This is a genomic window from Sulfurimonas hydrogeniphila, assembly GCF_009068765.1.
Classification (GTDB): Bacteria; Campylobacterota; Campylobacteria; order Campylobacterales; family Sulfurimonadaceae; genus Sulfurimonas; species Sulfurimonas hydrogeniphila.
The window spans coordinates 403,700-517,024 of record NZ_CP035534.1; the positions used below are offsets into that span (position 1 = coordinate 403,700).

The 113,325-nt window shown below is 33.2% G+C and carries 131 protein-coding genes, 4 tRNA genes, 3 rRNA genes, 2 pseudogenes and 1 CRISPR repeat array (2 of these 141 only partly in view); of the genes and pseudogenes, 67 read left to right on the top strand and 73 right to left on the bottom strand.

Going from position 1 to position 113,325, the window contains the following annotated elements; all coding sequences use genetic code 11:
• The 8 genes from rplS to rrf form a co-directional block, all read left to right on the top strand.
• On the top strand, positions 1-357 hold the 3' portion of the coding sequence (rplS, locus tag ETP70_RS02060) for a 50S ribosomal protein L19 (protein ID WP_151899616.1). The gene continues 3 nt to the left of window position 1, outside the view; only the last 357 of its 360 coding nucleotides appear in the window; the start codon falls outside the window, past its left edge; the stop codon is at positions 355-357.
• Between the two features lie 146 nt (positions 358-503).
• Positions 504-1,607 carry a M20 family metallopeptidase gene (locus ETP70_RS02065; protein WP_151899617.1) on the top strand — a complete coding sequence of 368 codons (1,104 nt, stop codon included), beginning with the start codon at positions 504-506 and terminating at the stop codon, positions 1,605-1,607.
• A 9-nt stretch (positions 1,608-1,616) separates the two neighbouring features.
• Positions 1,617-2,531, top strand: a complete 915-nt coding sequence (locus tag ETP70_RS02070) for an ATP-grasp domain-containing protein (RefSeq protein ID WP_151899618.1) — start codon at positions 1,617-1,619, stop codon at positions 2,529-2,531.
• 32 nt (positions 2,532-2,563) lie between these two features.
• Positions 2,564-5,152 carry a M14 family zinc carboxypeptidase gene (locus ETP70_RS02075; protein ID WP_151899619.1) on the top strand — a complete coding sequence of 863 codons (2,589 nt, stop codon included), beginning with the start codon at positions 2,564-2,566 and terminating at the stop codon, positions 5,150-5,152.
• 456 nt (positions 5,153-5,608) lie between these two features.
• Positions 5,609-7,128 (top strand): 16S ribosomal RNA (locus ETP70_RS02080).
• A gap of 286 nt (positions 7,129-7,414) precedes the next feature.
• Positions 7,415-7,491, top strand: a tRNA-Ile gene (locus tag ETP70_RS02085).
• Positions 7,492-7,779: 288 nt separating this feature from the next.
• A 23S ribosomal RNA gene (locus tag ETP70_RS02090) occupies positions 7,780-10,672 on the top strand.
• 256 nt (positions 10,673-10,928) lie between these two features.
• Positions 10,929-11,044, top strand: a 5S ribosomal RNA gene (rrf, locus tag ETP70_RS02095).
• Together the 16S, 23S and 5S rRNA genes with 1 tRNA gene alongside form the textbook arrangement of a ribosomal RNA operon.
• Here rrf and aat read toward each other — a convergent pair.
• Genes aat through ETP70_RS02115 form a run of 4 tightly spaced genes read right to left on the bottom strand, consistent with a single transcriptional unit; the run spans position 11,040 to position 15,451 of the window.
• Positions 11,040-11,732 (bottom strand): leucyl/phenylalanyl-tRNA--protein transferase, encoded by a 693-nt coding sequence (gene aat / locus ETP70_RS02100; RefSeq protein ID WP_151899620.1) that lies wholly within the window; start codon positions 11,730-11,732, stop codon positions 11,040-11,042. The two genes, rrf and aat, sit on opposite strands and share 5 nt — an antisense overlap.
• On the bottom strand, positions 11,732-13,909 hold the full coding sequence (clpA, locus tag ETP70_RS02105) for an ATP-dependent Clp protease ATP-binding subunit ClpA (protein ID WP_151899621.1): 2,178 nt from the start codon (positions 13,907-13,909) through the stop codon (positions 11,732-11,734). Before clpA ends, aat begins: the two co-directional genes overlap by 1 nt.
• A gap of 1 nt (position 13,910) precedes the next feature.
• Complete coding sequence (locus ETP70_RS02110) at positions 13,911-14,210, bottom strand: ATP-dependent Clp protease adaptor ClpS (protein ID WP_151899622.1); 300 nt, start codon at positions 14,208-14,210, stop codon at positions 13,911-13,913.
• Between the two features lie 5 nt (positions 14,211-14,215).
• The gene (locus ETP70_RS02115) at positions 14,216-15,451 is read right to left on the bottom strand and encodes an aminotransferase class I/II-fold pyridoxal phosphate-dependent enzyme (RefSeq protein ID WP_151899623.1); all 1,236 of its coding nucleotides are present in this window, start codon (positions 15,449-15,451) and stop codon (positions 14,216-14,218) included.
• A 120-nt stretch (positions 15,452-15,571) separates the two neighbouring features.
• Here ETP70_RS02115 and ETP70_RS02120 point away from each other — a divergent pair, with 120 nt between their 5' ends.
• From ETP70_RS02120 to ETP70_RS12360, 7 genes are all read left to right on the top strand, one after another.
• Positions 15,572-15,799, top strand: coding sequence for a hypothetical protein (locus ETP70_RS02120; protein ID WP_151899624.1), 228 nt, complete (start codon positions 15,572-15,574; stop codon positions 15,797-15,799).
• Positions 15,800-15,806: 7 nt separating this feature from the next.
• Positions 15,807-16,025, top strand: coding sequence for a hypothetical protein (locus ETP70_RS02125; RefSeq protein WP_151899625.1), 219 nt, complete (start codon positions 15,807-15,809; stop codon positions 16,023-16,025).
• Between the two features lie 66 nt (positions 16,026-16,091).
• Positions 16,092-16,168 (top strand) — tRNA-Arg (locus ETP70_RS02130).
• A 170-nt stretch (positions 16,169-16,338) separates the two neighbouring features.
• Positions 16,339-17,238, top strand: a complete 900-nt coding sequence (locus ETP70_RS02135) for a hypothetical protein (RefSeq protein WP_151899626.1) — start codon at positions 16,339-16,341, stop codon at positions 17,236-17,238.
• A gap of 687 nt (positions 17,239-17,925) precedes the next feature.
• Positions 17,926-18,180: a hypothetical protein gene (locus ETP70_RS02140; RefSeq protein ID WP_151899627.1), complete on the top strand. Its 255-nt coding sequence runs from the start codon at positions 17,926-17,928 to the stop codon at positions 18,178-18,180.
• The gene (locus ETP70_RS02145; protein ID WP_151899628.1) at positions 18,164-18,670 is read left to right on the top strand and encodes a hypothetical protein; all 507 of its coding nucleotides are present in this window, start codon (positions 18,164-18,166) and stop codon (positions 18,668-18,670) included. The genes ETP70_RS02140 and ETP70_RS02145 overlap by 17 nt, the downstream gene beginning before the upstream one ends.
• Positions 18,663-18,815: a hypothetical protein gene (locus ETP70_RS12360; protein WP_188110026.1), complete on the top strand. Its 153-nt coding sequence runs from the start codon at positions 18,663-18,665 to the stop codon at positions 18,813-18,815. The genes ETP70_RS02145 and ETP70_RS12360 overlap by 8 nt, the downstream gene beginning before the upstream one ends.
• Before the next feature lie 14 nt (positions 18,816-18,829).
• On the opposite strand, the pseudogene ETP70_RS12795 reads toward ETP70_RS12360, so the two are convergent.
• Positions 18,830-19,935, bottom strand: a pseudogene (locus tag ETP70_RS12795) (ISAs1 family transposase).
• Between the two features lie 81 nt (positions 19,936-20,016).
• Here ETP70_RS12795 and ETP70_RS02160 point away from each other — a divergent pair.
• From ETP70_RS02160 to ETP70_RS02175, 4 genes are all read left to right on the top strand, one after another.
• Complete coding sequence (locus ETP70_RS02160; protein WP_151899629.1) at positions 20,017-20,352, top strand: hypothetical protein; 336 nt, start codon at positions 20,017-20,019, stop codon at positions 20,350-20,352.
• Positions 20,353-20,355: 3 nt separating this feature from the next.
• On the top strand, positions 20,356-21,186 hold the full coding sequence (locus ETP70_RS02165; protein ID WP_151899630.1) for a hypothetical protein: 831 nt from the start codon (positions 20,356-20,358) through the stop codon (positions 21,184-21,186).
• Positions 21,187-21,551: 365 nt separating this feature from the next.
• Complete coding sequence (locus tag ETP70_RS02170) at positions 21,552-22,472, top strand: hypothetical protein (RefSeq protein WP_151899631.1); 921 nt, start codon at positions 21,552-21,554, stop codon at positions 22,470-22,472.
• A gap of 311 nt (positions 22,473-22,783) precedes the next feature.
• Positions 22,784-23,902 (top strand): replication initiation protein, encoded by a 1,119-nt coding sequence (locus tag ETP70_RS02175; RefSeq protein ID WP_151899632.1) that lies wholly within the window; start codon positions 22,784-22,786, stop codon positions 23,900-23,902.
• Positions 23,903-23,906: 4 nt separating this feature from the next.
• Here ETP70_RS02175 and ETP70_RS02180 read toward each other — a convergent pair whose 3' ends face one another.
• The 3 genes from ETP70_RS02180 to ETP70_RS02190 form a co-directional block, all read right to left on the bottom strand.
• Positions 23,907-24,158: a plasmid mobilization protein gene (locus ETP70_RS02180; protein WP_151899633.1), complete on the bottom strand. Its 252-nt coding sequence runs from the start codon at positions 24,156-24,158 to the stop codon at positions 23,907-23,909.
• 29 nt (positions 24,159-24,187) lie between these two features.
• A complete protein-coding gene (locus tag ETP70_RS02185) occupies positions 24,188-24,841 on the bottom strand; it encodes a ParA family protein (RefSeq protein WP_151899634.1) in 654 nt (217 codons plus the stop codon).
• 66 nt (positions 24,842-24,907) lie between these two features.
• A complete protein-coding gene (locus ETP70_RS02190) occupies positions 24,908-25,690 on the bottom strand; it encodes a hypothetical protein (RefSeq protein WP_151899635.1) in 783 nt (260 codons plus the stop codon).
• Positions 25,691-25,838: 148 nt separating this feature from the next.
• Here ETP70_RS02190 and ETP70_RS02195 point away from each other — a divergent pair, with 148 nt between their 5' ends.
• From ETP70_RS02195 to ETP70_RS02255, 13 genes are all read left to right on the top strand, one after another.
• On the top strand, positions 25,839-26,252 hold the full coding sequence (locus tag ETP70_RS02195) for a hypothetical protein (protein ID WP_151899636.1): 414 nt from the start codon (positions 25,839-25,841) through the stop codon (positions 26,250-26,252).
• 72 nt (positions 26,253-26,324) lie between these two features.
• The gene (locus ETP70_RS02200) at positions 26,325-26,606 is read left to right on the top strand and encodes a hypothetical protein (RefSeq protein ID WP_151899637.1); all 282 of its coding nucleotides are present in this window, start codon (positions 26,325-26,327) and stop codon (positions 26,604-26,606) included.
• Between the two features lies 1 nt (position 26,607).
• Positions 26,608-26,946 carry a hypothetical protein gene (locus tag ETP70_RS02205; protein ID WP_151899638.1) on the top strand — a complete coding sequence of 113 codons (339 nt, stop codon included), beginning with the start codon at positions 26,608-26,610 and terminating at the stop codon, positions 26,944-26,946.
• Positions 26,924-27,250 carry a hypothetical protein gene (locus tag ETP70_RS02210; RefSeq protein WP_151899639.1) on the top strand — a complete coding sequence of 109 codons (327 nt, stop codon included), beginning with the start codon at positions 26,924-26,926 and terminating at the stop codon, positions 27,248-27,250. Before ETP70_RS02205 ends, ETP70_RS02210 begins: the two co-directional genes overlap by 23 nt.
• A gap of 10 nt (positions 27,251-27,260) precedes the next feature.
• Entirely contained in the window at positions 27,261-27,605 is a 345-nt protein-coding gene (locus ETP70_RS02215) for a hypothetical protein (RefSeq protein WP_151899640.1), read from the top strand.
• A complete protein-coding gene (locus ETP70_RS02220; protein ID WP_151899641.1) occupies positions 27,590-27,940 on the top strand; it encodes a hypothetical protein in 351 nt (116 codons plus the stop codon). The genes ETP70_RS02215 and ETP70_RS02220 overlap by 16 nt, the downstream gene beginning before the upstream one ends.
• Positions 27,941-27,952: 12 nt before the next feature.
• Entirely contained in the window at positions 27,953-28,210 is a 258-nt protein-coding gene (locus ETP70_RS02225; protein WP_151899642.1) for a molybdenum metabolism regulator, read from the top strand.
• Complete coding sequence (locus tag ETP70_RS02230; RefSeq protein ID WP_151899643.1) at positions 28,200-28,403, top strand: hypothetical protein; 204 nt, start codon at positions 28,200-28,202, stop codon at positions 28,401-28,403. The genes ETP70_RS02225 and ETP70_RS02230 overlap by 11 nt, the downstream gene beginning before the upstream one ends.
• Complete coding sequence (locus ETP70_RS02235) at positions 28,381-29,646, top strand: DUF2130 domain-containing protein (RefSeq protein WP_151899644.1); 1,266 nt, start codon at positions 28,381-28,383, stop codon at positions 29,644-29,646. Before ETP70_RS02230 ends, ETP70_RS02235 begins: the two co-directional genes overlap by 23 nt.
• Positions 29,639-30,013, top strand: a complete 375-nt coding sequence (locus ETP70_RS02240; protein ID WP_151899645.1) for a hypothetical protein — start codon at positions 29,639-29,641, stop codon at positions 30,011-30,013. The genes ETP70_RS02235 and ETP70_RS02240 overlap by 8 nt, the downstream gene beginning before the upstream one ends.
• 27 nt (positions 30,014-30,040) lie before the next feature.
• Positions 30,041-30,373, top strand: coding sequence for a hypothetical protein (locus ETP70_RS02245; RefSeq protein ID WP_151899646.1), 333 nt, complete (start codon positions 30,041-30,043; stop codon positions 30,371-30,373).
• Between the two features lie 21 nt (positions 30,374-30,394).
• Positions 30,395-30,757 carry a hypothetical protein gene (locus ETP70_RS02250; RefSeq protein ID WP_151899647.1) on the top strand — a complete coding sequence of 121 codons (363 nt, stop codon included), beginning with the start codon at positions 30,395-30,397 and terminating at the stop codon, positions 30,755-30,757.
• Positions 30,758-30,875: 118 nt separating this feature from the next.
• Positions 30,876-31,181 carry a hypothetical protein gene (locus ETP70_RS02255; RefSeq protein ID WP_151899648.1) on the top strand — a complete coding sequence of 102 codons (306 nt, stop codon included), beginning with the start codon at positions 30,876-30,878 and terminating at the stop codon, positions 31,179-31,181.
• A 59-nt stretch (positions 31,182-31,240) separates the two neighbouring features.
• On the opposite strand, the gene ETP70_RS02260 is transcribed toward ETP70_RS02255, so the two are convergent.
• From ETP70_RS02260 to ETP70_RS02345, 18 genes are all read right to left on the bottom strand, one after another.
• Positions 31,241-32,368, bottom strand: a complete 1,128-nt coding sequence (locus tag ETP70_RS02260; RefSeq protein ID WP_151899649.1) for a leucine-rich repeat domain-containing protein — start codon at positions 32,366-32,368, stop codon at positions 31,241-31,243.
• Positions 32,361-33,476, bottom strand: a complete 1,116-nt coding sequence (locus tag ETP70_RS02265; RefSeq protein WP_188110027.1) for an AAA family ATPase — start codon at positions 33,474-33,476, stop codon at positions 32,361-32,363. Before ETP70_RS02265 ends, ETP70_RS02260 begins: the two co-directional genes overlap by 8 nt.
• A gap of 214 nt (positions 33,477-33,690) precedes the next feature.
• Entirely contained in the window at positions 33,691-34,047 is a 357-nt protein-coding gene (locus tag ETP70_RS02270) for a hypothetical protein (protein WP_151899651.1), read from the bottom strand.
• A complete protein-coding gene (locus ETP70_RS02275; protein ID WP_151899652.1) occupies positions 34,044-34,379 on the bottom strand; it encodes a hypothetical protein in 336 nt (111 codons plus the stop codon). The genes ETP70_RS02270 and ETP70_RS02275 overlap by 4 nt, the downstream gene beginning before the upstream one ends.
• Positions 34,376-34,948, bottom strand: coding sequence for a leucine-rich repeat domain-containing protein (locus ETP70_RS02280; RefSeq protein ID WP_151899653.1), 573 nt, complete (start codon positions 34,946-34,948; stop codon positions 34,376-34,378). Before ETP70_RS02280 ends, ETP70_RS02275 begins: the two co-directional genes overlap by 4 nt.
• Positions 34,929-35,297: a hypothetical protein gene (locus ETP70_RS02285; RefSeq protein ID WP_151899654.1), complete on the bottom strand. Its 369-nt coding sequence runs from the start codon at positions 35,295-35,297 to the stop codon at positions 34,929-34,931. Before ETP70_RS02285 ends, ETP70_RS02280 begins: the two co-directional genes overlap by 20 nt.
• A 1-nt stretch (position 35,298) precedes the next feature.
• The gene (locus tag ETP70_RS02290) at positions 35,299-35,544 is read right to left on the bottom strand and encodes a hypothetical protein (RefSeq protein ID WP_151899655.1); all 246 of its coding nucleotides are present in this window, start codon (positions 35,542-35,544) and stop codon (positions 35,299-35,301) included.
• 11 nt (positions 35,545-35,555) lie between these two features.
• Positions 35,556-35,780, bottom strand: coding sequence for a hypothetical protein (locus ETP70_RS02295; protein ID WP_151899656.1), 225 nt, complete (start codon positions 35,778-35,780; stop codon positions 35,556-35,558).
• Entirely contained in the window at positions 35,773-36,006 is a 234-nt protein-coding gene (locus ETP70_RS02300) for a hypothetical protein (protein ID WP_151899657.1), read from the bottom strand. The genes ETP70_RS02295 and ETP70_RS02300 overlap by 8 nt, the downstream gene beginning before the upstream one ends.
• A gap of 335 nt (positions 36,007-36,341) precedes the next feature.
• A complete protein-coding gene (locus ETP70_RS02305; RefSeq protein WP_151899658.1) occupies positions 36,342-37,328 on the bottom strand; it encodes a DNA-processing protein DprA in 987 nt (328 codons plus the stop codon).
• Positions 37,325-37,927, bottom strand: a complete 603-nt coding sequence (locus tag ETP70_RS02310; RefSeq protein ID WP_151899659.1) for an amidophosphoribosyltransferase — start codon at positions 37,925-37,927, stop codon at positions 37,325-37,327. Before ETP70_RS02310 ends, ETP70_RS02305 begins: the two co-directional genes overlap by 4 nt.
• On the bottom strand, positions 37,920-38,540 hold the full coding sequence (locus ETP70_RS02315; RefSeq protein WP_188110028.1) for an HAD hydrolase-like protein: 621 nt from the start codon (positions 38,538-38,540) through the stop codon (positions 37,920-37,922). Before ETP70_RS02315 ends, ETP70_RS02310 begins: the two co-directional genes overlap by 8 nt.
• A gap of 393 nt (positions 38,541-38,933) precedes the next feature.
• Positions 38,934-42,614 (bottom strand): tetratricopeptide repeat protein, encoded by a 3,681-nt coding sequence (locus ETP70_RS02320; RefSeq protein ID WP_151899661.1) that lies wholly within the window; start codon positions 42,612-42,614, stop codon positions 38,934-38,936.
• 63 nt (positions 42,615-42,677) lie between these two features.
• Positions 42,678-43,553, bottom strand: a complete 876-nt coding sequence (locus tag ETP70_RS02325; RefSeq protein ID WP_151899662.1) for a hypothetical protein — start codon at positions 43,551-43,553, stop codon at positions 42,678-42,680.
• 26 nt (positions 43,554-43,579) lie between these two features.
• Positions 43,580-43,855 (bottom strand): hypothetical protein, encoded by a 276-nt coding sequence (locus ETP70_RS02330; RefSeq protein ID WP_151899663.1) that lies wholly within the window; start codon positions 43,853-43,855, stop codon positions 43,580-43,582.
• Complete coding sequence (locus tag ETP70_RS02335) at positions 43,839-44,072, bottom strand: hypothetical protein (protein WP_151899664.1); 234 nt, start codon at positions 44,070-44,072, stop codon at positions 43,839-43,841. Before ETP70_RS02335 ends, ETP70_RS02330 begins: the two co-directional genes overlap by 17 nt.
• 23 nt (positions 44,073-44,095) lie before the next feature.
• Positions 44,096-45,373, bottom strand: a complete 1,278-nt coding sequence (locus ETP70_RS02340; protein ID WP_151899665.1) for a S1 family peptidase — start codon at positions 45,371-45,373, stop codon at positions 44,096-44,098.
• Positions 45,370-46,059, bottom strand: a complete 690-nt coding sequence (locus ETP70_RS02345; protein ID WP_188110029.1) for a DUF4145 domain-containing protein — start codon at positions 46,057-46,059, stop codon at positions 45,370-45,372. The genes ETP70_RS02340 and ETP70_RS02345 overlap by 4 nt, the downstream gene beginning before the upstream one ends.
• Before the next feature lie 273 nt (positions 46,060-46,332).
• Here ETP70_RS02345 and ETP70_RS02350 point away from each other — a divergent pair, with 273 nt between their 5' ends.
• The 3 genes from ETP70_RS02350 to ETP70_RS02360 are packed head-to-tail and all read left to right on the top strand — an operon-like array spanning position 46,333 to position 47,289.
• A complete protein-coding gene (locus ETP70_RS02350; RefSeq protein WP_151899667.1) occupies positions 46,333-46,557 on the top strand; it encodes a hypothetical protein in 225 nt (74 codons plus the stop codon).
• A 59-nt stretch (positions 46,558-46,616) separates the two neighbouring features.
• Positions 46,617-46,889, top strand: a complete 273-nt coding sequence (locus tag ETP70_RS02355; protein ID WP_151899668.1) for a hypothetical protein — start codon at positions 46,617-46,619, stop codon at positions 46,887-46,889.
• 34 nt (positions 46,890-46,923) lie between these two features.
• A complete protein-coding gene (locus ETP70_RS02360; RefSeq protein WP_151899669.1) occupies positions 46,924-47,289 on the top strand; it encodes a hypothetical protein in 366 nt (121 codons plus the stop codon).
• Between the two features lie 45 nt (positions 47,290-47,334).
• On the opposite strand, the gene ETP70_RS02365 is transcribed toward ETP70_RS02360, so the two are convergent.
• The 30 genes from ETP70_RS02365 to ETP70_RS02515 all read right to left on the bottom strand — a co-directional run bounded on the left by ETP70_RS02365 (position 47,335) and on the right by ETP70_RS02515 (position 77,109).
• On the bottom strand, positions 47,335-48,453 hold the full coding sequence (locus tag ETP70_RS02365) for a Fic family protein (RefSeq protein WP_151899670.1): 1,119 nt from the start codon (positions 48,451-48,453) through the stop codon (positions 47,335-47,337).
• 111 nt (positions 48,454-48,564) lie between these two features.
• Positions 48,565-49,600: direct repeats of the CRISPR family, unit length 36 nt; unit sequence GTTTCAATCCCCTTAAAATCGGGTCAATGTTGTAAT.
• A 109-nt stretch (positions 49,601-49,709) separates the two neighbouring features.
• Positions 49,710-50,087, bottom strand: coding sequence for a hypothetical protein (locus ETP70_RS02370; RefSeq protein ID WP_151899671.1), 378 nt, complete (start codon positions 50,085-50,087; stop codon positions 49,710-49,712).
• Positions 50,084-50,368 (bottom strand): CRISPR-associated endonuclease Cas2, encoded by a 285-nt coding sequence (gene cas2 / locus ETP70_RS02375; protein WP_151899672.1) that lies wholly within the window; start codon positions 50,366-50,368, stop codon positions 50,084-50,086. The genes ETP70_RS02370 and cas2 (ETP70_RS02375) overlap by 4 nt, the downstream gene beginning before the upstream one ends.
• Complete coding sequence (locus tag ETP70_RS02380; protein ID WP_151899673.1) at positions 50,355-50,588, bottom strand: hypothetical protein; 234 nt, start codon at positions 50,586-50,588, stop codon at positions 50,355-50,357. The genes cas2 (ETP70_RS02375) and ETP70_RS02380 overlap by 14 nt, the downstream gene beginning before the upstream one ends.
• Positions 50,566-51,450, bottom strand: a complete 885-nt coding sequence (cas1, locus tag ETP70_RS02385; RefSeq protein WP_151899674.1) for a CRISPR-associated endonuclease Cas1 — start codon at positions 51,448-51,450, stop codon at positions 50,566-50,568. The genes ETP70_RS02380 and cas1 overlap by 23 nt, the downstream gene beginning before the upstream one ends.
• Positions 51,447-51,716 carry a CRISPR-associated endonuclease Cas2 gene (gene cas2 / locus ETP70_RS02390; RefSeq protein ID WP_151899675.1) on the bottom strand — a complete coding sequence of 90 codons (270 nt, stop codon included), beginning with the start codon at positions 51,714-51,716 and terminating at the stop codon, positions 51,447-51,449. Before cas2 (ETP70_RS02390) ends, cas1 begins: the two co-directional genes overlap by 4 nt.
• A 1-nt stretch (position 51,717) precedes the next feature.
• Positions 51,718-52,401 carry a macro domain-containing protein gene (locus ETP70_RS02395; protein ID WP_151899676.1) on the bottom strand — a complete coding sequence of 228 codons (684 nt, stop codon included), beginning with the start codon at positions 52,399-52,401 and terminating at the stop codon, positions 51,718-51,720.
• Between the two features lies 1 nt (position 52,402).
• Positions 52,403-53,014 (bottom strand): DUF4433 domain-containing protein, encoded by a 612-nt coding sequence (locus ETP70_RS02400; protein WP_151899677.1) that lies wholly within the window; start codon positions 53,012-53,014, stop codon positions 52,403-52,405.
• Positions 53,015-53,088: 74 nt separating this feature from the next.
• Complete coding sequence (locus ETP70_RS02405) at positions 53,089-54,045, bottom strand: WYL domain-containing protein (RefSeq protein ID WP_151899678.1); 957 nt, start codon at positions 54,043-54,045, stop codon at positions 53,089-53,091.
• Between the two features lie 2 nt (positions 54,046-54,047).
• A complete protein-coding gene (locus tag ETP70_RS02410) occupies positions 54,048-54,830 on the bottom strand; it encodes an MYG1 family protein (RefSeq protein WP_188110030.1) in 783 nt (260 codons plus the stop codon).
• 56 nt (positions 54,831-54,886) lie between these two features.
• A complete protein-coding gene (csx2, locus tag ETP70_RS02415; protein ID WP_151899680.1) occupies positions 54,887-56,107 on the bottom strand; it encodes a TIGR02221 family CRISPR-associated protein in 1,221 nt (406 codons plus the stop codon).
• Positions 56,108-56,184: 77 nt separating this feature from the next.
• The gene (locus ETP70_RS02420) at positions 56,185-57,498 is read right to left on the bottom strand and encodes an RAMP superfamily CRISPR-associated protein (protein ID WP_151899681.1); all 1,314 of its coding nucleotides are present in this window, start codon (positions 57,496-57,498) and stop codon (positions 56,185-56,187) included.
• Positions 57,495-58,370, bottom strand: a complete 876-nt coding sequence (csm4, locus tag ETP70_RS02425) for a type III-A CRISPR-associated RAMP protein Csm4 (protein ID WP_151899682.1) — start codon at positions 58,368-58,370, stop codon at positions 57,495-57,497. Before csm4 ends, ETP70_RS02420 begins: the two co-directional genes overlap by 4 nt.
• Before the next feature lie 2 nt (positions 58,371-58,372).
• Positions 58,373-59,005 carry a type III-A CRISPR-associated RAMP protein Csm3 gene (gene csm3, locus ETP70_RS02430; RefSeq protein WP_151899683.1) on the bottom strand — a complete coding sequence of 211 codons (633 nt, stop codon included), beginning with the start codon at positions 59,003-59,005 and terminating at the stop codon, positions 58,373-58,375.
• A gap of 1 nt (position 59,006) precedes the next feature.
• Positions 59,007-59,402 carry a type III-A CRISPR-associated protein Csm2 gene (gene csm2 / locus ETP70_RS02435; RefSeq protein WP_151899684.1) on the bottom strand — a complete coding sequence of 132 codons (396 nt, stop codon included), beginning with the start codon at positions 59,400-59,402 and terminating at the stop codon, positions 59,007-59,009.
• Positions 59,399-60,919 (bottom strand): type III-A CRISPR-associated protein Cas10/Csm1, encoded by a 1,521-nt coding sequence (gene cas10, locus ETP70_RS02440; protein WP_151899685.1) that lies wholly within the window; start codon positions 60,917-60,919, stop codon positions 59,399-59,401. The genes csm2 and cas10 overlap by 4 nt, the downstream gene beginning before the upstream one ends.
• Positions 60,916-61,737 (bottom strand): CRISPR system precrRNA processing endoribonuclease RAMP protein Cas6, encoded by an 822-nt coding sequence (gene cas6, locus ETP70_RS02445; protein ID WP_151899686.1) that lies wholly within the window; start codon positions 61,735-61,737, stop codon positions 60,916-60,918. Before cas6 ends, cas10 begins: the two co-directional genes overlap by 4 nt.
• Positions 61,738-61,944: 207 nt before the next feature.
• Positions 61,945-62,718, bottom strand: a complete 774-nt coding sequence (locus ETP70_RS12860; protein ID WP_188110031.1) for a reverse transcriptase domain-containing protein — start codon at positions 62,716-62,718, stop codon at positions 61,945-61,947.
• On the bottom strand, positions 62,682-63,182 hold the full coding sequence (locus ETP70_RS12865) for a reverse transcriptase family protein (protein ID WP_151899688.1): 501 nt from the start codon (positions 63,180-63,182) through the stop codon (positions 62,682-62,684). Before ETP70_RS12865 ends, ETP70_RS12860 begins: the two co-directional genes overlap by 37 nt.
• A gap of 275 nt (positions 63,183-63,457) precedes the next feature.
• Positions 63,458-64,930: a DnaB-like helicase C-terminal domain-containing protein gene (locus tag ETP70_RS02460; RefSeq protein ID WP_347400467.1), complete on the bottom strand. Its 1,473-nt coding sequence runs from the start codon at positions 64,928-64,930 to the stop codon at positions 63,458-63,460.
• A 9-nt stretch (positions 64,931-64,939) separates the two neighbouring features.
• Positions 64,940-65,230 (bottom strand): hypothetical protein, encoded by a 291-nt coding sequence (locus ETP70_RS02465; RefSeq protein WP_151899690.1) that lies wholly within the window; start codon positions 65,228-65,230, stop codon positions 64,940-64,942.
• Positions 65,231-65,961: 731 nt separating this feature from the next.
• Positions 65,962-67,155, bottom strand: a complete 1,194-nt coding sequence (locus ETP70_RS02475) for an ATP-binding protein (protein WP_151899691.1) — start codon at positions 67,153-67,155, stop codon at positions 65,962-65,964.
• Positions 67,156-67,293: 138 nt separating this feature from the next.
• Positions 67,294-68,415 (bottom strand): AAA family ATPase, encoded by a 1,122-nt coding sequence (locus tag ETP70_RS02480; RefSeq protein WP_151899692.1) that lies wholly within the window; start codon positions 68,413-68,415, stop codon positions 67,294-67,296.
• A 121-nt stretch (positions 68,416-68,536) separates the two neighbouring features.
• Positions 68,537-70,210: a DNA-binding transcriptional response regulator gene (locus ETP70_RS02485; protein WP_151899693.1), complete on the bottom strand. Its 1,674-nt coding sequence runs from the start codon at positions 70,208-70,210 to the stop codon at positions 68,537-68,539.
• Positions 70,203-70,868 carry a hypothetical protein gene (locus tag ETP70_RS02490; RefSeq protein WP_151899694.1) on the bottom strand — a complete coding sequence of 222 codons (666 nt, stop codon included), beginning with the start codon at positions 70,866-70,868 and terminating at the stop codon, positions 70,203-70,205. Before ETP70_RS02490 ends, ETP70_RS02485 begins: the two co-directional genes overlap by 8 nt.
• A gap of 17 nt (positions 70,869-70,885) precedes the next feature.
• Positions 70,886-73,375 carry an ankyrin repeat domain-containing protein gene (locus ETP70_RS02495; protein ID WP_151899695.1) on the bottom strand — a complete coding sequence of 830 codons (2,490 nt, stop codon included), beginning with the start codon at positions 73,373-73,375 and terminating at the stop codon, positions 70,886-70,888.
• Between the two features lie 72 nt (positions 73,376-73,447).
• A complete protein-coding gene (locus ETP70_RS02500; protein ID WP_151899696.1) occupies positions 73,448-74,128 on the bottom strand; it encodes a DarT1-associated NADAR antitoxin family protein in 681 nt (226 codons plus the stop codon).
• A complete protein-coding gene (locus ETP70_RS02505) occupies positions 74,121-74,648 on the bottom strand; it encodes a DarT ssDNA thymidine ADP-ribosyltransferase family protein (RefSeq protein ID WP_151899697.1) in 528 nt (175 codons plus the stop codon). The genes ETP70_RS02500 and ETP70_RS02505 overlap by 8 nt, the downstream gene beginning before the upstream one ends.
• Before the next feature lie 209 nt (positions 74,649-74,857).
• A complete protein-coding gene (locus ETP70_RS02510) occupies positions 74,858-75,916 on the bottom strand; it encodes a penicillin-binding transpeptidase domain-containing protein (RefSeq protein WP_151899698.1) in 1,059 nt (352 codons plus the stop codon).
• 227 nt (positions 75,917-76,143) lie between these two features.
• A complete protein-coding gene (locus ETP70_RS02515; protein ID WP_151899699.1) occupies positions 76,144-77,109 on the bottom strand; it encodes a helix-turn-helix transcriptional regulator in 966 nt (321 codons plus the stop codon).
• Positions 77,110-77,287: 178 nt separating this feature from the next.
• Between ETP70_RS02515 and ETP70_RS02520 the strand changes: the two genes are divergently transcribed.
• Positions 77,288-77,905, top strand: coding sequence for a DUF6088 family protein (locus tag ETP70_RS02520; RefSeq protein WP_151899700.1), 618 nt, complete (start codon positions 77,288-77,290; stop codon positions 77,903-77,905).
• The gene (locus ETP70_RS02525; protein WP_151899701.1) at positions 77,898-78,878 is read left to right on the top strand and encodes a nucleotidyl transferase AbiEii/AbiGii toxin family protein; all 981 of its coding nucleotides are present in this window, start codon (positions 77,898-77,900) and stop codon (positions 78,876-78,878) included. Before ETP70_RS02520 ends, ETP70_RS02525 begins: the two co-directional genes overlap by 8 nt.
• Here the strand turns inward: ETP70_RS02525 and ETP70_RS02530 are convergent.
• Together ETP70_RS02530 and ETP70_RS02535 are read right to left on the bottom strand one after the other, a co-directional pair.
• The gene (locus ETP70_RS02530) at positions 78,875-79,984 is read right to left on the bottom strand and encodes a site-specific integrase (protein WP_151899702.1); all 1,110 of its coding nucleotides are present in this window, start codon (positions 79,982-79,984) and stop codon (positions 78,875-78,877) included. The two genes, ETP70_RS02525 and ETP70_RS02530, sit on opposite strands and share 4 nt — an antisense overlap.
• Positions 79,985-80,335: 351 nt before the next feature.
• A pseudogene (locus tag ETP70_RS02535) lies at positions 80,336-80,647 on the bottom strand (IS30 family transposase); the annotation flags it as partial.
• A gap of 65 nt (positions 80,648-80,712) precedes the next feature.
• Between ETP70_RS02535 and ETP70_RS02540 the strand changes: the two are divergent.
• The 17 genes from ETP70_RS02540 to ETP70_RS02620 all read left to right on the top strand — a co-directional run bounded on the left by ETP70_RS02540 (position 80,713) and on the right by ETP70_RS02620 (position 90,218).
• A complete protein-coding gene (locus ETP70_RS02540) occupies positions 80,713-81,072 on the top strand; it encodes a transposase (protein WP_151899703.1) in 360 nt (119 codons plus the stop codon).
• Between the two features lie 145 nt (positions 81,073-81,217).
• Entirely contained in the window at positions 81,218-81,535 is a 318-nt protein-coding gene (locus tag ETP70_RS02545) for an IS3 family transposase (protein ID WP_188110032.1), read from the top strand.
• Positions 81,536-81,758: 223 nt separating this feature from the next.
• Positions 81,759-82,379: a porin family protein gene (locus ETP70_RS02550; RefSeq protein ID WP_151899705.1), complete on the top strand. Its 621-nt coding sequence runs from the start codon at positions 81,759-81,761 to the stop codon at positions 82,377-82,379.
• A gap of 61 nt (positions 82,380-82,440) precedes the next feature.
• A tRNA-Arg gene (locus ETP70_RS02555) sits at positions 82,441-82,516 on the top strand.
• A 155-nt stretch (positions 82,517-82,671) separates the two neighbouring features.
• The gene (locus tag ETP70_RS02560) at positions 82,672-83,904 is read left to right on the top strand and encodes a tyrosine-type recombinase/integrase (RefSeq protein ID WP_151899706.1); all 1,233 of its coding nucleotides are present in this window, start codon (positions 82,672-82,674) and stop codon (positions 83,902-83,904) included.
• Positions 83,901-84,440, top strand: coding sequence for a hypothetical protein (locus ETP70_RS02565; protein ID WP_151899707.1), 540 nt, complete (start codon positions 83,901-83,903; stop codon positions 84,438-84,440). Before ETP70_RS02560 ends, ETP70_RS02565 begins: the two co-directional genes overlap by 4 nt.
• Before the next feature lie 210 nt (positions 84,441-84,650).
• A complete protein-coding gene (locus ETP70_RS02570; protein WP_230973296.1) occupies positions 84,651-84,845 on the top strand; it encodes a helix-turn-helix transcriptional regulator in 195 nt (64 codons plus the stop codon).
• 1 nt (position 84,846) lies between these two features.
• Complete coding sequence (locus ETP70_RS02575; protein ID WP_151899708.1) at positions 84,847-85,113, top strand: hypothetical protein; 267 nt, start codon at positions 84,847-84,849, stop codon at positions 85,111-85,113.
• A 4-nt stretch (positions 85,114-85,117) separates the two neighbouring features.
• Positions 85,118-85,759 (top strand): hypothetical protein, encoded by a 642-nt coding sequence (locus ETP70_RS02580; protein ID WP_151899709.1) that lies wholly within the window; start codon positions 85,118-85,120, stop codon positions 85,757-85,759.
• Between the two features lie 99 nt (positions 85,760-85,858).
• The gene (locus ETP70_RS02585) at positions 85,859-86,278 is read left to right on the top strand and encodes a hypothetical protein (protein ID WP_151899710.1); all 420 of its coding nucleotides are present in this window, start codon (positions 85,859-85,861) and stop codon (positions 86,276-86,278) included.
• Between the two features lie 85 nt (positions 86,279-86,363).
• Positions 86,364-86,600 carry a hypothetical protein gene (locus ETP70_RS02590; RefSeq protein WP_151899711.1) on the top strand — a complete coding sequence of 79 codons (237 nt, stop codon included), beginning with the start codon at positions 86,364-86,366 and terminating at the stop codon, positions 86,598-86,600.
• Positions 86,601-86,615: 15 nt separating this feature from the next.
• On the top strand, positions 86,616-86,936 hold the full coding sequence (locus ETP70_RS02595) for a hypothetical protein (RefSeq protein ID WP_151899712.1): 321 nt from the start codon (positions 86,616-86,618) through the stop codon (positions 86,934-86,936).
• Positions 86,933-87,376 (top strand): hypothetical protein, encoded by a 444-nt coding sequence (locus tag ETP70_RS02600; protein WP_151899713.1) that lies wholly within the window; start codon positions 86,933-86,935, stop codon positions 87,374-87,376. Before ETP70_RS02595 ends, ETP70_RS02600 begins: the two co-directional genes overlap by 4 nt.
• Entirely contained in the window at positions 87,366-87,935 is a 570-nt protein-coding gene (locus tag ETP70_RS02605) for a hypothetical protein (RefSeq protein ID WP_151899714.1), read from the top strand. Before ETP70_RS02600 ends, ETP70_RS02605 begins: the two co-directional genes overlap by 11 nt.
• Positions 87,936-88,283: an HNH endonuclease gene (locus tag ETP70_RS02610; RefSeq protein WP_151899715.1), complete on the top strand. Its 348-nt coding sequence runs from the start codon at positions 87,936-87,938 to the stop codon at positions 88,281-88,283.
• A gap of 139 nt (positions 88,284-88,422) precedes the next feature.
• Complete coding sequence (locus ETP70_RS02615; RefSeq protein ID WP_151899716.1) at positions 88,423-89,046, top strand: P27 family phage terminase small subunit; 624 nt, start codon at positions 88,423-88,425, stop codon at positions 89,044-89,046.
• Positions 89,047-89,297: 251 nt separating this feature from the next.
• Entirely contained in the window at positions 89,298-90,218 is a 921-nt protein-coding gene (locus ETP70_RS02620; RefSeq protein ID WP_151899717.1) for an esterase-like activity of phytase family protein, read from the top strand.
• On the opposite strand, the gene trpA is transcribed toward ETP70_RS02620, so the two are convergent.
• On the bottom strand, positions 90,215-90,955 hold the full coding sequence (gene trpA / locus ETP70_RS02625) for a tryptophan synthase subunit alpha (protein WP_151899718.1): 741 nt from the start codon (positions 90,953-90,955) through the stop codon (positions 90,215-90,217). The genes ETP70_RS02620 and trpA overlap by 4 nt on opposite strands.
• Before the next feature lies 1 nt (position 90,956).
• Positions 90,957-91,358 (bottom strand): Hpt domain-containing protein, encoded by a 402-nt coding sequence (locus tag ETP70_RS02630; RefSeq protein WP_151899719.1) that lies wholly within the window; start codon positions 91,356-91,358, stop codon positions 90,957-90,959.
• 80 nt (positions 91,359-91,438) lie between these two features.
• Between ETP70_RS02630 and panB the strand changes: the two genes are divergently transcribed.
• Genes panB through ETP70_RS02645 form a run of 3 tightly spaced genes read left to right on the top strand, consistent with a single transcriptional unit; the run spans position 91,439 to position 94,296 of the window.
• A complete protein-coding gene (panB, locus tag ETP70_RS02635; RefSeq protein ID WP_151899720.1) occupies positions 91,439-92,230 on the top strand; it encodes a 3-methyl-2-oxobutanoate hydroxymethyltransferase in 792 nt (263 codons plus the stop codon).
• Positions 92,230-93,243, top strand: a complete 1,014-nt coding sequence (ruvB, locus tag ETP70_RS02640) for a Holliday junction branch migration DNA helicase RuvB (RefSeq protein WP_151899721.1) — start codon at positions 92,230-92,232, stop codon at positions 93,241-93,243. The genes panB and ruvB overlap by 1 nt, the downstream gene beginning before the upstream one ends.
• Entirely contained in the window at positions 93,244-94,296 is a 1,053-nt protein-coding gene (locus tag ETP70_RS02645) for an AI-2E family transporter (protein ID WP_151899722.1), read from the top strand.
• Here the strand turns inward: ETP70_RS02645 and ETP70_RS02650 are convergent.
• Both ETP70_RS02650 and waaC read right to left on the bottom strand, forming a co-directional pair.
• The gene (locus ETP70_RS02650; protein WP_151899723.1) at positions 94,287-95,168 is read right to left on the bottom strand and encodes a lipid A biosynthesis lauroyl acyltransferase; all 882 of its coding nucleotides are present in this window, start codon (positions 95,166-95,168) and stop codon (positions 94,287-94,289) included. The two genes, ETP70_RS02645 and ETP70_RS02650, sit on opposite strands and share 10 nt — an antisense overlap.
• Positions 95,158-96,162 (bottom strand): lipopolysaccharide heptosyltransferase I, encoded by a 1,005-nt coding sequence (gene waaC / locus ETP70_RS02655; RefSeq protein WP_151899724.1) that lies wholly within the window; start codon positions 96,160-96,162, stop codon positions 95,158-95,160. Before waaC ends, ETP70_RS02650 begins: the two co-directional genes overlap by 11 nt.
• A 68-nt stretch (positions 96,163-96,230) precedes the next feature.
• Between waaC and ETP70_RS02660 the strand changes: the two genes are divergently transcribed.
• The 7 genes from ETP70_RS02660 to ETP70_RS02690 all read left to right on the top strand — a co-directional run bounded on the left by ETP70_RS02660 (position 96,231) and on the right by ETP70_RS02690 (position 102,356).
• Complete coding sequence (locus ETP70_RS02660) at positions 96,231-97,136, top strand: PDC sensor domain-containing protein (RefSeq protein ID WP_151899725.1); 906 nt, start codon at positions 96,231-96,233, stop codon at positions 97,134-97,136.
• Positions 97,136-97,747: an imidazole glycerol phosphate synthase subunit HisH gene (gene hisH / locus ETP70_RS02665; protein WP_151899726.1), complete on the top strand. Its 612-nt coding sequence runs from the start codon at positions 97,136-97,138 to the stop codon at positions 97,745-97,747. The genes ETP70_RS02660 and hisH overlap by 1 nt, the downstream gene beginning before the upstream one ends.
• 20 nt (positions 97,748-97,767) lie before the next feature.
• Positions 97,768-98,478 carry a 1-(5-phosphoribosyl)-5-[(5-phosphoribosylamino)methylideneamino]imidazole-4-carboxamide isomerase gene (gene hisA / locus ETP70_RS02670; RefSeq protein WP_151899727.1) on the top strand — a complete coding sequence of 237 codons (711 nt, stop codon included), beginning with the start codon at positions 97,768-97,770 and terminating at the stop codon, positions 98,476-98,478.
• A gap of 69 nt (positions 98,479-98,547) precedes the next feature.
• Positions 98,548-98,922 (top strand): chemotaxis response regulator CheY, encoded by a 375-nt coding sequence (locus ETP70_RS02675; RefSeq protein WP_151899728.1) that lies wholly within the window; start codon positions 98,548-98,550, stop codon positions 98,920-98,922.
• A gap of 26 nt (positions 98,923-98,948) precedes the next feature.
• Positions 98,949-99,755 carry a 50S ribosomal protein L11 methyltransferase gene (locus tag ETP70_RS02680; RefSeq protein ID WP_230973297.1) on the top strand — a complete coding sequence of 269 codons (807 nt, stop codon included), beginning with the start codon at positions 98,949-98,951 and terminating at the stop codon, positions 99,753-99,755.
• 2 nt (positions 99,756-99,757) lie between these two features.
• Complete coding sequence (ftsH, locus tag ETP70_RS02685; RefSeq protein ID WP_151899730.1) at positions 99,758-101,734, top strand: ATP-dependent zinc metalloprotease FtsH; 1,977 nt, start codon at positions 99,758-99,760, stop codon at positions 101,732-101,734.
• Positions 101,724-102,356, top strand: a complete 633-nt coding sequence (locus ETP70_RS02690) for a phosphatidylserine decarboxylase (RefSeq protein ID WP_151899731.1) — start codon at positions 101,724-101,726, stop codon at positions 102,354-102,356. Before ftsH ends, ETP70_RS02690 begins: the two co-directional genes overlap by 11 nt.
• An 11-nt stretch (positions 102,357-102,367) precedes the next feature.
• Here ETP70_RS02690 and ETP70_RS02695 read toward each other — a convergent pair whose 3' ends face one another.
• The 7 genes from ETP70_RS02695 to ETP70_RS02725 all read right to left on the bottom strand — a co-directional run bounded on the left by ETP70_RS02695 (position 102,368) and on the right by ETP70_RS02725 (position 109,074).
• On the bottom strand, positions 102,368-104,707 hold the full coding sequence (locus ETP70_RS02695; RefSeq protein ID WP_151899732.1) for a tetratricopeptide repeat protein: 2,340 nt from the start codon (positions 104,705-104,707) through the stop codon (positions 102,368-102,370).
• Positions 104,708-105,100: 393 nt separating this feature from the next.
• Positions 105,101-105,292 carry a hypothetical protein gene (locus ETP70_RS02700; protein WP_151899733.1) on the bottom strand — a complete coding sequence of 64 codons (192 nt, stop codon included), beginning with the start codon at positions 105,290-105,292 and terminating at the stop codon, positions 105,101-105,103.
• A gap of 86 nt (positions 105,293-105,378) precedes the next feature.
• A complete protein-coding gene (locus tag ETP70_RS02705; protein ID WP_151899734.1) occupies positions 105,379-106,272 on the bottom strand; it encodes a D-alanine--D-alanine ligase family protein in 894 nt (297 codons plus the stop codon).
• Positions 106,273-106,329: 57 nt separating this feature from the next.
• Positions 106,330-106,406 (bottom strand) — tRNA-Met (locus tag ETP70_RS02710).
• Positions 106,407-106,473: 67 nt separating this feature from the next.
• Positions 106,474-106,692 carry a cold-shock protein gene (locus ETP70_RS02715; protein WP_151901482.1) on the bottom strand — a complete coding sequence of 73 codons (219 nt, stop codon included), beginning with the start codon at positions 106,690-106,692 and terminating at the stop codon, positions 106,474-106,476.
• Positions 106,693-106,903: 211 nt separating this feature from the next.
• On the bottom strand, positions 106,904-108,154 hold the full coding sequence (gene serS, locus ETP70_RS02720) for a serine--tRNA ligase (protein ID WP_151899735.1): 1,251 nt from the start codon (positions 108,152-108,154) through the stop codon (positions 106,904-106,906).
• An 8-nt stretch (positions 108,155-108,162) separates the two neighbouring features.
• Positions 108,163-109,074 carry a methylenetetrahydrofolate reductase gene (locus tag ETP70_RS02725; RefSeq protein ID WP_151899736.1) on the bottom strand — a complete coding sequence of 304 codons (912 nt, stop codon included), beginning with the start codon at positions 109,072-109,074 and terminating at the stop codon, positions 108,163-108,165.
• Between the two features lie 54 nt (positions 109,075-109,128).
• On the opposite strand from ETP70_RS02725, the gene serB reads away from it, so the two are divergent.
• From serB to ETP70_RS02740, 3 genes are all read left to right on the top strand, one after another.
• The gene (gene serB, locus ETP70_RS02730) at positions 109,129-109,758 is read left to right on the top strand and encodes a phosphoserine phosphatase SerB (RefSeq protein WP_151899737.1); all 630 of its coding nucleotides are present in this window, start codon (positions 109,129-109,131) and stop codon (positions 109,756-109,758) included.
• A complete protein-coding gene (locus ETP70_RS02735; RefSeq protein WP_151899738.1) occupies positions 109,752-110,051 on the top strand; it encodes a hypothetical protein in 300 nt (99 codons plus the stop codon). The genes serB and ETP70_RS02735 overlap by 7 nt, the downstream gene beginning before the upstream one ends.
• 66 nt (positions 110,052-110,117) lie before the next feature.
• Positions 110,118-110,456, top strand: coding sequence for a cytochrome C (locus tag ETP70_RS02740; RefSeq protein WP_151899739.1), 339 nt, complete (start codon positions 110,118-110,120; stop codon positions 110,454-110,456).
• Here ETP70_RS02740 and ETP70_RS02745 read toward each other — a convergent pair.
• The 4 genes from ETP70_RS02745 to rpsF form a co-directional block, all read right to left on the bottom strand.
• A complete protein-coding gene (locus ETP70_RS02745; protein ID WP_151899740.1) occupies positions 110,453-112,189 on the bottom strand; it encodes a hypothetical protein in 1,737 nt (578 codons plus the stop codon). The genes ETP70_RS02740 and ETP70_RS02745 overlap by 4 nt on opposite strands.
• A gap of 99 nt (positions 112,190-112,288) precedes the next feature.
• Complete coding sequence (rpsR, locus tag ETP70_RS02750; RefSeq protein ID WP_151899741.1) at positions 112,289-112,552, bottom strand: 30S ribosomal protein S18; 264 nt, start codon at positions 112,550-112,552, stop codon at positions 112,289-112,291.
• 26 nt (positions 112,553-112,578) lie between these two features.
• Positions 112,579-113,136 carry a single-stranded DNA-binding protein gene (locus ETP70_RS02755; protein WP_151899742.1) on the bottom strand — a complete coding sequence of 186 codons (558 nt, stop codon included), beginning with the start codon at positions 113,134-113,136 and terminating at the stop codon, positions 112,579-112,581.
• Between the two features lie 30 nt (positions 113,137-113,166).
• Positions 113,167-113,325, bottom strand: the final stretch of a protein-coding gene (rpsF, locus tag ETP70_RS02760; protein ID WP_151899743.1) for a 30S ribosomal protein S6. It continues 288 nt past the right edge of the window; only the last 159 of its 447 coding nucleotides appear in the window; its start codon lies beyond the right edge, outside the window; the stop codon is at positions 113,167-113,169.

Below are 113,325 nucleotides of genomic sequence, written 5' to 3' on the forward strand. Positions count from 1 at the left end.
AGAAATAAGTATATTGAAAACTTTGAAAAAGCACAAACTGCTGAGAAAAATATTCCAGATTTTCGTGCCGGGGATACTGTAAATTTAGCAGTAACAATTAAAGAAGGTGACAAAACTCGTGTACAAAACTACGAGGGTGTTTGTATAGCTAAGCGTGGTCAGGGAACAGGGCAAACAATTACAGTACGCAAAATCGGTGCTAACGGTGTTGGTATTGAGAGAATTTTCCCAGTTTATTCTGACTCAATCAATGAAATTAAAGTGATTCGTCGCGGTCGTGTTCGTCGTGCGAAACTTTTTTATCTTCGTGCACTTGCCGGTAAAAAAGCCCGTATTAAAGAACTTAGAAGAAAATAATTCTTCTGGGCTCTTGCCTTCTTCATATTTTATAACATTCCCACATTACACATATTTTTTAAACTCCGTAAAAATTAATCTAACTTTTTAGCATAAATAACAAATTCATAGTATAATCAATAAAAATAGACATTATTTGGATAACAATGAACTACATAGCAGACTTAAAAAAGGTCGTAGAAATAAATTCCTATACAAAAAACACAGAAGGTGTGAACCTTGTCGGTGAAATTTTTGATGAATGGTTTGGGGCATTGGGTTTTGAAACTGTCATTTACAAACGCAACAATGTCGGTGATCATCGTTACTACAAGTCTTTACATGTAAAGAATTCTCCAAAATTACTTTTGCTCGGACATATTGACACGGTTTTTCCTCCCGGAAAATTTGAATATTTTACAGAAGATGACACCTGGGTATACGGACCGGGTGTATGTGATATGAAAGGCGGCAATATTGTACTGCTTGAAGCACTGCGCCAGCTTACATGTAAAGGCGTGAAAATTCAAAATATTGATATTCTTTTGGTCAGTGATGAAGAGACTGGGAGTGATGATTCCAAATATCTGACTGCTGAACTTGCCAAAGAGTATGCGTATTGTTTTGTGTATGAAGCGGCCGGTGCGCATTTGGAACTTGTAACCGGACGAAAAGGTGTAGGAACTTTCTTTGTTGACATAGAGGGCAAAGCAGCCCATGCAGGCAATCATTACAGTGAGGGCTGTGATGCAAATTTAGAACTTGCATACAAGCTGCAAAAACTTGTGCAGTTGACAGACCTGGACAAAGGTACAACCGTTAATGTCGGAAAAATTATGGGGGGAATAGGGGCAAACACTGTCTCTCCGCAGGCACAATTGGTTTTTGAATTGAGATACAAATATTCTGCTGAGAAAGAGAGAGTGTTGGAAGCCATAGAAAAGATTGTGCAAACCTCTGTTGTTGATGGCGTAAAAGCAACATTAAGCGGTGGTATACAAAGAGATGTGATGCAGACAACAGAGGATTCAATCGCTCTACTTAAAAAAATAGAAAAGATTACACAACAGCAAATATCCGCGGAAGAAAGAGGCGGTGTGAGTGATGCAAATATTGTCAGCGCATGTGGTGTTGTGACACTTGATGGTTTCGGACCGTTTGGTGACGGAGATCATACAGTAAAAGAGCGGGCGAGCAAGGAGAGTTTTGTCCGTCGCATAGAGATGAGCAGAAAGCTCTTTGGGTATTTTATAAAAAATTTAAAATTTTAGGGGATGTCAATGAAAAAAAGAAAAATCGGCATGTGGTTATATAAGAATGGCGGCGGAGACAAAATAGCAAAAAAAATAATTAAAAAACTCAAAGAAAGAAACATTGAAGTATTAAACGATATTAATTTGCGTCATGCGATTGCAAAAAATGCGCATATACTCTATCACGGAAAAGAGTATCATGGAGAAAAACTCGATACACTGGATCTATTTTTTTCCTATAATGCAGGGGAACAGACACAGTATCAAATGTACCTGTATCAGGCATTAAACCGAATTATTCCGATGATTAACTCTTATGAGTCTTTTGCTTTGACAGAAGATAAGTTTCAGACCTCGTTTGTTCTGAGAAACAGCGGTGTGAAAACAGCTGATTATAAGCTGTGTCATCGGGATGATGGGCATGAACTTAAAAAAATCATTAAAAAATGGGACAAAATGGTCTACAAGCCGACTGATGGCTGGGGTGGTGTGGGACTTACCAAAATCGAGAATGAAGCAAGCCTGGATATGCTTATGCCTTTTTTAAATCAGATGGATCTGCGCTATTTTTATGTAGAAAAATTTATTGATTATGACAATACGGATTTTAGAGTTGATATTGTTGACGGAGAATTTGTTTCGTGTTACGGAAGAAAAGCCAGCGGAACTGACTGGCGTACAAATGTTACAAGCGGCGGCAGTGTTTTTGTACGTGAAGCAAATGACGAAGTTGTCAGTATTGCAAAAAAAGCATGCAAAGCAACAGGTGTGGATATTGGTGGCGTAGATATTATCTATGACAGAGAAAAAGAAGAGTATATTGTTTTGGAAGTAAACGGTATTCCCGCTTTTGCTACTCCTGAACAGGAAAAAATGGGATTAAACTTTAATGACAAAAAAATTGATTTAATTGTGGATTTAATTGACAGAAAAACGAAGTAAGAGTATCATTTCAAAAAAATGAAGGCAATGGCTTGAGACAACAATATAGTTCATATGATGAATGTATAAATTTTTTTAATTCTGCTCAAAAGAGACATCCAAATCTTGTTAAAGTAGAAACAATAGGACAAACATGGGAAAGCAGAGATATTATTGCTGTCTCAATTACTAAAAATGTAGAGGCACATCTGAAAAAACCTGCACTTTTTTACACAGGTACAATTCATGCAAGAGAATGGATTGGAATAGAACTTTCTCTTGCTTTTGCAAAATATATTTTAGAACATATTGATTATGATCCGCAGCTTAACAAAATATTGGACAATACAACACTCTATATGGTCCCCTGTGCAAATCCGGATGGTTTCGAATACTCAAGAAACCATTTTTCTTTTTGGAGAAAAAACCGTAGAAAAAATCCTGACGGAAGTTACGGTGTTGATTTAAACAGAAATTTCAGTGTAGGTTTTACCCCGAACAAAAATTATACTTCGAATGTCTACTCTGGTCCGAAACCGTTCAGTGAACCGGAAACCGCAGCCATTAGAGATTTTATACTCGAACGCAAAAATATTACAATTGCTTTGGACTACCATTCTCAGGGCAATGTATTTTTTCCTGCACACAATTTTATTCATGAAGATGCGGAGGATGCTGTTGACTTGAATCTTCTGGCGGGAAATATGGCAGAAGAAATAAGAAAAGAGTCTTCTCGTGAATACGGCATTCATATGGGAAAACCGCCTGTGCATCTCATTTCAGGAAGCGGACGCGAGTTTTACTATTCTCAGGGAATCCTTTCGCTTGTAGCAGAAGTCGGAACGAGAAACATCAGTGACTATATTGAGAATATGAGTGAGAATATCCAGGAAAATATTCCAGCTTTGATTATGGCTCTCTCCGAAGTAAACAATTACAAAAAAGAAAACAATTTACAACGTGTTGAAAATTTTGTGGCAACAGGTATTGGGGCAAAAGAGGTAGAACTCAGCTGGGAGTATATAGAAGACGAAACAATATATTTTGAAATTTATCGTTCAACAAAACTCAAAGGGTTTGCGCAGGCCTCCAATCGAATTGCCATGACGAAAATGAAAAGTTTTACAGATTCCAATTTAAAGAGTTCGACAAATTATTATTATTATATTCGTGCGGTCTGCAAGGACAAGTCAATTAAATCACCTTATGCTCAACTTGTTGCGGTAAGAACAAAACCGGCTGAAAATATGTTTTCCAAAATTTTATATCCCATTGCAAGCAAAATAGGATATGTCGGAGAAAAGACACAAAAGAACAAAGATCATTTTGGGAACAATTCTCTGTTTGTCGGAATTTCAGAACAAAAAGGGGAGTGTTACGGAGTGTGTGGATTTTCCTTAATGACAATTCCGGAAAATGCGATTATTACAGCAGCAAAAATTTCATTTTATCCGATGAACCGGGTTGCTGTACAGGTTGAGCGCTATGGTCAGTGGCGGGTTGGACAGATGGATGAGCGTACAATAGACAAAATAGACAGTTTTGATGATATAAAAAATGCAAAAATGCTTTCTTATATAGATCGACCAACCTCTTCACATCAATTGGCTCAGGGTATATGGAGAGAATATCAATTTGCAGAACAGGAAATAAAAGTTCTTGAAAAAGCTTTAAAAAGACGAGAAGCATATTTTAGAATGCAAGGACCGACCTCTTTGCCGCTTGACAGGTCTTCTCAGTTGATGCAGTGGGATATCGGATATGGAAAATTCAGTGGAGGATTAACCTACAGACCAAAGCTTGATATTTCGTATACCATACATGAAGCAAAACTGGATATTCAATCTTCTTATGAGTTTACAGTCAATCATGACAATATAAAAGATAATGCGCTTAAATCCGGATATGACGCAAGTGGCAACCTGAAATATGCATGCATTGAATTTGATTTATTGAATTTACCGGATATGGAAAATACCGTAGTATCTGATGCGTATATAGATTTACAGGCATATCAGGTGAATGCAAAAGAGAATAATTTACGTTTTCATATAGAACTGGTGGAACCGATTACAGGTGAAATTACCTATGAGAAGATAAAAAACCGAAACATTATTGAGAGAATCGGATATGACGTAAGTATTACAGAGATCAAGAGATCTTCAAAACAGAGATTTGTTTTTGATACATATGCAATTCAGGAAATGCTTGAGTTGGCAAAAGAAAAGAAGAAAGCCTTTTTTGTAATTTCCGCTTCATCAGAAACTGAGATGTCCAAAAATGCTGATGTAAACTGGATAGACAATAAAAAAATAGATAAACCGGTTTTAACTCTGGATTACATCCGTAAAAGGAAAAATCCGCCAAAACAGGTAGAGAACTTACGGGCAAGTATGGAAAACGGAATAATAAAACTGCAGTGGGAAAGTCCTGAAGACGATGGCTACAGAGGTGTGATTGTTGTAAAAAACAGATTCAAGGTTCCATGCTCTCCTTATGATGGACAAAAACTCTATGGCGGCAGTGATAATTATACGTATGATAATTTTGGTGATTTGAATGTTCATAAATATTATGCAGTATTTTCATATGATGATGTTCCAAATTTTTCTGAACCTGTATATATTGAAGTAAACAGTTAGAAGTTTGTTTGCGTCAAACTTCTATAAAAAGTAACAAATAAAAAACTTCAAAAACTTTTTAAAAAACCCACCAAACATTAAGCAGTCTCTAAGCAATACTCCCCTATAATTCCCATCCACAAACAGAGAGACCTGATTTAAAAGGCCTGAAGAGACTTCAAGTAGAAGCTTTTAAAAATGTTTGAGATCATTGAAAACTAAGCAAGTAAGAGACTTTTTAACTTTAGAGTTAAAGAGATAAATTACTTAGAAATAACTAATAAACAACAACCGTCTATTCTATTTTGAAATCCATACAGGCTTGCCTGTATGGTTCCCTTAATAGTAATAGATAACTATACAGTCTAGTAATAGAACCTTAAGCAGTTTTATTAAGACTTAAAATAACAAAGCCAATGATTTAATAATCTTGGGCAAAAGATCAGTAATAAGTTTACTTATCTTTCTGTAATAACAATTATGGAGAGTTTGATCCTGGCTCAGAATGAACGCTGGCGGCGTGCTTAACACATGCAAGTCGAACGGTAACAGATGGTAGCTTGCTACTATGCTGACGAGTGGCGCACGGGTGAGTAATATATAGATAATGTGCCCCTTGGACCGGGATAGCCATTGGAAACGATGATTAATACCGGATACTCCTTCTTATCACAAGATAAGTCGGGAAATGGATTCCGCCAAGGGATCGGTCTATATCCCATCAGCTAGTTGGTAGTGTAAGAGACTACCAAGGCGATGACGGGTAGCGGGTTTGAGAGGATGATCCGCCACACTGGTACTGAGACACGGACCAGACTCCTACGGGAGGCAGCAGTGAGGAATATTGCACAATGGGGGAAACCCTGATGCAGCAACGCCGCGTGGAGGATGACGCATTTCGGTGTGTAAACTCCTTTTATATGTCAAGAAAATGACGGTAGCATATGAATAAGCACCGGCTAACTCCGTGCCAGCAGCCGCGGTAATACGGAGGGTGCAAGCGTTATTCGGAATCACTGGGCGTAAAGGACGCGTAGGCGGGTTGGCAAGTCAGATGTGAAATCCTACAGCTTAACTGTAGAACTGCATTTGAAACTGCCGACCTAGAGTATGGGAGGGGGAGATGGAATTAGTGGTGTAGGGGTAAAATCCGTAGATATCACTAGGAATACCGAAAGCGAAGGCGATCTCCTGGAACATAACTGACGCTAAGGCGTGAAAGCGTGGGGAGCAAACAGGATTAGATACCCTGGTAGTCCACGCCCTAAACGATGTTCACTAGTCGTCGCTCTGCTAGTCAGGGCGGTGATGCACTTAACAGATTAAGTGAACCGCCTGGGGAGTACGGTCGCAAGATTAAAACTCAAAGGAATAGACGGGGACCCGCACAAGTGGTGGAGCATGTGGTTTAATTCGAAGATACGCGAAGAACCTTACCTAGCCTTGACATTGAGAGAACCTGCCAGAGATGGCGGGGTGCCCTTTTGGGAGCTCGAAAACAGGTGCTGCACGGCTGTCGTCAGCTCGTGTCGTGAGATGTTGGGTTAAGTCCCGCAACGAGCGCAACCCTCGTCCTTAGTTGCTAGCAGGTTAAGCTGAGCACTCTAAGGAGACTGCCTTCGTAAGGAGGAGGAAGGTGAGGACGACGTCAAGTCATCATGGCCCTTATGGCTAGGGCTACACACGTGCTACAATGGGGCGTACAGAGTGTTGCGATACCGCGAGGTGGAGCTAATCACTTAAAGCGTCTCTCAGTTCGGATTGGAGTCTGCAACTCGACTCCATGAAGCTGGAATCACTAGTAATCGTAGATCAGCAATGCTACGGTGAATACGTTCCCGGGTCTTGTACTCACCGCCCGTCACACCATGGGAGTTGATTTCACCCGAAATCGGGAAGCCAACCTTCGGGGGCTACCGCTTACGGTGGAATTAGCGACTGGGGTGAAGTCGTAACAAGGTAACCGTAGGAGAACCTGCGGTTGGATCACCTCCTTTCTAGAGTAAAGAAGAGTCATTCGTTTGACTACTTCATTCAAAAGAAAATCTCACACGAGAAATAGTTTATTAGTTGTTTCAAAAGTTACTTACTTGCTTAGTTTTCAGTGATCTGTGTTCATTTGAATTACGATTATGTCAAAGGTGTAACCTTGAGAGGGCTTTGCTTTCTGAGGGATTTTAGCTTTAGTCAAGGAAGGTTCTTTGCTGAAGGCGGAGCGTATAAACTGTACGTGACAACTGAAGTAAAGGTTCTGACGCAGAATAAAGTTAAAAGCACCAGAAAGGGCCTATAGCTCAGCTGGTTAGAGTGCACCCCTGATAAGGGTGAGGTCCCAGGTTCAAGTCCTGGTAGGCCCACCATTTCTTAGCGATTTGCACTTAAAAAAGAAACTCACATACTAAAGTATGCTTCGCTTCTTTTTTAAGCACAACTCATCTAAGAAACAAGTTTCTAAATTAAATATAAGTTCTTAAAGTCATAAGAATTTATATTTGGTTTAAAAACCAAACGATCATTAAATTACAATTGTTAAAGTCAACAACTTTAATTATAGAGATATAATTAAAAACTAAATAACTACAATAACAGATCATTCATCTTGTTTAATGTATTCATACATTAAATAAGGTAGTGAACGCAACATAGAATAAAAAGATATTAAGGGCCATAGGTGGATGCCTTGGCTAGTAGAGGCGATGAAAGACGTACTAGGCTGCGAAAAGTCTCGGGGAGCTGCCAAGAAGCTTTGATCCGGGAATTTCTGAATGGGGCGACCCAGCACGGAGCGATTCGTGTTACCACCTTCGGGTGGGGCGAACTTGGGGAAGTGAAACATCTCAGTACCCAAAGGAAGAGAAATCAAACGAGATTCCGAGAGTAGCGGCGAGCGAAATTGGAATAGGGCGCATACATTTAGCATATTTGTTAGCAGAACATTCTGGAAAGGATGAGCATAGAGGGTGATACTCCCGTAAGCGAAAACATTTATGTGGAACTAAGGTATGGAACGAGTAGGTCGGGACACGTGTTATCTTGACTGAATATGGGGGGACCACCCTCCAACCCTAAATACTACTACTAGACCGATAGCGAACAAGTACCGTGAGGGAAAGGTGAAAAGGACCGCGGTGAGCGGAGTGAAATAGAACCTGAAACCTATGGCTTACAATCATTCGGAGCACTATTAAATAAGTGTGACGGACTGCCTTTTGCATAATGAGCCTGCGAGTTGTGGTATCTGGCAAGGTTAATCGAACGAGAAGCCGTAGCGAAAGCGAGTCTTAATAGGGCGACATAGTCAGATGCTGCAGACCCGAAACTGAGTGATCTATCCATGAGCAGGTTGAAGCTGGTGTAAGAGCCAGTGGAGGACCGAACCCGTAGAAGTTGAAAATTCTTGGGATGACTTGTGGATAGGGGTGAAAGGCCAATCAAACTCAGTGATAGCTGGTTCTCTCCGAAATATATTTAGGTATAGCCTCGAGCATTAGCGTATAGGGGTAGAGCACTGACAGGGCTAGGGCTGCTTACCGCGGTACCAAACCCTATCAAACTCCGAATACTATACGTGTAACCTCGGGAGTCAGGCGTAGGGTGATAAAATCCTATGTCGAGAGGGGAACAACCCAGACTAACAGCTAAGGTCCCAAAGTTTTATCTAAGTGGAAAAGGATGTGGAGTTGCTGTGACAACCAGGAGGTTGGCTTAGAAGCAGCCATCCTTTAAAGAAAGCGTAACAGCTCACTGGTCTAGCGATTCTGCGCCGAAAATATAACGGGGCTAAGATAAACACCGAAGCTTTAGATTTACAGTTTACTGTAAGTGGTAGGAGAGCGTTCCATTCAGCGCTGAAGGTATACCGGTAAGGAGTACTGGAGCGGATGGAAGTGAGCATGCAGGCATGAGTAGCGAGAAAAGAAGTGAGAATCTTCTTCGCCGTAAACCCAAGGTTTCCTACGCGATGCTCGTCATCGTAGGGTTAGTCGGGACCTAAGTCGAGTCCGAAAGGGGTAGACGATGGCAAATCGGTTAATATTCCGATACCGACATTACATCGTTTGAGTGATGGGGGGACGCATAGAGTTAAAGGGGGTCACTGATGGAATAGTGGCTCGAAGGACGTAGGTCGTAGCGTAGGCAAATCCGCGCTACATGAGACCGAGATCTGACAGGCTGGTCAATCTTTTCGGAGAGCGACCAGAACCCTTGATACTGTCGTGCCGAGAAAAGCCTCTAAACGAGATGTAATGTTGCCCGTACCGTAAACCGACACAGGTGGGTGAGATGAGTATTCTAAGGCGCGTGGATGAACCCTTGTTAAGGAACTCTGCAAACTAGCACCGTATCTTCGGTATAAGGTGTGCCCTAAGTGTTAGGAGATTTACTCTCCAAAGCACTGACGGGTCGCAGCAAAGAGTCCCTCCCGACTGTTTACCAAAAACACAGCACTCTGCTAACACGTAAGTGGATGTATAGGGTGTGACGCCTGCCCGGTGCTCGAAGGTTAAAAGGATTGCTTAGCTTCGGCGAAGGCATGAATTGAAGCCCGAGTAAACGGCGGCCGTAACTATAACGGTCCTAAGGTAGCGAAATTCCTTGTCGGTTAAATACCGACCTGCATGAATGGCGTAACGAGATGGGAGCTGTCTCAACAAGGGATCCAGTGAAATTGTAGTGGAGGTGAAAATTCCTCCTACCCGCGGAAAGACGGAAAGACCCCGTGCACCTTTACTATAGCTTGACACTGCTATTGGGATATTCATGTGCAGGATAGGTGGGAGCCGTTGAATCCAGGACGCCAGTTCTGGAGGAGGCATCCTTGAGATACCACCCTTGAATATTCTGATAGCTAACTCCGTACGATTATCTCGTGCGAGGACAATGTCTGGTGGGTAGTTTGACTGGGGCGGTCGCCTCCTAAAAAGTAACGGAGGCTTACAAAGTTCGGCTCAGAAGGGTTGGAAATCCTTCGTAGAGTATAATGGCATAAGCCGGACTGACTGTGAGACATACAAGTCGAGCAGAGTCGAAAGACGGTCATAGTGATCCGGTGGTTCTGTGTGGAAGGGCCATCGCTCAAAGGATAAAAGGTACGCCGGGGATAACAGGCTGATCTCCCCCAAGAGCTCACATCGACGGGGAGGTTTGGCACCTCGATGTCGGCTCATCGCATCCTGGGGCTGGAGCAGGTCCCAAGGGTATGGCTGTTCGCCATTTAAAGCGGTACGCGAGCTGGGTTCAGAACGTCGTGAGACAGTTCGGTCCCTATCTTCCGTGGGCGTAGGAACGTTGAGGAGAGCTGACCCTAGTACGAGAGGACCGGGTTGGACGTGCCACTGGTGCACCAGTTGTCCTGCCAAGGGCATAGCTGGGTAGCTACGCACGGATGAGATAACCGCTGAAAGCATCTAAGCGGGAAGCCAACTCCAAGATGAACGTTCCCTGAAGTACGCTTGAAGACTACAAGCTTGATAGGCTGGATGTGTACGCACAGCAATGTGTTTAGCTGACCAGTACTAATAGTACGTTTGTCTTTTTACCAAGTTCTTAAATGAACACAATTGCTTCACTACCTTATTTAGTGTATATATACTAATAAGAGATATGTTAAGAAGTTATTTAGTATGACGGAAACAAGGTTTTAACCTTGCCTTTTAGGCTTTTAAGCCAATTAGCCCAGACTGAAGTCTGGGTTCCGAAGAGTTTGTTGACTTTAACAATTGATATTACTCAACTCTTAACTGATATAAGATCAGATATAAATACATCAGTCAGATGTCTTTATATCTGATCTTGTCTAGGTGGCTATAGAGAGAGGGAAACGCCTGGCCCCATTCCGAACCCAGAAGCTAAGCCTCTCATCGCTGATAATACTGCAGGTTTCACTTGTGGGAATGTAGGTCGCTGCCTAGTTGATCAGATTTTTATCAACAATCCATTCATTTTTTACAATATCCATATTTACTTTATACAAACGTTCAAGATAATAATCTCTTGAAACTTCTTTTGCTCCTAATGATTTAAGATGTGGTGTCGGTACCTGACAGTCAATAAAATCATATCCCCATACTTTTAAATGTTTTACCAATACCGCATATGCAGCTTTTGACGCATCACTGACTTCTGCAAACATTGATTCTCCACAAAACACTTTTCCTATTGTCAATCCATACAACCCGCCTACCAGTTTGCCATCGAGATAACTTTCAACTGAGTGAGCTATACCCATGCCGTGCAAAACATTGAATGATTCTGCCAGATCTTTATTTATCCATGTACCATTTTGATCTTTTCTTGCAACAGAAGCACATTTATGCACAACTTCTTGAAATCTGCTATCAAATGCATATTCGAACTTTTTCAATTTTTTTTTCAATGAACGTCTTAATTTAAAGTCATCAAGCTCCATAATAAGACGCGGATTCGTTGACCACCACAGTATCGGGTCTTGCTGCGAGTACCAGGGGAAAATACCATTTTGGTATGCTTTTAATAATCTAGAGGGATTTAAATCTCCTCCCCATGCTACTATACCTTCTTTGTTCGCATCATGGGGATCAGGAAAGGAGAGTGAATAATTGTCAAGCTGCGGCAAATACATTAAGCTTCTTCGTATACATTCTCTAAAGTGTCATTTTGTATTATCACTTCTACTTTTCCGCCATTTTTAAGTTTTCCGAATAAAATTTCATCACTGAGTTTATCGGTAATATTATTTTTAATATACCTTTTAAGCGGTCTGGCTCCCATTTCCGGTGAATAGGTTTTTTCAGCAATAAATTTTATAACTTTATCGGAAACAGTTACAGTTATTTTTTTCTTTTTTAACTCTTTATTGAGTTCTGCTATGAATTTTTGTACAATTTTTTCGACTATTTCATGACTCAATTGCCCAAATTCTATAATAGCATCTAATCTATTTCTGAATTCCGGAGTAAAAAATGATTTTAGTTCTTCGTTTTTGGAAATAGATTCATCTTTATTGAATCCCATTACATTTCTGGCTTGAGCTCCTATATTTGATGTCATTATCAGTATAACATTCTGAAAATCGGCTTTGTAGCCATTATTGTCAGTGAGTGTTGCGCTGTCCATTATTTGAAGTAAAATATTTATAAGTTCAGGGTGTGCCTTTTCTATTTCATCAAGCAGTAAAACTGTATAAGGATGCTTTTTGATGGCTTCTGTAAGCAGTCCTCCCTGCTCATATCCTACATATCCAGGAGGTGCTCCTACCAAACGGCTGAGAGCATGTTTCTCCATATATTCGCTCATATCAAATTTTTCAAAATTGATCCCTAAAATTTCACTTAATGCAATTGCCAGTTCGGTTTTTCCAACACCTGTCGGTCCTGAAAACAAAAATGATGCTATGGGTTTATTTGGAGGTGTTAGTCCGGCTTTTGATATTTTAATGGCTTTTGTCACCATCTCTACAGCTTTTTCCTGACCAATAACTCTTTGTCTGAGTTTATCTTCTAAATGTTGCAAAGATGCCGTTTCATTATTAGATATTTTTGAATTACTGATACCCACAATGGATGCTATAGTTTTTTGAATATCATTTGCGGTTACTTTTTCTTTTTTTCTTTTTTGAAGATGAAATGATGCTGCTGTTTCATCAATTAAATCTATGGCAATATCTGGTAAAAATTTGTTAGTAATGTAGCGTTTAGAGAGATCCACTGCTGTTTTTAATGCCTTGTTTGTATATTGTACAGAATGGTGTTTTTCATATTTGCCTTGAAGTCCCTTGAGAATGAGATAGCTTGTTTTTTTCGATGGTTCATTAACATCTATTTTGGAGAATCTTCTGCTGAGTGCTTTGTCTTTTTCAAACCCGTTTCTGTATTCTGCAAAAGTTGTAGCTCCCATACATTTTATTTCGCCTGAAGCAAGAGCAGGCTTGAGCTGATTGGCTGCATCCATTGTTCCGCTCGTGCTTCCTGCTCCTATAAGTGTATGGATTTCATCTATAAATAAAATTGCTTTAGGTTCACGTTTGAGTTCGTCCATAACACCTTTGAGGCGTTTTTCAAAGTCTCCTCTGTACTTTGTTCCTGCAAGCAATGCCCCTAAATCAAGCGTATAAAGATTGGAGTCTTTGATTATGTCAGGAACATCATTCGCTGCAATACGTAAAGCCAGTCCTTCTGCTATTGCTGTCTTTCCAACGCCTGGTTCACCTACAAGTACAGGGTTGTTTTTCTTTCTTCTGCAGAGTATCTGTGTGACTCTTTGAATTTCATTATCTCTGCCTATTACAGGGTCAATTTTTCCTTCTTTGGCTTTTTCTATAAGGTTTATTGTGTATTTTCGTAAATTAGACTCTTTTTCTTCTTCATCCTGGTCTGTGTCAAGATGTGAAATTACTTCCAATATATCCAGTTTTGTTATTTGGTATTTATTGAGCAAAGCATAGGCAAATGTATGTTTCTCTTCAAAAAGAGTTGCCAAAAGATCCCCTATATCCGCATTCGTTTGACCGGATGACTGAACATGGCGCACCATCTTATCAATCAAACGGGAAAGCGCTACACTTTCATAAGGGTCCTGTATTATATCGGCAGGAAGTGTTTCCATATTTTTTTTGATGTATTCGCCAAGTTCTTCTTTCATTTTTGACACATTCCCGCCACATGTTTCTATAATAGATGCGCCCTCATCCGAACTTAACAAAAGGTAAAATATATGCTCAATTGTCAGGTATTCATGGTGGAGCTGTTTTGCAAATATTACAGATTTTTGAAATATATCATTGAGTGATGAGCTTATCATGTTATTCTTCCTCCATTGTGGCTTTTAGGGGAAAGCCGTTGTCTTTCGCTTTGCGACGTACTTGCTTAAGCTTTGTCTCTGCGATTTCATATGTGTAAACACCACACAAACCTCTGTTTTTTTTATGTACTTCAAGCATAATATCCTGCGCTTCTTCATATGTTTTATGAAAAATTTCCATGAGAATATCAACTACAAAATCCATAGGCGTATAATCATCATTGAGTAAAAATACAAAATATTTTTTTGGATATTTCAGTATTGTCTGTTCGTCTATTTCTAAATCTGTTTTTGTTGCCATTTTTTCTACTTTGCTGCTTGAATAAAATCATTTATAATTTCTACCGGGTTTTCAAGTCCGATAGAAATTCTAATAAGACCGTCGGTAATTCCAAGAAATTCTCTGGTTTTTTCGTCAAAATCACTGTATATAGTTGATGCCATATGCAGGGCGAGTGTTCTTGAATCGCCTATGTTGGCAGTAATTGTTGCTATTTTTGTTTTACGTAAAAAGTCGTATGCACGCTCTTTGCTTTGCATATCAATCGTCAAAAGGGTTCCGCATCCATATTGAAAATCTTCTTTATACCGTGCATGGTGAGGATGAGACTGAATACACGGATGGTTTACCGCTATACCATGTTTGGCAAGTTCCAGGGCCACTGTTTCAACACTTTTGACTATTCTTGGAAGTCGGAGTGCCAGTGTTTCGAGTCCGAGTAACGTTTGATAGCTGGCATGTGCATTTGCGCTCATTCCCAAGTCTCGTAAAGCCCGTTTTTTTGCATTAGGTATGAGAGCCGTTTTCCCCGCTCCTTTGATAAACTTTTCAAGGAATGCGTAACGTTCTGTCTTAAATTTGTCAGCATTTTCATGTATGGCGCGAAAAACCACACAACCGCCTAGTGCAGAGGAATTTCCAGAGATGATTTTCGTAGTTGAATAAACCGTGATGTCAGCACCAAGAGCCAAGGGCGAAACACTTAAGGGAGTAATAGTGTTGTCGACGATGAGCGCTACATTTGATTCATTCGCAATTGCAGCGATTCTTTTAATATCAGGAAGCCTCATATTCGGATTACCGACACTTTCTAAAAAAATTATTTTTGTATTTTTGTTTATGGCATTTTCTATGCTGTCAAATTCGTCAACATCAAAAAAGTGAGTTTTTATACCAAATCTGCTGAGAGTTTCATCAAACAGTGCGTATGTCCCGCCAAACAATCCGCCTATGCTAATGATTTCATCTCCTTGAGAAAGCAGGGACATTACGGCAAGAGATGTTGCTCCCATCCCTGAGCTTGTTGCAACAGCTCCAATACCACCATCCATCTCTGCCATGATTGATTCAAGTTTTGCTGTTGTTGGGTTGCCCATTCTTGAATAGAGAGGCTTTTTTACACTGCCATTGAAAATCCCTTCTGCTGTTTCCGGACTTCCATAAGAAAAAGAAGCTGAGGATACTATACTCGGAGAGACCGCTCCTTCTTTACTTCCGATACTTTGTACAAATTTTGTGCAGTAGTCTTCAAATTTATTCATATTTCATGCCTTTTAATTATCTATAAATTATAGCAAATTAGAGATAATATTTATCCTATGTACTTTAATTATGTTAGAATTCTAAAGAAGAAATTTATTAATTAATATTAGGAAACGCAAATGGATAATCAAACAGCTTTGAATAAACTCAGTGAAAAAGTTTCAAGTATTCTTGAAAAATATCATACGCTCATAGATGAAAATGAGAAGATGCGAAATGAAATCGTGACACTCAAAGCAGATTGTGCATTGAAAAATCAGGAAATTGAAAGACTGCATGAAGAAAATGCTCAAAAAGATATAGAAATAGAAGAAATTGTAAATAAAATCGAAAGTATTTTAGGTTAATAATATAATGAGTAAAAAAATTGGACTACATATCGGAGGCCGCAGATTTGATGTTGATGTGGAAGATAAATTTGCCAATTTTTTACAGAAACAGATGATGAAAGATTTTAACATGGAAGGAAACAATGATATTAAAGTTTTACTCCAGGCATATGTACGAAAAAACCATGAATTGTATTTGCAAAATCAAAAAGTAGAAGAAATATTAGTAAAAATTGAAGATTAGACACTGTTTTATAATTATATAAGTTATAAGTGATATAATTTCAGCCTCTCAATCAGAGAATGGTGTGCGCTCGTAGCTCAGCTGGATAGAGCACTGGTTTGCGGTACCAGCGGTCACATGTTCGAATCATGTCGGGCGCACCATTAACAAACTCCCTAAATGATGAACTTTCAAACAAATTTTAAAAATACAAAATCATTTAAGAATTAGATGGGACATACTTTGGGACATACTTTATAGTATTAGTCTGATCCCTAAACTACATTAGTAGTTATAGTTCTAGCACTATTTTGGATTTTTGCTATAATATTGCATGAAGAATAATCCTGATTTAAAATTTGTAACAACTATAAAAATTAATGAAGTCCTTATAAATATTTGTAAAAATAAAAAAATTAATATTCAAGAATTAATTAGACAAACTTATCATTTTTTAATGATCATTAATCTCTATTATGTAACAAAAAATATAAATATACTTCTTCCTGAAATATTTGAAGAATATGAAAATTCGGAATATATATCATTGAGCCCTTCTTTAAAGCAAATAAAAACTCATGTGACAAAAAAACAGCATTGTGCCTACACTAGTATTAAGCGTGAAAACAGAGTGCTATATTTTAATAAACTTATTTCAATTATAATTAATAATATTGATTACAGAAATAAAAAATTTGAACATATAATTCAACAGGATCCAATTATTAATAAATTTACAGTTCAATACTTTCTTAATAAAACAAATAATACAGAGATATTAATGACACTTATGGAAAGTTTATTAGCGAAAGGTAATCATGTATTGAATAATACTTATATTTCAGATACTTTTTATAAGGGGTTATATTACAGATTGTTTGAAAAGGGAGAAAGTAATGACTTTATTTCTCAATATAATTTAACAAAATTTTTACAGAAAGAATTGGAAAAAATATTTTTTTGTATGTTGATTGTATATAAAATTAAATTTAATGCTAAATCAAGTCATGGTCAAGCAAGAAAAATATATAAAAAATATAATGATAAGTATAAAAATATATATAATGAAGATATAAACTTGTTTATGAAAAACGAAATACAGATATACAGTGGGTTGAGTGAAATAGAAGAATTTAAAGAAGTTTTTGAATTTATCTTAGCTATGCATCCCAGTGAAAAAGAACGAGTTGTTGTGGGCATGTCCTTTTTACAATACACTACCTTGAAAGTGTAAATAGTACCCACCCATACTGATAGTATTCTTTTAAATTAGAGATTTTAAATCTGCACTCACTTAACTTTCCCACCTAAATCCAATCATTTTCTGAGTCACATCCTTACAGCTCATAATAGAGGTTAACTCTTTATTACTATTTACAATATCTTCAATCTTAGCTACTTCTTCAAGAATAGCGATAAATGTTTGCCACCTTTCTAATCTTCATCTATCGTTAACTTTTTTAAAAATAGTAACTGATTTTGAATTTACAGAAAATTTATGACACTATTGAGTGAAGAACATATTAAAGATAAATCAGACGATTAAAAATATGAAATAAGTGCCAGACCATAATAAATTACATATACAACCCCTTTAAATGTTGCCCTTCTGGTGAAAAAAGAAAATAGAAGCTACTTCGTTAAGTCCTTGAAACTACTAGTAGTTCCTGCAAACTTTCGCCTTGTATCTTATGATTTTTTTTCATTGAATTATGTCATTTATTATAGTCTGGCACTTAAATGTCTTTTTTAAATAAAGTGGTCTATCAGGTATTTTTCCCTTATGCAGGTATCTGTTTATTTATTTTCTTCTGAAAAGCCCTAGAATAGGGATATATGAAAAATATAACAATGTTGTAAAATTTCGTCAACCCTAGGAAATTAATACGAACTGGAAGCTTACAGTTCGAAGGATAACGAAGTGAAAAAGATAATTGAGTTGCTTGAAAAAATAATAGCTCTATCGCATGGGAAAAATCTAAAAGAAAAACGCTGGTTAACACCAGAAGAATTGGAGATAGAATACAGCTTAAAGGAAGACACAATGAGTAAATATAGGATGAAGAAGAAAGTTCCATTTTCAAAAATTGGAACTAAGCTCATTCGTTATGATCGTTTAAAGATAGATCAATGGCTTGAAAATCATGAGGTAATTGGATGTGATGTTAGAAGTTGAAAAAATTGTAAAAATTAATAAAGAAGAGCAAAATGCATTTCTTCGTACTTTTTCAAGATTACCGATGAATGAAAAGATTGAAGTGATGGCAGATCATCGTAAACTCGTGTATAAATTAAAGCAGATGCATGGTGAAATAAGTGTGTCGATTTTGTCTTATGCTGCTTTAATTATGTCATTACAGATATATAAAACTGATCAGGATAAGTTAAATAAGCTTAATATTACTGATTTAAGTTTGGAAGAAATTCGGAAAATAACGTCAAAAAAAGCAAAAGTTTTTTTGCGAAAAGAGTTTCGGAAACAGACAAGAAGAGGGGCTCTACTAGGATATTGGGCAGTTGTTAGAACTTTGAAAAATGATGAAAAATATAGTTTTCGAAAAATTGAAAGCTATTTAAAAAAGCATCATAGATTTGAGGTTTCTTACAGTTTGATAGCAAAAGTTTGGAATCAATTGGAAAGTAAAAAGGAGTTAAAAAATGGATGAAATTATAGATGTCTATGCGGATAATAAAATAATAATTACTCATGTTATGTTGAATAATGATAAAGATATTAAGTTATTGAGAGGTTTTGAAGAAGACACCAAAAAGAGGTATATACGTAATGTTGTTATTATGGTTGCACGGTAATTCAAGTTTAATACTCACCCAAGTCTACTACTAAGACTGAAAAGCTTATGAGGACTCCATCCAAAAACCTTTCTGGCTTTTTTAATATTGGAGATTTTGTTAATATTCATGATATTTATGGCAAGACTTCTTAACATTGTAGAGATTAAAGGTGCTTGACCTGTGCGAACTCTTGAGCTATCCTCATCGAAACTGACATCTTTTACATAGTGTAAAGAGTTCTCAATTTTCCAATGGCTCCTGATAATATGTGCAAAAGTTTTTGCATCTACATCAAGACTTGAAATATAGTAATGATACTCTGTCGTATGTTTTCCATACGATAGTGTTGTTGCTGTAATCTTTACAACCCTTTTTACAGATAACCAACTCTTTTTGATTTGATAGAGGTCATCATAGACTTCACAAACCCTCTCTTCATATCTCCCATGAGTGTTATGCTCATAATGGGCATAAGTATCTATTGGCTTAGCATCTTCAAGAGAGGTATTGAATATTACCCATTTTAAAAGCTCTTTCTGATTCGATTTTACCTGTGCAATATAATCATGTCCACACTTTACTATTTTATTCAATGTTTTTTTTGAGTATGCATAGCATCCATGGTAATCACACAATTTGTGAGGTTTAAAGCATCTAATAGTTCAACAAGTGCGGGAATCTCGTTTGTTTTCTCTTGTACCTGGGCTTGTGCCAATGTAAGTTTAGATTCTGTTAGAAAGAGCGAAACTATATGTCTGGCTTTCTCACTCATCTCTTTATTTGCAGAACCTCTCATGGTTTTCCCATCTGTTGCAACTATTGTCAATGTTTGTGAATCTTTTGGAGTATTTGAAAGTTGATGAATCCATTTTTGTTGCATCTTCTCTACTGCTTGTGTATCAATTCCCAAAAATGTATTTCTTATTGTTGTATATGCCGGAGCTTTAAAAGCACGACCCAAAAATTTAGAGAGTTCTCTTTTTCTCTCTTTCATCCATGTTGCAATATCTTCATAGCTCCCGGCACCTGAAAGGAGAGCCAAAAGTGATAAAAATAATATCTCTCCTGGATGTGTGTATCGCACTTTATTTTTTCTATAATCTGGTAGTTGTCTAAACTCTTCCAATAATACTTGCATCTGCTCCTCCTAATTTTTATAGGAGTAAGCAAATTTTGTTCTAGTTTATTTAACTGGTTATTAAACTTGAATTACCGTGTTATGGTTGAAGATGAGTTTATTACGAGTAATATGGCAGATACAATACTTTTTAAAGAGGAACTGGCATTATTTAATTATGGAGATAAGCAAAATAAATATTTATTTCCATCTACAAGAACTATTAATCAAGAGAATGTATATAGCTTAGAATTAACTTTGAATAGTGGTAAAAAAATATATATAACAAAATCTGAAGCAAAAGCAATGGTGGGCTTATGGAACATGTCACTGCAAGGATACTCATTTGCAAGGCTCCTAGAATTTGAGAAAGAACAAACATTAGAAACTTGGACGCTTGCCCTTGAAGCTAATGGCTATCTACAATTAGTTGAATAATATATGTATTTTGCAATATTAATTTCTTGGATAGGTATCATTGTTTTCATTTACCATAAGAGGAAAGCTGTAGATCTGGATAAAGTAATGGAAATTGAGGAAGAAGTTCAGCCAAAAAATATTGAAAAAGCAAAAGAAATCACATTGTATTTTAATACAGATGTAATTAAAATTTCTCTTCATAGTTCCCGTGTTTTTAAGCATTATCAAGCAAAGAAAATATACCAAAAAGTAGTCGTAAAAAAACTATATATTAATGAGCCTTTTCATACTACTTTTGTTCAACTGTTACAGGTATTTGATGAAACTGAATCATGGATAAAAAGTAAAAAAACAAAAGAAATTCGATTGAAAATCCGAAATAAAAATGCAGATTATGAAGAAGGAAAAGCCTTTAAAGTATATGCAGTATCTGAAATAATGTTTGACTTTTTGACCAATATTTTAGAATATTTTGATGAAAATAGATACAAAAAAGAAGATCAAGAAAATATTATTTTGGCAGCATTAATTTGGAAATTGGAAGACATTGAAGAGTTGAAATATTTATGTGAGAAAAACCTGAATGATATAGAATTTAGAGAATGTCTTTCCAAAAAAATCTTAAAATATCATGATGAAAGTCATGATGTTTTTCAGATTTTACGAATGATAGAATGCAATCATGAAAATTTACAGTTTTTGTTTGATATATATAATCAGTCATTAAAATATCAACGAGAATATCCTTATATGTTTAAAGGTAAAGAAAAATACAAAAGGTTAAACATTGATGATTTGGCTGATAAAAATATGAAACAGTTAATGGCATTGAATGATTTTAGTGTGTATTGAAGTGTTTACATATTGTGTATTTTGTTGTTTACATCCGAACACTTTTGCATTGTGCTAAAAGCCTGTTTAGCAGGCTTTTAGCATGAATTTCATTCAAAAATAGAAACTTGAAAAAACATTCGCAACTTGCTCAAAAAACTCTTCATCTTAATTTAACAAAAAATCGTGTTATAGTTTGATATTAAATTTTTTACAATACATTGAAATTTATAGGTGGAGCTCAGATAACTTACGAGATATCGTACCATCTTAATCAAAAGAGCCGAGTTTCAGCATCTTGAAAAAATAGCAGATTGACTTAACACTTTTGCCGAAAATGGCGGCTTAAACCATGTAAAATATTGAGAAGGAAAATATGAAATATTATGAGAGGAAGCGTATACTATCAGACAGCTGAATTGACGAAAATTATTTTTCAAGAGGGTGCAAAAAAACAAGATAGGATAAATCCAAAACATCTTCATTATCAAAAAATTGCAAGTTATAATACCATGAAAAGTTATCGTGATGTTTGGAACAATTTTCTAAATTATTTAAAGGAGCATTGGAACGTAAAAGATTGTGAAAAAATAAATTTTGAACATATTCTCGCATACATTGATTACAAAGTTGAATATTATCCATCAAAGCAATATTTACAAAAAATAATCTCCGCACTTGGTAAATTAGAGATAGCATTAAACTACTACTCAAAATTAAAGTATGACTTCCCAATTCTATATGATTTTAGTATAAGAAGTTCATTACTTACTGAAGCAACGAATTTGAAATTAGTAGCAGATAATTATCATAATCGAACTTATCAAGATCCAATAAAATTAATTGAAAATTTATCTAAATCTAAACACAAAATTGCTGCAAAAATAGAGTTAGAAGGAGGTGCAAGAGTTGAGGCTTGTACTTTAATAAAAAAAGAACAATTATTAGAATATAAAATTGATAAAATTACACAAAATAATAAAGGAGTACTCTTTACAAAAGAAAAAGGTGGGAAAGAGGGGAATATATATATTTTGGTCGATACTTATAAATTATTACTTTTAGAAATTGAAACAGTTGGCGTATTTAAAATTAATCGTGCAAATTATATGAAAGATATTCGAGAAACTGCCAAAAGATTAAATATAGCTTCAGAAGGTACGCATGGTTTTCGATGGAATTTTGCAAAAAGAAGACTTTTCGAATATGCCAATGCTGGGTATACATATGAGCAATCATTACTCTTGGTAAGTAAAGAAATGAAACATAATCGAGCTAATATCACTGAACATTATTTAGGTGGTTAATAAAATTTCTGTTTAAAATTCAATAATATTAATTGAAATCTTTAAGTTTCAAACTTCAGTTTTTTAATCATTGTACTCAATCAGAACTGATACGAAATCAAAAAGAACTCATCCGAATTGAAAAATTAAAGCTAAAAAATCAGGCATAGAATTTAGAAAAAATCTTATAATATCTGCATACAAATTGCTGTGTGCAGGGAGCCAAAACTTGCATGTATAGGGTTCTTTCTTGAATCCTTGCACAGAGTAATTTAATAGCTAAGGTTTGGCTCCCTCTAGCTTTTTATTCTAAATAAATTTGCTAAAAAGATATGTACGATTTTTTAGAACAAAATGAACTTGATAAAATAATAAATCGATTTAACAAGATGCGATTGTATCATAAGCATGGATATAATAATTTACTTCCAATAAGTACATTTAAAAAATATGCCAAAAATTATCAACAAGTTCAACTCAATACAAATTTTCATTTTAATGCAATCATTATGGATATTGACGATGAAACATTATTGACAGAGTGGAATGCACAAGGTCTTCCTGTCCCAACTATTCAGACAGTCAACAAAAATAATAATAGAGCGCATTTGGTATGGTTATTGAACACTCCAGTGTACAAAGAATACAAACATGCAGTTGCATACTATATGGCAATTGTTAATAGTATAAAAAAGCTCATTGGCGCTGATTTGGCATATCAAAACCATCAAACAAAGAATTTTCTAAACACTGAATTATTTAGAGTGACCTATAATGATGTAGCATACGATCTTGAAGATTTTAGAAAATTTATTGCTCATGATGTATTAGCTGAACATCAGTATGCTGAGTTTGATTACCTTGTTGCTGAGAGTCGTCATATTCATCTTTTTGAGTTACTAAGGGGCTATGGGTATACAATAGCAAAAGATCCAGACTTGTTAAATAAATTGACACAAAAAGCAGAAGCTATCAATCAAGGTTTTAATAATCCAATAAAAGTTAAATATATCGTCAAATCTGTTTATCAGTTCTGTGAGCAAAATCGAAATAATTTTAAAGATAAAAATCGTAAACGGGTTATGAATAATAAAAAAATATATAATTTGCCTCCACGAGAGTACAAAGAAGAGGTAAAAAGGCGACAAAGTAGGTCAGCTATTCGTACTAGCACGATAAAAAAACTGAAAACTGCTACAAAAATTAAGATAGCTATTGATCAACTTATTCGTAAAAAATTAAAACTAACCATCCAGAATATAGCTAACTATGCAAATATTTCATCGTCAACTGTACGCAGAAATATCAAAATAGTCCAGATTTTTATTCAAAAGTCAACTGGTTTCATTCGCTCTATAAGATTGATAGTACGGAGAGCGAGTCAGGGGCATTTGGATCCAAAGGATGCTTATTTATGGGTAAACTCTTTTGTTCCTTTTCAATTAGAATAATAAATCAAATAAATTTCGCTAAACTGATCTTACAAAGTGCACTCACACTTATTCCAAGTTCTTTAGCAGCAGATTCTATTTTAGCTTTTTCATCTTTGGTAACATTGATAAAAATCTGTTCACTTGCTTTTTCATGAATGTTTTTTTTTGGTCTGCCACCTTTATTTTTCTTGGCTTTATTCATATCTGCTGCTTTTATAAAACTTCTCTCTTTTTCTGTAATTTCTAAATCATCTAATTCTTTAATTTTTGCCATATTAATCCTTATTAAATACTAGTATAAAACTAGTTATTTAGTAGTGCATAAATCTCTTTTGTAAACTTTTTAATCTCTTCTTGAGCTTGACCTTTTTTGTTGAGTTCTTTCACTGTAAGTCCTTCTCCATAGCTATTTTTATAGTCTGCTCTTGAATATAACGTGCTCTCTAAAAGATTAAAGTAATTATGTTTTTCTATGATGTAATTTTGTAAATCTTTGAGTTTTGATTTGGATCTGCTGTCAACATTGTTAAGCAAGACATTCGTTTTTATTTTTTTGCCAAGTGCTTCACTTGCATCTTTTAATATTTTTCTGAATTTTTGCAGTCCAAATATCTCTATTTGAGATATACCAACAGGAGTAATGATAATATCAGCTTTAATAAGTGCTGTTCTATTGATGTCGCTGTCATATCCACCACTATCAATTATAAGAAGATTGTTTTTGTCAGACATATAGCTACTTAAGAACTTTGTTAAATCTATATCATTTTGAGTAACGCATTTGATAGTTGGAAGTTTTTCACCTGCTCGAAGTTGATTAAATAAAACAGCAGAATGCTGGGAGTCAAGATCTAGTATAGTTATGTCTTTATATTTCTTTTGAACCTGGTATGCAAAATTAATAGCGATAGTACTTTTACCAACGCCACCTTTTTGATGAGAGAATAGAACTATCATAAAAAACTCCTTTATTATGAGTATTATAATAGTTTAATACTTGTAAAATACTTATTTAATAGATTGTTATTTACTTTTAAAAGATACAAATTCTTTTACTAAGTTTTTCACTCTTTTACTAGCTATACCTAGCGATGTTAAAGCTTTTATATCTTCTTTAACAAGTTCTGACAAGTTTGTTGCGTTTGATAGATATAAAGGCAAAGAGTTATCTTTATGCTCTTCAATTATGATTTGTAACTCTTCCATCTCTTGTATCATCTTTTTCACTGTATGCACCGCTTTTAAACGCTTATATATAAAATCTTTAAACGCATAATCTCTTGAATAAAACAGCGGAATAGGAAGATTTGCTAAAAAAAGAGGACTGAGGATTTTTCTGTTGTTTTCAGAGCTTTGAGGTCTTTTTGCTATATATTTTTTGACATACGGAAGTTGTAAATATGTTTGAACAAACAAGGAGACTTCTTCTGCCTCCTGTGCATCTTCATATTCAAATTGAATACGTATTGCACTGTTGTTGCTTACAACAGGATGCTTATATTCTCTGTCAATCCGACCAACTTGAATATCTAATCCTCTATAGGAAACTAAAAGATCATTTTTATGCAGTGCTTGTGATGCAATTGCACTGGCATTTGCCGGTGCCGGTTTTTTCTTAGTAGAATTAACTTGAATGATACCATACGCATCGATATCCGCAAGTGTGACCTCATTATAATCGAGAACATCTCTTTTTGTACCAACACGCACCTTTGAGATGACAGCAATTTTTTTTGTTAAATCTTTAAGCTTGACAATTGGAACATCATGAAACTCTTCTTCTAATTTGGCTTTTAAGTCAAACAAATTAACCCCTTAATATAGTTGCAATTATACTGTTTTTACTATTTGATATTTATGATTTGCTCTTTTTGTATATTTTGAGTATACTTCTTTTAAATATAATAGACTACCAAATATATAATAAGGTAGTTTACATTAAAAAGGATATCAAATGTTAATTTTAAAAATTATCGCCGCTTTAGTTGTATTGTATGTACTGTATATAATCGCCATAGAAATCAATAAATACACGCAAAAGAAGTATAGATATTTATTTCTCAATAAAATTACTCTTATTACTTCATTATCAGGATATGGCGTGTCATTCTTTGGCTATAACTGGTATGTAAATGCTCTCAGCCAACATGGTGATATATTAAATGGTCAAATTTTAATGGCAATAGGTGCAATTTTATTACTCTGGACAATGTATACCAATATCGATAAAACAGGTTTATTCACTGGGGCTATTTTTACTGTTATACAACAGGTACTTTATTTAGTAGTAGGTGCAGCTGGTCTTTTTATACTTGTATTATTATTTGCAGTATATGCTCAAGCAAAGCCGGTGTATAGAATAGATTAATGATTTTGACACTTTGCAATAAAACAGACAGAGGATAGAAAAAATAATTATAATATAAAAAAGGAGCCAATAATGCGAAGTGCTAAAAAGGTACTGGCAATAATAATTTTTTTACTGGGAGGCATCATACTGATGCAATTAGGGGGTATGAATAGCACACAAACTACCAAAAAACAAACAATTCTCGCTTTCCAAAGAGGCAAGAGCTTAATCTGTCAAGATTCCCTTGGAGGCAGAGCCTCCATTCTTGTAAATAAAAAGAGAGATTGGCATATTTATAAAAAGCAATATTTTAAAAAAGGTGATGAATTGATAAATGTTGCATATTGTACTTTAGTAGACGCAGGAGAGTAAGATGAACAGTGCAATTATTTTAATAACGCTTTTAGGAATCTTTTCTCTTACCGTTACTTTTATAGCATTGCGTAACGCGCCATTGAAAAAAGAAGATATACATAATCAGGATAAACCAGTCCCCTTACCACAAAAGAGCATCAAGCTTTTTAATGCAAGTGGTAAATTACTTTTAGAATATACAGATTGTTATGTAACGCATTTTAGCCAAACACTTTATCTCTTGTCACACCAATATAAAGGGGAGGCTTTTTTAAAGATTGACAAAGGAAGCGATATGCTTTTACTTATTGAAAACCATCTAGAAGGAGAAACAGATGCAACAAACGAAGTCAAATAATAGTAAAGAACCAAACACAGCGTTCTATTCAAGAGAGAACCTGCAAAAGAGTTTAGCACACGCACTCGACAAAATTCGCTCAAAAAATTGTGAAGCAATTTATATCACAAAAAATGAAAAAAGTTCTGCAGAAGCAGTCATGCTTGATATCAATGAATATGAATATTTACAACAAAGATTACAAACATACAATGCACTGTTGCATGATGTAGCAGATAAAACACTATCCCAAAAGCTCAATACCATAGAACAAAAGATTGATGCAATACAAGAGGGTATAGACATTATTAAATATGTGAAATAAAGGAGAAAAGATGTTTGCATTTATAGACCCAGATATGATAAAAGCCGTTATATTGTTGATTCTAACCATCTATGCATTTTATGGAAGTCTTAGTTTGGATGGTTCAAAACCATCTCTTTTAAAAGCAATTCATGCTTTGATAATTACTGCTATAGCGTATGTGTTTGTAAGTGCATACAATGATAAAGAGGATGCTATTGCAAATACAAAAGCATTTTTGCATAAAAGTGTCTTTGTCTGTAAAAACAGTGAAAACCTCTACCGTGTGAGTAAAAAAGATGGCTGGAGTGTTGATGGGTATTATTTTATAAAAGACTCCTTGATGATTCGAGCAGACGGATGCAAGAGGAAATAATGCTGGAGTATATTGATGATACGACAGCAATTAGTTTGGCTCTTGTTGCTTACAGCCTAAATGATGAAGAAAGAAGCTTTTTAGGACTTTCTCTCTTGATGCTTGGGGTGAGTGTAGTGTTATTAATTGATGACTTAGATGATAACAATAAAAAAAAGATACTTTTTAATAAGAATGCTGCATTTACATGTAAGGCGGATAACTCTCTTATTGTAAAAAAAGATTTGGGTTATAGAAGTGAGAGTATCTATTTTATAAAAGATAAAAAGCGCTATAAAATTCAAGATTGCCATCTTGTAAAAAACAGTTCAAAAACAGATACAACTACAAAGTAAAGGAGTTTTTATATGCAAACACAAAAAAGTTATAGAATCACCCTCTACAGAGAGGTCAACCATAAAATCAGATACTACAAACTCTCACTGATGCTTAACCTCTTTGGTGAGTTTATTTTTTCTAAAGAGTACGGCTCGCTTAAACGCCCTAAACCAACACGGGTAATTGAGGAGTATTATAAAAGCTATAAAGAGGCCTACACCCACCTGCAAAGCAAACTCCAACAAAAGTATAAAAAAGGCTACAAGGAGTGTATCAATGAAAGATGAAGAGATAGAATTTACCCTGCCAAAAGAGCTCTATGAACAACTCAAACACTTAGCAGAGAGTTCAGATATGAGTATAGAGGATATATCAATAGCAGCCCTGGAGGCATTTGTTAAAAAATATAAAAACTACACAAAAGATGAGTATTACAAAGAAAGAGGAGAAAAAACTTATGAATACAGCAGCAACAATTAAGTGCCCAAACTGTGGCAGTGAAATTAACATAGAAGAAGCACTCTACTCCAAACTTCAAACAAAGTTTGATGTAGACAGGGAGAGTGAGCGCAAGAAATATAAACTTGCGATGCAAAACCTCTCTGCCCAAAAAGAGGCAATCGAGGAAAAAGAAGCAGCCTTTGAGCATAAACTCCAAGAGGCACTTAGTCAAACACTAAGCAAAGAGAAGACAAAAATGCAGTACGAACTCACAGAGAGTATCAAGAAAAACCTTTTAGAGGAGAACGCTCTGCAACTCAAACAGCTCCAAAGCGAACTCGACCAAAAGTCCAAACAGCTCCAGGAGCTCAATTTGCAAAAAGCAAAGGTGGCCCAACTAGAGCGAGAAAAGGAGGAACTCTCCTCTAAAATAAAAGCTGAAGCACAAATTGAGCTTAATAAAAAAATCCAACTAGAACGCCAAAAAGCAATCGAGGAGGCAGCCCAGGCAAATGAGATGAAACTCAAAGCCAAAGAGGAGCAGTTAGACCAGATTAAAAAACAGCTTGAAGATGCCAAACGCAAAGCAGAGCAGGGGAGTCAACAACTCCAGGGTGAAGCACAGGAAAAAAGTATAGAGGAGTATCTTAGCCTCACATTTAAATATGATGAAATAACAGAGATAAAAAAAGGAGCCTTTGGAGCTGATTGTATCCAAACCATCAACACCCCTGATTTTACAAACTGTGGAAAAATCTGTTATGAGTCTAAAAATACCAAAACCTTCTCCAATGATTGGATTGCCAAACTCAAATCCGATATGCTTGATGCCAAAGCCGATGTTGGAGTCTTAGTCACTGCCGCCAAACCAAAGGGTATGGAGCAGATGGGATTTATTGATGGTATCTGGGTTTGCTCTTACGATGAGTTTAAAGGGAGTGCTGCTCTAATTAGAGAGGGAATTATTGCAAGTTATATGGCTGCAAAAAGCCAGGAGAATAAAACAGATAAGATGACACTGCTGTATAACTACTTTAGCGGCAATGAGTTTAGTATGCAACTCCAGGCAATAGTATCTGGTTTTATGGCGATGCAAGAAGAACTCAACAAGCAAAAACGCTCTGTTATGGCAAGCTGGAGTCGACAACAAAAACAGATCGATACCGTACTGCTCAATACTACCAATATGTATGGAAATATAAAAGGCATTGCCGGTAATGCAATTGCCAATGTAGAAGCTTTAGAATTAGAACACTTTGAGGAGGAGGGCGAAGATGTTTGAGTATATCAATCCATTTTTTGGGGTGATGCTGCTTTTGGTTATATTTGTCACTCTTTTATTGACGTTTTATGCAATAGGAGAAAAGCAAGCAAAAGGTACAAACTTTAAAGCTCCCTATTTTATGTATGGCGCTTCTGCTCTTTTACTCTTTATGCTTGTTTGGGATGCAACTGACACAAAACATAAAATCCATAATAATATTACAGCCTTCAATGCAAACAGAGCCCTCTCTTGTCAAGCTGCTGGACTCAAGCGTATCATCTCTAAAGCCAAAGGGTGGTATCTGCTTGATACCAACCACTTTAGCAATGGGGACGCTATTATTGCCAATAGTTTGTGTGAAGTGTTACAGATCAAGAAAAAATAATAAAACAAAAATAAGGAGTAAACAAAGATGTTTGAGTATTTTAATTATGGTGGATTTTTTTTCTTGGTGTTTTTAATGCTGATAAGTTTTAAAATGCGAGAGGAGATAGCACCGCTTTATGGACTGTTCATATTGGTATTAGTCCTGATAGTATATGATGCTTACGCATCATATAGTGATGCCAAGAGTAATTTGAAAGCTTTTGAATATGGAAATACACTTACTTGCAGAAGTGGTGGTGGTGCTTATGGTGGTGTACAAAAATACAGTGTCTCTAAAGCAGAGGGTTGGAGAGTGCATAAGAGTTATTTTATTCATGACTCTTTAATGATTCGTGCCGATAAGTGCGAGCTACAATAAAAAAAGAAGGAGAGAAGAGAAATGGTTGGATTTGAGACAATGCTCTTTGATTATAATGAAGGATTAACACGCTTGGGTATTAATCACCCCTACATCACCGGTTTTGATTTTTTTATGAATATTATTCTCACTGCAATTTTAATGTTTGGATTTGAAAAGACAGTTGTTGCAAGTGGCATATTTGATAAGTATGAAGATCATATAACACTCTTTACGATGAGTATAGTTGTAGTGGGACCAATTGTTATAGGAATATATTTTCATGAATATACAGAAGTACTTCTATTTACAGTCTTTGTTCTTATTGTTCTTGCAGTAGCAATATTTGATATATTTGAAGATTTTAGAACCTATCTTGATGAGAAGTTTGGATGGCTTTTTTAAAAAGGCAGGGCATGTTTATTTTTGAGTTTTTTGCTCATATCACACGAATTTATTAATTGACAAAACTTGTCCATCTAATTTCCTATAATCCTTACACTTCAAAAAAAGGAACAAGAAGATGAAAAAAATAATAATAGGTGCAGTTTTGGCATCAACAATGGCATTGGCAGGTAGTTACACTTTAGCTCCAGATGGTAGTTATGTTAGCGGGGATACTGCAACTTTAGCTCCTGACGGCACATATGCAGGAGGTAATAGTGCAACACTAACTCCAAATGGTTCTTATGTAGGGGGTTCGAGCAGTACTATGACGCCAAATGGTAATTATGTAGGTGGATCAACAAGCACTTTGGCCCCTGATGGCTCTTATGTTGGTGGTAATACTGCAACTTTGGCGCCTGACGGTTCTTATGTAGGGCAATGATTTTTAGCATAGCTTTTATTGCTATGCTCATGTAAAAGTTCTTTGCATGCAAAAATAAGCTATCGTTGCGGCACCCAATTTTCTTTCACATCACCAAACTCTTCTTCTTTATCAGGATGCAGAAATTTTTTTACCATCTGCTCAATATATCTATCCATTTTTTGGTATTCCTGTGCAAACTCTTCATGTGAAATATACTTGACAAGAGGTTCTTGTTTGTAGCGATGGGTGATTATTTTCATCTGCTGTGCCTCTTGAATATACTCATCATGGCGGCTTATAACTTCAAAGCCTTCTTTTAACAGCTTTTTGTTGGGTAATGTGTCAATTGTATATACTGTTTCTGAATATTTTATCTTGATATAACCACGGGAGATAAGCTTGTCTATAGATGCTGGAAGTACATCTAATTCCCTTTTTCCATAATCAAACTCTTTAAGTTTTGGTAAGTGACATAGATCTTCTCGTATCTCTGTAAGCGAATCACATATAAGCACTTCTAAGTTTTTTAGATTTGCTATCTCTGATGGCAGTTGTTTTATTTTTGTATCACGCATAGTTAAATTTTTTAGATTTTTTAAACTACACAATGAGACTGGAAAATTTACAAAAGGGATTCTACACAAACTTACCTCTTCAAGCTCCGGGAATTGTTTGATAAAATCTAATATACAAAGCCTTTTAAAAGACTGTATAATGAGCTTTTTAAGGTTATGCAGCGGTTTTTGCGATATTGGCAAAATCTCAAGGTCTAAGCAATTCTCTAAAACAAGCATTTCCAAACCTGGTATCTCTACAAGACAAAGCGGCAAAGATTTAACATGGGTACAGGCAGCTATAACAAACTCTTTTAAATTTGTTAATTGTCCAATCTCTTCGGGAATCATTTTTAGTTTCAGTGAAATGAGCTTTAAACTCTGCAGCTTTTTCAATCTTGTAATTTCAAGAGGCAGAGCTTCCAATAGATAAACAGTATCTATAGTGAGATCTTTGAGGTTTTGCAGATACTCTATCTCTGGTGCTATAAAGCCGTCTAATTTTTTTGATGCTTCAAAGCTGATCTTTAAAGTTTCAAGTGAGAGCAGTTCCTCTTTACTCTTGCCTATGAGGTCATCTATTTTATACTCGTCTGCCCATGCTAAAAGCTTCTCTGTCCAAGTTTGTTCGTTGTGTGATGTCTCATTCATAAAATTGCTCTTTGTTGTATCTAATGGTATGTGTTGTGTTTCCAGGATTTGGCGCTAAAAAGAGTGCCTCTGCAAAAAGTTTTTTAAGAATTTGTCGAATGGAACGAACACCCAGATCACTTTTTGATGCATACTCAGCTATTGCATGAATGACTTTATCCTCTATCTCAACATAATCTCCATGAAAATTGATTTTGTCAATAAACTCCTGAAGTGGTGATGCGGCACTTTGTGTTAAAATCTTGTAATAATCCTCTTGCGTGAGCGGATAGAGATTTACGATCGTATGCATTCTTCCAAGCAACTCCTTTGGCACATCTTCTTCATAAAGATCTTCAAGGCTTACTCCTTTGCGTTTTTTATTGTTAGGGATATCATTGTTATGTAAAAATCCCATATTTTTGCCTGAACTGCTCTGCTCTTTTTTATCAAGTATCCATTGAAAGGCACCGCCTAAGATAAACTGCATTTTATGTGTAGAAAGTGCAGTGGCTTCACTGCCATTATGCAGGTCCTGTTTAGGAATATTTACTGTGGTACCCTCTATAAATCGTAAAAGCTGATGAGAAACTTCCGAACCGTATTCATCATTGTCCGGATGAAACAGTTTGTCCATCTCATCGAAAAAAACAACACAATGCTCTGCTTTTTTTAAGTCATTTTCTGCTTTTTGCAGTATATCAGCCGCGAGTTTTCCTATATTGTACCCAACTATCCCTTCTGAAACCATGCTTGATGTATCTACATGTATATAGACAGTATCTATGAGTTTGCACGCTTCTTGCACTATAAAAGTTTTTCCTGATCCAGTCGGACCTATGAGCATAACAGGTCCACTGGAGTCTGTCCCGTTTGCATCAAGATAGTACATCTTTAGGCTATGGTAGTAGAGTGCTACAGCTATCTCTTTTTTTGCATCATCTTGTGCAATGACAAGCTTGTTAAGATGTTGCAGTATAGATTCCGGAGTGTGTTGTATCACTTGACTTGTTGTTTGAGATGTTCTTATAATGGTAGTCCCTGGATTTTTTTTGGCATACTCTTGTGCAGAGAGCGGATTAGAAAAATAAATTGATTCGCCAACAACTTGAAAACACGCATTGTTCATTCTTTGCCCCTCTGTCATAAATTCTAAAAAGTATAACAACAATAATGGACACATTATGTCTTTTTTGTTGATTTGAAATTTTTAGAATCAATAAAAGAGCTGATACAATAACTATTTACAAATAGCATCCTTTATCGCATCATAGCTCTCAAGTGCAGCATCTCTGCCTACCTCTGTAACTGTGAATTTTTCCTTTTGCATTGTTTTATTCCTTTTATTTTTCAATAAGAAAAACGGTAATGCCATACTCTTTGGCAATGAGTTTTAATCGCTTTAAATAACGACGCTCTTTTTCTCTATTGATAATGAATCCTACTGCAGGTTTTTTCCCTGTCATTTTTGCATAGTAAAGTGACTGTCCTATGCTCTCTGCCCATTTTTTTGCAAAATCTACCTCTATGGCATACTCAGGTGTTAAACAATCAACCCGTGTTCTGTCTTTGAGGGTGTATTCCATTATACCATCCATCTTCTTACAAAGCTTAGTTTGGTAGTAGCGCTCATGATGCACCTGTGTATCTGCACAGCCAATAAACAACCATGAAAATATGACAACAGCTATAAGCTTCATATTTTCTTCCTAAGTGAGAGTTGTTGGATCTTCTCCTCTAAAGCTTTTTCTTGCTGCTCTTTTTTATACTCTTTCCACTCCGTTTCAATCTCATTGATAAGTTCTCTTTTTATAGCGGCTGTTGCCACTACAACTTTTGGTGCATTCTTTATAGCACAACCGGTTGCACTGAGTGTAAGCTTTGTTAGTGATGCCCCAAAACGAAAGAGACTCTTGGCAACATCTCTTTTCTTTTTCTTCTCATCAACCATGTTTTCCAGGCACTTTGCAAAGTCTGAAAAAGTTCCTTCTGCTTTTGAAAGCAACACTTCGCAATCACTTCTGTTTTTCATGACAAATCTCCTATAAACGGGAATGGTTCATCAAGCATCACACAACACTGCGTCTCTTTTCGCAGCCTTTGTATAAGGTCACTCTCATAAAGAGTTGTTTGTGTCATCTGAAGATAGAGCAGATTTTTTAACTCCAACAACTCGTTAGGAAGCTCTTGTAAAACATGGAGGTTTCTGATATCTAAAATCTCTAATTTTTGAAGATTTTTGATATCTGCAGGAATTTTCTCTATGGGATTGCCTCCTGCAATATGATTTCCGAGTGTGAGTTCTTTGAGATTACCCATGCTCCAAACCCACTGCGGAACTTCTTCTATATAGTTTCCAGCCAAATTGATATGTTCTAAAGTTGTGAGGTAGCTCAATGCAGATGGCATTTCTACTAGCAATGAGTAGCTTAAGTCCAACTCTTTGATGGTGTATAAATCTTCAACGCCCCAAGCAATAATCCCTTTTTTTAACCAAAGGTCATATTGATATTTACTGCCGCCTTGAAGGGATCTTTCATAGAGTGCCTGATCAAGATCTTTGAAAAAATCGATTACTATTTCATATGATTTCGTTATCATGTTTTGCCTTTACATATTTTTCCATGATCTGTTCACTCTGCGTGAGTAACTTTTTCTTTGAGAGCAAATGCTCTTTTTTGGAATCGGTTTTTTCTTTTGAGAAAGGTTGTGAAGCCATAGTGAAAATCCGGATAATTTTTAAAACTATCAGCCACAAAAGAGCAAATACAATTACCCATTTAATGAGCAACATAAAATATGCCACACTCTCCTGAGAGACACTTATGAGGTCATTCATAATCAGACTCACAAGGAGCAATACAACGCCATAAAGTATGAGCATGCCGATATGACTTTTTGCTTTTTTGTAAAAGTTCGCCAAATAGAGATATTTTAATATTCGTAACATCTCACACCCCCGCTATCAATGAAATAGCCACAGCAAATGCAGCTCCCACACCAAAACCTTTGAGGGATGTCTGCATATCTTTTACCTGAGCTGCTACAAGTGTCTCTATATCCTCATCACTCACTTCATCAATCTCGATCCCTTTTTCTTGAAGCTTGTTTTCTACTTCCATATAGGCTTTTTCTCGCAGAAGTGTCTCTAAACTCTTTTTCCCTTTGCTATAAAGTTTTTGTGTTTTTTCCAGCATTGCCAACTCCTTTATATACCAGTAACTAGGCTAATCAAAATTCCAATTCCAATCCCAGCACCCACTTTTTTGCTGTCACTTTTTAGAATTTTTATCTCATCGGCTATAAGCTCTTTAAACTCTTCTTCATCTAATAAAGTATAGTCAACTCCCTGCTTTTGAAGTTTTTTGATGATATTTTGGCGAGCAAACTTTTTGATTTCTTTGTCAAAGGTTTGTTTCGTTTGATTAAACATGAGCTTCTCCTTTTGGAACAATGGTGATGAGCGTATTTGCTCTATAGATTGCTTTGTAGTTTTCAAATCCGGGAAGAACAAATGGTTTTGCATAGGATGAAACCACAACATTTTGAAGCAGTTTTTCCAAGTATCTCATAGAAAAATTTACATCTCTGTATGTATAAGTGGATTTTCGCATGACTCTTTCTAAAAACCGTTGTGCTGCGTGTACTGTAACTTTCATCTGCTATCCTTTTTGTTTTTGATAGTAGCAGTATATGAAATGTTATGGTCGTATTATGTCTAGATAACCATTTTATTTCTAAGAAAATGTTTTTCATATGTGAAGAGTAAAAATATAAAATCAGTATTCAATTTTGAAGTTTTTTCTAGTGTAGATTTTTTTACTTTTTATAACTCTGCTAACAGGGTTAAAACCCCAAGTTATTCTTTTTTTTACTTTTGATATTTTTACTGTAGTTTTCATGAATTATCCCTATAAATATTTTAGAAATGATATGAAATTATTTGGACTTATTTTGTCTTAACATAAAGTTTTTACTTTAAGAATAAACATCACTAATCAAATCCAGGTAACTTTCCATCTATAAAGGATTGTTTGTTTTTTATATCACCAATAATTTTTTCTAAATTTTTATTTGTCAAAATCATAGTACTGCTATTCTCTTTTATTAACTGCCTGTTTAAATCAAACATAGGGTTGTTGTTGTCAATATTGTCATTATACATAACAGCACATGTAATATTGTATTTTTTTGCATCTCCCATGGCTAATCTAGCGCCACTGTCTAGTTTTTGATTATGTATGTTCCATCGACTTGCTGAATCTTGTGCATAACTTGCAATTAAAATTATTGTATCGCAAAATAGAGCTTGTAATCTATCTCTTTCTTTGTATCTACTGCTTAATTCGTTTCTGCTTTTAAAATCTTCGTAATATTCAGAGATTAAAAGACCACCTTCTTCTAAAATTTCGTATGCCAAAGCTTTATTTTTTGCAGGTAGTATATTATTAAGAGGGCTTGGCAAAATTGCAATGGTTTTACCACCTTTTATAGCCTCTTGATGAGCAATACTATCACAACCAAAGGCTAATCCACTAACAATTGTAATATCATGTTTTATAATTTCTTGAACTATTTTTCTTTCTCTTTGTTCAATTTCCTCGTCTGGATTAAGTAGTCCAATTACTGTTATATTGTTATTTTCAATATGTAGTAAATCAATATCACCTTTATAAAAGAGAAAAATTGGCTGTTCACTTTCTTTTACAGTTCCTCTGTATTTTGGAAAATTTTTATCTCCCATAGCTATTAAACCATCACAGCTATCTTCTAAAGTTGACAGTTTTTTTAATATTTGATTTTTATTAAACTCAAAATCATCAATAGTAACTTCTTCCACTTGTTTTGATTTAGTATTTAATAATGAAACTATTGTCTCTACACTTTCCTTTCCTTTTAAATTTTTAACAATCCAAGCTCTACCGATACCTTTATATGTTATTGTTGTTAAGATGTTTACTGCGTTTTGTGTATATATCATTTTGTTTTTCCTATTGCATAAAATATTACTGATTTTGCACCATTATCTAATAATGCCTGTATAGCATCTTCATCTATATTTACACTTTTTGTATAAATATCATCAATAAGTAAAATATATTTACCTTTTACATCTTTTGAAATATTACATGTATCTTTTGTAATACCAGGATATGGCATACTCCCATTTCCTGCAAATTCAGCTCCTTTTTTAGAATGAGCCAGATGAGTTGTTTTTGTATCAGTATGTCGTATTATATAATCTGAACCATCGTTAAACCCCAGTTCTTTTATAAGCATCTTTACAACTCCTTTAAAAAAAAGTTGCTCAAGGCTATAACTGTTTTGAGCTTTTGATCTTGGAACAACACACACAGTAAATTCTCTATCAAAGTTAGATAAATCTTCTTTAAGGGCATTATATAATTTAGTTGCTGCATTATGCAACTTTTCCTTTGGATAACTATTAAAAGTATTTTTCAAATCATTTAAATAGTCTGGATTACCGGGGTTTCCATATCTTACATAGTCTGTATGAAAATAACCTTGAATAGTATGTTTTAAATACTCACTATTAGCATAAATTTTAAATTTATTCATAACTTCTTTCCCCTTTTGTTTTAAAGTTGATAATATTTGTAGACGGTATATTTAAGAGCATAGCCTTTGTTATCTCATCTTTGGTATCTTCAAAAACTACCACATCATTTGGTTGCGCATTTAAATCATCTAAAATATATTTATATTTATTATTTTCTACACTTGTATAATTTTCCTTATAATATTTCTCATAAAAAATATCAGATAAACTATGATGTTTTAAAAGTAAATTTGCTTTTCGTTTATGGCTGTTGGTAGCTAAAATAATTTTATTTGTTTTTGCAAACTGTTTTATCACCTCCACAATAGCAATATTTAGTTTTGTATTTTGTAAATATTTATAAAATACATTGGTTTTTATTTCTATAATTCTTTTGAATTCTTTGGCAGTTAAATTTGGAATAATTACACGAAGTTTTTCTCTTGTAAATCTCTCATCACTTTGATACAACAAGTCTAAATCTATATTTTTAACTTGTTTTACAGCTTCTTTATAGGCTAGAAAATTTGCTTCATCTGTATCAATCAAAGTGCCATCTAAATCAAAAAGCAGATGTATTTGAGAAGAAATTTTGTCGTTTTTTAATTTCTGTAGCTGTCGGGTAGTTGTCATAATCATTCCTCGTATCTTTTTGATTAGAAATGATATGAAACTATGTGGACTTATTTTGTCCATTCTAAATATTTTTTAATTTCAAATTCAAATTTTATTTTTTTATAATCCACTTGAAATCATATGGTCTTGGATATTGTAACTTTGTAAAAAATTTGTCACTCTTTCATTAATGTGCAATTAATGTCTATACTTTAATTAATCATTCCTCCTATTAGATTAAAGTTCTTATTCAATTTAACTTGCGGTATTTGCTTAAAATGAAATTTCTTTTTCGAAATTTTTGGAACAGTGTCAGTAACTATATCTGCTAACTTAAATACATTTAGGTTACTGTTGCTTTTGAAAGCATCTATTACACTGTATGTAAATACACCATGACCTTTATAGCCTTCAAGAGCAACTTGATACAATGTAGTTTATCTTTGCACTATCATGAGCAAGTCTATTTTTAGTAGCTTCATCATATATACTATCTATTGCTGCACCACTTTTACAAGTATCTAACATCACTAAGTATTTATTAGTATAAATTTTGGAAAAGTTGTTTTTGAGAAAATCTATAGATATTTTGCTACTAATTTTATATGGTATTAGTTGATATTTACCATCTTTATAAGTTCCATGTCCTGCTATATAAAGAAGAAAGGTATCACCATATTTTATCTTTTTAGAAATCTCATCAAAAGTGTTTGTCAATGCTTCCTTTGAAACATTGCTGTCATATAGATTGTATTTATGGATATGATTGAAAGAATTTTTATTCTTAGCAAGATAACTTTCTTGTATAGCTTCTGCATCTTTGACAGAATATTTTAAATCATACTCACTCTTTTCATAGTTGCTGATTGCAATAGTTAGAAAGTATAACTCTCCTTTTTGTTCAGATGCATCTGTTTTTACATTTTGAGAAGAGTATGTTTTTATTTGATTATTTATAATATAGTTAGCAACTATTTTTAAAATTTTGCTGGAGTTTGCTATATTTTTATCTTTGTCATATGCTTTAAATGAAATGGTATTTGTGCCTGGATCTAAAGTTAATACACTCCTATAGATTTTACAGCTTTTATTTTTTAATTTAATTTTTTTAATGCTAAAACCTCGACTGCTTGGTGGGTTTATCGCTTGTCCATTAATAAGCAGTTTCGGATCAGCTATACCATTACCAGCATCACATATCTGGTATGTGAGTTCGACATCTTTATCATTGAGCATATTGTGTTGCAGTAAGCTTAATTTAGGAGGCTTAATATTAAGAAGAACAGATTTTACATCCATTGGAATAGTAACTTTTTTACCTGCAAGTATTTTTTTGATAAGATCTGGGCGGTAAAACTTATCGAATAGTCTATCATTTACTACAATACGAGCTTCTTTATATAAGCCTTGGTTTTGATGATATTTTAATAAGTCTTTACCTTTGCCGTCATAGGTGAATAATCCTTCAGGAGTATACATAATCCAGTCATTGTTATTTTTTATGTAGAGAGAAGCAAGAGGTTTTACAATTTTTCTTTTTTGTAATCCTTCAATCATTACAAACTTTTTAATTTCTTTTGAAGTAGGCATATAACCAAAATAATAGTTTGATGATTTTCCAAAATATTTATCTTGATCTTTAATTACTGATTTTATAAGAGATTTAGCATTTCCATATTTAAAACTATCTAATTTAACTGGAAGATTTGAGAGTCCTTCTAAATTTACATTAAATATATTAATTATATTATTTGTTCCAAATGTATAAAGATAGCCATTTTTATAATATGCATCTTTCTGAAAATCATTAATATTTGTAAGTTGACATAACAAATTACCGTTAATGTTAAAAATGAATTGATATTCAATATTTTTTGTTGCGATAAAAATATATTTATTATTCAATATCTTATAATATTTACAACCAAGATACAGCAAATTAATTTTCGACATAAGTTTATTTTTTTGATTATAAATCTTTAAAATACCCTTATTGTGTTCGAATTTTATATGCAACTTTTTATTTGATTTTTTTGATGTACTAGCATTTTTATATTCACTTAAAGAAAGTGCATCCATATCAAAATTATATTTATTTTGTGCACATTGAATAAAAAGCATATTCTTTTCTGTATAAATATTTTGAATATTCTCTTTATTATGCCTGTTTTTTAAATAAATTTGTTTACATGTACTCTCAGATAAGTTGTTTATCTTTTGAAAAGTAACTTGATTGTTAAATTTTTGCTTTTTTATTCTTTTGCGTTCTTTTACAGAAAAAGTATATAATAGATCATAATCTGTCAAAACATAAATAAAGTAATCATTTTTCTCAAATTTTATTTTAACATTTGAAATAAAACCAGAAAAAGCATAAGGATTAAAATATTCTTGAGTGCGATTTTTATCAATTGGGTTTATATACAATCCCCGTTCATCAAACATTACTATCACTTTGCCATCTTCACTTTTTCTAAAATGTCCTTCTCCAAGTCCTTTATGCCTGATTACATTTATAAGTTTTGAATTCTTAAGATCAAATATATCAATAATATTAATAGACTCACCAAGTTTTTTTACTGTTAATAATAAATTCTTTTTTTTATCATATAGCAGATCACTTATTGCACCTTTAAAGCCATCTCCAATATAGCCATGAAATTTTCGAGTAAATGATTTTTTCTCCTTATCATACATAAGCACTGATTTGTTTCCTGTTGGAAAAAAACAATAATTTTTATCTTCTATAAATTTATTTTCATGCAATAGAGGAATATCTAAAATTGGAAATATATTTTGATGAAGCACATCTTTGTTTGTTATATTTTTTATTTCTTCAAAAAAACTAGTTTTGCTTAAATCAAGATAGCCTTTTTTATGCCATTTTACTGCTTGTTTAAAATCGCCTTTTTCTAAATAAAGATCCGTTAAAACATATGGGTTATTAGAAGCTAATTTAAAATACTGAATTGCTTTATCAATATTGCGTGGTCTGTTAATACCAGAATAATAAGCGCCCAACACATTGTAACATTGAGACAATTGAATACTTTTAGGTTCTGTTTTTAGCATTTTTTTAGCAATTTTATACGCATGTTCTTCGTCACCTAGCTTCAAATAACAATCAGCTAAGTCACATTTATTTATTGTAGTATTTAGTTCAATTGCTTGTTTATAATATTTCTTCGCAAGAATGTATTTATTTTCTATAGAATACACAGATGCCAATAATGCATAAGCCTTTTTATCTCCAATATCAATAGCTTTCTTATAGTATTTCTCTGCAAGGCTATATTTTTGTTGTGCGAGATATATAGCTCCTAATGTAAAATTATAGTAGGGTTGATAATAACCTAATTCAATAGCTTTTTTATAATATTTCTCTGCAAGATTATATTTATGTTGTCCAAAGTATACAGTTCCTAATAATTCATAAGCCTTTTTATCCCCAATATCAATAGCTTTCTTATAGTATTTCTCTGCAAGACTATCTTTTTGTTGTGTGAGATATATAGTTCCTAATTCTATATAAACTTCTTTATAACCACTTTCAATTGCTTTTTCATAATAAAATCTTGCTTTTTCATAATTATTAAGATTTATTAAATACACTCTTCCTATATTGTAAAATCCAGCTCCTTTATTTATACCATTTTTAAGAGCCTTAGCATAATATTTAATTGCATCCTTGTAATCTTGTAAGTTAAAACGATATAAATCTCCAAGGTTGGCATACGCCTGAGCTTTATTTTCGCCATTAACTGCTTGCATAAAATATTCCTCAGCTTTTTTATAATCCTTGAGTGTATATTGATATAATTGTCCGAGACTTATGCAAGCTTTCATATTATTTTGTTTTAAAGCTTCTTTGTAATAAATAATTGCTTTTGAAATATTTTTGTCGACACCTAAACCATTTAAGTAAGCTCCTGCTAAATAATATTGTGACTCATTATTTTCTGGAAAATTTTGAAATATTTCTATAGCTTTCTTGTATTGTTTCTTTTTATATAAGTTTATAGCTTCACCTATAGTTTGAGCAAAGAGAAGTGAAGACAATAAAATCAATAGATATAAATAATTTTTTTTCATTTTATTTCTGTCATTTTTGATTTAATTATAAAATAAATTATAGTCAAATTTTGTCTATGCATTTTATTTTCTTCTTGTATTTTGTCTTATAGAGACAATAAGTTGATATATCAAGTAAGCAATAGATACTTTATATATCAATACTGAAAGTGGAAAATGTGAATTTTCTGATATTTGTGAAAATTGATAAAATATTTTACTTACACAAAGGAGTTGATAATCATTTGTTACAATACCATAACAAGCATAATTGATAATATTGAATATTAAAAAGACAATGAATTTATTGATTTTTTTTGACTCCATTAATACTATTGATTCAATAAATACAATTATTGAAGAAATACTTAAAAGGCTATACAACATTAACTGATTACCACCACTGCAACCACTGTAGTATTTTTGCTTAAAACCTGAATAAAGAAATGTTAAACTTAGTATCCAGAATAAAACAAGCATCCAATCTTGTGAATGATTGGATGAAATTTTATGAATTTTAAAAACTATCCAATCTAATGGATTTTCATTGAATTTTAATTTTTCTTCCATCTTTTGCATTTCTAAAACATAAAACTTATTTGCCTCTATTATATTTTTTTGCTGTTCAAAAGAATTTTTTATAATTCTTGCAGTTTCTCTATTCTTAACACTACATTGTATGCCTAAGAAATTGGCAAACTCTTTAAATGATATACTTGTTAAATCCAAAGGTTCTTTTATTTTCACGTCTGTAAAATTTACAAAACTTAAAAATATAGAGCTTTGTAATAAAAGTTCATTGAAAGATTTTTTTTGCAATATTACTTGATTCTCAAAGGTCGAAAATTCTAACAATAGATTTTTACTCTTTATGCTCTTATTGTTTGAATAATTAAAAACCCCTTTAATATAACAATTGTTTAAACAAAGATGTTTTGAAAAATCTTCTTGTATATACATATTGTGAAATTCACAATTTTTAAATTCTAATTTTTTAATATTTTGTAAATCATATTTTTTTCATTGATTTTAAGGATATTAACTTCTTTTTTTAAATTTTTTTGATCATCTGAAATATAATATTGCAAAAATATTTTATCATCATATAAAGATAAGAATTCAATATCATAAAAATTGATTTCTTGAAATGTTATAGTATTCTCTTTACAAGTTACAAACCCTTCTTCTTTATTATCTACTTCAATAATTCTATTTTCAATATTTAAAACATCATCCCATGTTACTTTAAAGCTGTTTTTCATCTATTTTGATAACCTCAAACTCTTTTTGTAACTCTCTGTCCTCAATATTTTCTATGAATTTTTTACACTCCTTTATTGTGCCAACCTTATATACTTCAACAATTTCATTTTCAATACAGAATCTTTCTTCATATGTTTGAAGTTCAAGTTTTTGTATAGTCTCTTTCATATACAAATTTAATCGATTATGATCTTTTAACTTCACATAATATTGCATTTTTCTCATCCTCTACAACTTTTTTAATAACTAGTTATCCTCTCATATGAACCATCTTCATCGGTATCATACGCTATTATATCCCATTTCCCATCACCATTTACATCTTTCATCATAGCATCAGGCTTACCATTTCCATTTCTATCAATCTTCGCAAAACGGGCATTTTTATAAAGCCCTTTTTGTATTATATACTTAGTGTAAGTAGATAACGGTTTTCTTTTAATAACAACACTCTCTTTAGCTTTTAAAAAATGTTTTATATCGGCAATCGATATTCCGAAGTTCAAATTTTGCCCACTTAGGTCAGAACCGGCAACAATTCCTAATAATTCCAACTTATCATTTATAATTGGTCCTCCTGAATTTCCTCGATTGGAAGTCATAGAGTAGTGCAAGGCATAATCGACTTTATAAGTTATCCACATATAATTTTTAATGATTTTATTAAGCATTCCATATTCAAAAGCAAAGAAATATTTGTGAGGATGTCCCATTGTATAAATATCTATCCCTTTTTTTATCTCTTTTATATTTCCAAATTTTAAAAAACTAAACTTATAATTTTTTTGTACACTTTTTGGCATTTCCAATAGTGCCAAATCTCTTATCATCTCCACTTTTAATACTTTTGCTTTATAATAATTGTTTTTTGCTGGATTATCGCCTATTTCAGGTTTTAAAGCAATATAAATATTTTTTTGGTCAGGTGCTACTACATGATAATTTGTTAGAATATTATTTCCATGATTAATAATTACACCAGTTCCAATATGACCATCAGAAGAAACGACAACTGTTGATGACTCCAATTTTGGAATGATAATGTTAACCTCTTTATATCCCCTGTTATTAGAAATAACTTTACTTTCATCTATATAAATTCTTTTTGTAAAATAAGGTATTATAGGTACTTTTGAGCTGTTATGATCGATTGATACAGTATCTGGATTGGTAACAAAAGAAAATTTTTGTGTTTGAGATTTTGTTTTAAATTGAAAATTTAGAACACCTTTTTGGTTATCAATTTCCATATATTCATCTTTTGCAGGAAAGTATAGTGGCGTATCTTTAACAAGTTTAGCTACTTTCAATAATTTCGGTTTGTTGTGTGTATAAGATAAGATGTTAACTTTTTGATCGCGATTTGAAAGAAGTTGAAACTGAATCATATTTTTTTCAAATAAAATGTCTTTGTTTTCAATTCTTATTTTATTGCTTTGAAATAATGAATACGCGGTAATTTGCACATTTGCATACATATAGCTTGACATTAGTAAAAGCAGATAGACAATTTTCATGATTCAAATCCTTGTAAGAATTTTTGTGAATGTAATTCATTTAGCAAAGTAACCAATATACTAAGAACTAGCAGTGCATCTTTTGAATTGAATTTAATTGGTTTTTTTATACTCGGATGTGCTGCACGATTTCCAAAAGCTTTTATAGTATGTGCATAACCGTTTGTCTGTGGATTTAAAAATTTCTTTCTATATAAAACATACATCATTTCACCCAAGGTCTCTTCTTGTATGTTATTATTCAAACAGATAGATAGTAAAACTTTTTCTAACACTGCGCGAGAACTAAATAGTATATAACTTATATCTTTATCAATTTTCTCATCTAGATGCTCGAGGGTAAGCTCTGGAGATAAAATCTCTTTATATTTTATCAGTTCATTTTCAATATTATTATATATGTTTATCTTTGATTGCTGCTTTTGCGCTTTTTCAATTTGAATTTTTTCATTTAGTTTTTCATCTATTGCTCGACTTCTTTCTCTGTATGTAAACAACATAGAGAGCGCAATGGAGTATATGATTAAAAACAGCACCAAGTAATTATTTTTTTCAGAAAAAAAAGAAGACGTTTCTGGTTGTAGCTTAACATTAATATCTGGAAAATCATAAACGCTTAATTCCTGATTATCACCATCATAGCTATTCTCTTGAAATTTGGATTTAGAAGTAACTTCATGTTGCACAGGCACATTGTCAATATATGTATAAATAACCACAAAAGAAAGTATTAAAAAAATTATTGTTCCAATAAAAACAAAAGGGTTCGAAAAACTAAATCGCATCAACAACTCCAAATAAAATATATTCTATTCTATCTAACATGTACTAAAATCAAACTAACTATTTCAAATAAAATACAATTAAATGGATAGTAAACTTATTTTTATTTCTTATAAACATTATATGTCCATACATTCAATTATACTTGTCAATATAAATCAACATGAGGATTTAAATTGTCTAATTTTTTACATTTGAATAATTATATAGCATTATTAGCAGAAAACCATCTGCTAAGAAAATTAAATTTACAAGATATTTACAGAGCAGATATTGAACAAACAAAATACAAAGAATATCTACTTATGGAAACTCAAATACTAAAAAATAAACTTATACAAATGAGTGCATTCTATATTGCTTCTATTGCTTTTTCGGTAATGTTGATAATTATTTTATAGTCATTATATGTCCATAGAATTCTATATCATTCTCTTAACACAACACACAAAGGATGAAAATGAAAGTCACAGTACATGCAGGACAAAGATTTTTAGAAAGAGTTATGAATAAAGAGCGATTCAGTTATATTGATATTGATTTTGCAATGAGATATCTTGTAAAGCTACTTAAAGATGTTGTTCCAATAGGAAGTGCCACAAGTTTCGTGCTACCTTGTTTTGAGCAGTATAGAGCTATCTGCATTGAAGGTCGTATTGTCACAATCATTCCAAAAGACAGAGCTTCATATAATGATAAAAAGTCTAAATATAGACAATATATGTCTATTTAATACTTTATACTTTTACAAATATCAGGAGGATGACATGATTTATTACAACTGTGAAACCAAAAACGAACTTTGGGAGAATGATTATTTGGATTGTAAATCATCATATGTAGAATATGTTAACAGTGAAGAAAAATTTCATGCTGAAGTATATGAATATGTTCAGTTAATGAAACAAGAAGGTATTCATACTATTGTAAACATGAACAAATACCTTACTCGCAATAATTTATGGAATCGTTTTCCAACTATTAGAAGAAAAAATACTTATTCTAATGGTTTTAGCGCAATTGGAGTAGATAAAAAAGCTTACACCGCAATAGCGAATCTGTATAAAACTAAAGATGAAATTAAATCGAGCCTCATACAACAAAGTAGAATCGACAATAACGGCTTAATGTAAAATACGGGTGCTTAAATCATAGCTTTTTATGCTAAGCAATCAAAACTATACAACAATAACATACCGAACATTCCGTCCAGCACTGTTTTCTACCTGTCTTATGCAACTTAGCCGTACCAATTCTGCTATATCTCTTGAGGCTGTTGGTGTTGTTGTATCTGCTATTTTTGTGTACTTTTTGGTGCTTAGATAACCTTTGAAATTATCTACACCTATGTCGAGTATAAAATTCAAAACTTTTATCTGTCTTGCATTGAGTTTGTCATTTTTGTGTTTATCCCAAAAGGCTGTTTTTTGGGTGATGTGCTTGAGTTTTGACTGTGCATCATCAAGTGCATTTAAAATAGTTTTTAAAAACCACTCACACCAGTATGTGACATCAAGATGTTTATCGCTTTTTACTACATAGCCTGTTGTGTGTTCGAGTGCATTGTAGTATCTTTTTCTATCGTCATTTATAGCTGTTGAGATGGAGTACAGTTTTAGCGAATTTGATTTTTCAACATTCGATAAAACCATATCGCTCAATGCTCTTGCTATCCTGCCGTTTCCATCATCAAAGGGATGGATTATTACAAACCACAGATGTGCTATGGCTGCTTTTATGATGCTAGGTTTTGTTTCATTAAACCATTGTAAAAAAGCATACATTTCATCTTCTAGTCTCTCCCTCGGTGGTGCTTCGTAGTATATCGTCTCATGTCCTGCAAAACCTGATACTATCTGCATAGTCTCATCCCCTCTAAAAGAAGCTACATTTATAGGGTATATCCCGCTCGCACTATTTACAAAGAGTCCATTATGCCATGCAAAAAGCCGTTGTAATGTTAAAGGTTTGTCATAGTTTGTGTGTGTATCTACTATGAGATCTATAAGGTTTTGGGTAGATGGATCGGTTTGTTTATGATGAAAACCAAATTTTTTATTTACAGAAGATTTTACACTGCTTCTGTTTAATATCTCCCCCTCTATGGCACTTGTGTTTATCGCTTCATTTTCCAGGGCTTCCATCTGATTTTGCACGATACTCTCTTTTGACACAAGCTCACTCATAGCACTCAAGTAGCCCAGTTTTTGAGATATTTGCTCTGCTAACGGATTTAGTTTTTCAAAGTCATAACTAAAGTGAGGATACCCATCTTGTTGCCAAATCCATTTTTTCATTATCTACCCTTGAGGTGATTAGTTTTTATAATCATATCATATTTGATGTGATTATGCTAATTTTTTATAAATTTCTGAATCAGATTTCCTAGCTAGCTACTATTCAGTCAGGTTTCAATCCCCTTGAAATCGGGTCAATGTTGTAATGATGGTAAAACATATTCAGTAGCTAAAAGCAACGGGTTTCAATCCCCTTAAAATCGGGTCAATGTTGTAATGATGGTAAAACATATTCAGTAGCTAAAAGCAACGGGTTTCAATCCCCTTAAAATCGGGTCAATGTTGTAATTAGTAGAAATACTACACCATATCAAGGTTATCAAGTTTCAATCCCCTTAAAATCGGGTCAATGTTGTAATCTGTATACGGAGAAAGAAGATGACAATAATTAAACAGTTTCAATCCCCTTAAAATCGGGTCAATGTTGTAATTGGAGCATCTGCTTGAAAGTATAGATTAGTAGAGTTTCAATCCCCTTAAAATCGGGTCAATGTTGTAATAGTAAAGTGCGGTAGTAGCGCTCATACGGCTACTGGTTTCAATCCCCTTAAAATCGGGTCAATGTTGTAATAAAAGTAGCGGGTGAAATGCCTACAAATGGTTCTGAGTTTCAATCCCCTTAAAATCGGGTCAATGTTGTAATAGAGATTACACAACTAGTAACATCTATTACAGGGTGTTTCAATCCCCTTAAAATCGGGTCAATGTTGTAATAATAGAATAGAATAGAATAGAATAATAAATAAAATAGTTTCAATCCCCTTAAAATCGGGTCAATGTTGTAATCTATGACTTATACGATAGTTATAGCAAGTCTATTAAGTTTCAATCCCCTTAAAATCGGGTCAATGTTGTAATTACTCTTATATATACTGCTACTGTTCATAGTATCACGTTTCAATCCCCTTAAAATCGGGTCAATGTTGTAATTGGAATGCATACTTAGCTAAAGGTACTAAAGGTAGTTTCAATCCCCTTAAAATCGGGTCAATGTTGTAATCGCTTGAAACGCTCTGCAGTAGAATTTGAGCTATACTGTTTCAATCCCCTTAAAATCGGGTCAATGTTGTAATTTGAGTGAAGTTCGTGCATATATGACTAGCCGTTAATTGTTTCAATCCCCTTAAAATCGGGTCAATGTTGTAATCTATCAAAGCCCCAATAAACAGGGCTTTTATTTCTTAAAAAAAACTTTTATAAAAAATAACAATAATATTTCAAAAAACTATGTTTTGCGAGTATTTATTATATCCAAATTATGCTGAATGTTTGTTGTTTTTTTCCATATTGTAAGCATATTTGTATACCATATAGGCTTCACTTCTTGAAAGCAATTTCAAATCTTTTTTATCATATAATAAGCCTTTAAAGTCAATACCTATATTTTTGCCATTATATTCAAAAGTAGGATAAATTTTGTTCACAACATCTGCTTTCATTTTTTTTCTAAATCTATCTATAAAATCATAAAATTCTTTATTGCTACTTTTATGTATTTGTTGTTTATATACAGTTTTTTGCTCTTTTAGCATACTTTTTATCTCTTTTAATTCTATTAAAATTTGTTCTGCCCATTTTGGAATTTCTTCAGATTCACCACTAAATATAGTATCAATTTGTTCATATATATTCATAAATCATTCTTTATTATATTTGGCTGTTTAAGGTTTATAGCACTTTTTAGATTCAAAGATGAGCTTTTATCAACTTTGTATATTCTTACATCATCATACTCTTCATCTATAATTTCTTCTAAAATTTTAGCAATCTCTTTAATCTCGTTTGTTGTTGTATCCATAAGATAAAAAATGGACTTTTGTATGCGAATTGAAACTTTTTCTAAAACTTTTGCAACTTTTGCTAATCTTTTGGAATCTGCTATATCATAACAGACAAGAGCATTAAATTTCTTCATATAGTTTCACCTCTCCTAAAAGATTGCCATATCTATCGATGAAAAATACCTTGAAAATAGATGAAAGTTTTAAACATTCAGATATAGAGATATTTAACAGTTTATTGATATATAAACTTTTTATGTATCTATATGCTATGACATTATCATCCACTATCATATAGTTTTGCTTTACATGTAACTTTGTTTTCGAGTTTTTAATTACAATTATTTGTTTCATTTATCATCTTTTTTAAATTGGCTATTTCATTATCTAATTTTGGTTTAAGAGTATCTACAAGTTCAACAAACTCGCTCCAAACTTTTTTTCTACCCTCATATTTTAGATAAACTCCACCCTTTTTTGTAAAATCTTCCAGTGTTAAGGTATTATGTTTAAAAACAGATAGAACAGCTTGATTTATTGCTGAACGAAAAAGTTCCAATATATCTGAAGATAGAGCATTGTGTGAACGAAATGGAGTGTGCAAATACCCCATAGCAGGCTCAAAACCATAACTGAGCAGTTTTACTGTAATAATGTTGTAGTAGAGTGAATACCAATATGACATCAAAGCATTTACAGGGTCTTGTGGTGGTTTTTTACTTCGTTTGCCTTTATGATATTCACGAGGTAATATGTTAAAAAATTCTTGAAAATATAACCTTGCAAATGAACCTTCAATACCCATTATCGCATCTATTTGAGTTGCATTTTTTAACTGTTCTAACTGAAATGTTATATCTACATTCTTCACACCATTTACTTCTAGTTGCTCTTTATGGGAAATAAGTTTTTGTGTTATAAAATATCTTGCAAGCTCTATTTTTTTATCAAGTGAATTATATTGAGCTAATTTTATATCACCGTTTTTTGTATTTGCACTGCTTGTGAGACTGAAGCTATCATTATTGTATGAGATTATGAGTATAGATATATTTTCTTTCGTTAATTTTAGTATATCTTTTGTATGGAGTGTTGCTCGATGATTGAGTATGAGTATATCCATAAATCTAAAAGGGATGGTTTGTTCTTCAAATTTTATAGCATTGTTTTGGATTTGAAGTGTTATGTCTTTTTTATCTATTATGGCTATTTTCATAGTATGATGACTCCATTTTTTTCAAATGCTACCTGTTTTGCTTTACCAAGCAGTATGGTTTTATTTGCAACTTTTACTATGTTTACCTTGTCTTCATCTTCTAAAATATCCTCTAGCTCTTTTATGAGTGAAGTCATTAGAGATTTATCTAGTGGTGCTTCCAAGGCTGATTTCTGACCACCAAGTGCATATGAGTATGCAATTTTTTTAATTTTTGGTAATCGTTTTTTGTCAAATATATCATATATTATGAGAAAATTTTGCATCTTAAAAGTCAAAAAGTGTTTTTTCTTTTTTGTAATTATCTATATATATAAATAATTTTTCTAAAGATCTATCTCCAACCCCTTTGACTCTTAGCAGTCCACTTAGTGAATTTATCTCTGGAATTTGTAGTGCATTTTTTATCTTTTTGAGTATATCTGCTCTTATTTTTGATTCTTTTTTTATAACATCTTCTTCTAATGATAAAAATATATTCTTAAAATTATTATACAAATCATCTTCTGCTGTTGGATCAAAGTGCCATATTTCCACATCAATGTCGCATTGACTTAAATATTTTGTCATAATTTCAAGGGATTTTTCAGGTTTTAAACCACCTTTGTCGGCTCCAAGTAGCGGAAAAGCTATGGATGTAATTCCTTTTTGTTTATAAGTTGCTACAAACTTTTCTAAACCTTTGGTAAGATACTCCTCTTTAGACGGAAATTTCCAATCTTTTTTTGTTGGAAAATTGAGTATATTTTTCTCTTTGCTTTTGTATATCCAGAGTTTGCCTATTGTTATTTGTTTATTGTCACAAAGCGTTTGATATTTAGTGAACATATCATGGTGTCGCAGTCTAAACTCATAAGCTATCCCAGCTCCCATAATACCTACGCAGTTTACTGTATTTACGATTGTTTGTGCTTGTGTTGTAAAAATATTTCCTCTTTTTTCTATGACCATTTTAGACTCCTTTGTAGTTAAAAAACATCTTTGGTTTTATCATAATCTGAGATTCTTTTAAAGCATATCGTTGCATAATATAATTTTTTTGTGTATGATTTTTTACATAAATACCTAAAAGATGTTGTATATCCACTTTATTATAGACTAACACTTCAGCCATCATTGTCTGTTTTACAATTTCTGGTAAATGATTCCAACGCTTACTCCATACTAAATTCCAATTTATTTGTTGCAAATCGTTTACATCATAAAAAAATCTTACACCATTTGTCGCAGCATTTCTATCTGTAATGATAGTTTTCCCAAAATTTAAAAGTTTATTGCTAAAAGCAAGCACAACTATGTCTTCATTTTTGTTTTTCCACATCATAGCATTGCGAGGATTAAAGTAAAATGGAACATAATCATGAACATTATGATAAAAAATTGCATCATATTTATCTCTTCTATTATTAACTACTCTATTACTGATGTCTCTTTTTTTGTAAGGATTGTTATGTGAGAGGAGTCCATATTTAAAAATAGAATCAAGATTATTTATATGTGTCATATGTTTAAGTGAACCAATTTGAAATCTTTTTAAAAGTTCTTTTGTTAGCATTTTGTTCATCTTCTATCCTTTATTTTGATAGAAGAAGTATAGAATTTTAAATAGACATTAATTGTCTAGTTGAAAAGATTGTTTTATTTATTAGATAAATTTTTTATTCCATTTTGAAGTTTTTTTTCATAAGCCTCTTTTAACTCTTGTGGTTCAAGTATGATCAAGTCAGGCAGCCATTTTTGAACAAACGGGAGAATCTCTAACTCTTGTGTATATGTAACACTAAAGAGTATGCTACCATCTGCCAACTCCTCTAAAAATGTTTGAGATGTTAGAAACTTTTTCATATCTTTTTTGAAGTATTTTGCTATGGGTGTTAAGGCTTTTAGTGTGGCTACTTTTTTCTCTACACCGTACAGTGTCATAGAGTTTTGCACTTCATTTTCTAAAAAGTTTAAATGTTTTTGCACTGATGATGGCTGGAAATGTCCTACTCTTGACCCAAAATCAACCCTTTTTATAAAACTTATACGACCAAATCTAAGTTTATCTTCACTATCTGCATAGGCAACATACCAGTTGTTGTCCATAAAAACAAGTTTTAAACACTTGAGGTTGTCATACACTGTTTCATCATACATAAAGGTAAGCTTTGCATACTCTCTTGCTTCTATGATTCTTTTTAGTCTTGAAAAGCTTTGTTTTGATTCTAAGTTGCTTATATCTTCAAAAGGGGTATTTTTAAACATATATAGATGTTTGTCTTTTTTTGTAAGTTTTTCTAAATCTTTAAATATTTCGGGATCACCCTCATGAGCCATTTGTAAAAGCCAACCAATCTCATTCGAGTTTTTAAATGCTTCTGTAAAGATGTCTATGGGTTTTATAAGTTTATAAATATTTTTTTTACCATTTTTAAATTTTTCTATATTATCAAAATGTTGTTTTAACTCATCTAACAATCTTCCAAGTTGTTTAGGACTTAGGTTTAATTCATAGAGTAGCACTTCATCATACGCATCAAGTGTTTTGTTCTGTCGTCTTTCAAACTCTTCTAATAAAAATATATATTTTTCAAATGTTGATATTTGTGCCATGTTTATATCTTTCCTTTTAAATATTTACTCATTGTTTCTCTATCTTTTGCAACTGCAAAAAAACCAGCACTATGTACAAACTCCATACTCTCATCTTGTGGTAGTCTTCTAGCATTTAACTCAAATGAACCAACTTTTTTTGGTGAAATTTTTATCTTGTAACTTCCATCTGCTTCATCTTGCCAAACTACTGCTTTTATATGTGGAGTTTTATCACCATTTATATAACTTGACCAATGTTTAGTAAACTTTTCTAACTCCAAGATAGAAGAGCTATTAGCGTTAAATAGATATGAGTTTGCTACTATCTCTTTTGCTTCATATATCTCATCTTGTGCATCTTTTAAAGATTTTAAAATCCTCTTAGCAAACAAAACTGCATCTCTAAATGCTTCATCTTGTTTTGGTGAGTTTATATCATCACTATTAAAACATCTAATAAGACTAGAGTATTCAAAAGGCTCTGCTTTTTTTACACCTGTATCGTTAGCATCTACCAACTTTATAAGTTTCGAGATTTTAGGATACTCTTTTGCAACTTCTAAATAGTCCCAAATAAGTCCAGCACTACTTTTGCCACCACTATATTGATGATGATCAAAAAACTTCACACCATCAAACTTTTGTCCAATATCTATAACCATATCAAACTCACTAAAATCTTTAGTATTGTGTTCTACTCTCTTTACTACTATCTCATCATCACTAAAAAGCTCTAGTAATGCTATGGCTGTTATCTCATCTGAATGAAATATACCATTATGAGTAGATATATATTTTTTCATATGTCTAGTTCCTTTTTGTGGAAGTATAAAGAAAGTTTTAGACATAAAGTGACTAGCTATTTATCAAAATACTTTTCAAATAAATCAATAAAATATGAAAGCTTTTTAATATCTTGATTGACCTTATCTTTTCTATTATCTAGTTGATGCACAATACTATGCCGTATAGAAGATAAACTATCTAAATTTTCATTTTTATTATCTTTATTTTCTAAAAATTCTATATTGTAAGGGTAATCTACCCTTCCTTTTATTTTATCTCTTACATCTTTATCAGAACTATCTAAATTTGGTTCTTTTAATTCACAAGTTTTTGTTACAACAGCTTCAAACAAAGCCATATAACTAAGTGCATAATTATGATTTTTAAAAAACCATTTTGCTAATGCAAACTGAAAATCTGATTTTTTATCGTAATTTAATTCATCTATAATTTTAATTATCTCAGGTGCTAAAAGTTTTACAATTTTATTTGAAGAAGTTTCAATACTATTTAATTTTTTATGTGCTGTTTGAATGAATTGTTGCATAGCCGACATATTTGCGATATTTATTGTATTATTCAAATTTACAAAAGTATTTTTTACTTGTTTTTCTAAAGAGTTATCTTGTTCAAGAAGTTCTATTAAAGCATTAAAGTCTCCATATCTTTTAATAGCTTCTATAGCTTTTATCCAATCTTGCAATTCTAATAATATTTTAATATCTACTATAGGTGTAATACCATCTTTATTTTCATAGCTATACTCGTACATTCCATAATATACTGCTTTAACAGTAAAGTTTTTATCTGATACAGATGAGGCAAATTGTGTCATAACGTAAGACATTAAAGATAAAGAACGAAAAGAGTGTGTTATGTCTAAATAAATTTCATCTCCATCTTCAATAAATTTTGAAATTTCAATGAATTTTTCAAAATTACTCCATATTTCATTTTCATTTAATCCATAATCAATTAAAAATGGTTTGATCTTAAAATCAGTACCTTTTTCGATCTCTTTTAGAAGTTCTAAAGTTGTTTCTCCTAATTCTTTTTTATCGTATAACTCTTCATGAATTTCACTGTTATCACCATCAAAAACAATATATGCTTCATCCCAAATAGATTTTTTAGTACCTATTAAAAATATCTTGTCTAAATTTATATGTTCATCTATTGCTTTAGCTATAAAAGATGTTTCATAAACTTTGTCGTCTAATCTATATTTTGCTTTTTTGTAAGAACCTTCCTCTTTTCTTCCTGTACCTAACGAACTAATTAAAATTTTTGCCATTTTTTCATCTCCTGAATTTTTTTAATACAAAAACCAAAATAACCATAAAGGCAATTAGTGATTATAAAATGTCTAATTTATAAGCTTAACATCTCCATAATTTTTAAAGTTCTTTTATAAGCTGATTTTTTCTTAGGTTTGTCCCAAACTTTTTCTTCTATCATCTTTGATTTCACAAACTTTAAAGCTTCTTGCTTAAACTCATCTATTTGTTCATTTTCAATAGCTTGAAATACAACAACAGACTCACTTGCATTTTTGTCTGGATAGTTTTCTTTTAGCTCAACTATAAATCTTTCAAAAGGTGTCATGCTATTTAACTCTTCTTCTATTCTTATAGCTTCCTCATTTAGCCTTTTTTGTTCCTCTTCTAACTCTTTTTGCTTTGCTTCTTCTTTGGCTTTTAGTTCCTCTTTTTTTTGTTTTAGAATTTGTTTTATATTATATTGTTTATGAGATAGTTCATCGAAATATTTTTTCTCATTTTGCTCAATAGTTGCTAATGAATTTTTATACTCATTTTCACTAATTAGTTCAATATTTACCCAACCAAAAGGTGAATTATCTTCAAAAAGTGTATGTGTGGCAATTGGTTTATCATAAGTATTTAGAATATTATGCCCGTCATCTACCATAAAAGCTTTACCGCTAAATTTTCCAACTCTTGCTACAAAACTACTGTTTGTAGTTTTAAAGTAGCTGTTTTCTCTACTGTTTTGATTGAAATATTTTTTAAATTTTTCTATGATTGTATTAAATTCATAAATTGTTTTTATACTAAATATAAAACTAGAGTCATTATCTACAACCTCTACAATTTGAGGTATATCACTTCTTGCTTCTTTGTTTGGATTTTTGTGTTTTCTGTAACTATATCCTATTTTTACATTTGCATTTAGTGAAATTGTATCTGAAATAATTAACTTTTGTCTTACACTATTTTCAACTCTACCACTTCTATCCGGATATATTTTAAAAACAGTATCTAGCATACCTTTTATGCTACTACCTGGTATAATTGGAGTATGAATATTTACATTTTTAAAGGTTTTTTGTATTTCAAAAAGGTTTTTATTTTTACTGCCATCTTTGTTTCTTATAGTTTTAAATTTTGCCTCTACTTTTTTAGATACTTTTACTTTTGAAAATGCTATCTCTTTTACTTTTGATTTAATCTCATCTTTCTTATAAAAATCTATTATTTGCAAATAATCATCAAGCTTTGATAAAAATGAATTTTTTGTTATTAAATCTAAACTTTGCATAAACAACATCTCATCAAACTCATACAAATAGCCATCATCTATGATGAAATTTGTAGGTTCATAAACTTCACCTGTTCCTACATGTAATGGTGTTAGAGCTGTTAGTTTTAAGTAGTAAGTCTTCACAAAATCTCCTTTATAGGTATAACCATGCTATATCCCTGATGAACAGTATTGTTGTGGGTAGATATACCTTTTATAGCTTTGCCTACAAACTCTAAGTTTGTTTTATCTTTAAAGTTTATAACTGCCTTAGTATCTGCTAAAATAATTGGCTTTTTAAATGGATTTGTGTTTGATAATTCTGCTCCATGTTTTCCAAACCTAGTAAATGGCTCATAATAAACATTTTTTGCATTTATGCCATTTAAAACAGATGGTGATAATGTCATAAATGTTTTTGAAGTAGTGTTTAGTTTTATCTCTTCAAACTCACCTATAGTAAATCTTCCTTTTCCAATAGTAGCTTTTTTGCCATAACCCATTTGAGAAACAGTATTTAAAGAAGTTTCTAACTCATCTAATGAAAAATTATCATCAATTAAAAAGTATATATCTTTTTTAGAGAAATACGCTTCAGTAATAGAGTATGGGTCAAATCCATTGCCCGTTGTGTTGGTTCTGTAATTTATAGCAGTTTTAACACTACTTTGAGTTTGGTCTTTATTATCGACCTGTATATCTGTTTTTGCTTTTTTATAGTTCCCATTTTGTAACTCATCTAAAGTAAGCCAGATTTTCTTACGATTTTGTTTTTTTAAATTGCCATCTTCTTCTAAAAGTAAGCTTGGCATATTTGGTTTTGGTAAGTATCCACTTGCAAAACCATCAGATACAATTAAAAAAGGATTTGTTTCATAGTTATTTAATAGTTTATTTAATCTATCTTCACTAAATTGATACCTTATGGCCCAGCAGATCTGACCAAATAGAGTATCACCTTTTAGAGTTGTAGCAAAATTTGATGTTGGAGTTATGGTAGTTTTATAAAGTATCATAACTAATTCTCTATATGAAATTTTACTCTACCATAACCACGACTTCCACTACCACCAAGATAATCATTTGCTACCAAATCAAGCCCCTGTTTTACCATAGATACGAGCTCATCTCCATTATCATCATCTAGCACTTTTACTCTTATATCAAAATCAAACTTCACCCCTGCAGGCACCCTTTCTGTTTGTCTTGGGTTAGATGCAGTTCCTGTTTGTCTATCTATAACATTTTCATACTTTGCTTCACTAAGTTTTAACTCTTTATCTACTGTTTCTTGAGAGAGTGAACAATCTCCCACACTTATGCGAGTTATACCAAAAGCACACTCCTTGTCTCCAAAAAGTTTAAGTAGATTCTGAGCATAATTTTTTTTGGCATCATCATTAAAGATACTATCATTTAAAAGTTTAGAACTAAATGGATTGCCGTCACCAATTCCTACAACTCCTATATGCCACTCTAAAAGGCTTCTCATCTTACCTTTTAAACTACTTCCTGGAATATATGGTTTATCTGTATTTATATCTTTTATAACACCATTATCAATTCCACCTATTTTCATAGTATCATCTCCTCCACCTATGTGAAGACCGCTAAGTAGTTCGATTTGACCTTTTATATTTACTATTTTCATCTTATTTTCTCCCTTCTAAACTTTTGTGAAATCCTACAACTGCTTCAAAAAATAATTTAAAAACATCTAGTTTATCTTTTGAATTTACCTGTTTTATACAGCTCTCCATCATATCTACAAATGCTTTATTTACTAAGTTTCCACCTGCACTTTTTCTTGTACTTGCATAGGCTACTTTTGAGTTTAACATCTTTACAAATGGTAGTAAATCTGTTTTAAACTCATCTTCACTTAAATCTTTTGACTTTTGTTTTAAATCTAAAACTTGATCATAAAATTTTCTTATTTGAGTGTTTTGCACTCCACCTCTTCCTGTGCCAATATCGTTTGCCCATTTTTTTGCAGTTTCATTAAACAGTTCAACATCTTTTTTATAATCTAAAATTATATTGCTCATACTTCTCTCCTTTTATAAATAAATTCATTTAAAAACATCTTGCTCTCCTTTGGATTTTTCTCTATCATCTCATCTAAAACTTTTAACAACTCTAAATGCTCTTTACCTACATTTCTCATAAATGTATAGTTTAGTTTTGATTTCCACATAGTATTTTTGATATTTTTTTGTATATTTTTACTCATATCACAAAGCTCTAAAAGTCTATATAAAAACGAAGTGTTATTTACAACTTTTTCAAACTCTCTAAAACTATTTTGCAATTTATCATACACTTTTAAGTAGCTATCCCACTTAACTGTTTCACCAAATAGTGAGATTGCATTTTTATCTTCATCTATCTCTTTTGCACTCTCTAAAAGCTCCTCTGTATGGTTTGCTAAATAACTAATAGGGGTAGATGGTTTTGCTAAAGATATACCAAAAGATATACTAAGCTTACCTTTTATGAATTTTTCAAAATCTTTATGAATTTTTCTTGCTAATTTTAAAACCTCGTCCCAACTTCCAACTAAAAACAGGTCATCTCCACCTGCAAAAACTGTATATGTATTTTTATAGTTTTCTCTCATAAGTTTTGGAACATATAAAGAGAAAAAGTTATCTAGGGTTTTTGAAAAAGTATCAAAATTTTCAAAGCTATCTGTTACATCACTATTTTGTAGAAAATTACCCATGCTATCAACATCAGCTTTTAGTATAGCTAAAGATCTTACTCCACTCTCAAGCTCACTACAACTATTTTTAGCCAAAGTCTCAAAAGTAGCTGGGTTTTTACCATCTTTTAAAATATAAGATTTTAATTTTTTATCTATGAGTATGGTTGTAGAAAAATCTTTTAGATAATCTACTTTATAGTTTGTTTGCTCTTTTAGAGTTAAAATTCTTCCAATCTTTATAAATTCATCACAAATTTTACAATTATCTGTAATCTTTTTTCGTATGTTACAAATAGAACATAAGTTGTGATTGTCTATATTGTTATCATAATTTAGCACAAATTCATCTCTTGAGATGAGTGAGAATTTACTAAATTTTTGCATCTCAACTTCATTTGCTATTTTTGTTCTAAGTGCTTTATATCTTTTTTTATCATTAAAATCATCTTTACTACATGTAACACTACAAATATTCATACCACTAAGCCCATAAAAATTAGCTATGAAGTAGTTATTTATCTTTTTTTGAATATTTTGCAATATAGCTTCATCTCTTATGGGTGAAATTATTTCAAACTTACCAGCATTTGAAATTAAAATATAGTCCTCGTCTATGCCTAATTTATGGCATATATATTTTGCAATATACTTTGTAAAAACTTGAATAAAAGCAGATTTTGCTCTTAAAACTTTACTTGCATTTTTAGCACTTAATCTTTCGAATATAAACTTTTGAATACCATAAAAATCCCCACAAATTATAAACATATCATAATCTAAAAGATGTGATATTTTTTTAGTTTCATTTTTAACTATATTGTCAAAATTTTCATCAAAATATTTTTTATATATACTCACTTACTCTCCTTAATTTCAATCTTGCCAAGCCCAAAGACTGTACTTTTTCCAACACCTACAAGTTCGCCAATTCTTAAGATATTGTACTCTTCTTTTGTTAAGCCTTCTATGGCTATCTCACCTATTAAGCCATCAAGGTTCATAGTAGTTTTTTGTCGGTTGCTTCTTCTGGTTAGTTGTTTATAGTTTAACTCTTTTTTTACTATTTTACCCTTCATCTTGTAAGGAAATTTTCTATAATCTTTTCCCAAGAGTTTCATCTGCCTTTGATAGATTGAATTGATTATATCTTTTAACTCTATGTTATCATCTCTTAAAAATCTATTGTTCTTTTTAATCCTTAAAGGTGTGATGAATTTGATTAAAACATCTTGGTAATAATTTTCTATTGTAAAGGTTTTTGTGTAGTTTTGTGGAAGTTGGATTGTGCCATTTTTGTTTATGAGAGTATTATTTACAAATATATCAAAATTGCTAAATTTTAATCTGTCTCGACCAAGTCCAACTTCACCCAAAAGTTTAATAAAAGCCGAAATTACATAAGGTAGTTTAGAAACTGCATCTTCAAAAAGATAAAGATTGAAATCATAATAATTCAAACCTAACTCAAAATCAAATCTATATGAATGAAAAGAGTTCTTTTTCTCGTAAAAGTCATAGTAGAGACAACTATCTTTTGCAAAGCAGCCATCACATGTAAAAGAAGGATTTATACAAACAACTTTTTTAAGAGCATACCCAAATGCACCACGAAGTTGTGAACCTATAAAATATGGAGGTTTTGCATTTATAATAATAGATAATTTTGTAAAAATCATAATATTTTCACAATAACTTTATTTAAAGTGATTTTTTGTTTTTTCCATTGCATAATATATTATATCTTTTTATTATAAAAATAGTTTAAATAAAGTTTAAAATATTATACAATAGTTAGTTATTTAACACTTTATAAACTTTTTAAGGTTGTACTCTATTGTAACTAAAAGCACCATATCTTGATAGATTTTTTATATACTCGTATTTCAATAAAATTCTACATCATTTTTTAAATCTATTATCACTTTTTTTATCTTTTTATCAACATTAAGCGATAATAGTCCTTCTGTATTAAGTCTTATCTTTGATATTTTTACACGACTTTCTTGGTCTGGATCTTCAAATTCATCACCTTTTGTTTTTGTAAAGTTTGGAATGTAGCTTTTTGAATCTAATTTTTCTACGTTGTAACTTTTTAGAAAATAGTATGTTTTAGTAAACTTCTTGATTTTTTTCTCATCATACTCTCTGTGAAATCTTTTAAAGAGTTTTTTTGTAAAATCATCTAATGAGTAGAGTAAAGTAAGATTGTCTATTTGTCTGAAAAAATATATCCAGCCATATTGTTTATTTTTGTAAACACAGCCTGATATTTTTAGATTTAATTCTCTATAAAGTGTGGCATCATCATTTTTTATATTTTTGTAAAATACCCCAACAATTCTTTCCCTGAGTCTATCTACTGAGCTTTCTCTTACAGATATTTTATCTTTAAAAAACTCAAATCCCAGGTATTGAAATTTATCTTCTTTAAGTGAGCCGACAGTTGATTTGTTACTGTGAGTTTTTATCTCATGCATAGTTAGTTTCAACAACTTCATTTGTTCAGATATTTCAGAGATTATTTCTTCTATATCATCTTTATTGCAAAATATTAAAATATCATCAACATATCTAAAATATTTTAAGTTGCTTTTGGTAGAAAACTTTTTATCTAAATCGCTTAAATATATTTGAGATAAAATATTAGAGATGGACAAACCTTGGGGAATGCCTTTTCCATTTTTTCAACCAAAATCGCATGGTCAATATTTGGGAAAAAGTTTTCAATATCTACTTTTATAAAACTATCATACTGCTGTAGTTTTAAAGTTTTTATAATCTTTGAAACTTTTGTGTTTACATTATCATCAGATATGCTATCTTTAATTTCATCTTTTAAAAATTTTTGCAAGGCAGCAAGAGTCAATCTGTCTCTGTTAGTTGGTATAGATATTATTCTAGGATTTGAATCTTGACCTTTTAGTATGAGTTGTTCTTTGTAGGGAGAAAATTTATATGTATGATTTTTAATTTTTCTTTTTATGATATTTATTTCATCATCTATAATATTACTAAATTTTTTTGTAGAGATTCCATCTGTTCCTGTTATTTCACTGTTCTTTATTTTTTTTTCAAAAATCTTGTGAAGTGCTTTGCTTTTTAAATACTTTTTAAATTTCATTTAATCTCCATTTAGCAAGCAAAACATATAAAGTTTTCTATTTTATACCTAATAATAAATATTAAGCTTATTATATCTAAATGCCTAAGCATTAATTTTATCTATTTATATCTCTGATTAAACAGAGATCTACCAAATCAAAAGATAAGGTAATATGTTTTGCTTAATGTAATTATACATTACAAGGTTGGTCATATTTTGTCTAAAATTATATTTTATGGAAATGTTAACTTCTTATCTTCTTCTAACAGTTGCATATTCAAATCAAAACTATATTAAGTCATCATTTCATAGGTAATATTTTCCAAATTTCTTTCACAGCTTTTTATTGTAAGATTACCTATAGATCTAGCAATAGTATTATTTTCTATAGAGATAAATTCAATTTTTCTAAGATGCACAAGTTTTGCTAAAAATTTAAATACTTCTTCTGATAATAATCCACCATGGATAACAACTTCTTGAAGTGTATATATATTTTCTATAATTGTAATGTCTTTATTTAACAAATTTCCATCTATACTTAGATATCTGAGAGATAGTTTAGAAAAGTTTTCAGGAATAACCTTGAGTGTAGGATTGTTACTAATATCCAACTCTCTTAAATTATGCAATCGATCTATATCTGCAGGTAATGATTCAAGATGGTTGTTAGCCAAAGACAATATAGCTAATTTTTTTAGTTTGTATATATTTGGAGATATAGTTCTAACAGTATTGTTTTTTAATATTAATTCTTTTAGATTTACAAGAGAAAACACATCTTCAGGAATATTTTCTATATCTTTTTTATCAACATATAAAATCGATATATCTTTTATAATTTCTTTTGATAATCCAGATGAATAACAAAAAGTTGCATTCATTTTTTGTAATAGAGACATTATCTCTTTATCATGTATCATTATTTTATCATCAAACTCAAAAGAGAAAAATTTTCCAGTCTCAAATTGAAATACAAAATTTAAAGTTGAAGTTCCATATATATTTTTAATAATTGAAATAGTAACATCTGGCTCCCGTTTTTGGATATAACAATTATTTGGCTCTTTGCCTTGCAACAATGCGTTTTCCTCTTTAGTAAGTGCTATATCTTCTTCATAAAACTGGGGAATATATATCATTATAATTGTATTTGCTTCCATTTCAATATAATTATTTTGAATATCTCTGATGTATGGTCTTTTATTTATTCTATTCTCTATACTTTTATCTAACTGTGACAGCAATATTATGGGTAAGTCTAATTCAATTGCCAATTTTTTAAATTCTCTTGCAAGATTTGAATTATTATGATTTTCAATAAGTTGAAAATAATCTATTACAATCATCTTAATATTGTTCTTTTCTACCATTTTTTTAGAAATTTTTTTAATATAATCAAATGTGATGTATTTTGAATCATCTATATACAAATTATTGATACTAGCTCCAAATTTTTCTATCTCTTTGATTAAAAAATCTGTGGCATTTTTTAAATTATTTAATGGAATATTAGTTGTCATACTAATTATTTTTTTTAACAATTGAATCTTTGTGAGATCTAATGAAAAATAGAGTACATTGTTGTTCTGCTGTATATTTTCTAATACACTACTTAGAATGAATGATGTTTTTCCAAAACCAACCCTTGCAGCAATTACATTTAGCTCTTTATTTCTAAATTTATTAATCCTGTTATCCAGTTCATTGAACCCAGTTGTTATCCCAGTATCTTCGCTATTTATAACAGAAAGTTCTTTTTTAATGTTTTCATTTTATTTATAATTCAACTGCTTTCTAAGGATAGTTGGAACATCATAATCTATATCTTTTGCATTTCTTTTTTTCCTTCTTAAAGAGACATCACCTATAATTGGTTTTCTTATCTCCAATATTGTCTCTTTGGAGATATTGCCATAAGCAATTAATATCTGCTCTAATGTTGTACAATACCCTTTTATATGCGCTAAATCAACGTTGTCAGATCCAATTGCTAAGCACTCTTTATATTCAATATACCCAAGTTTTAAACTCTCTAGTAACTCTTCTGTTGATATTTGTATCACTTTCCTCTCCTCTAATGAATAAATTTTAATGTAAAACTATTCTTCTGTGCTATATTAGATCAGTTTTTTTATGATAGATGTGATTATACTATTTTTTTAAGCATTTCTTTTATATCTTCATAACTCTCTAAGGCTGAAGCTCTTCCAACTTCAGGATTCATACCGGCACCTTTACCATCCGTTATATTCTTACCGATTTGGAGCTTATGTTTGGCATTTGAATGAACTAGGAGTCTGTGTTGATGACTATTATTTAAGTATCTAACTAATATGACTTTGTTAAATATAGTTTTCTTCCTTTTTTTATTTTGTGGTAGTATAGAATTTTAGATGGTCATATTTTGTCAATTTTTAATTATTTTGAGAGTATCGTATATAATGTGTTCTGTACTCTCCTTCGGTAACATTAAAAAGAGCTTCATTCCAAAATTTAAATCTGAAGTGCAATTTTTTTAGAATTTGAAAATAAAAAGTTGTAAACTTAGATTTGAAGAGGTTAAATGTTAAAATCTTACTTCAAATTCTAACCACAGAATATAGGAGAAGTAAAGATGAGTTATAAACATTTAACCATAGAAGAACGATACCAAATATAAGCTTATAAAGAGGTAGATTTTTCTAAAAGTGAAATTGCTAAAAAATTAAAAGTACATCGTATTGTTTTAGAAATAATATGAAAAATGTTAGACTTATTTTGTCTATAAATTATCTTTTATAGATTAAAGAGCATCTTAGTATAAAAACCCAAACAACCATATGGGCACTCTGTTTCCACTACCCACTTCTATATCATCGGCTACGATAAAAGAGTTTGGTATATCCTTTATCTGTTTGTATTTTTTGTTTTTACCACCCACTTCCAAAGTGTATTTTTCATCTACAAGCAAATCACCTTTTTTTGCTGCTTGGATGGTGTGAGCTTGGCTCAACATACTTGCGACAAAAACCTCTCTGAGTGTGCCTGTGTTGTTATGGCTGCAGTAGGCATAATGTAAGTTTGTATTGTTTAGGTAGATTTTATCTGGTTTGACAAAGATGTTATCCCCTTTTGATGCAGGTTTTAAAGTGGTAAATATTTTTGCACGACTGAGATACTCTATAAACCTGTAAAGCCCTTTGTAGTTGTCTTTCATATCCATTTTTGCTAAAAGCTCTTTGATGTTTGGAGTGTATGGGTGTGATTCACAGAGGAGTCGTACTAATTTTTTTAGATTTTGTACACTGCTGTAGTCTATAGGAAAAATGGAAGGGATGTCCACTTCTATAACGGTATTTATTGTCTCATTGAGTCTGATGAGATAATCCTCTTTATCTTCAAAGTAAAAGGGATAGTAGCCACTTTTGATATACTCTCTAAAAAGTAGTGTGAGATTGAATTTTTGTAAAAGTTTGTACGCTATATCTATATGATTTGTCAAAATATCTTCAAGTGCAAACGCGGGGAGTTCGATGCCTTTTTCTAGCTCTATAAACTCTCTAAAACTTAAACCATACACACTGTAAAGTCTTGCCCGTCTGCTAAGGTCTGCTTTTGCATTATTTATACTTAATGCACTGCTTCCACTAAAGATAACTTTGAGATTTAACAAGTCATAAATCTTTTTTAACTCTATCTCAAAGTTTTTATATTTGTGTATCTCATCGATGATGAGCACTTCACCTTCCTCTTTACTAAAAGAGTTGGCTACTTCAAACAGGGATGGAATGGTTATGATATCTGCACTGATGTAGAGTTTTTTAGAAAATGGCAAATCAAGCTCTTTGAGGTACTGCAAGAGGTACGTAGTCTTCCCAACCCCTCTAGCCCCTACAATACCGACAAGCTTTTTATCAAGATTTATAGTTTTATGAAAATATCTTTTGTATGTGAAGTTGTTATTTTCAAAAAGTTTTCGCTGATACTCTCTAAGTTCATCCAACTGCATCTGAGAACCTTTTTTTGTTTTATTGTATCTAAATTGGACTTATAAACCTAATTTAGTTATATTTTTTTGGAAATGTTTATCTAAATCAATCTCATATATTTCTTTTAATAATGCTATTTCTTCTTTCATTTTACTTTCTCAACCTATCGTTTCTAACCAATACTTCATAAATGGATCTACAAGGTAGTACCTGTCATCTTTTTTATCGCATATATCTTTTTTTAAAAGTGCTTCAAGTGTACTTTTTAGTGTTGTTGCACTGAAATTAAACTCTTGCAGATGATCGTTGCTATAGAGATTAAGCCCATCAACATGAACGATGTATTTTAATGTATTTTTTTGATTTGGAGTTAAACTTGACCAGATAAAACTATATAAATCATACTCTCTTTGTATGATCAGCTCTAAACTCTGTTTTAAAATATCATCATCTGCATTTTGAGATGTTTTTTCCCATATCATCGACATTATCTGTTGCATATAGTATGGAAAACCATCTGTTATATCAAAGACTTGTTTTATGTATCTTTTTTCTATCTCTTTGTTAGTCTGTTTAAATTTATTCTCTATAAAAACTATCCACTCATCTAATTTTATCTGCTCTATATGAAAATGTTTTACAGATTTGTAAAAGGCTCTTGAATTGTCGCTAAACATCTGGTTCAGTATGGACTTTTTGCTACCACTAAATATATACGAAACTTCTCTTGAGTGTGATTGTAAGATGGTTCTTAGCTTTTTTTCAAACTTTAATTGCGCTATCTCTTGAAATTCATCAAAGATTACTACTACTTTTTTATTAAACTTTTTAGCATATATTGATGGTAAGTTCAAAACATCTTCTAAAGTTTGATTTTGCTCTTTTTTACTAATTGAAAGAGAGTAGGAGATATTACCCGTCTCATTTATACTCATAGTAACATTTGGTCTTATGTTTAATACCTCTTTTATATTTCGTAAAGCTTTTTGGGTGTTGTTTTCAAAACTATTGATTATGAGATTAAAATATTTTTGTATAAACTCATCTATGCTCGATACACTAAAAAGGTCTATAAAAATAACCTTATAATCTTTTTGCTTATCTAATTTATGTTTCAATTTTTTTAGAAGCGATGTTTTACCAAATCTTCTTGGAGCATAAAGTAAAAGATTTTGCCCACTAGATACATCTTGTGCTAACTCCTGCAACTCTTGAACTCTATTGCAAAAATCATCATCATATACTTCATTCCCATAGTAGAATGGATTGGGTGTTTTCATATTAGACCTTTTAATATTATAGTAATTAGTATTATACCTTTTAGTATAATTTGAGTCAAATAAAAAGTTTTCTTTGATACTCTCTAAGTTTATCTAATGGCATTTAAGAACCTTTTTTGTTTCATTGCACCTTTTTTCTAATACCAGATTTTGTAATGATTGTCTCTCTTTGATGCAAAGGTTTTACTTTTTTTGGAGCGTAAGGAATATAATGTGGAGGTTTTTCTATAATTTTGATGATAGTGAACAAAGTTTGAAACCATTGCATTATCTCATTTTTGGATATTGCTTTATATCTTGTGTTCGAGTGTACATAATTATTTCTTCTTACTATAAAGGAGTTTATATTTTCAATTTTATAGCCAAATTTATGCATCAACGATATAATTCTGTCTTCAAATTTTTTACTTCTGCACTCTTCACCGTCCCAATATATATTATCAATTTGCCTTTCTGTTATAAATACACTTAAAATGGCTTCTAAACTACGGGCAATTGAAAGCATTGCATAAGGATATTTGTTTGATGTATTACTACTTAAAATATCAAAAATCTGGGGAATATCTTCTTGAAGTTGTATCCAATATTTTTCATATTTAGTTTTGTGTAAAGTGTATTGATGAAAAATATCATTTTTTAATATTTTTAACATATTTTTTTGTATATCATAGATATCTTTAAGATACTTTTCTGCTAATCCTCTATTGACCAATTTGATTAACTTGTTAATATTGCTTTGAGTCGTTAGATTATAGTTTTGAAGATGCTCTTTTTTTACATAACCCAAAATATTGCTATCATAATTATAGAGTTCATCAAGCAAAAGGCTATTGCTTGATGCTGTAAATATAACTATCTGAATACCAGGATTAAATTCTTTTATTTTGTTAAATATTTGAATACCTGTAAAATCAATTAGTTTAGTATCTTTTAAAAAATCATCTTCATGCAATCTCATATCTAATATAATCACATCTGGATTAAAACTAATAATATCTGCCATGATAAGTGTGATGATCTCTTCTTGTTTCTTGTCCTTGTAAGTTGTTTCTACTGTTTGCAAGTGGCAACTATCAACTTCTTTAAATATGTGTTCAAAAATGCTTTTCCAGCCTTTTTCCCACTCATCATCTATATAAAGGACTTTCCCACTTTCATGAAGTTTCTGCTTGTGCTTAGTAAAGAGACTTTTTTGTATAGGAAATTTTTCTTGTAAATATTTAAAATATAACATTGAGGATATATCATTTTTAATTTGTGCTATATCGGTAGTTTGAACATCTAAATACTTCGCCCATCTGTACATACTCCATTCATTCGCAATACCATGATGAGACAAGTAATCTTTTGGTTGTTCAACTGCTATTTTTTTCAAAAAATCAGTTTGATACTCTTCTAGGGATAGATGAGTAAAATGAAACATTTTACTATTTTCTATTGCTTTTTGAGTATTTGCAATTAAAAATATATTTTTAGTAAAAAGTATTTTTGCCATCATATCAAGTTTATTTAATAGGCAAGCGTCAAGATCACTGATGATTACGATTGGTAGATACCTTTTAGTTTCTAACTCTTTTGAGAGTCGTATATGGTAAGCGACTCTTAGCCCAAGTAGCTCAAGATAGTTTGAAGATAAATTGTCTTTGATAAAGATTATATCTGTATTGTTTGGTATTTTTGTTACAATATTTTCTGATATATTTCTATCTGTATCATCTATTGGTGGATATTTTATTTCTGCTGTAAATAGTTTTATGTCTATTATGTTGTCATTATGTATAATTAAGCTATTCATTTTCAATGCTTTTTTTAATATAGTTGCTTAGACTCTTTTTTAGTTCTAAAATATTCTCAAATGCAACCTTATTAAATTTGTCTTTTTCTATTTTAAAATCAAATTGTATATCTTCTAATAAGTACATATCAACGACTTCGATCATTTTTTTATAATTTATAGTTTTTTGGTCTCTGTTTCTTTCTACAAAAAGTGATAAACTCTCAAAAATATTTAAGGCTATATTGAGTTTGTATCTCTGTCCATAAATTAACATCAAAAGATTATGATTATTTTCTCTATAGCTTTGTAAAAACAGTTCCAGATTTCTACTATAGAACACTTTTGAATTAGTGATAATAAACTCATAATTTGCATTGTGATAATAATTTTCATCAACGCCACCAGAAAAAAACACTAATGCTTTTTTATTGGTTTCACAATGAGTTTTCAATTTGTCAAGTATGAGAGTATTGTCATCTTCATAAGCTGATTTATGTGTAATAATAATATCATAAGGGCTAAAATCAAAATTATCATTGAGCATATCTTTTACAAAAGTATCATATTTTTTCTCTATAAAATTATCTAAAATATCACTATACAAACCGAGATCTATATGCGTGTCTTGCATAAAAAGTGCTTGCCTTTTTGCTCTGTCTTCTATCAAGAGTATCATGATATGCGTTTTTCCCCTTACTTATAAAACCTAAGTATATGTGTAAATCCACTTGGTGCTTTATCTAGTTTTTCTATATTTCCTGCATTATTGCTTTTTAAATAATTAATTTTATTGTTTTCATTTTTATAGCTATCTAGCACGCTCCAATCGCATAAATTCTGCAATGCTTCTCGTATGTTTAAGAAATCACCATCATTTACTTGTTCTAACAACTCCTGAGGAGTTCTATTTGAGGATGAATTGAGATGAGTAATGTAGAGTTCTATATACTTTGCCAGACTCTCTTTTGGCTTATGTACTGCAACTAAAACTTCATCTAAACTGCTATTTGTAGTATGAAATTTTATAAATTGTTGGAATATTATATCTAAAGCACTTTTAAACTTTTCTACATCAGTATAAAAATCAACACCTTTAACAGATGCGTCAATATCACAAGCTATATCATTATCATTTAATTTAATTTCAAAATCATCAAAAATTTTCTCTAGCATATTACTATCATTTCGTACTTCTATTTCCTCTTTAAATAACGATACAAGCTCGCCAAAAGTTGTGATAGTTTGATTAGTAACTTTTATAGGTTCTTTTAATACAAACTCAAAAGGCTTCTTCCCATTGTTAATATGCTCTTTTAGTTCATCCACAGATGACCAACCAAGTCGTAACTTCTCATCTTTTGACCAAATAGTCGCTTCATCGGTATTTTTAAATATAAAGCTTTCTATTTTTTGATACAAATTTGGTGAAAGTTCTTTGAGTTCATCTTTTATAGTATTCCATTGGTTTTGAACTTTTGAAATAAAGTCATCAAAACGTAAAACATCTTTATTCTCACAACTCCCTTCCCACGAATGAGTTGTACATTTTATAGGAGTGTCGAGAGTGAAAAATGTAAGTAATTTCATCAATGCTTGTGGATTGTTATTTGGTTGCAAAAAAGTTGAAGATTTTTCAATAAGTTCTATTAACTCTGTTTGTTGAAGATATTTAACTCTATCATATAAACTGTCGCCATTATTTAATTGAATATTAACATCAGCACCGTTTTCTATGAGAAGTTTTACAACATCAATCAAATTTTTTTCATAGGCTATAGAAAGTGCTGTTTGATTTTTATTATTTTTAATATTTATATCACCGCCAAGATCTATAAATCGTTGAGTTAGTATGATAGGGTCTACATTTTTAAATTTTTCTTGCAATTGTTGAGAGAGATTAGATGATTTCATATTCATAATATTAGATATGTTAGATAATTTCATAGATAACTGTTGCTGTTTTAGTAGCACATCAGATAAAATACTATTCTTATCAGGTAAGTTTTTTAATGTCTTTTTAAAAGCTTCTAAGTTGCTTTCTATCTTTTTATTTGCATTATATACTGCTTGATAGAGATCTGGCATACTATTGAACATTTCCAGTAAAGCATTTTGCATATTTTTTTCAAAATTTGCTATATCAAGATCTAAAAAAATCATTAATAGGCTATCATTGTCTTCATCTACATCTTGTATGTTTATATCTCTTCGTTTCAATAACTTTAAAGATCTTTCGTCACCAGATAAAAATAAAGCTCCGAGAAAATCAATCTCTGAAAGTTTTTTAGCGCCTTGTTCTATTAAATACTTTGACATTTCATGAGTGCCAAACATTATGGAAACCATAAGTGGAGAAGCTGCGTTTTCCGTATTAACTTTAGCACCATATTTTATAAGCAATTTTGCTGTATCATTTTTATCAAATAGTATGCTAAAAACCAATAAATTATGCCCTTTAATTTCTTGATTAACATCAGCTCCATGCTCTATAAGTAATTTAGCAATATCAGTTTCGCCGAACATTATTGTATATGCCAATAGACTCAATCCTTCAATTTCTTGATTAACATCAGCTCCATGTTCTATAAGTAATTTAGCAATATCGGGTTGATTAAAATTAATGGCAGTTGCTAATAAATTTTTGTCTATACTAACATCAGCACCATTTTCCAGTAATATTTTTACTATATCACCCCTATCATATACTCTGGCGAATGTTAATAAACTCAAATCTTTAATTTTTTCATTTGGATTTAAACCATTATTTAGCAAAAACTCTATTGTGTCTGAGTTATCTTCAAGTAAAATAGATTTTATAAATTCTTTTTTACCAATATATTTAATTGTTATTTTTGATAACTGTTTATCTTTGGCTACATTAACAAATCTAAATAGTGAAATTGGTATCTCTTTTATAATAAAATAGGTATTAATATCGTTAGCTAACAATATCTCAATAATTTCATATCGCTTTTGTATAATAGCTAATAGTAATAGATCTTTTTCATTTCGTAAATCTATACCTTGTTCAACCAATAGTTTTGTATTTTCAATATCATTTAAAAGAACAGTTGCATCTAAAGTACGTGCAAGCTCCTTTTTTGATAGCTGTTGATTATTTTTAATTGCTGTAACATTTTTAGATATTATTTCTTTTATTAATTGATTATTCTTATCTTGCATTTCTACTAACCTCTGTTATATTTTATCTAATTATACTTATAAATATACCCATATCTTGTCACTATTTTCTTTTTATTCAAAATTAAAAGTAGCTTGTTTACCATTATTCCGGTAAACAATTCTATTAAATTCTGCGGGAGACTTTATTGCATCATTTAATAAGTTCATTTTAATTAGAGAAACTAAAATTGCACATGTCCTTGCCTGACAATTGATTGACTTTTTTGGATTAAATTCTATATCGCTAAAAGCATCATATTGTGCAAGATTTTCTTTTATATACTCCATATGAGGGAGCAACGCTTTAATGTATATCCAATCATAAAAAGCGCTTTTTGGTTCAAGTTCCCAAGTGACTCCTTCAAACTTAAAACATTGCAGGTTTCCAGAAGTTTTTATTCTCTCATCTCGTTTTGCATTAAGAGAATCTTTTGTATATATGTCATGATAAGGACCACCATTTTCAAATACTTTACTCCCCTGAAAAGCTGACTCAATGCTAATAGTTCCATAGTCATCAGTTTCTAGCATCAAATTAAACGCACTCAGTCTATGCCCAAGTTTTTCACTTGATTTTGTAGATACTTCAAGTATATTTTCATAACCTTCTTTTGCAGCACTTTCATGCAAAGAAGTAATACATTTAGATTTTTGAGAGATCGCAAAACCATTATAATATTTAAAATCTATCTCTATCTCTTTAAACAACTCATTTTTATCATTTGTTGGTACAAATATTGGTCTTTTAGCCACGATAAACTCCTACTATATCTTTTATGTCAATTTTATCTTGAATCATAATCTCTCCATATTTCGCATTTTTTCTTCTTTGTTGGATTTGAGGATCTCTCCAGTCAGTTCTACTCCATAAAACATCTAAATCAATATATTTGGAAAGATCATTAATATCGCCATAAATCTTTGCTCCAGTTTTATTTGCAATTCTATCTGAAAAGATACTTCTGTTTCTAAACAATACACTGGCATCAATTTTCAACCAAACAGGATTTGGAATATCTCCGTTTTGAGTTTTTACATGCTGCATAGGGTGTTCTTTAATAAAACTAAGATGTACAAATTGATCTAAGCCTTTGGATATATCTAAATTATGACTCAATTCATTCGCACCATAACAAGCAACATCTATCCTATTATGTATAATATTACGAAGTGATAAAACACCATGCTTTTTAATCGATTCCAAATTACTTAAATCTGTAAAGTGCCAAATTGATTTAATGCCATAATTTTGTAGAGTTGCTTGAATGTTCATCTTTTCTTCCTCTTTTTGTTAGATATAGAGGAATTATAGATTATACTATAGTCATATTTTGTCCAAAAATAAATATTTGATTAATTAAACTTTTTTTTCTAATACTTATTTTGTAGTAATTATTTCCATTTCTGATAAAGGCTTTTTAGGTGTATATGGTGTGTAGTTTGGAAGGGCATCAGATATGATTCAGATACCCATTTTTTTCATTAAATCAATATCTCTTGCACTAAAATATTCAAAACATCCTTAAATGCAACAGCAGCAGTCTCAGATGCATACTGACTTGTTTGAGGTTCTTGAACAAGTACAGCTATTGTATAACTTTTTTTATTTCCATTAACAAATCCGACAAAGGAGCAATTGTACTCTTTGATGTATCGCCCATTTTTCGCAACATGAGCAGTACCAGTCTTTCCGCCTATCTCTAGGCCTTGCGCCTTTGCATTTTTACCTGTACCTTTTTCTACTGTCTCTATCAAAATCTTCTTTACTGCATTGGCAGTTTTGGTATCTATCACTTTTTGAGGTTTTTGTGCTGCGCTACTGGCAACTATTCTAGGTTTTATGAGTATGCCATCATTGTTAAAAACATTGTAGGCTTGCAGGAGTTGCAGAAGATTAACTTTTACTCCATATCCATAACTGGTAGTCGCTTTATAGATTTCATATTTCAAACGCTTACTATCAGGAATAAAACCACCGTTTTCAACACTCAATCCATCTACGGAATGTTGTGTAAAACCAAACTTTACAAGCCCGTCGTGATAATCTTGTGCGGGCAACTTCTGTGCTATCTGTACTATACCTATATTTGAAGAGTATATCACTACATTTGCAGCACTCAGCCAATCAAATGGATGATGGTCAGTTATAGTTCTTCCTTTGACCTGATAACGCCCCTGATGTCCATTAATAAGATCATCTGGAGTAATAAGTTTTTTCTCTAATGCCAAAGAAAATACAACCGGTGCCAGAACAAACCCAGGTTCATATGTGAGATTTGCTATGCGATTTTTTGGAAAATCTTTCACTACATCACTGTTAGAATCAGCCAGACTAAGAATCTTTCCTGTTTTTGAATCCATAACAGCTACTGCAACAGCCTTTGCCTGAAATCTCTTTTTCATAGATTGTGTGAGAGATTGTAGTTGTTTTTGCAGTGAGGCATCAAGTGTGAGTGGTATCACTTTTGTAACAGTTACATTCTCTCTTGCGCTAATAATAGAAGCCAAGAGTAAAAGTAGAACGAATATATTTTTTTGCATAGTGAAAATCCTTTTTTAAATTTTGTTCGTATTTATAGCCTAAAATGGATTTTCATCATCCATATCCATATCTTAGAACCTTTGAGAATATCTTATCTCTATATCTCTTGTGCGATTTCCCACCAATATGATTTTGTTGTACATTTTGATTTTCCTATTTGTTTACGATGATATAGTATTCTTTACTATGGAGAGATATTGTCAATGAATAAAACTATTGTGAAATATTATAACAAATATGCTCTTACATCAGTTTCAATCTTCTCTCTTAAAGAATCAGGTGAAACAACTTTCATATGTGGAATCCACTTTTTTACAAGATCTTCTATCTCCATCTCCTGTGTTACCGTAAATGAGAACAATATACTTCCATCATTCTTTTGCTCTATAATCTTTTGAGAAGGTAAAAATTGTTTCATCTTGAAATATTTTGCTTTCTTTGGGCTTACTTCTACCACTACCTCTATAAGGTGTCTTCTAAAAGATGGCGTATATTTGGGGTAGGGGGTTTGTATGGTTTTTATAAAGTCAACTATATCTGGATTATGATGAAATGTTTTTTTATGAAGCACAATATCTGTAATATTTGTAACTCTAAAAATACTAAAAGGGTAAGCTTCATTTGCATTCTCACCCACAAGATAAAAGTTTTCATTGATAAAGAGAATTTTATAAGGTTTGAGCTCATAACTGCTCTCTCCTTTTGCTTCTTGTTGTGTGATGGTAATATATTGCTTGTATGTGATTGCTCTCTCCATCTCACGCAGAAGCTTGACATCCTGTTTCTTTGTTTCAAAAGGTTTTGTGACAAATTCATAACACTCTTTTGATTTTTGGATTTTTGTATTGATAATTTTCTTATCATTCTCATCTATATTTAAACTCTCTAAAATATTGTTTCTTTGTGCAATATTAAACGTCTGTACCATTAAAGCTAAGGTGTCTTGGTCTAAAAAGTTGTTAAAGATCTCTTTTGTTATCGCTTTATAACATCCCTTTTCACCCTTGCCACCGCGAATAAGATCAAAACTCTCAGGAAAATACTCTTTGATTACATCAAGATCTCTACGGATTGTTTTTTCACTTTTTCCAAACCACATTGCATCGTTTTGTAAAACATCAATACAAACTTTTTCTCCACTGTTAAATCTTTTTAAAAGTTCTAAAACTCTCGCTGTTTGATTGGTTGTCATAACACACCTTCAAATTGTTTTAGAAAATTATAACCTTATTTTTGGTCATATTTTGTCTAATGGTAATATTAATAGATTTGCTAAGTGATAAAATTTTTGCTAATACTGTAATATAAGTAAAATTAAATCCAGAAAAAGATATACTTTTTTCTGGAAAATATAAGAAGGAATTACTTCAATGAAGCTCTATGATAAGGTATTTTATTTCATTGCTGGTCATGGTAGGGGGTGGGCATTCTCTCCAAGTGATTTACTTGAAAAATTTACCAGACAAGAGATTGACAGCACTTTATCAGATCTAACTAAAAATAAGAAGATTAGAAGAGTAGCAAGGGGAATCTATGATTATCCTCAATATAGTGATTTTTTAGAAAAAGAGCTTAGCCCAGATATAGAGCAGGTAGCCCGTGCATATGCAAGAAAGTTTAACTGGCAAATAGAAGTTAGTGGTGAAAGTGCATTAAATATTTTGGGACTATCTACACAAGTAGAGGGTATATATATTTATCTTAGCAATGGTCCAAACAAAACCTACATATTAAATAATGGTACAACTATCAAATTTAAAAAATCAGCATTAAAAAATATAGGTTTTAAATATAGAGAGAGTTCACTACTTGTTCAAGCACTTAAAAGTCTTGGCAAAGAACATATTAACGATGAAGTTATTTTGAAAATAAGAAAAAGAATTGATGAAAAACTTTATAGTAAGATTTTAAAAGATACAAAAAACTCTACGGGTTGGATATATGAAGTTATAAAAAAAGCTTTAAAAAAAGAGCAAGAGCATGAATAGTATCGCAAAATTATCTCAAAAAGAGAGACAGGAACTATTTTCAGAAACTGCAAAAATGATGCAGACAACAAGTGCAATCATTGAGAAAGATTTTTGGGTTGTTTGGATTCTTGATAAAATATTTTCAGATGAAAAGTTAAGTAAAATATTAATGTTTAAAGGTGGTACAAGTCTATCTAAAGTGTTTAATCTTATTGGTAGGTTTTCTGAAGATATAGATTTGATTCTTGATTGGAATATTGTTACCAATGAAGATCCTAATGAACAAAGAAGCAAAACGAAGCAGGGTAAATATAATAAAGAGGTCAATGAAAAAGCAAAAATATACATCAGAGATGAACTTTTACCTATTATTGCTGAACTTGTTTCCCCATTATGTAGCTGTAGAATAGATGAAGATGATGCATTTAATATTAATGTGTCATATCCTACAACTTTTGACGATAAATACTTAAGACCTGAAATATTACTGGAAATAGGTCCTCTAGCTGCATGGTTGCCATATAATAGTTTTGAAATAACATCTTATGCAGCAAAGTACTTTTCAGAGCATTTTAAAAAGACTAAAACTCATGTAAATGCTATTGTGGCTGCTAGAACTTTTTGGGAAAAGGCAACGATATTGCACCAAGAAGCAAATCGAAGTGAGGAAAAACCGTTACCTACAAGATACTCAAGACATTATTATGATTTAGCAATAATGACAAAATCAGATGTTAAAATTGAAGCTTTAGCAGATATGGAACTTTTAGAAAAAGTAATTGATTTCAAAAATAAATTTTATCCTGCTTCTTGGGCAAAATTTGATGAAGCTAGACCTAATACCCTAAAACTAGTACCACCAGAATATCGTTTAGGGGCATTAGAAAAAGATTATAAATCAATGGAGCATATGATTTTCGATAAGAAACTTACATTTGAAGAAATTGTGAAAATTCTAAAACAGCTTGAAATTGAAATAAATAATATTTAAAATAATTTTTCTATTTCTATATTAGCAGTTTTAGATGCTTCTTTATGATTGACCGTCAAATAGAATTGGTTCACTGTATCTAAATTTGTATGTCCTAAAGATGCTGATAAAATGGTATTTGCAATCCCGTGTTCTCCCATAGCACTTACTAGAATATGCCTAAAATAGTGCATAGTTAATTTTTCTATTCCTGTTGCCTGTTTTATTCTTTCAAGTTGTCTTTTTGGAGAATAAAGTTCTTTTTGAGTCTTTGGCGACTTGAAAATTAATCCTTGCCATTCATCAGGAACTTGTAATAAAGCATCTTTGATGACACCAGGCAAGTCATAATTCTGATCTATCCCTAGCTTATTATATTGGGCTAAAATAGTATATGAATTATGCTCAAAATCTATTTCTTCCCAGTGGAGAGTTCTTATCTCATTCCATCTTCGTCCATATAAAGCAAACAAAAAGAGAGCTCTATAAAATGGATCATCATGAAAAATATTAGATATTTCCTTATATAATATTGTGAATTTTTGAGTTGCATTCTGAACTATTTTTTTATTTCGATACTGTTTAGGTGATTTTATAATTGGAACTTCTGATATTACTTTATTTTCATAAGCATATGTGAGTATTGGTTTTAATATTTGAATTAAAACTTTTTTGATGCTTCTTGGACTGCATCCATTAAGTGTCTGTTTGGAATGACCTTGCTTTTCCATTGATTTGCGTAATGCATCTATATCAACTTGGCGGATAAGTTTTATTTTTTTATTTCCTATACCATTTTTACAATAAAGATTATAAGTGTCTTGTCGATTTTTTGTCCAAGCCGAATCTTCACATGCTAGCTTGAAATAAATTTCAGCGACTGTGTTTAGTGTGCTGTTTTCATTAAAATTAATACCTTCATTTACTTCTTTATTCTTTTCAAGCATAAGTTGAGCTTTTGCATTGGAAATTCTAGTTCTTTTATCCCACTGCTTTTTAGAATAATCTAAAACTTTTTGTTTTGATTTTCCGTTGAACTTAAAATTGAGATAAAATTTAGTATAATCATTATTCGATTTTATACCAGTTTCCACTTTTTTTGTAAATTGTGCTCTATCAACAGCCATTGTCAACCTTTATTATCTAAAAGTATAGGACATACTTTGGGACATACTTTTATAAGAAACATTATACACTGAAAAGAATTAATAAAAAAATTAAATGCCTGTATAAAGGCTTTTAGGGGCTAAAAAGAACTCTAAAGAAAGATATGAATTATGCTTGCGGTACCAGCGGTCACATGTTCGAATCATGTCGGGCGCACCATTAACAAACTTCCTAAATAACGGCATTCCAAGAGATTTTCAAAACTAATTTATTTGTTTAAGATTAAGTTACTCCCACTTTTATTTCCACTTTTTAAATAAAAATTGAAATACACCCGCCAATTCTAATATCAAGTGCAATTTCCACCTAATTTAACTAGCTAACTTTTTACTCATTTCACTAAAAAACACCTCATATGGAGTTTTATATCCAAGGATTTTTCTAGGTCGATTGTTAAGTCTGTTCTGAATCATAATGATTTCATCCTTTGAGACATTTAAAAAGGTGCTTTTCTTGGGTAAATACTGCCTGATTAATCCGTTAGTATGCTCATTCAATCCTCTCTCCCAAGAGTGATATGGATTAGCAAAGTAAAAATCTGTGTTCAGTGCAGCTGCTACTTGTTTATGATATGCGAATTCCTTGCCGTTGTCACTTGTAATTGTATGAGTGATCTTTTTCATTGGTGTGATGCGGCTACACTTATTCATACTCAGAACATTTAGCAATTCTGAGATAAAATATCAGTATGAATAAGGATAAAAAGAAGATGAAAAACAGTAAATACACCAGAGAATTTCGAGATTCAAGTGTGCAGTTAGTGATGAATTCAAATGAATCAACAGCAAAGATTGCCAAAGATTTGGATGTCAATGAAAAAACACTTTATAATTGGGTCAGAGAATACAAGAAATCCAATAATATTCCCATAACACCACGAGGTGGATTTACAAACAACAGCACTATTAAAGAAACCGCAGAAGAAGAGAATAAACGCCTGCGTGCAGAGAATAAACTTCTCAAACAGGAACGAGACATATTAAAAAAGGCAACCGCACCCCAAGGGCACTTCTTTCAGGGCGCGTATTTCGCCAAAGAAACTCTGTGAAGTATGTGCCGTGAGCGAAGCGAGGAAATGCCCTTGGGGTGCATGGATACAAGAACACTCAAACGAGTTTCAAATAGCAGTGATGTGTAGGATACTTCAAGTCGATAAAGCAAGTTATTACCACTGGATAAAGCAAGGATGCCAGATGCAACAGATAGATAAAAAACTTAATGAACTCATTGAAATTATCTTTATGCAGGGAAGAGAGAACTACGGTACCCGACGAATTAAAGATAAACTGGTACAAAGGTATGGATTTGTTGTTTCTCGTCGTCGCATAGGGCGTATAATGCGTGAACTGGGGCTTGTTGCAAAGACGAAAAAACGCTATAGAATCAATACAACAAACTCAAATCACAACTTACCTGTTGCACCAAATATTTTAAACAGAGATTTTTATGCTTCATATCCTGATGAGAAATATGTTGGCGATATCACTTATATTCCAACAAATCGAGTTTGAAGAAAAAATGATGTTACAAGTTGAAACAGCAGCTTAGAATCTTTATGGATAAGTATGAAATAGGGTTGACACATCATGCTTCTTAGACTGCATCCGTTAAGAATCTGTTTGGAGTAACCTTGTTTTTGCATTGATTTTCGTAATGTATCCATATCAACTTGGCGGATAAGCTTTATTTCTATAAAAAAAGATTACAATACGTTTATAATTCTAAGGAGAAACAATGAAAATACGAAATCTTTTATGTCTGAGTGGAATGCTTCTGCTTTCAACAACACTCTTTGCCGGCGAAGTTCCTGAGGAAGCGGATGCTTCTCGCGCACATATTGAGGCAAAACACCATGAAGAAGGAAACCTTTATATCGTTGCCAAAGGACTGTTGAGTTTAGGTGACAATTATACGGAAGAAGCAAAAGGCACAGAACCTGAAGCGATTTTAAAAGGTGACACCGGACAGGGTTTCGGAATTGATTTGGGATATAGACTGGGCTATGGTTTTGCTACAGAATTTGATTTTTCATACACACATACTACGGTTACAAAATCTGTTGTCGGTGAGGCAGATGTAAGTGCGGGAGCAGATTATTACAGTTACGGTATAGATTTGCTGTACGGATATCATGTAAATGAAGAAATTGTTCTTTTTGGAAAAGCAGGATGGGAAATCGAGAAAGAAAAAATCAGTGCTTTTGGTATTGACGGAACCAATGACGGATTTACCTATGCTGCCGGAATGGAATACGGTCTCTCTTCGCATTGGGCACTGATAGGAGAGTATGAAGGCTCTTTAATAGACGGTCCGCGCGGAGATAACATTTTTGCCGGTGTAAGTTATACTTTTTAAAACATTCAGACAGTCTCTGTGAGCAGGATCTTTCTGCTCACATAAAAAAATACTGTTTTTTCTCCTTATCGCTTAACTGGATAAAGCAGTCCCCTCCTAAGGGATAGCTCGTGGTTCGAGTCCACGTAGGGAGACCACCTATCAATTTAATGCAATCCAATAAATACATTTTAACCCCTAAAATACGAACTTTTAAGTACTTATTCTATAAAATACAAACAACTGCAATATAATACAATTAACAAATTTAAGGGATAACTTTAGGGATTAGTGGTAATATACTGTTATCCTTATGAAAAGAGTTATCCCTATGGCACGAAAAACGACACCTTTAACAGATACAGAAATAAGCAAAGCAAAACCAAAAGCAAAAGAGTACAAGCTTTTTGATGGTGGAGGACTTTATCTCTCTATAAGCCCTAAGGGTGGTAAATGGTGGCGATTAAAATACCTATTTGAAAACAAAGAGTATAGAATATCTTTAGGTACCTATCCAAGCACACCGCTAAAAGAAGCAAGAAAACAAAGAGATGAACTAAAAGAAAAAATAGCTTTAGGGATAAATCCAAGTTCAGAACGAAAAGCAGAAAAGTTATCCCTTAAAACAAAACAAGATGAAGCAAAAAACACTCTTAGTCATGTAGCTGATGAGTTTTTTATGCAAATTATAGAGAGTGTTACACCTAAGTATCATAAGAAGTTGAGAAGTTACTATGATAATCACGTGAAAGCCCCGTTAGGAACAAAACCAATCAAAGAGATACAAAGGGTTGATATTTTATCAATTGTTGATACAATGCAAGATAAGGGTATATTTGAAAGCACAAAAAAAACAATAAATCTTTTAGAGAGAATTTACAAATATGCAATAGTTAGGGAGTATGTAGAGCATAATATTGTTGCCGATTTTGATAAGAAAATAGTTATCAAGAAAAGGGCAGTGAAACATCATGCATTTTTTAAAGATGATAATATGATAAAGATACTGTTAGAAGCTGTAAATAATTATCAAGGCGAGATAGTTACAAAGTATGCTTTAAAAATTATTCCATATTTAGCAGTAAGACCGATAGAGTTGAGATCGTTAAGATGGGAGTATATCAACTTTAAAGATAATCTCATAACAATACCAGCTGATAAAATGAAGATGAGAAAAGAGCACTTAATTCCTATGACTTCAACAGTTAAGAAGATGATACAAGAGCTACAAGAGTTCACAAGTGATAAGCCATATTTATTTGCAAACGCAGTCTATAAAGATAGATACATGAGTGAGAACACGATTAATGTAGCACTTAGACGAATGGGATTTAGTAAAGATGAGATAGTATCTCACGGTTTTAGAAGTATGTTTAGCACTATTGCAAATGAAAAAAGCCCTTTTAGTCGTGATGTAATTGATACGCAATTAGCTCATAGTGTAGGAAGCAGTGTAAGCCAAGCATATAACCGTGCCAAGTATCTTGATGAGAGAGTGGAGCTTATGCAGTGGTGGAGTGATTATCTTGATGAGGTGCAAAGATGATAACACAATGGATTAAAAAAATTTCAGAGCAATATAATTTAATAGACTCTCTTGTACTAAGGAGTAATGATTTTTATAGTTTAAATTCAAAAATAAAAGATATTCAAAAAAGAGAAATCTTTATAGTTCCGCCAGCAGATATAAATAAAATTGCAAATAATATCACTAAGTTAGCGGATAGAATTCCAGATGTCAGGAAAGGCTTAGATGTTTTAAATAAAACAGCAGCAGGTGCTTTTTTTTGGGAAGATGAACAAGAACAAGCTGAATTTGTTATAGAACTTATAAAGTTAAATATTTTAGTTAGAAATATTAGTAAAGAGATAGGGCTTGATAATGCGATGAAAATACAGTTTTATTATGTTATTAAAATATTTAAACATTATCTTAATATTAAAAAAAGAGTTCCATTAGAAAAGTATGCAAATATCTCTATTACTTTGATGTTTGGAGAGTTGAAAGAGCGACAATATAAAATTACAAATGATATTTTAGAAAAAACTTGCATAAATATCACATTTAGATACTACAATTAAAATCAATTTCTTAAATATTTAAATACACAGCACACACTACATACTTTAAAACTTAAACTTACTTAAGCTTAGATAACTCCTTGTTTAAGCTTTGTAGTAAATCACACTCTCAAAAAAAATATAATACATTACAAATAAGTTTAAACAAATACATCAAAAAACTATAATTGATGTATAGCCACCCTTTGGCAAGGGCGAACACTTTTAAGAGTGTTTGGAGTTATTACAATGGAAAAGCGATATTACAGAGCTAAAGAAGTAGCGGTGTATTTAGGCGTATCAATTACAACAGTATGGAACTATGCAAAAGATGGGAGATTAACTCCTAAGAAGTTATCTAATCACGCAACAGTTTTTGATATTAAAGAAGTAGAAACACTTTTTGATAATGTAGAGGTGGCTTAATATGAAAACTTTAAGTCATAAACTACACATATTAAAAACGCTACTTGAAAGTGATGTAAAACTCACGGCTACAGACTTTAGCTATGTATCAAATGCAAATCAATACTTTTGTGAATTGGAACTTCAAGGGCTGATAAAAAGCGAATGGGGCAAAAAAGGAAATGCAAAAGTAAAACTTAGATATGTGCCAAATGAGATAAGAGAAAAAGCGAGTAAATTTCTCTCAACTCACATAAAATCAAATGAAGCCCAGAACGGCAAAGATTGACTCAATGAACTTTAGTAGCAAAAACTTAGAAGCATATTTTATCAATGATGATTATATCATAGAAACAGTCAAAAGCATAGGTGTATTCAATCCTGATGCCTGGTTGGAAGCATTTAAAAAGCCTCTCACTAAAAACATAGTGGAAGCTAAAATCTTGCATACATCAACAGGCTTGACGCTGCCTATCAAACGACACAGCAGAAGCCAGACAAAGCAAACTTTAGAGTTTGCAGGGCTACACAGTTACAATGAGAAATCAAAGCTTTTAAGTGAGCTACTAAGCAGTTTATTGGAGCATATACAAAACGAGCAGGTCACACGGCTTGATGTAGCGATAGACTTCAAAGGAAAGATACCGAACAGAGTGATAAAAAAACTTTGTGAAGATAGAGATCCTCTTAGAAGATGGAATACGACCTACTACAAAAGCAAGAGTGAAAAAAAGCAAAACTATTATATGAATATCAAGACTTATTCTAAGTCAAACAAAGAGAAACTTAGAGAAGAAATAAATAGGCTTGAGTTTGTATTTATGAGAGATTATCTCAAAAAAGTACAGGTCAAAGATATTGAAAAATCTTTTAAAAGAATTGCAAAAAGTATAAAGAAATTTAGCGGTCTTGATGTGCAAATCTCATACCTTTAAGTTATATACTAAGAAATTCTTGCAAAACATCCACTTAAGCCCAAGAAATAGGGCTTTATCGGGTGTTAAAAACTGAACACAAAAAAAGGACAAAAAAAGATGAAAAATACAGCAGTAAAAACAAAAGAAAAATATGAGAGAAAACTTGCAAAAGCGATCTCTAAAAGTGGCGGGATTACTCTTACAAATAATGGTGCAAATATTGACTATGTTTCACTTGCAGAACCAAAAGGATTATATGCAGTCGATAACTTTGATATTGAACTCGTAGCAGTAGAAGCAATAGTGCAGGAAGTATCAACAGGCAAAGTTTTTGCATTTAACGAAGAGTTTGGAGTGATGGGCATAGAGTTTGATTTTATGGGGAGTAAAGAAGATTGTTATAAATATCTACTTGATGATGCAGGAGAGAGTAAAAAAGAAAATCTGGCAGAAACAATTGCAAGTATCTATTTTAATGTTCACAAAGGCAAAGAGAAAATATACCCAAATGAGGTTATTAAGTTTGAAGAAGTGTAGCAAAGAGTAAATACATACAAATCTACTTCTAAGTTTAAATAATGGCTTAGAGGTACTTTAAATGCAATATTACAAGGCAAAAACAATGAACGACAATAGCCGAATAAGACCGTATATTGATACAAGGATTGTTATCCTGCTGGAACGGTTGAGAGAGATACAAGGCGTATCAGTTGGCAAAATATTAACGGCTCTTCTCTATGAGTCAGAAACATTTAAAACGCTGATTGAAAATTATTATGATGCAACAGATAAAGAACTGAAAAAGATATTTTTAGGACTACCCTTTGATGCTAATAAATGTAAGAATAAACAATCTTAAAAAAGGACAGAAAAAATGGATAAAAATTTAGTGATGATGGCACTCAAAGAGATACCACGCATAAGTAAAAATCTCAATAATGGCAATGATGATGCAAAATCAGAGATGCGAGTAATAATTGCCGCATTAAAAAATGCACAGCCTGAACAGGGAATGGCAATGGCAATGGCAAGTACATCATTTTTATTAAAAGCAGTTGAGGGAAGACCTATAAGTGAGGATATGGCACGAACTATAAAAGATAGTGCCTTAAAAGAGTTGGCTTGTAAATTCAATTGTGAAGCTGATTTTAAAGATGAGAATAAAATACAAATGTTAAAAGGACTTTTAAAATGAGTGAACACAGAGAAATAATCGCAGCACTTCAAAAAATACCGAGCTTGATAAAAGAGTTTGACAAACTTGATAAGTCAATCGCTGGCACAGATGAGAAGAGAAAAGCATTATCAAAAGAAGACTATCAACTTGTTCTCTTGAATTTTGATGCAAAAGATGCAAGAGGTACAGGCTTAAAAGCAAAGATATTGAGAACAGGACACGAACTATCAAGTGCAAAACCTGATTTTAATTTGTCGTGTCAAAACATCAACGCTCTGCATAACTATGTGAAAGTCATTGGTAAAGATGCGATGAGTGAGAGAGTCTCAAAACAATTGGAGTTGTCGGAGTTGTTGGAAGTTCAAAAAGAGTTTCAATCAATCAACGATTTTTTAGATGATGCAAAGATAAAAGCATTAAACACATACTTAAAAGGGAAAAAACAAAATGACTTATAGAGAGGCAGCGACTTACACAAACAGAAGTACGATAGAGATTAAAACAGAGTTTGAGGACATCCTCGAGGCATTAGAAGAAGCAGGGATTAAACAAGAGATTACAATAGAGTTGTTAGATTTTTGGCTCAATGGAAGCGTACTTGTAAATTATGATATTTATCTCACACGGCTTGATGCTGAAAAGCTATTGAAAGATAAGGGAATTCCGACACGACACATAAGTCAGGCACTAAGAAGCGATGCACTTGATAAGTATGTACTCTTTAAAAATGTTTGTTTGAATTTTATCGGAGAAGAGCTTACAGCAGATTTTAAAACTCTTATACTTGATCCGATTAATGAAATGTATGTGAAGCCCTATGAAGCAAGCAAAGCACACAAAGCGAAACAGCTCAAAGTTGCCAGAGATTTAATAGTGAAGTTCAAGCCAGACTTAGGCAAAGCTATTGAACAGCTGCGAGGATTAGATCCTCATACAATAGCGGGAACTTTTGAAGAGACGATCCTCTTAAAGATGGAACAGATGCAGCACTTGATTATAAATCAGTTGGAAGCATAAATGCCAAGCATATCAAGAAAGATATGTGGCAAGCACGGCATCTATACAGGTGCCAAGTGTAGTGAGTGCAAAGCTGAAAGAGACAAGCACTACAACAAGACATCAAGAAACGAAGAGGCAACAGCCTTTTACAACTCTACCAAGTGGAGAAAGGTTAGGAAGCAGGTACTTATTCGAGACGGTGGCGTGTGTTGTGTTTGTGGTTGTGCAAATCAAAAGATGATAGTTGATCACATCAAAGAGATTAGTGACGGCGGGTGCAAACTATGTTACGACAACTTAAGAACGGTTTGTGTCTCATGTCATAACACAATCACAGCTGAAAATAAGAAGAACAGAGGACAATGAGAGTACACGGGGGCAGTATAAAATTCTGGGAAACTAAAGGCTGTTGTTTATCGAACATACAGTCACGAAGAAAAGAACTTGAAATTTCAAAATATTTGAAAAGGTAACATAAATAATAACATATAAGGAGGCTAAGAAGATGCACACGCAAAAAGAAGCTTTGATTATCTTAAATTGTAGCAAGATGACTCTATCAAGATATGTGAAAGAGGGTAAACTTGAAAGAGTGAAAAATGGAAGACGCACTTATTATGATGAACACGAAGTGGCGGTGCTTGTTAAAGAGATAGAGAACAAAAGAAGCAAATATCGAACAGACCTGCCCAAAAGAGAAAAGAAGAGAATAGAGCTACCTGCTGAAGTTAAAGAAGTATGTAGAAATATTGCATCCGCTGATAATTTAACAAAAGTTGGATATGAGTATCTTGCAGAAACAACATCATACTTGCAAAAGCTTAATTTGTACGAAGAGTGCGACAAAGAGATAATAGTCTTATATGCTCTATCTGTTCAAATGTATCATAAATATTTGCATTTAGCGACAGAGGCACAATGTACTTTTGTTAGCGATACAGGGGCGATTACATTACATCCTTATTTTAAAGTATTGCAACACCACGAGAAGATGATGTTAGCTTACGGCGATAGATTAGGACTTAATCCACTTGCAAGACAAAAGCTTGAACTAAAAAAAGACAATCGGACAGAGAAAGAGAAACAAGAACAAGAATTAATGGACTCTATTCTGTTTGGAGATGATTAATCTTTAAATAATCATAGTAGGTTTGGCAACCTACTACCTACTACACAAAACTACTCACATATAAATAAAATCCAAGTTATGCTAAAATACACAAATAACTGCTATAAGAAAAAATAAATAAATTTAGTCACATTGATTTTTAGGGATAATTTTAGGGAGTATAATATTTAACAATTAAGAAAACTCCTATAAATAGGCATTATATTAACTTCTTTGGTTTCACGTAGGGAGACCAAAAAAAGGCAAAACTTTTGAAATACTTTTTCTTTGCTTTATTGTTTTTTTTACAACTTCATGGACAAATTACTGCGTATAAAATTACTCCAGACAATACTTTACATGTAACGAAACAAAAAATAAAAATACTTGATGCAAAAATCTTACATTTTGAGACTAAAAAACGTATTCCTTTTCATGAAATTTCAGACCTTGTGTATGAAAACGGGGTTGTTTATTTTGTCAGTGACCAGGGGTATTTATATAAGTTTTTCATAAATATTGACAAAAATAAAATCAACAGTTTGCAATATCTGGATGCTTATGTTTTGAAAAACAAAAAAGGGAAGAAATTAAAAAAGAAAAAAAGAGATGCGGAAGGTTTGGCACTTTGCAAAGACAGACTGCTGGTATCGTTTGAGAGAAAACAGCGTGTTGTTTGGTACTCAAAAAACGGATTGAAAATAAAGAAAATAAAAATTCATAAAGATCTGCAAAACAAAAATAATTATGCCAGTAAAAACAAAGGGCTCGAAGCCGTTACATGTAATGACAAATATGGTGTTGTGACGGCACCGGAACTGCCGCTGAAAAATACAGATGTAAAATATCATACACTTTATACGAAAGATCAAATATTTAAATTCAGTGCTGGTGGCAGTATAGTAGGCATGGAGTTTTTTTCAGAAAATACTGTTTTGGTACTGCTGCGTGATTTTAGTTATTTGACACGCAGACGGGTAACTGCTTTGATGAAAGTATACTTAGATACATGCAGTGAGTTCAGAGTGTGCAAAAGTGAAGTTTTAGCTAAACTTGACTCCTCAAACGGTTGGAAACTTGATAATTTTGAAGGCTTGACACATATGTATGCAAACAAATATTTGATGGTCAGTGATGACAATGAGAATATGCTGCAAAAAACACTTTTGGTGCTTTTTGAAATAAAGCCCTAAGTGTTGATTTTATCTTTAATCACTTTTGCAAGTTCACAGCATTGAGTGATTTTTTGCATATAGTTTATATCATTATTGAGTAAAATTTTTACAAAAGCACTCCCGACTATGACCCCGTCAGCACCTTGCACTTTTTCTTTTGCTGTTTTTTCGTTTACACCGAAACCTACATATACGGGTGTTTTGGTGTATTTTTTGATAGAGTGCAAAAAAGGCTGCAGATCTTCGGCTTTTCCTGAGCCTGTTATCCCAGTATAAGCAACCATATAGATGAACTTTTGCGCATCGCTGACAACAGTCTGTATCCTCTCTTCGCTGTCTGTAGGTGCAACAAAAGAGATGTTTGCAATACCGTTGCTTTGAAATAAATCTTTGTATGTCAACGCCTCTTCATGGGGAACATCCGGAATAATCAGTCCGTTTATGCCAAGTTCTTTTGCCAAAGGAATGAGATTTTGCATGTTTTGCTGGTAAAAACTGTTGAAATAACCCATCCAGAGTGTATCTACCTGAGGGGCAATCTCTTTGGAAATTTCAAGCAAATCTTTAAATTTAAATCCAAGTTCAAGTGATTTGTGATTTGCTTTTTCTATGAGAGGACCATCAGCTACAGGGTCTGAAAAAGGAACACCGAGTTCCAAAGTGTCGACACCGCTTTGTGCAAGGGCGAGACTCAAGTCAACTGTAAAAGATTTTTCCGGATAGCCGGATGTTATGTATGCTACTAAGTTTTTCAAATTATTTTTCCAAGTCAGGGATTTTTAATAAGGAGTATTTTATTTTACTGAGTTTGTTGTTCTGTCTCAAGTCGTCATTCCAAACAGCAAACATATCACTGATATTTAACAGCCAGTCTGTTGTTTCATCACTGACAGGCGGTTTTTTTTGACGTAAAGATTCAAGCTCATCTTCAACAAAAGCAGCCAGTTTATTCATTGGTATGATTTTCAAATAACCGCTTGCTGATTTTATATTATGAAATACACGAAAAAGTTCATTGACACTTCTTTCGTACATATTGGGTTTTGAAAGGTCAAGAATCATAACTTCCATGCTCTCAACCATCATAGCATAGTGATCCAAAAACTCATCAATAATTTCAAAATCAAAGTTTTCTTCTAAATCACTTCTTACACCCATAAAATAATTCTCCTGTATAGTTCAGATTATAGCAATTTTTGGCTAAAATACATCTATATAATATAATAAAGAGTTTTAAAATGAGTAAAAAATTAACGATAACAGCTATAAAAAAAAGAAAGGGTGAAAAGCCTTTGGTAATGATAACGGCCTATGACGCACTCTTTGCAAAACTGCTCGAACCAAGTGCAGATATGATTTTGGTTGGTGACAGTTTAAATATGAGCTTTGCAGGCCGCAATGATACAATCAGTACCACATTGGAACAAATGATTTATCACACAAATGCCGTTTGTAAAGGGGCACCAAACAGTTTTGTGATTTGCGATATGCCTTTTGGAACCTATACATGTAAAGAAGATGCTTTACATAATGCTATAAAAGTTTTTCAAAAGACACCGGCAGACTGTGTGAAGATAGAAGGCGGAACAGACAAAGCAGAGATTATTCAACATTTGACAGATAACGGCATTGCAGTATGTGGACATATAGGACTTTTGCCACAGTCGGTAAGAAGTGAAGGCGGATACAAAGTCAAAGGGAAAAGTGCTGATGAAAGAGAACAGCTCCTCAAAGATGCCAAGGCAGTTGAAGAAGCAGGTGCCTTTTGTATGGTGATAGAAGGAACAAAAGCCGAGGTTGCAAAAGAGGTCGCACAGAGTGTGACGATACCGGTTATAGGAATAGGTGCAGGTGCTGATGTAGACGGCCAGGTTTTGGTATTTTCTGATATGTTGGGATTTTTTGAAGAATTTACTCCAAAATTTGTAAAAAAATATCTTGAGGGGGCTACTCTGGTTAAGAAAGCTTTGCAAGAGTATGCGGATGAGGTTGTGAACCGTAAATTTCCGACAGAGGAACATATATACTAATGGAAAGAGTTGTAGATATTGAAACTTTTTCTCTTGAAGAAGAGAGCAGCGAAGTTACATTACGTCCTGATGCCTGGAGTGAATATATAGGGCAGGAACAGATTAAAAAGAATCTTGCTGTTTTTATAGAAGCTTCAAAAAAAAGAGATGAAGCACTTGATCATGTTTTGTTCTACGGACCTCCGGGACTTGGTAAAACAACTTTAGCCTTGATTATCGCCAATGAAATGAATGCGAATATTAAAGTGACAGCCGCACCGATGATAGAAAAAAGCGGTGATTTGGCAGCAATTCTGACAAACCTGGAAGAGGGGGACATTCTCTTTATCGATGAAATACACAGGCTCTCTCCTGCCGTTGAAGAAATCCTATACTCTTCTATGGAAGACTATAGAATAGATATTATCATCGGCAGTGGTCCTGCTGCACAGACGGTCAAGATTGATTTGCCTCGATTTACGCTTATAGGAGCGACAACACGGGCGGGAATGCTTTCAAATCCATTAAGAGACAGGTTTGGTATGAGTTTTCGCATGAATTTTTACAATCAGGAAGAACTGGCAAAAATCATTGTGCAGGCATCGAATAAGCTCGAATGCCAAATCATTCATGAAGCGGCTCTGGAGATTGCAAAAAGAAGTCGTGGAACACCACGTATTGCCCTGCGTCTGTTGCGTCGCGTGAGAGATTTTGCGGAAGTTGCCGATGAAAAAAATATAAATCATCAGCGTACCCGATATGCATTGGATGAACTGGGCATCAATTCACACGGTTTTGATGAAATGGATCTGCGTCTGCTGACGCTTTTAGCAAGTGCCAAAGGACGTGCAATGGGGCTGAGCACGATCGCGGCAGCCTTGAGTGAAGATGAGGGAACGGTAGAAGATGTTTTGGAACCGTATCTGCTTGCAAACGGTTATTTGGAACGGACAGCAAAGGGCAGACGGGCAACACCCGCAACCTACGATGTCTTAAATATGTCATGTGTAAATGAAGACGGGACACTTTTTTAGATGAAATCACAATATTTTATAGCTGTTTTGTTTGCTACATCTTTGTACTGGATGTATCTTCTGTATGAACCTTTTTTGCTTGTGATGACTATTGCCGCTTTATTGGCAATTTCTACGGCTACGATCAATAACTATTTTGAAGAGTTGTTTTCCTCTCGTTTGTTGGCGGCATTTGTATCAAGTCTGCTGCTTGCCATGCTCTTTTTTGCACCGCTTGGTTACTTTTTGGCAACACTCACAATCAAGCTGAACAATTTGGAGCCGAGCAGTTTGCAAAATATAGAACTCTATATAAACGGGCTGATTACCAATCCACCGAAATTTCTGCTCTTTTTAAAACCTTATCTTGCAGATTCTTTAAAAGGAATAGATATCAACAGTTTGACTACAAATGCTTTACATGTAGCTGCAAAAATTGGAACATTCAGTGCAGGTTTTGTAAAAAATGCTTTTTTGGTCATTGTTTTTTACTTTTTTGCTTTGTATAACGGTTCTACAATTGTAGAGTTTCTCAAACGTGTTGTCCAGATGTCTGTTGAAGACAGTACTTTACTTGCACGGGAACTCTCCGCTGTTATGAGTGTTGTTTTTTATTCCATCATCGCTACGGCAATGTTTGAAGGTGCACTCTTTGGTATAGTAGTCTCTTTTATGGGCTATAACGGCCTGCTCTTTGGCATTATGTACGGATTTGCTTCTTTACTTCCTGTTATAGGAGGAATTTTAATGTGGCTTCCGTTTATGATTTATGAATTTTCGGTAGGACATAATGCAAATGCTGTTTTTATAGCACTCTATTCAATTATTGTGATTTCCATTATAGCAGATACTTTTGTGAAGCCTTTGATAATTAAGGAGATAAACAATCGACTGCTCAAAGAGAGTGATGCACAGCTCAACGAACTTGTTATTTTCTTTGCAATTATTGCAGGGCTGACAACTTTCGGATTTTGGGGAATGATTTTAGGGCCTGCAATAACAGCTTTTTTTCTTGCAATTTTAAAACTTTTTGAAGCCAGAACGCAAGAGTGTGAAACGAAAAATCAGGTATAAATTTCGGGTTTGTCGTTTTTCCATCGACGATGGAGCCAAAACCAAAACTTTGGCTCTTTTTTGATGATGGAAGTGAGCCAGTCGGCTTGGAGCTGTGTTGCTTTTTGTATATCTTCTTTTTCATTCTCTGTTTTATCAACTTTTGTCTCATTAGCTATAATTATTGTGTAGTTTTCTTCATCATCAGTTCTTATGTGTACGGGCACTATGGCGGCATTGAATTTGCGTGCCAAATAAGCAGGTGTTGCCGTCATACGCAGCGGTTTGCCTAAAAAATTCACCATAACACCCTCTTTCTCATTGATATTGGTATCTATTAAAATCCCGCTGGCTTTTCCCTGTTTTATAAGGCGTATAAGAGGTTTGACAACATTTGTTTTCTCAAGATTGGTGTTGCCAAATCTTGCTCTTGCATCGAGCAGCCATTTTTCATAGATTCTGTTTTTGAGCTTTTTGTATACAGGAGCAATGGGTTCTACATGTAAAGCAAGTCCTGCCGCACCAAGTTCCCAGGCACAGTAATGGGGAGTCACATAAATAACGGCACGGCCTTCTTTGTGAATTCTCTCAATTTCTTTTTTATTTATTACTGTAATTCTCTTGGCAATTTCTTCTTTGCTCAAATGGCGCATTTCCATAAGGTGTAAAAAGTTATAGAGCAGGTTTTTAAAGCTGTAGCGTGTGATGGTGTCAATTTCTTCGTCACTCATACTGTTGTCAAAGGCATAGTTGAGGTTTTGTTTGACGATACGACGGTATTTTTTTGCTGATTTGTAGCCGATAAAGGCTAAAAAGGTAAAAAATGCTTTGCGTGCTTTATGCGGCACTAGCATTAAAATATGTTCAATGACGAGGAGGAAATTATAGCCCATTGGTTAACAGCTCCTTTGCTTTTTGTATGACTTGTTGTGGAGAAATTTCTTTGATGGAGAAGTCATTTTTATTAATTTTAAGAATATTTACCTTTGAGGGTGATTTGAGTGCTATATTTTTTGGCGTTTCGTAAATCATTCTCGTGGTAGTCGGACCCAAAAGTGTAATGGAGGGAATATTTTGCGCCCATGCCAGATGTGTCGGACCGGTGTCATTCCCTATAAGCAGATCCATGCTCGATATAAAAGATACAAGTTCTCCCAGCGTGAGTTTTGGGGCCAGTACCGCATTTGCCGAATGTGTGCATATCCATTGTGCCTCTTCTTTTTCAGATGCATTGCCCCAAATAATGTAACACTGCTCCTGGAGTCTATTGCAAATGTCGGCAACAGACTCTTTTGGATAAATTTTTGAAGGCCAGGAAGCGCCTATCACAAAGGCAATGTTTTTTTTCTTGCGTTGCAGTGAAAATTCTTTTGTTTGTGAAAAAACGGGTTCTTTGTTTAAAATCATAGCATCCGTAATCTCAAATCCGAGAGCGTCAGCAACAACAAAGCAGTTGCGCTTTATAACATTTTCTTCATACGGGACAGAGGAGGTCGTTTTATAAAAAAGTGCGGCCAAAGATTCACGTATTGAATTTTTATCAAAACCATGGGTATTCTTCCCTATGATTCTGGCAACTGCTGCTGACTTTAAAAGTCCTTGCATATCTATTATAATATCATAATCGGGCAGCATAGAGAGCTCAGCGAATGTTTTTTGTAGCAAGGAAAAGCTTTTTGTCTTTTTGAGTTTTTTTAGATTGACAGTGTGAACTGTATGCAGGTGTTTGTTGTTTTGTAAAATATCTGAAAAAATCTCTTCACTTATCCAGTCTATTTTTACATCAGGATACTCTTTTTTGATAAACTGCAATACAACTGCACTGTTGATTATATCTCCGAGTGCGGAGAGTCTGACAATAGCAATATTTTTAATATCTTTTTTCATCAATGACATTATACCAATAATAGTAAATCTTTGATATAATTCAAATAAATTAAGAAGGAGTGACTTGTATGGTTCCTATAGATATTCAACATTTTGCCGAAGGCAGAACAAAAGCCAGAGCATATTTTTGTTACCTTTTTTCAAAGAATATTCCCAATAGACTTCCTTCTTTAAGTGAAGATATGATTATGCCGAGACTGCTTAAAATAAAAGCAGATCTTGAAAACTGTGAGGGAGTGTACCTTCTTGACCACAAGGGTGTACAGGTAAGTCCGACTTTTACAAAAGATGATCGGATAGATGATGATATAGGAAAGATTCGTGCTGACCGTGCGTACTACTATCGTGCAGTCAGAGAAGGCAGATGTACGATTACCGATCCGTATCCGTCACTCATTACAGGTGATTTGACTGTAACGGCATCAGCGCCTATATTTGATGAAAACGGTTCGCTCAGGTATGTGGCATGTATTGATATGCCGCTTGAAGAAGTGTTGAAAATTGCACATCTCAATAAAATGGATATATTCTTTGGAGAATTTTTCAAGTGGACTTATGGTGCTTTTGCATTTGCTTTGGTGGCTATAGCACTTTTGCTTTTCGTAAAAGGGATAGAGAGTTTTTTTGAATATGGAATTTCAATAGGTCATTTTCAGATTAAAGATGTTTTTGAAGCAACAATTTTGCTTACACTCTCTTTGGCAATTTTTGATCTTTCCAAAACCCTTATTGAAGAGGAGATATTAGGACGCTATAAAGAACATGACATAGCAGGCCCGCACAAAACGATGGTCCGCTTTTTGGGTTCTATCATTATTGCACTTTCCATTGAAGCATTAATGCTTGTATTCAAGTTTGCAATTACAGATCCAAACAAGCTGATCTATTCTATGTATATTATTGCGGGTGTAGGTATACTGATAGTCTCTTTGGCAATATATATCAAATTTACAAAATTAAAGATAGATGAATAATGATAGCAATAATTGATTATAACATGGGAAATTTGGCAAGTGTGAAAAATGCGTTTGCCAAGCTTGGACAAGAGACAGTAGTTGAGAGTAATCCTGATAAATTTAAAGAGTATGACAAGCTGATATTGCCCGGTGTCGGTGCTTTTGGTGATGCGATGCAGCATTTGCATGAACGGAATATGGTAGAGTCCATAAAGGAATTTGCAAAGAGTGACAAACCGATGCTTGGAATTTGTCTCGGAATGCAGCTTTTGTTTGAAAATTCCGAAGAGTTTGGCAAACATGAAGGGCTCGGGCTTATAAAAGGCAGTGTTGTAAAGTTTGATACGAAAAAATTCAATGAACCTTTGAAGGTTCCGCATATGGGCTGGAACAGAATGTTTACAAAAGAGCATCCTCTGTTTGCAGGACTGGATGATGAGCATTATCTGTATTTTGTACATACATACCATGTTGCATGTAAAGATGCCAATGACATTATCGGAGAAACATATTATGGCTATAAATTTACTTCTGCCGTTGCTCACGGTAATATAATGGGAATACAGCCCCATCCTGAAAAAAGCCATAAAAACGGTTTGAAAATTTTAGAAAATTTTATACAACTGTAAGAGAAAAGGAAGAGAGAAATATGACATTATATCCGGCAATAGATTTAAAAGACGGCAAAGCAGTTCGTTTGACAAAAGGTTTGATGGAGAGTGCGAAAATCTACTCAAACGAGCCTTATGAATTAGTGAAAAAATTTGAAGAAATGGGTGCGGAGTGGGTGCATCTGGTTGATTTAAACGGTGCATTTGCGGGAGAGCCTAAAAATCTTGAACAAATCATCAAAATTCGTCAAAACTCAGATGTAAAACTTGAACTTGGCGGTGGTATTCGTGATGAAGCAACGATTCAAAAGATGTTGGATATCGGAATTGACAGGATTATTTTAGGTTCTATTGCGGTAAAAGATCCTCAGTTTGTAAGAGATATGGCGGCAAAATATCCCATCGCAGTAGGCATAGATGCCATAGACGGATATGTGGCAGTCGAAGGCTGGGGCGAAGTCAGTACCATGCGTGCGACTGATCTGGCAAAAGAGTTTGCAAATGCCGGTGTAGAGGCGATAATATGCACAGATGTCGGCAAAGACGGTACACTCAGCGGCGTCAATGTAGATTTTACACTTGATATCGCAAGAGCCGGTAAAATAAGCACAATTGCAAGCGGCGGTGTGAAAGATGAAGAGGATATAAAAGCTTTGATAGCCACGGGTGAAGTGGATGGTGTTATCATAGGAAAAGCTTATTATGAGGGCAGGTTGGATTTAGCCAAAATGTTTAAATTGGTAAATTAATAGCAAAACAAACAGAATTTTGCTATTATTAGATATAAATTATGCAAAATATTATGTAAAGGATTTCAATTGAAATTACTTGTTGTTGATGATAGTTCTACAATGCGTCGTATTATAAAAAATACATTGGCTCGACTTGGTTATAAAGATGTACTTGAAGGTGCAGACGGTGTTGAAGGCTGGGCGCAAATGGACGCAAATCCTGATATTGATATGCTGATCACAGACTGGAATATGCCTGAGATGAACGGGCTTGAGCTTGTCAAAAAAGTTCGTGCGGATGAGCGCTTTAAAGATACACCTATCATTATGGTTACGACTGAAGGTGGAAAAGCAGAGGTTATTACAGCACTTAAAGCCGGAGTAAACAATTATATTGTAAAACCGTTTACGCCTCAGGTTTTAAAAGAAAAACTTGCTGCCGTGATGGGTGTATCTGAGTAATGCAAGAGCATTACTACGAATTAGTAGTGAAAGTCTCTTCACATCATGAACTCTTTGCAGATTTTTTGGCAGATACTTTACCGATCGGGTTTGAAGAGACAGACAACGGATTCATTATAAGAAGTGAAGAAGAACTCGACACTATAATGTGGGGGATTGAGCAGTTTGCAGAGGCCTTACAAAAAGCACTCGGCAAATCTGTAGACGTAGAGTGTACACAAAAAAAACTCCAAAACAATGACTGGGTAGAATCTTATAAAAACAGTATAGAACCCCTTGTTATAGATAAATTTTACATCCATCCTACATGGAATGACAATCATCCAAACCTGATAAACATAGTAATAGATCCGGCGCTTGCTTTTGGTACAGGGCATCATCCGACAACTGCTTCTTCTTTGCGCGCAATTTCTCAACATGTGAAAAAGAATGACAGAGTTTTGGATGTAGGCTGCGGCAGCGGTATACTGGGAATTGCAGCTATGAAGCTTGGAGCTGTCGTGGATGCTTGTGACACGGACCCTGTATCGGTCGAAAATTCTATAAAAAATGCAAAATTGAATAATTTGGAGTTTCACTCCATATGGGAAGGTTCTGCTTCAAATTTGGATGAAAAGTACACTATAGTCGTGGCAAACATAGTTGCAGATGTGTTGACTTTTATTGCAAATGATCTGAAAAAAGCAATGGCAGAGGACGGAATCTTGATTTTATCAGGTATACTGAATAAGTATGAAGAAAAAGTTCTCAATGCTTATAAAGACTGTAAAATAACACAAAGAATAGCCCAGGACGAATGGGTTACATTAGTTTTAAAAAGAGAGAAAAAATAAAAATGGCAGATAACGAAAACAAAAACAACAATAACAACTTTTTTAATCAAAATCCACTGATAACATTTGCAATATTTTCGGTTGTAGTGATTTTGTTGTTTAAAGTAATGGTTGGCGAAGGTGCCGGCAACAGTTCTGTGATGGGAACATCAACAACAAGAATTAAGCCGGTTGACTATTCAGAGTTCAAAGCGCTTGTGAAATCAAAAGCAGTAAAAAAAGTTGAAATAGGCCAGACATATATCAGGGCTATATCAACAGACGGTTCAAAAATCTACACAACAAGAGTTGTCAAAGGGGATAATGAACTTATAAAGCTTTTGGACAAAGAAAAAATCGACTATACGGGCTTCAGTGAAACAAACTGGTTTACCGAGATGTTTGGCTGGCTGTTCCCATTTTTGATTATCATTGCCATTTGGATGTTTTTTGCCGGCCGTATGCAAAAAAGTATGGGTGGCGGACTGCTTGGAATGGGAAATTCCAAAAAGTTGATCAATTCGGAAAAACCGGATACAAAGTTTGATGATGTAGCCGGTGTGGAAGAAGCGAAAGAAGAGGTGCAGGAGATTGTAGATTTCTTGAAATATCCCGGTCGTTATGTGGAAATCGGTGCAAAAATTCCAAAAGGTGTTTTGCTGGTCGGAAGTCCCGGAACCGGTAAAACACTGCTTGCAAAGGCTGTTGCCGGAGAAGCGGAAGTCCCTTTTTTCTCGGTCAGCGGTTCGAGTTTTATAGAGATGTTTGTCGGTGTAGGTGCTGCGCGTGTAAGAGATCTGTTTGAACAGGCTAAAAAAGATGCGCCGAGTATTATATTTATAGATGAGATAGATGCTATCGGTAAAAGCCGTGCAGCCGGCGGTGTTATGGGCGGAAATGATGAACGGGAACAGACACTCAATCAGCTTTTGGCAGAGATGGACGGTTTTGGAACAGATACGCCTGTCATAATTTTAGCTGCAACCAACAGACCGGAAATTCTTGATCAGGCACTGTTGCGTCCGGGCCGTTTTGACAGACAGGTGCTTGTTGACAAACCGGATTTTGAAGGGCGTGTCAAAATTTTGAAAGTACATGTAAAGAATGTCAAAATAGACAAAGATGTGGATTTGGAAGAGTTGGCCCGTTTGACAGCGGGACTCGCGGGAGCAGACCTGGCAAACATAGTCAATGAAGCAGCACTGCTTGCGGGAAGAAAAAGTCAAAAAACAGTGAAACAAAAAGATATGTATGAAGCCGTTGAACGTGCCTTGGCAGGACTTGCTAAAAAATCTCGCCGTATCAATCCTAAAGAGAAAAAAATTGTTGCTTACCATGAAAGCGGACATGCTTTGATGGCAGAGACAACAGACGGAGCAAAAAAAGTTTCCAAAGTCTCTATAGTGCCTCGTGGTTTGGCAGCACTTGGTTATACACTGAACAAGCCTGAAGAAAACAAATATATGATGCAGATGCATGAACTGTGGGCAGAAGTAGATACTCTGCTTGGCGGGCGTGCTGCCGAAGAAGTATTTATCGGTGAAATTTCTACAGGTGCGGGCAATGACCTGGAACGTGCCACAGACATTATAAAATCAATGGTTCAAACATATGGTATGAGTGATATTGCAGGACTTATGGTGCTTGAAAAATCCCGTCAGTCATTTTTGGGCGGTCCGCAACAGGCGACACGTGAGTACAGTGAAAGAATGGCAGAGGAGATGGATGAATACATCAAAAAGTCATTGGATGATCACTATAAAGCCGTTGTCAACCGCTTAAAAGAGTACAGTGGGGCGATTGAAGCAATGGTTGCACTGCTTTATAAAAAAGAGAATATTACAGGGGACGAAGTCAGAGAAATTATTATAAATTTTGAAAAAGAAAATGGCATAGAGTCTAAAGTTGTAGAAAACAGCGAGAGCATTGAAGAAGAGCTAAAAGCAGATGCCACCATGACAGACACCGAGAACAGTGACGGAAAAAGTGATGAAAAATAACCTTTTTATTATAAGCAAAAACGGGTATAAATATATTCTTTATACCTTGTTTGCCGCCCTGGTATTTTGGCTTTTGGATTTAGAGTTTTTTTCATTTTCTGCTTTTGTTCTTGCACTGTTTTTTATGTACAGTTTCAGAAATCCGGAAAGAGAGAATACTTTTTTGGATGACAAAGCCGTAGTCTCTCCTGTTGACGGCACTGTAAAATCTATAGATACACTTGAAAGCGGTGAGTATGCCTACAGAATAGTTATAGAATCAGATTACAGAAATGTCGGTATATTGCGGATCCCCTTAAGCGGACATCTTGAGAATGTCAAAACCACAAGGGGGGCAAGAACATCAAAAAAATCAAAGCTCTTTTATGATTTAAATGAACGTGCAGAACTTTTGTTTGTAGATACCCATAACAATAAAATAAAAGTTCTCCATAGACTCAAGCAGAGTTTTGCGCCGATTGCTATAGAAATCCCAGTCAGAGAAACCTTGCACAAAGGGACAAGATACGGGTTTGCAACGAACAGTGTTACCGAACTGTATCTTCCAAAGAATTTCAGACTGGACACTAAAGTAAACAATGAAGTCCAGGCAGTTCACTCTCTAATCGGTTATTTTACTTAGAAAGCAGTTTATTATCCATTGGGATGCTCTTTCATAAACAAGAGTTTGTCTGTATCGATATTAAATTCAAAATATTCTGATTCGAAGCTGTCATCATCTATTTTTTGCAGTTGAATGGCTGCTCCTTCATTGTTCTTGATCTCCATATACAAAAGGGCGAGTGCATATCTGGCTTCATAAAAATTTTCATTTTTCATTTTTGACAACTCAAGCAATGCTATTGCATTGGCATGATGTTTGGCCGCAGTTGATGCAACAGCTCCCAAATAGAGTGTATAAGCATCCTGTACTTTCAACTCGTCAATTAAATGATTGTAATGGGTATAGGCTTCTTCAAAGTTTTTATTATACAGGAGTGTCAAAGCCAAAGCACTTTCTATGTCCTGTATATCAGTATCTTTTGTCTGTAAAACATACTTTAGCTGCTCTTGTAGGTAGTAAAGCCTTCCGGTGATTAAATGTTCCTGTATATATGTGTATCTTGTAATGAAAGGGCCGTAATATAAATCAGTATAGGTGAATTGCTGAGTGTTTAAGTATTTCAAGACCTCTTCTGCGTATTTTGGTATGCTATACCCAGTAAAATGCGTATCTATATAGATCATATGCGGCAGGATATCATGAGGAAAGATGACTGTGAGTTTGGATGCAGCAGATTTTGCTCTGTCCAAATTTTTTGTTTTCATTCCAATAAGTACCTTGAGCATAAGATACAAAGGTCTTTGTTTGTAGTCTTTGTCAAGCCATTCAATTGCTGAGAGATAGTCATTGTCGTTGATATGTAAAAGAGTATTGTACAAGTCAATCTCTTCACTGCTGTTTTCGCCGGAGAGGGAATCTTTCAAAATAGATTCCAGTTTTGTGTAATCTTTATTTATAAGTTTGCTGGTCATGACAGCATAAACACCGGAAAGATAGTTTTTGGCATCTAAGTGATAGGAACGTAAAAAGTGTTTGTTTGCCTGGAGCATATCTCCCATTTGTGCATAGGTCAAGGCTAAATTATAGTGTAAAATAGAGTGTTTGGGCTGTATTTTAACAAGTTGCTGCAAATCCTGGTTTGCCTCTCGAATTTTTAAAGAAAGAGCCTTTTTAATGGCTTTTGTTATGCCTATATCAACATTTGATGCAGAATAGCTTTTTTTCAGATATTGCTGGGCAGATTGGATATTGTCAATATATATATTTGCATTTCCTTTTCTAATGTAGCTGATTGTCTGGTTTGCATTAAAAATTTTATAGGGTGAAAAATAAAATATTTTCTGAAAATTAAGAAATTTTGAATTCTGAATTTTTTTCCTGTAGAGGGTTTGAGCTTTTTGGGGGTCAAATAAAGCATCTTTGAGTTTGACACTTACAGGATAAATCTTATAAATTTTTTGCGGATATTCATCTGTAACTTTTTTGAGTTGTGATGCCGCTTTTTTTGTATGTCCTGCTTTAAGGTTTATGTAACTGCGTGCCAGTTTTGCCCTGAGTGGCTGATTGTTTTTTGTGATAGCAGTGTTAAGATGGTCAATTGCAAGATTAAAGTCACCTATCCGCGCATACAGCAGAGCCAGGCTGAAATCATCTACCTCTTCATTTATTTTTTCCAAAGCATCAATTGCATCATAGTTATTGTTATACAAAGCATTGATTTTCGCGCTTAAATGATTTTGTATAACCGGATATGCAGGATGATCTGTATTTTTGAGAGCATTTAAAGCACCAAGATAGTTTTTGTTATAATAGCTTATAAGGGTATAGTAATATGAGTACAAAGGCGAATTGATCTCATATGGCAAATAGGCATAAGCCAGGTCGATGTAGTATTTAAAACTGGATTGATCCTTTACATGTAATGAACATACTGCCGCATTTATAGCGCTTACACATCTTTTCTCATCATTGAGTATCGCATTTTGAAATGTTTTCAACGCCAGTGCATACTGCTTGTTTTTCATTTGGGCAACACCAAGATTGTATTGTGAGATGGCCTGCGAATAGTAGGCAATATTTTCATACAGAGCCAGAGCTTTTTCTTTTGCGCCTGTTGCATAGAGATAATTTGCTTTGGCAATCATATTTTCAAGTTTACTCTGTTCTATAACGGGAGCTTTTGCTTTTTCAAGCTTGTTTTCCAGGAGACTGAAATTGTCAACTTTTTTTGTAGAGGATTTTTTTATCAGCAAGAGTGCGGTAACAGCAATAAGCAACACAACAATAACAGCAATTCCTCCAAAAAGAATGATTTTTTTCTGTTTGGATTCTTCATCATTTTCATCAAGAAATTCGTCAGTTTGCTCATGCGAATGCAATACTGCATCGCTGTCTTCTATGATTATTATCTCTTCTTGTGCATCAGCCATTGACTACCCTGTTAAATATTGCATCTTTTGTATTGAATAAGCAAAAAAAGTACCAATGCTCTGATCTCTCAAACAATATCATTATATCTTATATTTAAGGAGTATTATAGCAGTAACTACCTGATTTGATGTATACATGTAATGTACGAAGCGAGGTAGATTATGAAAGAAATTATTTCAATATACAAAAAACAATATTCATTAGACTTCTTGCATAACCTATCATTTAACAGCAAATCCTCTATTTAAAATCGCTTTGAGTGATTATGAACAAATGATACATGCATTTTATCTGATAGCAGGGGTAGGTATCATGGTTGCAGTACTGAGTCTTTTTATATTTGTGGTGCGTTATTCAAACACGAAAGAGTAAATAAAACTCTTTCGCCTCTTTTAGCATTGTGTTGGGTCTTTGAGACAAATTTGTCTTTGTTTTTCTATTTTTGCTTTTTTCATTTGTAAACTTGATCCTGTTGCTACATCATTGAGAACAAAGGCAAAAGATACAAGATATAAAAAGGAAAATCCGCCAATTAAAGCAATGATGACATAAATGTTGAAATATTTTGAGAGTCTTTTTTTCATAGCGTCCTCCTTAAAGGATATGCTACTATTTTATTGCAAAGAAACTTAATAATTATAAATAATTTTAATATAATTGCAGTTCTTAATTAATCTCTTTTACTGCACTCCTGCAGAATATGCTTAATGATTGCATCATAATCAAGGTTAAGTCCTGCTGCAAAAGTTTCAATAAAGGAGCTGTTTTTGTCAGTAATATCAGGATTGAGATTTGTCCGCATAAAAAAACACTGACCGCTTTGGTTTGTTCTTATACTGATTTGCCCGAAATCTCTGATACCAAGATCAATATAGGCATCTATTGCAAGATTTTCAACACTCTCTTTGATTGTTTGGTCTTCAATATTTTCCAGAATTTTTTTATTTCCGTTGTTTGATCGTAAAACCTTTGCAGAGGAGATCAGCATAGCATCTTCTTTTGTTTTTATGATGGATACAAGATAGTCTTCTCCATCGAGATACTCTTCAATCAAAACAGGAACATTATATTTATTAGAAAGAGAAGCAACGCTTTTTTCAAATTCGCTGAAACTATTGACAGTAAAACATTTGTTTTCTTCTTGACATTGCAGGGAACGGGCAGGTTTAACAACCAGGGGATAATTAATAGGTATGTCGTAATCACGCAAATATTTTTCTGCATCGGCAATAAAATATCTTGATGTACTGATACCTTTTTCTTTAAGATAGGATTTTGCCAGTTCTGTATCTGCATCAAAGAGCAAAGCTTTTTTATCTGAACCGGTAAAGTTGATATTGTTTTTTTTGAAAAATTCACAGAGCCAAATTTTTTCTCCGTCTTCAGTGACAATATGGTTAAGAGTAAGGATAGCCAAGTGAGGTTTTCTTTGTACTGTCTGGTGTAGGTCTTGTATGGTGTGGCATTCATGAACTTCAGCAGTATATCCAAGGGATGCTATAGCATGTAAGATGGTATTTTCTTGTAAATGTTCATTTCTTGCTGTTATGATTTCTATATTCACTACTGCGTATCCTTGGTAAAATTAACTGGCTACATAAGTGTTGTAATTTTTGTGATTTGGTTGCGGAAGCAAGATTTGAACTTGCGACCTTCGGGTTATGAGCCCGACGAGCTACCGAACTGCTCTATTCCGCGATATTTGAGTCTAAAGTGGATGTTAAAAAGAGCAGACAGTTTTGATAAACTGCCCGCTGTGAAGATGTTACAGACCTGTAACGTTTTCTGCTTGTGGACCTTTGTCACCCTGACCGACTTCAAAAGTTACTTTTTGACCTTCGTCAAGTGAAACACGAGAGTGTCCGTTGTCATTAATTTGACGATAATGTACAAATACATCTTTGCCGCCATCTTCTACTTCGATAAATCCGAAACCTTTGTCGCTGTTGAACCATTTAACTGTTCCATTTTGTAATGTTGCCATTGTAAATCCTTGTTTGTTTGAGTACACCAAATTTCTTTGATGATAAAAATCTAATATAAAGTTTTTCTTTTAGGTGAATGTACTGGAAACAAAGAAGTTATCAATATAAAGCAATCTAAAGATGTAACTAGAATCATCTTTTCTTGTTGGAAGTATATCTTAAAAAAAATTTAAATGCAAGGAATGTGAACAATTCTTTTTTGTAAAGTATTTACATCCCTAGATAAGGATGCAAAACTTCAGGAATATTTATACTTCCGTCTTCATTTTGAAAGTTTTCCATAATGGCTACAAGTGTGCGGCCAACGGCAAGAGAAGAACCGTTGAGGGTATGTACGAGTTCATTCTTTTTCCCGTTTTTAAAACGGATTTTGGCACGTCTTGCCTGAAAGTCTCTTGTATTGCTTACAGAAGAAATTTCACGGTATTTGTTTTGCCCGGGCAGCCATACTTCAAGATCGATTGTTTTAGCCGCGGAAAAACCCAAATCTCCTGTACACAGAGTTACCAGTCTGTGCGGTAATTCCAAAGCAGTGAGTAAATCAGAGGCACATGTGACCATATTCTCAAAAATTATATCGCTTTCACCCGGTGTAGAAATGCTTACAAGTTCTACTTTATGAAACTGATGCTGGCGTATCATGCCTCTTGTGTCCCGTCCTGCAGCTCCGGCTTCTTTTCGAAAACATGAAGTATAGGCAGTCATTGTTTTTGGCAGTTCCTCTGTTGTGAGTATCTCATCCTGATAGAGATTTGTAAGAGGAACCTCGGCTGTAGGAATGAGGAAAAGCTCAGGATCCTCTACTTTGTATAAGTCATCTTCAAATTTTGGAAGCTGTCCTGTTCCTTCAAGGGCTTTTCTGTTGACAAGTGCAGGAACGCTGACCTCTTCAAATCCGCGTTCACGGTTAAAGTCAAGCATAAAGTTTATAAGTGCGCGTTCCAGTCTTGCACCCATGCCAAAGCTGACAGAAAAGCGCGAAGTTGCCAGTTTGACACCGCGTTCAAAGTCTATCCAGCCGTTTTGTTCTGCCAGTTCCCAGTGCTCTTTTGGGGTAAATGAAAATTCCCTTGGTGTGAGCACTTTTTTGATTTCGACATTGTCATCTTCATCTTCGCCGTCTGGCACATCATCATCAGGTATATTGGGTATAGCCATTGCAAGCGCTTCGAGTTCTTCTTGACGAAGGCGTTGCACTTCCAAAGCATCAGCAATACGGATTTTATTTTCATCGACTTTTTTCTTCAGCTCTGAGACATCTTTGCCTTCACGTTTGTATACACCGAACTCTTTGCTCATAGCATTTTGCGCAGCCTGAAGGGTTTCAAAGTGGGATTTTGCCTCTTTGAGTTCTTCAAATTTTATTTTCACTTTTTCCAAAAGCTTTGCATCAACGCCTTTGCGCATCAGTTTTTTGCTTATACCGTCAAAATCTTTTTGCAATAGTTTTAAATCAATCATTTTATTCCTTATACTAATATGTCTTTGGCTATTTGAAACTGGTTCGCTGTCATCAGGTGAATCTTAGGATGGAGCTGCTTAAGCTCTTCAAAGAGTTTTTTACTAAGCTCAAATCCCACTTTATACTCCTCCTCTGCACCTTTTGTATTTGCCTCTCGGAGTTTGTCTATCCAGCAGGGAGGGACGTTGATCCCCGGTACATGGGATGACAAAAACTGTGCAGTGCGCAGCTTCGTGATAGGAAAAACTCCTAAAATAAGTTCTGCATTTTTATTTTCACGGCAACACTCTTTGTTTGCTTTTTCTTTGAGTTCCAAAAGCTGTTTTGCATTTTCAACATCATATACCGGCTGTGTTATGATACCTACTGCTCCATGTTTAATTTTCTTTTGCATCTTTTTTTGGAGTGTTTTTGGGTTTTTTGCATAGGAGTTGACAACTGCAAAGGGGTGTATCTGTTTTGGTACAACATTAAAAGGTTTTGCTGCATAATCCATACCGGAGTTTAAAGCGGCAATGATGTCCAGAAGCAAAGAGCTGTCACCTTCAAAAACACCTTTTGTATTGGGTTGGTCAGAGATGGTGGCAGGGTCTCCCGTGAGTGCCAGGATGGCTCTGATGTCAACTTCGTTTGCCCCGAGCAAATCAGACTGCAGGGCAATTTTGTTTCTGTCGCGCATACTCATCGTTGCAATAACAGGCTTGTGAAATCTCTCTTGGAGCAGTTTGGCGGCAAAAAGAGCATTGTACTTGAGTTTTGCCAAAGGATTGTCTGTGGTGGAAAATCCATCGACTAAATCTGCAAGCCCGAGTGTTTCTATTTTGTCTATCGTCGGTGTAAAAGTTGCCGAATGCCCGGGTGTAGTTTCAAGAGTAATATATCTGTCGTTTTTTAATTTATGTATCAGTGTGTCAAACAAAAAAAATCCTAATTCGCTATAATTGCGATATTATATACAAAAGAGAGAAAATTTATGCTAAAACTTGCAGTATTTGACTTTGATTCTACATTAATGGACGGTGAAACAATTGATTTTTTTGCGGATGAATTGGGAATAGGCGAAGAGGTCGCCCACATCACAGAAGAGGCCATGAGCGGAAGACTTGATTTTTTTGAATCTTTACAGCAAAGAGTAGGGCTGCTAAAAGGGCTGGATTATGCAGTTGTTGAAAAAATAGCACATAATCTGCCATATATGCCAGGAGCACGTGAGACCATAGCAGAATTGAAAAACAGAGGCATGAAAGTTGTCTGTTTCAGCGGCGGTTTCAGAACAGCGACTTCCTATGCAAAAGATATTTTAGGATATGATGCTGATTTTTCCAATGCTTTACATGTAAAGAACGGAAAGCTTACCGGACTTGTGGGCGGCGATATGATGTTTAATTTCTCAAAAGGCGATATGTTGGTAAGACTTCAAAATATTTTGGGTGTAAGCGAAGAAGAGACATTGGTTTGCGGTGACGGTGCAAATGATCTTTCAATGTTTGCCCATGCAGGGACTCGGATTGCTTTTTGTGCAAGAGACATTTTAAAACGTGAAGCAAATATAATAATACAAACAAAAGATTTAACACAAATATTAAAGGAAATACAATGCTAGAGAGTACAGTGTGGAGACAATATCATAATGACAACAGTTTTAGAGAAAAACTTGCAGAGTTTTGTAGACTTGATACTGTAGATCTGATAGAAGATGACAAAGAACTTTATGCGGCGCTCAAAGCAAAACTGACAAAAAAAGAGCTGAAACTTTTTGCAATGGATACGGCAGGGATTGCTCAAGGGATAATTAAAAAAGAGTTTGCATATACTGATGAAGAGTTGGAAAAAGCAAAATTCAAGCTCTATAAAAAGTTAATTCAGGATAAAACAAGGCTCAGTTTCAGAGTATAGATTAATCTACAATTTATGAAGATGTCAGTAACATATCACAATGTTATAAGATGTAAAGGAAAGTAAATGAAAAAAATGACTTCATTGTTATTGGCTGCTGCAGTGGCCGGGTCTGTTTTTACAACAAGTGCGACAGCTGATGCAAGCAAAGGGCAAAGGTTTTATTTAAAAAAGCTGAAAATCTGTAAGAAAGACGGACTGAAAAATGGAGCTGTATTTGCGATAAAACATGACCGTAAAGGTTGGGCTTCTTTAAAAGAGTCTGGAAAACTTCAAGAAGAATGGATGAAAATTTGTCCTCATGGCGTGAAAAAAATTAAGAAAATGAAAGAAAAAGATGTGAAAAACCTTTATGACTTTGTCTGGAAATATGCAGCAGACGGTGAAGTCCCGACCTGTGGTTAATGACGAGAGTGTTTGTTTAAAATGATTTTTAAACTTACTCTTCTTGATTTTTCTTTATGCTCTGTGTGATTGGTTATAATTCTATTTCTATAGTTAAGACCGCTCCCCTTTAAAATATGCGTTAAATATTTTTGCTTTGTCGGGTTTTGTACCAAGAAAAGTGACTTGAACGCTTCATAGGAGCGTTTCATAGAGAGCTCTTCATTGTTTAAAAATCTCCCTGAAAAGGTACTGTTTTTCCACTCGCTGGAAGTATGTCCATTGATCTCTAAAGTTTTTACCTGCATTCTGTGTGTATATAAAAAATTTACTAATTTTGTAAAAAATTCTCTAAAAAACTTTTTTTGCTGTTTGCCGAGTTTGTATTCTCCTGCCTTAAAATAAAGATTTTTAGCAGTAAATTCAATAGTTAGATCTTTTTTTATGATAACTTTTTTCGTGTCTATTTCTTTTTGAAACAATTGACGCAGCTGCGTGTAGAAATACAGTGTGTTTCTTGCAATCTGGGCAATTGTAGCATCTTTGTTGAGTTTGAGAATCCACATATTGTTTTCATTGGAATTTTTGTCTGTATGTATACCGGCTACACCTACCTGGGAGTTTGCTAAAATGACAGCTTTGTTAAAAACATCATAATTTTCTCCTCCGTAATGTTCCTGTTTTAAAAGTTTCAGATTTTTGCTGATTATCATCGCCAGACCATCAGTATTGAAACTGTCCCGGACAAAGCCAACTCCAATTAATGTGCCGTCACTGAACTCCTTGAGATCGTTGATTTGGCTTGAGTATGTTGTACTGATTTCACTGTCAATCAAGATGTTTTTATATATATCAAATTTTACAAGGCGTATTTGCTTTTTGTGCATGGTATCTGTTTTGGCTAATGATATGACAAAATTATGATCTTTGAGTCTGAGTAAACTTACAGGTTCATTAAAACCATTGTCCGGAATCTCTTTGAGCCATATATTATCGCCGTTTTGGGTTAATCTTGAGATGTTGACAGCTGTTTTCATTTTTGTATGTGTTGTGCTGAGAACTATTATTGAACCGTCATCGGCTTCTGAAGCATCTATCCCCTGATCATCATACTGTGTGCCGTATTTTTTAGTCCACAGCAGATGTGCATCTTTGTCAAACCTGCTTATGCATACATCATCATTGCCCAAACCGCTTTGAAACATGTTGTCTTGCGTTGATCTGGAAGTAAAAGAGGTGCCTATTGCTAATACTCCGCCGTCTTTTAAGCTAACAAGTTTATGAATTGTATTATTGTTTTTAGTACCAAAGGAGACTGATCGCTTCAGATGCAAAGCAGCGTCGAGTAACACCAAGAGTTGTGACCCACCCATTGTGTATCCGCCTATAATATATCCATTCGCAGGTGTTTTTACAAAGGAGGCCGGTTTTGCAAATTGTGTAAGAGGAATGATTTTCGACTGTATGATTTGTGCTTTGTCATTCACTTTAATAAGTTCTATTTTGGCACCGTATTTATTTGAAATGTTCTGCAGGTATGCAAAAGGATCATTATATGTTTTGTCAGCATGTAAACTTTGTTTTTTGAAGTCATATGTAAAACCAAGAGCACTCAAGGTTCCGTCATAATTTTGGGTGATATCAACCAAAGCTGACTGAAAAGGTTTATGAATAATGAGTGCAAAATCATCAGATGTTTTTGCATGAAGCAAAAAATTATGGAATATCAGTAAAATAAATAAAGTTAGTTTCATAGGACTGCTTTTTTAGATAAACTATAGCAATAAATATTCCTAAGTGGTGTTTGTCGGGAAAGTTTAAGGGATGAAGTGGTGCAAAAGCACCAGGAAAACCTATTTCAGGTTTTCAAACGGTGCAGTTACAACTTGCTTACGGCTTACAGTATAAGGAACTAAAGCTGCTGCACGAGCACGTTTGATTACTACTGTAATCATATCTTGGTGACGTTTACAGTTTCCTGTTAAACGACGTGGCATAATTTTATATCTTTCTGATAATGAAAAACGTAAACTTGCTACTTCTTTGTAATCCATGAAGTCAACTTTTGCTTCACAGTATTTACAATATCTTTTTTTGTATTTTCTTTTTTCTGACATGGTATACCCTTTGTATCTATTTTTTTCTAAAACGGAATTTCATCTTCATCTATATCAATTTCAGGAATAGAGCTGCTGCTTGGCATTTCACGACTCTGAGACGCTGCTTGATTGTTATTGTAACTGTTTTGCTGCTGTGGTGCCTGGTAACTTTGCTGTTGTTGCACAGGCGGCTGTTGGTACCCTTGCGGTTCTCCCTGCGCAGGTGCGTTATATCCACTGTTTTGTGCCGGTGCATTATAACCGCCGCCTTGGTTGTCACCCTTGGAATCAAGCATTTGCATAGTTTCTACAATAACAGAATGTTTCGATCTTTTTTGTCCGTTTTGGTCAACCCACTGTTCAAAGTTTAATCTTCCCTCAACAAGGATTTTACTTCCTTTTCTGAGGTATTGGTTTGCAACTTCTGCACTTCTTCCGAAGAATGTGATATCTACAAAACAGACTTCCTCTTTCTTTTCTCCATTGCTGGTGAATTTACGGCTTGTAGCAATTGCAGTTTTTGCAATTCCCATTCCCCCTTGAGAATATCTAAGTTCGATATCACGCGTCAAGTTACCAACTAAAATTATTTTATTGAACATAAGTTTTCCTTCATTTTATAGCGAATGCTATTACTCAGCTGCTGCTTCTGTTGCCGGAGCTTCTGTTGCTTCTTCTGCTTTTGGAGCTTCTTCTGTTTGTGCTTCAGCTGCAGGAGCTTCTTCTGCTTTTGGAGCTTCAGGTGCTTTGTTTGCTTTTTTTACAAGTTCATTCCATGCTTTTATTTCACG

Excerpts from the sequence above, each read along its gene's own strand:
- ETP70_RS02065 (WP_151899617.1), top strand. The coding sequence starts at position 504 with ATGAACTACATAGCAGACTTAAAAAAGGTCGTAGAAATAAATTCCTAT.
- ETP70_RS02070 (WP_151899618.1), top strand. The coding sequence starts at position 1,617 with ATGAAAAAAAGAAAAATCGGCATGTGGTTATATAAGAATGGCGGCGGA.
- aat (WP_151899620.1), bottom strand. The coding sequence starts at position 11,732 with ATGTATTTGCCGCAGCTTGACAATTATTCACTCTCCTTTCCTGATCCC.
- clpA (WP_151899621.1), bottom strand. The coding sequence starts at position 13,909 with ATGATAAGCTCATCACTCAATGATATATTTCAAAAATCTGTAATATTT.
- ETP70_RS02110 (WP_151899622.1), bottom strand. The coding sequence starts at position 14,210 with ATGGCAACAAAAACAGATTTAGAAATAGACGAACAGACAATACTGAAA.
- ETP70_RS02115 (WP_151899623.1), bottom strand. The coding sequence starts at position 15,451 with ATGAATAAATTTGAAGACTACTGCACAAAATTTGTACAAAGTATCGGA.
- ETP70_RS02120 (WP_151899624.1), top strand. The coding sequence starts at position 15,572 with ATGGATAATCAAACAGCTTTGAATAAACTCAGTGAAAAAGTTTCAAGT.
- ETP70_RS02125 (WP_151899625.1), top strand. The coding sequence starts at position 15,807 with ATGAGTAAAAAAATTGGACTACATATCGGAGGCCGCAGATTTGATGTT.
- ETP70_RS02135 (WP_151899626.1), top strand. The coding sequence starts at position 16,339 with ATGAAGAATAATCCTGATTTAAAATTTGTAACAACTATAAAAATTAAT.
- ETP70_RS12360 (WP_188110026.1), top strand. The coding sequence starts at position 18,663 with ATGGATGAAATTATAGATGTCTATGCGGATAATAAAATAATAATTACT.
- ETP70_RS02160 (WP_151899629.1), top strand. The coding sequence starts at position 20,017 with ATGGTTGAAGATGAGTTTATTACGAGTAATATGGCAGATACAATACTT.
- ETP70_RS02165 (WP_151899630.1), top strand. The coding sequence starts at position 20,356 with ATGTATTTTGCAATATTAATTTCTTGGATAGGTATCATTGTTTTCATT.
- ETP70_RS02170 (WP_151899631.1), top strand. The coding sequence starts at position 21,552 with ATGAGAGGAAGCGTATACTATCAGACAGCTGAATTGACGAAAATTATT.
- ETP70_RS02175 (WP_151899632.1), top strand. The coding sequence starts at position 22,784 with ATGTACGATTTTTTAGAACAAAATGAACTTGATAAAATAATAAATCGA.
- ETP70_RS02180 (WP_151899633.1), bottom strand. The coding sequence starts at position 24,158 with ATGGCAAAAATTAAAGAATTAGATGATTTAGAAATTACAGAAAAAGAG.
- ETP70_RS02185 (WP_151899634.1), bottom strand. The coding sequence starts at position 24,841 with ATGATAGTTCTATTCTCTCATCAAAAAGGTGGCGTTGGTAAAAGTACT.
- ETP70_RS02195 (WP_151899636.1), top strand. The coding sequence starts at position 25,839 with ATGTTAATTTTAAAAATTATCGCCGCTTTAGTTGTATTGTATGTACTG.
- ETP70_RS02200 (WP_151899637.1), top strand. The coding sequence starts at position 26,325 with ATGCGAAGTGCTAAAAAGGTACTGGCAATAATAATTTTTTTACTGGGA.
- ETP70_RS02205 (WP_151899638.1), top strand. The coding sequence starts at position 26,608 with ATGAACAGTGCAATTATTTTAATAACGCTTTTAGGAATCTTTTCTCTT.
- ETP70_RS02210 (WP_151899639.1), top strand. The coding sequence starts at position 26,924 with ATGCAACAAACGAAGTCAAATAATAGTAAAGAACCAAACACAGCGTTC.
- ETP70_RS02215 (WP_151899640.1), top strand. The coding sequence starts at position 27,261 with ATGTTTGCATTTATAGACCCAGATATGATAAAAGCCGTTATATTGTTG.
- ETP70_RS02220 (WP_151899641.1), top strand. The coding sequence starts at position 27,590 with ATGCAAGAGGAAATAATGCTGGAGTATATTGATGATACGACAGCAATT.
- ETP70_RS02225 (WP_151899642.1), top strand. The coding sequence starts at position 27,953 with ATGCAAACACAAAAAAGTTATAGAATCACCCTCTACAGAGAGGTCAAC.
- ETP70_RS02230 (WP_151899643.1), top strand. The coding sequence starts at position 28,200 with ATGAAAGATGAAGAGATAGAATTTACCCTGCCAAAAGAGCTCTATGAA.
- ETP70_RS02235 (WP_151899644.1), top strand. The coding sequence starts at position 28,381 with ATGAATACAGCAGCAACAATTAAGTGCCCAAACTGTGGCAGTGAAATT.
- ETP70_RS02240 (WP_151899645.1), top strand. The coding sequence starts at position 29,639 with ATGTTTGAGTATATCAATCCATTTTTTGGGGTGATGCTGCTTTTGGTT.
- ETP70_RS02245 (WP_151899646.1), top strand. The coding sequence starts at position 30,041 with ATGTTTGAGTATTTTAATTATGGTGGATTTTTTTTCTTGGTGTTTTTA.
- ETP70_RS02250 (WP_151899647.1), top strand. The coding sequence starts at position 30,395 with ATGGTTGGATTTGAGACAATGCTCTTTGATTATAATGAAGGATTAACA.
- ETP70_RS02255 (WP_151899648.1), top strand. The coding sequence starts at position 30,876 with ATGAAAAAAATAATAATAGGTGCAGTTTTGGCATCAACAATGGCATTG.
- ETP70_RS02260 (WP_151899649.1), bottom strand. The coding sequence starts at position 32,368 with ATGAATGAGACATCACACAACGAACAAACTTGGACAGAGAAGCTTTTA.
- ETP70_RS02265 (WP_188110027.1), bottom strand. The coding sequence starts at position 33,476 with ATGAACAATGCGTGTTTTCAAGTTGTTGGCGAATCAATTTATTTTTCT.
- ETP70_RS02270 (WP_151899651.1), bottom strand. The coding sequence starts at position 34,047 with ATGAAGCTTATAGCTGTTGTCATATTTTCATGGTTGTTTATTGGCTGT.
- ETP70_RS02275 (WP_151899652.1), bottom strand. The coding sequence starts at position 34,379 with ATGAAAAACAGAAGTGATTGCGAAGTGTTGCTTTCAAAAGCAGAAGGA.
- ETP70_RS02280 (WP_151899653.1), bottom strand. The coding sequence starts at position 34,948 with ATGATAACGAAATCATATGAAATAGTAATCGATTTTTTCAAAGATCTT.
- ETP70_RS02285 (WP_151899654.1), bottom strand. The coding sequence starts at position 35,297 with ATGTTACGAATATTAAAATATCTCTATTTGGCGAACTTTTACAAAAAA.
- ETP70_RS02290 (WP_151899655.1), bottom strand. The coding sequence starts at position 35,544 with ATGCTGGAAAAAACACAAAAACTTTATAGCAAAGGGAAAAAGAGTTTA.
- ETP70_RS02295 (WP_151899656.1), bottom strand. The coding sequence starts at position 35,780 with ATGTTTAATCAAACGAAACAAACCTTTGACAAAGAAATCAAAAAGTTT.
- ETP70_RS02300 (WP_151899657.1), bottom strand. The coding sequence starts at position 36,006 with ATGAAAGTTACAGTACACGCAGCACAACGGTTTTTAGAAAGAGTCATG.
- ETP70_RS02305 (WP_151899658.1), bottom strand. The coding sequence starts at position 37,328 with ATGATATATACACAAAACGCAGTAAACATCTTAACAACAATAACATAT.
- ETP70_RS02310 (WP_151899659.1), bottom strand. The coding sequence starts at position 37,927 with ATGAATAAATTTAAAATTTATGCTAATAGTGAGTATTTAAAACATACT.
- ETP70_RS02315 (WP_188110028.1), bottom strand. The coding sequence starts at position 38,540 with ATGACAACTACCCGACAGCTACAGAAATTAAAAAACGACAAAATTTCT.
- ETP70_RS02320 (WP_151899661.1), bottom strand. The coding sequence starts at position 42,614 with ATGAAAAAAAATTATTTATATCTATTGATTTTATTGTCTTCACTTCTC.
- ETP70_RS02325 (WP_151899662.1), bottom strand. The coding sequence starts at position 43,553 with ATGTATATACAAGAAGATTTTTCAAAACATCTTTGTTTAAACAATTGT.
- ETP70_RS02330 (WP_151899663.1), bottom strand. The coding sequence starts at position 43,855 with ATGAAAAACAGCTTTAAAGTAACATGGGATGATGTTTTAAATATTGAA.
- ETP70_RS02335 (WP_151899664.1), bottom strand. The coding sequence starts at position 44,072 with ATGCAATATTATGTGAAGTTAAAAGATCATAATCGATTAAATTTGTAT.
- ETP70_RS02340 (WP_151899665.1), bottom strand. The coding sequence starts at position 45,373 with ATGAAAATTGTCTATCTGCTTTTACTAATGTCAAGCTATATGTATGCA.
- ETP70_RS02355 (WP_151899668.1), top strand. The coding sequence starts at position 46,617 with ATGAAAGTCACAGTACATGCAGGACAAAGATTTTTAGAAAGAGTTATG.
- ETP70_RS02360 (WP_151899669.1), top strand. The coding sequence starts at position 46,924 with ATGATTTATTACAACTGTGAAACCAAAAACGAACTTTGGGAGAATGAT.
- ETP70_RS02365 (WP_151899670.1), bottom strand. The coding sequence starts at position 48,453 with ATGAAAAAATGGATTTGGCAACAAGATGGGTATCCTCACTTTAGTTAT.
- ETP70_RS02370 (WP_151899671.1), bottom strand. The coding sequence starts at position 50,087 with ATGAATATATATGAACAAATTGATACTATATTTAGTGGTGAATCTGAA.
- cas2 (WP_151899672.1), bottom strand. The coding sequence starts at position 50,368 with ATGAAGAAATTTAATGCTCTTGTCTGTTATGATATAGCAGATTCCAAA.
- ETP70_RS02380 (WP_151899673.1), bottom strand. The coding sequence starts at position 50,588 with ATGAAACAAATAATTGTAATTAAAAACTCGAAAACAAAGTTACATGTA.
- cas1 (WP_151899674.1), bottom strand. The coding sequence starts at position 51,450 with ATGAAAATAGCCATAATAGATAAAAAAGACATAACACTTCAAATCCAA.
- cas2 (WP_151899675.1), bottom strand. The coding sequence starts at position 51,716 with ATGCAAAATTTTCTCATAATATATGATATATTTGACAAAAAACGATTA.
- ETP70_RS02395 (WP_151899676.1), bottom strand. The coding sequence starts at position 52,401 with ATGGTCATAGAAAAAAGAGGAAATATTTTTACAACACAAGCACAAACA.
- ETP70_RS02400 (WP_151899677.1), bottom strand. The coding sequence starts at position 53,014 with ATGAACAAAATGCTAACAAAAGAACTTTTAAAAAGATTTCAAATTGGT.
- ETP70_RS02405 (WP_151899678.1), bottom strand. The coding sequence starts at position 54,045 with ATGGCACAAATATCAACATTTGAAAAATATATATTTTTATTAGAAGAG.
- ETP70_RS02410 (WP_188110030.1), bottom strand. The coding sequence starts at position 54,830 with ATGAAAAAATATATATCTACTCATAATGGTATATTTCATTCAGATGAG.
- csx2 (WP_151899680.1), bottom strand. The coding sequence starts at position 56,107 with ATGGCAAAAATTTTAATTAGTTCGTTAGGTACAGGAAGAAAAGAGGAA.
- csm4 (WP_151899682.1), bottom strand. The coding sequence starts at position 58,370 with ATGATACTTTATAAAACTACCATAACTCCAACATCAAATTTTGCTACA.
- csm3 (WP_151899683.1), bottom strand. The coding sequence starts at position 59,005 with ATGAAAATAGTAAATATAAAAGGTCAAATCGAACTACTTAGCGGTCTT.
- csm2 (WP_151899684.1), bottom strand. The coding sequence starts at position 59,402 with ATGAGCAATATAATTTTAGATTATAAAAAAGATGTTGAACTGTTTAAT.
- cas6 (WP_151899686.1), bottom strand. The coding sequence starts at position 61,737 with ATGATTTTTACAAAATTATCTATTATTATAAATGCAAAACCTCCATAT.
- ETP70_RS12865 (WP_151899688.1), bottom strand. The coding sequence starts at position 63,182 with ATGAAATTTAAAAAGTATTTAAAAAGCAAAGCACTTCACAAGATTTTT.
- ETP70_RS02475 (WP_151899691.1), bottom strand. The coding sequence starts at position 67,155 with ATGCAGTTGGATGAACTTAGAGAGTATCAGCGAAAACTTTTTGAAAAT.
- ETP70_RS02480 (WP_151899692.1), bottom strand. The coding sequence starts at position 68,415 with ATGAAAACACCCAATCCATTCTACTATGGGAATGAAGTATATGATGAT.
- ETP70_RS02485 (WP_151899693.1), bottom strand. The coding sequence starts at position 70,210 with ATGAATAGCTTAATTATACATAATGACAACATAATAGACATAAAACTA.
- ETP70_RS02490 (WP_151899694.1), bottom strand. The coding sequence starts at position 70,868 with ATGATACTCTTGATAGAAGACAGAGCAAAAAGGCAAGCACTTTTTATG.
- ETP70_RS02495 (WP_151899695.1), bottom strand. The coding sequence starts at position 73,375 with ATGCAAGATAAGAATAATCAATTAATAAAAGAAATAATATCTAAAAAT.
- ETP70_RS02505 (WP_151899697.1), bottom strand. The coding sequence starts at position 74,648 with ATGAACATTCAAGCAACTCTACAAAATTATGGCATTAAATCAATTTGG.
- ETP70_RS02510 (WP_151899698.1), bottom strand. The coding sequence starts at position 75,916 with ATGCAAAAAAATATATTCGTTCTACTTTTACTCTTGGCTTCTATTATT.
- ETP70_RS02515 (WP_151899699.1), bottom strand. The coding sequence starts at position 77,109 with ATGACAACCAATCAAACAGCGAGAGTTTTAGAACTTTTAAAAAGATTT.
- ETP70_RS02520 (WP_151899700.1), top strand. The coding sequence starts at position 77,288 with ATGAAGCTCTATGATAAGGTATTTTATTTCATTGCTGGTCATGGTAGG.
- ETP70_RS02525 (WP_151899701.1), top strand. The coding sequence starts at position 77,898 with ATGAATAGTATCGCAAAATTATCTCAAAAAGAGAGACAGGAACTATTT.
- ETP70_RS02530 (WP_151899702.1), bottom strand. The coding sequence starts at position 79,984 with ATGGCTGTTGATAGAGCACAATTTACAAAAAAAGTGGAAACTGGTATA.
- ETP70_RS02540 (WP_151899703.1), top strand. The coding sequence starts at position 80,713 with ATGAATAAGGATAAAAAGAAGATGAAAAACAGTAAATACACCAGAGAA.
- ETP70_RS02545 (WP_188110032.1), top strand. The coding sequence starts at position 81,218 with ATGCAACAGATAGATAAAAAACTTAATGAACTCATTGAAATTATCTTT.
- ETP70_RS02550 (WP_151899705.1), top strand. The coding sequence starts at position 81,759 with ATGAAAATACGAAATCTTTTATGTCTGAGTGGAATGCTTCTGCTTTCA.
- ETP70_RS02560 (WP_151899706.1), top strand. The coding sequence starts at position 82,672 with ATGAAAAGAGTTATCCCTATGGCACGAAAAACGACACCTTTAACAGAT.
- ETP70_RS02565 (WP_151899707.1), top strand. The coding sequence starts at position 83,901 with ATGATAACACAATGGATTAAAAAAATTTCAGAGCAATATAATTTAATA.
- ETP70_RS02575 (WP_151899708.1), top strand. The coding sequence starts at position 84,847 with ATGAAAACTTTAAGTCATAAACTACACATATTAAAAACGCTACTTGAA.
- ETP70_RS02580 (WP_151899709.1), top strand. The coding sequence starts at position 85,118 with ATGAACTTTAGTAGCAAAAACTTAGAAGCATATTTTATCAATGATGAT.
- ETP70_RS02585 (WP_151899710.1), top strand. The coding sequence starts at position 85,859 with ATGAAAAATACAGCAGTAAAAACAAAAGAAAAATATGAGAGAAAACTT.
- ETP70_RS02590 (WP_151899711.1), top strand. The coding sequence starts at position 86,364 with ATGAACGACAATAGCCGAATAAGACCGTATATTGATACAAGGATTGTT.
- ETP70_RS02595 (WP_151899712.1), top strand. The coding sequence starts at position 86,616 with ATGGATAAAAATTTAGTGATGATGGCACTCAAAGAGATACCACGCATA.
- ETP70_RS02600 (WP_151899713.1), top strand. The coding sequence starts at position 86,933 with ATGAGTGAACACAGAGAAATAATCGCAGCACTTCAAAAAATACCGAGC.
- ETP70_RS02605 (WP_151899714.1), top strand. The coding sequence starts at position 87,366 with ATGACTTATAGAGAGGCAGCGACTTACACAAACAGAAGTACGATAGAG.
- ETP70_RS02610 (WP_151899715.1), top strand. The coding sequence starts at position 87,936 with ATGCCAAGCATATCAAGAAAGATATGTGGCAAGCACGGCATCTATACA.
- ETP70_RS02615 (WP_151899716.1), top strand. The coding sequence starts at position 88,423 with ATGCACACGCAAAAAGAAGCTTTGATTATCTTAAATTGTAGCAAGATG.
- ETP70_RS02630 (WP_151899719.1), bottom strand. The coding sequence starts at position 91,358 with ATGGGTGTAAGAAGTGATTTAGAAGAAAACTTTGATTTTGAAATTATT.
- panB (WP_151899720.1), top strand. The coding sequence starts at position 91,439 with ATGAGTAAAAAATTAACGATAACAGCTATAAAAAAAAGAAAGGGTGAA.
- ruvB (WP_151899721.1), top strand. The coding sequence starts at position 92,230 with ATGGAAAGAGTTGTAGATATTGAAACTTTTTCTCTTGAAGAAGAGAGC.
- ETP70_RS02645 (WP_151899722.1), top strand. The coding sequence starts at position 93,244 with ATGAAATCACAATATTTTATAGCTGTTTTGTTTGCTACATCTTTGTAC.
- ETP70_RS02650 (WP_151899723.1), bottom strand. The coding sequence starts at position 95,168 with ATGGGCTATAATTTCCTCCTCGTCATTGAACATATTTTAATGCTAGTG.
- waaC (WP_151899724.1), bottom strand. The coding sequence starts at position 96,162 with ATGAAAAAAGATATTAAAAATATTGCTATTGTCAGACTCTCCGCACTC.
- ETP70_RS02660 (WP_151899725.1), top strand. The coding sequence starts at position 96,231 with ATGGTTCCTATAGATATTCAACATTTTGCCGAAGGCAGAACAAAAGCC.
- hisH (WP_151899726.1), top strand. The coding sequence starts at position 97,136 with ATGATAGCAATAATTGATTATAACATGGGAAATTTGGCAAGTGTGAAA.
- hisA (WP_151899727.1), top strand. The coding sequence starts at position 97,768 with ATGACATTATATCCGGCAATAGATTTAAAAGACGGCAAAGCAGTTCGT.
- ftsH (WP_151899730.1), top strand. The coding sequence starts at position 99,758 with ATGGCAGATAACGAAAACAAAAACAACAATAACAACTTTTTTAATCAA.
- ETP70_RS02690 (WP_151899731.1), top strand. The coding sequence starts at position 101,724 with ATGAAAAATAACCTTTTTATTATAAGCAAAAACGGGTATAAATATATT.
- ETP70_RS02695 (WP_151899732.1), bottom strand. The coding sequence starts at position 104,707 with ATGGCTGATGCACAAGAAGAGATAATAATCATAGAAGACAGCGATGCA.
- ETP70_RS02700 (WP_151899733.1), bottom strand. The coding sequence starts at position 105,292 with ATGAAAAAAAGACTCTCAAAATATTTCAACATTTATGTCATCATTGCT.
- ETP70_RS02715 (WP_151901482.1), bottom strand. The coding sequence starts at position 106,692 with ATGGCAACATTACAAAATGGAACAGTTAAATGGTTCAACAGCGACAAA.
- serS (WP_151899735.1), bottom strand. The coding sequence starts at position 108,154 with ATGATTGATTTAAAACTATTGCAAAAAGATTTTGACGGTATAAGCAAA.
- serB (WP_151899737.1), top strand. The coding sequence starts at position 109,129 with ATGCTAAAACTTGCAGTATTTGACTTTGATTCTACATTAATGGACGGT.
- ETP70_RS02735 (WP_151899738.1), top strand. The coding sequence starts at position 109,752 with ATGCTAGAGAGTACAGTGTGGAGACAATATCATAATGACAACAGTTTT.
- ETP70_RS02740 (WP_151899739.1), top strand. The coding sequence starts at position 110,118 with ATGAAAAAAATGACTTCATTGTTATTGGCTGCTGCAGTGGCCGGGTCT.
- ETP70_RS02745 (WP_151899740.1), bottom strand. The coding sequence starts at position 112,189 with ATGAAACTAACTTTATTTATTTTACTGATATTCCATAATTTTTTGCTT.
- rpsR (WP_151899741.1), bottom strand. The coding sequence starts at position 112,552 with ATGTCAGAAAAAAGAAAATACAAAAAAAGATATTGTAAATACTGTGAA.
- ETP70_RS02755 (WP_151899742.1), bottom strand. The coding sequence starts at position 113,136 with ATGTTCAATAAAATAATTTTAGTTGGTAACTTGACGCGTGATATCGAA.